This is a genomic window from Micromonospora fiedleri (assembly GCF_016774385.1).
Classification (GTDB): Bacteria; Actinomycetota; Actinomycetes; order Mycobacteriales; family Micromonosporaceae; genus Micromonospora; species Micromonospora gifhornensis.
In genome coordinates this window covers 397,651-512,993 of the sequence record NZ_JAETXL010000004.1, presented here as the reverse complement: position 1 = coordinate 512,993, position 115,343 = coordinate 397,651, and the positions used below count along the sequence as shown (strand labels likewise).

The window sequence follows — 115,343 nt, the reverse complement described above, 5'->3', positions numbered from 1 at the left end:
CCCCGAGGGGTGGGGCCCGGTATCTGGGGATCTCCGGGCCCCACCTCTTGACCCCGACGGCGACCTCAGAGGTACATGCCGGTGCGGTGCTCACCCCGCCCCGGCTTGTCCCCCTCGCCGAAGAAGCGCTTGCCGCCGAACTCACCGTGCAGCCGGTCGTCCAACTCGTCGGCCAGGCCGGTCATCACCTGTACGGCGAGCATCAGGTGGGTGGGCTGGAAGTTGCGGCCGAAGACCGGGATCGACGCCCAGACGGTGTCGTCGGCACAGTAGAGCCGGCCGATCGGCATCCGGTTGGTCAACTCGGAGAGCTTGACGTAGAGCCGCTCGGTGGGCTCGACCTCGGTGAGCACCGGGGAGAAGACGTCGACAAGCGGCGGGTTGTCGCGTACCCGGACGAAGACCATCGCCGACCCGGCACGGATGTTGATGTCGCCGTCGGAATCGACCTGGACCCGGTCGGAGTCGGACTTCAGCATGGTCGACACCACCGTCCGGACCCGCTCGGCCAACTCCAGCACCTCGGTGTCCGCGCCGGAGTCAGCGGTGTCCGCCAACGCCTGCGCCAGATCGGTCTCGATCTCCCGACCGGTGCCGAACTCGCTGCGTGCGGTGCCCAGTGGCGCACCGGCGAGCGGCTCACCCTCCGCGTCGACGATCAGGTAGACGAGGAACGCCGGGTGCGGCGCGCCGTAGATGTCGCGCAGCGTCCGCGAGATGAGGGCGGCCAGTCGGCTGCTCTCGGTCACCGCGCAGTGCAGGCCGAACTGGTCACCGGAGCCCTCCAGCACCCCCGGCGGAGACCAGCCCAGCGCGACCATGTCGGCCACCGCCGACCGGTCCAGCCGGTAGCCCTGCGGCAGGGTCGCGTTGCCCACCGCCCGCGCCGTCAACCCACTGTCCTCGGTGACGTCGACGCTGACGGAGTAGACGGCGTCGTCGATACCGGAGGCCGTCGGGTCGAGGGTCAACTCCACGTGGGCACCCGGTGGCAGGGCCGCCAGCCGGTCGGCAAGTGCCCGGGCGAACTCCCGCCACGCATGGGTCACCTTCGCCCGTAGGTCGGCCGTGCTCGGCTCATCGAGCAGAATCGACTCGTGGTGTGCCGGCGTGCCGGGCGGTGCCGAGGGGTGGTCTGCCGTCATGATCGCCTCCGTCCGTTCCGGCCACCCTACCGAGCCCGCCGTCGAGGGGGATCAGCCCGGACCGTGATCGGACACCGCTCGCGCGGTCAGCGGTCGCCGCCCAACTCGACCGGCCAGGTGCCGGCCAACTCGGTCAGCCGGGCGGCTGCCACGGCGGGATCCGCACCCCGGCCGACCGCCAGACCGAGCAGGTACGCGGTGACCGGGGCACCCGGCCGGAGCACCTGATGAGCCACGTCGCGGGCCAGGTCGAGCACGGGTTGTACCGGCACGTCGGCCGGGTCGACACCCAACTCGGCGCAGGCCGCCGTGAGCCAGTCGTCCATCACCGTCATCGTGACCACTCCTCCGCCTGCCGCAGGTCCCGCTCAGTGTCGCAGTCGAACCAGGGCGCAGGGCCGTCACCGGGCCAGGTCAGCTCGCGTACGGCGAGGTCGGCGAGCAACTCCCGCAGCGCTGCTCCGGCCAACTCGCCACGTCGAACGGTCAACCGGTCCAGGGCCGCGCGCAGCGCCGCGGGCCGCCACACCCCGCAAAGCGACTGCCGCCGCCCGTCGTCGTCCACGAAACAGACCCCGTCGACGGGTGGCTCGCTGCTCGGCGCGGCGGGTGGGGCGCTGCTCGGCTCGACGGGTGGCTCGCTGGTCGGTGCGGCGGGTGGGGTGTCGAGGTGACGCAGCAGTTCACCGACGGCGGACCGGGTCAGCAGCGGCAGGTCGGCCGCGAGCAGGGCGACGGCCGGCACGTCGGCGTCCAGCAGGGCCAGCCCGGCTGCCGTGGCGGCCACCGGCCCACCGCCCGGTGGCGACTCGCGGGTCAGTCGTACGCCCGGCGGGGCCGGTCCGGGCCCGACCAGGATCCGAGGCGACGCGTCGGCGACCGCCGCGAGCACCCGCTCCCGCATCGGCACACCGCCGACCGGCAGCGCCGGCTTGTCCCGTCCGCCCAGCCGGCGGGCCGCGCCGCCGGCGAGCACCACCGCCGCGTACGCGCTCACCGGGCCACCGTAACGCCACACACTGTCCGGGGCTGGTCGGGCCGGGGTGGGGCGGTCGGGGCAGGATGGTGGGGTGGGACGTGCTGCTGACCGCCGCGTTGTGCTCCGCGTGGACCTCGACGCCACCGCCGACGGGCGCACGCTGACCCGTCGGCCGGACACCCTCGCCGCCGAGGAGCCGCTGGAGATCCGGGTCGGTGCGGCCGGACCGGGTCGCCGCCGCCCGCTGTCGGTCACCATGCGTACCCCCGGCGCGGATCTGGACCTGGCGCTCGGTTTCCTGTTCGCCGAAGGGCTGATCCGGTCGGCGGACGACGTGTCGACCGCGCAGCTGTGCGCCGGCGCGGAGACCCCGAACACCTACAACGTGGTCGACGTGGCGCTCGCGCCCGGCGTAGCGGAGCCGGCTGCCGAGGCGAGTCGCCAGTTCACCACCACCAGCGCCTGCGGGGTCTGCGGCAAGGAGAGCATCGAGGCGGTGCGGACCCGGTCGATGTTCGACGTGGCCGGCGACCCGCTGACCGTGCCGGCGGAGTTGCTGGCCGAGTTGCCGCAGCGGCTGCGCGCCGGGCAGCGGGGCTTCGACCGTACCGGCGGGCTGCACGCCGCGGGTCTGTTCACCGCCGACGGTGACCTGGTGGTGCTGCGCGAGGACGTGGGCCGGCACAACGCGGTGGACAAGGTCATCGGCTGGGCGGTACGCGAACGGCGACTGCCGCTGGCCGGGCACGTCCTGCTCGTCTCCGGACGGGCCAGCTTCGAGCTGACCCAGAAGGCGTGGATGTCCGGTCTGCCGCTGCTCGCGGCGGTCTCGGCACCGAGCACACTCGCGGTCGACCTCGCTGCCGAGGCCGGGATGACCCTTGTCGGTTTCCTGCGCGGCCGGACCATGAACGTCTACACCGGCCCACACCGGGTGAGCGCCTGACGCGACCGCTCAGCCGTTCGCGAACAGTCAGCGGTTCGCGAGCAGTCAGCGGTTCGCGAGCATCTCGAACAGCCCCAGGCGGACGGCGGCGTCCCGGGCGATCAGGAAGCCGGCGATGCCCAGGACCCAGCCGAGCATGCTCCCGGACGACCTGACGATCCACGCGTTGAGCCGGACGAGCACCGGCTCGACAAGCCTCGGCCAGGCCAGTCGCGCACCCAGCAGCACCACCGCCGGCAGCACCATGACCAGGCAGTATCCACCGAGCAGGGCGACCACCGCCGGCACGTCCAGGCCCGAGGTGCTCAACAGACCGAGTGCGCCGAGGTACGGCAGCATGGTCGCCACCTCGGCCAACGCGGCGAACAACGCCAGCCCGACCAGCCAGCGCCCGGACGAGTCACCGGCGGTGACCCGATCCCGCCAGCGCAACACCCGACCGGTCCCGGCGCCGCGCTTGCCGTCGTACCGGAAGCTCACCAGCAGCAGGCCGACCCCGAACACCAGCTGCGCCCAGATGACCGGCCGGTTGTCCAGCGCCCCGCCCAGCACGTCGGCCAGGCCGCTGCCGCCGAAGTAGAGCGCCAACCCCACCAGGAAGTAGAACCCGGCGATGGTGCCCAGGTAGGTCAGGATCCGCCGGCCACTGACCGGGCCGGGTGCCAGCAGCAGCCACACCGGGATGAACAACGTGCCGATGCTGGTGCTGTCGATCAGGGCGAGCCCGGCGAGTGAGAGCAGCAGTGCAACGCTCATGCGCCCCCCGACGCCGCCCGGAACATCCGCCGATTATCCAGCGTCGCGGTCCATCCCGCTGCCCCGGTCGGGTGTGTCATCGCCGCCGGGGGCGCGACTTGCGCCGCTCTCGACGGGGTGTCACCACCGGCCCGTCGGCCGGCCATCCGTCGAGCCGCGACGGCGGCACTCCGCGACGCAGCAGGTCGTCGATCAGCAGGGCGAGTGAGTATTCCGGATGCTCGGTCAGCACCCGTTCCAACGCCACCGCCGCCAGGGCGCCCTGTCCGGCCCGCCAGGCGGCGAACGCCAGCAGCGCCCCCGGGGCGGCGATCAGATCCGGTTCGACGCGGCGCAGCAGCTCCGTCCAGAACGCCACGTCCTCGTCCCGGCCGTCGGTGCGCTCCCAGGCGTGGTCGCGTACCGGAAGGTGGGTCAGCAGCAGGCACAGCCAGGCGACCTCGTCGTCGGTGAGCTGCGCACCACGGTCGTGCCGACGCCGGGCGGCACGGTACGCCGTCACCCCCGCCGCCCGCAGTGCCCGCGCGCCGAGCAGATCCGCCGGGGGTGCCGTCGCCAGCAGCTCGGTCAGCCGCTGCTCGGCCCGCTTCGCGGCGTGTCGGGCGGCTGCCCCGCCGATCGGGGCGAGCTGAGCGGCGAGCGCCGCCCGGTCGGGCAGGGCGACCTGGCCGGCGAAGACGGCCGCCGCCGGCACCGCGCTGCCCTGCGGGTCGTACGCGGTGCCCTCCGGCGGGCAGCACTCCGGTTCGGTGCAGAGGTACGACCACCACCGCCCGTCGGTGACCCGCAGCGCATCGAGCACGGCCAGCCCGGCCTCGGTCAACGCCGCTCGGACCGCGTCGAGTGCCGGGGTCACCCGGGCTGCCGGGCCGTACCCGATCACGGTTGCCGAGTCGGCGCTCTGCTGGGCGGTGACCGCGGCGATGTGCCCGGCCGCCTCGTCGTGCTCGGTCTCGCCGGGCAGATCACCACGGGCGACGAAGACCACCCGGGAGGCCGACAACGCCACCACCACGACGCTGTCGGTCGGATGGAAGCCGAGCAGGTACGGCACCGCGGCGATGAGGTCGGCGGGCGAGCGGACGGTCAGCCGGGGAATCTCCGTCGAGTTCATGGGGCCAGCCTGCGAGCCGAGCGGTACGCGCCGCCGCCCCTGTGGACGACACGCCGGTTATCCACAGCTACTCAGCGTATTTTCCCTGGTCGGCGCAGTTTTCCATCCGCCCGCCACCCTCTGCACCACGCGCGGGTCCACGGTGCAGGCGTTAATAAGGGGCCCTTCCTCTACCGGAGGCGTTAATAAGGTGCCCTTCCTTCCCGCCGGAGGCGATACGTTGCGGGGCATGGATCTGGCGTATCTGCGGGCGCATCCGGAGCAGCTGCCGACCTTCCTGACCCACCAGCGGATCCGGGAGACGCCGGTCGGCGGCGGCGACATCTGCGCCGCGTCCCGACTGACGCTCGACGACGGCCACTCGGTCTTCGCGAAGACCTGGCCGGAACGGGCGCAGCGGCCGGTCCCGGAGGGGTTCTTCGCCACCGAGGCGGCCGGGCTGCGCTGGCTGCGGGAGGCCGGCACGGTCGCGGTTCCGGAGGTGCTGGTGGCGCTGCCCGACCTGCTCGCCCTGGAGTGGATCGAGCCGGGTGAGCCGAGCGTCGACGCCGCCGAACGCTTCGGCCGGGAGCTGGCCGGCCTGCACCGGGCCGGGGCGTCCGCCTTCGGCGCGTCCTGGCCCGGGTTCATCGGGGCCCTGCCGGCGGACAACACCCCGCACGACGGCCCCTGGGCGGACTGGTTCGCCCGGACCAGGCTGCTGCCCTACCTGCGCCACTCGGTCGACAACCAGGCCCTGGATGCCCGCGCCGCCGGGCTCGTCGAAGAGGTCGTCGCCCGGATCGGCGAGTTCGGCGGGGAGGAGCCGCCGGCCCGCATCCACGGCGACCTGTGGCCTGGCAACCTGATCTGGGGGGCCGACGACCGGGTGTGGTTGGTCGACCCGGCCGCGCACGGTGGGCACCGCGAGACCGACCTCGCGCAACTCGCGCTCTTCGGTGGCCCGCCGCACGGTGCCCGGATCATGGCCGCGTACGACGAGTCCTGGCCGCTTGCCGACGGTTGGCGGCAGCGGGTGCCCCTGCACCAGTTGCACCTGATGCTGGTGCACACCGCCTTGTTCGGAGCCGCGTACCGGGATTCGGTCGTCGGGCTCGCCCGCGCCACCCTGAGCGGGGCCGGGCGCGCTACCGTCGACGGATGAGCGTCGCGCCGCCCGGGGGCCTCCTCGTCGACCGGTACGGCCGGACAGCTCGGGACCTGAGGGTCTCCCTGACCGACAAGTGCAACCTGCGCTGCACGTACTGCATGCCCGCCGAAGGGCTGCCCTGGTTGGCCGGGCCGCAACTGCTCACCGACGACGAGGTGATCCGGCTGGTCCGGCTCGCGGTGCACCGGTTCGGCGTCGACGAGGTCCGGTTCACCGGCGGTGAGCCACTGATCCGTCCGGGTCTGACCGCCATCGTGGCGGCCGTGGCCGCCCTCGACCCGCGTCCGCGCATCTCGTTGACCACCAACGGCATCGGGTTGGCCCGGTTGGCACCGGCGCTGCACGCCGCCGGGTTGGACCGGGTGAACGTCTCGCTGGACACCCTGGATCGTGATCGCTTCCTCCGGTTGACCCGGCGGGACCGCCTCGACGACGTGCTGGCGGGCCTGGCCGGGGCTGCCGCCGCCGGGCTCACCCCGGTCAAGGTGAACAGCGTGCTGATGCGCGGCGTCAACGACGACGAGGCGCCGGCGTTGCTCCGCTTCGCCCTCGACCACGGCTACGAGTTGCGCTTCATCGAACAGATGCCGCTGGACGCTCAGCACGGCTGGGACCGGTCGAGCATGGTCACCGCCGAGGAGATCCTGGCCACGCTGGGTGCGGCGTACGAGTTGAGCCCGGATCCGGCCGGACGCGGCGCGGCCCCGGCGGAGACCTGGCTGGTCGACGGCGGTCCGGCCCGGGTCGGGGTGATCGGCACGGTGACCCGTCCGTTCTGCGGCGACTGTGACCGGACCCGGATCACCGCTGACGGTCAGGTCCGCAACTGCCTGTTCGCCACCGAGGAGACGGATCTGCGCGGGGCGCTGCGCGCCGGTGCCGACGACGACGAGCTGGCGCGGCGGTGGTCGGCCGCGACCTGGCGCAAACGGGCCGGTCACGGCATCGACGACCCGAGCTTCCTGCAACCCGCCAGGCCGATGTCGGCCATCGGAGGATGACCATGGCGACCGTCACCGTCCGCTACTTCGCCGGGGCGCGAGCTGCGGCCGGGCTCAGCGAGGAGACCGTTCCGGCGGGCCGTACGCTCGACGGATTGTTGACGGAACTGGCTGAGCGGCACGGTCGGCTGGTCCCTGTGCTTGCCGTGGCAAACTTCTTGGTCGATGGCGTGACCTGTCATGATCGGGACAAGCCGCTGCCGGCCGGAGTGACAATCGACGTCCTGCCTCCCTTCGCCGGCGGCTGAGGGGGACTTCACTCGTGCTCGCGGTACTCGGTTTCGTGGCCACTCTTGCCCTGATCACCGGGCTGATCCACCTTTACCTCTGGAAGCGGCTGGTCAAGGACACCACCAGGCCCGGCCGCTGGCGGCGGATCGGCACGGTCACCGCGGTGGTGCTGGCGCTGCTCGTACCGGCGACGATGATGGGCACCCGCGCCGGCATGTACTGGCTGGCCTGGCCGGGCTACGTCTGGCTCGCGCTGATGTTCTACCTGCTGGTGCTCCTCGTGGTGCTGGAAGTTCCGATGCTGGTGACCCGCCTGGTGCTGCGCCGCCGCACGGCCGTGGCCGCGCCGGAACCGGTGCTGGTCGGTCCCGCCAGCACGCCAGGCACGGCGACCACGACCGGCACGACCACCATGACCACCACGGCGGCTGACGGGCCGGCGACGCCCGGCACCCCGCCGACCGCCGACGAGGCGAGCGAGCCGCCGGCCGCCGGGGCGATCGGGCCGGACCACGATCCGGGCCGCCGGCTGCTGCTGGCCCGAGGTGCCGCGATCTTCGCCGGGCTCACCGCCGCCGGTCTGGTCGGCAGCGGCGTCCGCACCGCGATGGGTCCGCCGCGACTGGACCGGGTGCAGATTCCGCTGGCCAAGCTGCCGCGCAGCATGGACGGCCTGCGGATCGCCACCGTCTCCGACATCCACATCGGGCCGCTGCGCGGCCGGCTGCACACCGAGCGGATCGTCGCCGCGATCAACCGCCTGGACGCCGACCTCGTCGCCGTCGTCGGCGACCTGGTCGACGGTACGGTGGCCGAACTGGGCGAGGCCGCAGCGCCCCTGCGTGATCTGCGGGCCCGGCACGGCAGCTACTTCGTCACCGGCAACCACGAGTACTACTCAGGTGTCGAGGAGTGGGTGGCCGAGGTCGACCGGCTCGGGCTGCGGGTGCTCCAGAACGAGCGGCTGGAGATCGCCACCCGCAACGGCGTACTGGACCTGGCCGGGGTCAACGACGTCAGCGCGGCGGGTACCGGAGTGGCCGCCCCGGCCGACTACGCCGCCGCGCTGGCCGACCGCGACCCGTCCCGCCCGGTGGTGCTGCTGGCACACCAGCCGGTGGCCGCGTTCGAGGCGGCGAAGTACGACGTCGACCTGCAACTGTCCGGCCACACCCACGGCGGCCAGATTGTCCCGTTCAACCTGCTGGTACGGCTAGAACAGCCGGTGGTGTCCGGCCTCGGTGAGGTGGACGGCACGAAGGTGTATGTCACGAACGGCGCCGGATTCTGGGGCCCGCCGGTCCGGGTCGGGGCGGAGCCGCAGATCACTCTCGTGGAGTTGCGCTCGGCATAGCGCACCTCACCTTCGTGCGTGGCGACGCGCGGGAGCGTCACCGGTCGTGGCAGGATGCGGCGTGCCCCCGTTCAGCGCCGTACCCCCCGGTGGCCTCCCGCCCTTCGTCGCGGACCTGCACATCCACTCGAAGTACTCGCGAGCGTGCAGCCGTGATCTGACCCTGCCGAATCTCGGCTGGTGGGCGCGACGCAAGGGCATCTCGGTGCTCGGCACCGGCGATTTCACCCACCCCGCCTGGTACGACCATCTGCGCGAGACGCTGCATCCGGCCGAGCCCGGCCTGTACCGGCTGTCGGCGGAGATGGAGCGGGACATCGCCCGCCGCCTGCCGCCGAGGCTGGCCAGCGAGGCGGACACCGACCCGGTCCGGTTCATGCTCAGCGTGGAGATCTCGACGATCTACAAGCGGGACGACCGGACCCGCAAGGTGCACCACCTGATCTATCTGCCGGATCTGGACGCGGTGGGCCGGTTCAACGCCGCCCTGGGCCGCATCGGCAACCTCGGCTCGGACGGCCGGCCGATCCTCGGCTTGGACTCCCGGGACCTGCTGGAGATCACCCTGGAGGCCAGCCCGGACGGCTACCTGGTCCCGGCGCACATCTGGACCCCGTGGTTCTCCGCGTTGGGCTCGAAGTCCGGCTTCGACGCGATCGCCGACTGCTACGCCGACCTGGCCGAGCACATCTTCGCCGTGGAGACCGGGCTCTCCAGCGACCCGGAGATGAACTGGCGGGTCGGCAGTCTGGACCGCTACCGCCTGGTCTCCAACTCCGACGCGCACTCCCCGCCCGCGCTGGCCCGGGAGGCCACCGTCTTCGCCGCGCCTCGGGACTACTTCGGCATCCGGGACGCGCTGCGCACCGGCGACGGGTTGGCCGGCACCATCGAGTTCTTCCCCGAGGAGGGGAAGTACCACGCCGACGGCCACCGGCTGTGCGGGGTGAACTGGGCGCCCGAACGCACCCGGCAGGCCGGCGGCCGGTGCCCGGAGTGCGGCAAGCCGCTCACGGTGGGCGTACTCAGTCGGGTCGAGGAACTGGCCGACCGCCCGCAGGGGTACCGGCCGGAGCACGCCCGTGAGGTGACCCATCTGATCCAGCTCGCCGAGATCCTCGGTGAGATCAACAGGGTCGGGCCGCGATCGAAGAAGGTCGAGGGGAAGCTCACCGACCTGGTCGCCGCGCTCGGGCCCGAGTTGGAGATCCTGACCCGTACCCCGCTGGACGAGATCGGCCGGGTCGGCGGGGAGTTGCTCGCCGAGGGCATCGGCCGGCTGCGCCGGGGCGAGGTGCGCCGGGTGCCCGGCTACGACGGCGAGTACGGCGTGATCACGCTGTTCGATCCGGCCGAGTTGAGCAACTCCGGTGCCTCGGGCGGCCAGGAGACGCTGTTCGACGTGCCGGTCCCGGCGCAGCGGCGGCCCGCCGACTCGGACCGGCCGGTCGCCAGGGTCAAGCGGCCGGCGACCAAGGCCGAGCCGAAGCGTCAACCGGCCCCACCACCGCCGCCGATCGCCCCGCAGCCCTCTCCGCACGAGCCGTTCGAGCCGATGCTCGCCGGCATGGAGGAGGTCGGCACCGGCCTGCTCGACCGGCTCGACGCGATGCAACGGGTCGCGGCCTCGGCTCCCGGTGGTCCGCTGCTGATCGTCGCCGGACCGGGTACCGGCAAGACCCGTACGCTCACCCACCGGATCGCGTACCTCTGTGCCGAGCTGAACGTCTTCCCCGAGCAGTGCCTGGCGATCACCTTCACCCGACGGGCGGCCGAGGAGCTTCGGCACCGCCTCGACGGCCTGCTCGGGCCGGTCGCCGAGGACGTCACGGTGGGCACCTTCCACTCGCTCGGGTTGACCATCCTGCGGGAGAACGCCGATGCGGCGGGCCTGCCGGACGACTTCCGGATCGCCGACGACGCCGAGCGGGCGGCGGCCCGCGCGGAGGCCGGCGACGATCTGGCCCGGTACACCGGGCTGCTGCGCAAGCAGGGCATGGTCGACCTGGACGAGCTGCTCACCCTGCCGGTCGCGCTGCTGCGCGAGAACCGCAAGCTGGTCGAGCGGTACCGGGACCGCTGGCAATGGATCTTCGTCGACGAGTACCAGGACGTCGACGCGGTGCAGTACGAGCTGTTGCGGCTGCTCAGCCCCGCCGACGGCAACCTCTGCGCGATCGGCGACCCGGACCAGGCCATCTACTCGTTCCGGGGTGCCGACGTCGGGTACTTCCTGCGCTTCTCGCAGGACTTCACCGACGCCCGGCTGGTCCGGCTGAACCGCAACTACCGGTCCTCCGCGCCGATCCTGGCCGCCGCGGTGCAGGCCATCGCGCCGTCGTCGCTGGTCCGGGGCCGCCGGCTGGATCCGGCCCGGCTCGACCCCGAGGCCCCGCTGGTGGGTCGGTACGCCGCGGCCTCCGTCGCCGACGAGGCCGATTTCGTGGTACGCACCGTCGACGAACTGGTCGGCGGCCTCTCGCACCGGTCGCTGGACTCCGGTCGGATCGACGGTCGGTCGACCACGCTGTCCTTCTCCGACATCGCCGTGCTCTACCGGACCGATTCGCAGGCGGCCCCGATCGTGGATGCCCTGTCCCGGGCGAACATCCCGGTGCAGAAGCGCTCGCACGACCGGCTGCGGGACCGACCCGGGGTGCTGGCCATCGCCCGCGAACTGCGGCACGCCTCGGGCGTGGACGGCGCGCTGCCCGCCCGGGTACGCCTCGCCGGGCAGGTCCTCGCCGAACGCTTCGCCATCCCCACCCTGGACGGTTCCGGCGGGGTACGCCCCGAGGACGTACGGACCGCGGTCGACCTGCTCACACCGCTGGCCCGCCGGTGCGGCGACGACCTGGAGACGTTCCTGTCCCAGCTCGCCACCGGCGCGGAGGTGGACGCCCTCGATCCACGCGCCGAGGCGGTCACCCTGCTGACCCTGCACGCCGCGAAGGGCCTGGAGTTCCCGGTGGTCTTCCTGGTCGGCGCCGAGGACGGGCTGCTGCCGCTGCGCTGGCCGGGCTCGACGCCCGACGACGACGCGGTCGCCGAGGAACGCCGGTTGTTCTTCGTCGGCCTGACCCGGGCACAGGATCGGCTCTACGTCAGCCACGCGGCCCGTCGGGCCCGGCACGGCTCGGAGCACGACTGCCGACCGTCGCCGTTCCTGGATGTGATCGACCCGGGTCTGTTCGAGCGGCTCGGTGACAGTGACGCACCTCGCCGTCCGAAGGACCGCCAGCTACGGCTCATCTGACCCACCTGCGAAGAGTTGACCGGCTGCCTTCCGGGCCGAGCCGAAGCGGCGTACGCGCTACCGTGACGTGGGTGACGGAGGAGGGCGTGCATGGCGAACTACGGACCACCGGGCGGCGGCCCGCAACCGTGGCACGAGCCGCGACCCGGCGAGGTGCAGGGCCAGGTGTACGACTCCGGCCAGACCTACGAACCCGGCCAGGCGTACGACTCCGGCCACGTCTACGGCTCCGGCCACGTCTACGGCTCCGGCCAGGGCGGCTACGAGGCCGGGCAGAGTTACGGCGCTACGCAGGGCTACGACGCTGCGCAGGGTCACGACCCTGGGCAGGGCTATGGCGCTGGGCAGAGCTACCGCGCTGCGCAGGGCTACGACGCTGCGCAGGGTTACGGCGCTGGGCAGGGCTACGAGGCCGGGCAGGGTTACGGCGCTGGGCGGGGCTATGAGGCTGGGCAGGGCTACGGCGGGTATCCGCAGGGTGGGCAGGCCTTCCAGGATGACGCGGGGGTGGCCGCGTACGCCGGTCAACCCACGCCACCGCCGGAGCGTCGGCGCGGTCGTACGCCGATGATCGCCGCGCTGGTGGCGGTGTTGGTGCTGGCCGTCGGCGGGATGGCGTTCTACCTGCTCGGGCAGGACGAGTCGACTCCCACTGCGGTGGCCGCGCCGACCCAGGATCCGGTGCCGACCGCCAATCCGACCGACGACGAGGACGACCCCGGGGCAGGCGTCCCGGCCGCCAACTCGTCCACCGATCCCCGGTTCGTCGAGCAGGGACAGTGCGTGCGCAACGACGCGCCGAGCGGCGGCAAGCCCAAGCTGCTGATCACCGACTGCGGGCCCTCGGCGTACGAGGTGTTGCAGCGCTTCGACGGCAAGACCAGCGGGGAGAAGGACGCCGAGGCGAAGTGCGCCAAGGTCGACGGCTACACGAACTGGTACTTCTACGACAGCGAGTTGGACTCGCTCGACTTCGTCCTCTGCCTGAAGCAGCGCGGCTGAGTTGACGATCGGCAAAACTAGTGCTGTCTAGCGTGGATGCTAGACAGCACTAGTTTTATGTCGACGGTCGACACGCCGTAGCCTGCTCTACCGATGTCTAGCTCCCCGGCTAGACGGCCCGATACTCTGCGATTCGTGGATCCGGTCCGCAACCCGTACGCTCCGGGCGCCGGTCAGCGCCCGCCCGAACTCGCCGGCCGGGGGCGGGAACTGGACGTCTTCGACATCGTCCTGGAACGGATCGCGCGCGGCCGACCGGAACGCAGCCTGATGCTCACCGGCCTGCGGGGCGTCGGCAAGACCGTACTGCTCAACACGCTTCGATCGCAGGCCATCAACCGGCTCTGGGGCAGCGGCAAGATCGAGGCGCGGCCGGATCAGTCGCTGCGCCGACCGATCGCCGCCGCCCTGCACATGGCCGTCCGGGAACTCGCCCCACGGCACCGGGCACCGGACCGCATCGACGCCTTCCTCGGGGTGCTCAAAGCCTTCGCCCAACGGGGTGCCCCGACCGGCCGTGGCGGTGCCACCCCCAAGCTGCGGGACCGCTGGCAGCCCGGCATCGACGTACCGGCGGCCAGCGGGCGCGCCGACTCCGGCGACATCGAGATCGACCTGGTGGAGCTGCTCACCGACGCCGCCTCGGTCGCCAGCGACGTCGGCACCGGCGTGGCCATCTTCATCGACGAGATGCAGGATCTCGGGCCGGAGGAGGTCTCCGCGCTCTGCGCCGCCTGCCACGAGCTGTCCCAACTCGGCGCGCCGCTGATCGTGGTCGGCGCGGGCCTGCCGCACCTGCCGGCGGTGCTGAGCGCGGCCAAGTCGTACTCCGAGCGGCTGTTCCGCTACCAACGCATCGACCGGCTCGACCGGATCGCCGCCGACCAGGCACTCTGCGCCCCGGCCGAGCGCGAGGACGTGGAGTACGAGGCGAAGGCGCTCGACCTGCTCTACGAGAAATCCGGCGGCTACCCGTACTTCGTCCAGGCGTACGGCAAGGCGACCTGGGATCACGCGCCCCGCTCACCGATCACCGCCGCCGACGTACGGGTGGCCGCCCCGGAGGCCGAGGCGGAGTTGGCGGTGGGCTTCTTCGGCTCCCGCTTCGAGCGGGCCACCCCGGCGGAACGGGAGTACATGCGGGCGATGGCCGCCCTCTCCCTGGTCGAGGGGGCAACGGACGGCGGCGGACGGGACGACATGGACGCGGCGGTGCCGACCGCCGAGATCGCCCGTGCCCTCGGTCGCAAGCCCGCCAGCCTCTCCCCGGCCCGCGACGCCCTGATCAAGAAGGGCCTGATCTACTCCGGAGAACGCGGCACTGTCGCCTTCACCGTCCCCCACTTCGGCCGCTACCTGCGCACCCAACCCGCCTGACTGTCGGCCCGGCCCGCTGCCACCACCCGAGCTGTGGCAGTCCAGCAGGTCATCACCCGGCGTGTCGCACAGCTCTACTGCCACAGCCCTCGATGCCACCAGCTGAGCGGGGCGGCAGGCACAGCGAAGCCCTCGACCATCCGGGGCGAGGCTTCGGTTGAGGGCTTCGGTTGAGGGGTGTCAGGCGGTCGGGCTGCTGGCCTTGGCCAGCGCTACGAAGGAGTGCCAGGCCGCTGGCTCGAAGGCGAGCGTCCCGCCGTCGCGGTCCTTGGTGTCCCGGACGAGGACGACGCCGGGGAGGTTGTCGGCCACCTCGACGCAGGCACCGCCGTTGTTGCCGCTCTTGCTGCTCTTACGCCACTGGGCGCCGGTCATGTCCATGATGCTGCCGCTTCCCCGATCAGCTCCAGGGACTGCGTCCGCGACAGGGCCTCGCCACGGATGCGTTCCCACCTGCGGCCCAGGGTAGCAACATCCGCAGGGTTATCGATGATCTTCGCCTCGGTCTGACTGTCGGCATGGCCGAGCACGCTGCCGTCGTCCAGTTCGGCGAGGATGAAGGGGCCGCCCAGACCGGGGTACATGCCGACCGACGCGGGCACGACGTGGATCGTCGTGGTGGGGTGGGTGCCGCACGCCACCAGGTGCTCACACTGTTCACGCATCAGGGCCCGGTCGCCGTAGGCGGACCGGCGCAGCACCAACTCGTCGAGCACCACGACCAGCATCGGTGGGTTGTCCCGCCGCAGGATGGCCTGCCGCTGAAGGCGGGCCTCCACTAATCGTCCGACATCGTCGGTGGTCAGCTTCTCCCCGGCCAGCGTCGCCCGCGCGTACGCCTCGGTCTGGAGCAGACCCGGCACCCAGGTCAGCTCGAACCAGCGCAGCGCCACCGCCTCGCGCTCGATGTCCACCCACCGCCGGAACCACGCCGGTTCCCGCCGCTTGAGAACGTCTGGCCACAGCTCGGTCACCTCGCGACCGAGGACGGCAGCGACCCTCCTGCGTGTCTGCGGACGCGGGATGCGTCCATGGCTTGCCCACCGCGCGGCGGTCTTCGGGTCGACACCGACCTGCGCCGCGAGGGTGTCGGCGGTCTCGCCCGCCTCGGTCATGGCTGTTACAACGGCACGGTTCACTCTGCGGTCCCTCCTGGACGTCCCGGGACACTCAGTCTCCACTCCGATACGGGGTGTATGGGGGAGGCAATCGCCGGAAAGGTGGAAATCAGGACGGCGCTGCCAGTGGAGGACCCGAACCCGCTGGTCGCGCTGTCGGGGCCGCCCCGACCAGGCGAGCACCTCCGGGGCGGCCCCTTCCATCTCTCCCGGCAGCCGAGGAGGCACCCGTGCCCGCACCGCAGTCCGACCGCGATGCCCGGTGACCGGCCGCCGGGACGACGGGACTCCTCGGGTGAGCCCCGGCGTCTACCTGTTGAACAGGGACGCGTCTCCGCAGTTCCACGTGCCGATCGTGGTCCGCGTGATCCGCGAACTGACCGACCGCCACCCGCCGTACGGCTGGACCTGGATCGACTGCTACCAGCTCGACCGGCACGGAGACGCGACCGAGAAGCGCCAGTTGTTCGTGATGCCGGAGGGGATCCGCCCGGTGCGCGTCGCACCGGTCCCGTACCCCGCTCGACGCGCTCCGGCCCGGACCAGCCGGTAAGGGGAACGGTCAGACCTTGGACCAGGGTGGCGGGAAGACGACTTCGCCCTGCGGCGGGGCGGGCTCGCCACTTGTCGACGGCGGCAGCACCAGGGCCTGCCACGGCTCACCCAGCCCCGACCAGGGGCTCGTCAGACCCATCCGGTCGGCCCGGCTGAACCCGAAACGCCGGTAGTACGCCGGGTCACCGAGCACCACGACCAGTCGCTCACCGAGTTCCGTGGCCGCCTCCAGGCCGGCCTGCACCACGGAGGTGCCGAGCCCGATCCGCTGACGGTGGGGTGCCACCGCCACCGGGCCGAGGGCCAGTGCCGGGGCGGTGTGCTCGTCCGCGCACACGACCACCCGGGTGAACAAGGCGTAGCCGACGATCTCACCGCCGTACTCGGCGACCATCGCCAACTCCGGCAGCCAGGCGCCGCCGTCGCGCAACTCCTCGACGAGGCGTACCTCTGGCGGGGTTGCCACGTCCGGCCGGGCGAAGGCCGCAGCCAGCACCCGACGGACCGCGCCGGTGTCCGCCGGCTCCTCGGGTCGTAGCCGCAGCGTCGTCACGCCGCGAGGTTACCGCCTGCGGCCCGTCCATCCGAGATGGTCGTTGGAATCGGCGCGCCGTCCGACATCACCCGGTCGATCGAGATCGGCCGTTGTGGCGAGTGACCGCGGCCCGGACGGGGTATGACTGACCCATGACGCCCGTACGGTTCCTCGCCCGCGCCATGCTCAGCAGCATCTTCGTAGCCAGCGGCGCTCGCAATTTCACCCACCCGGAGCGCCTGGTACCCGCAGCCAAGCCCATCACCGATCGAATGACACCCCTGCTGCAACGGGCTCATCCTCGCATCCCCACCGACACCGCGACGCTGATCCGCGCCAACGCCGCCGTCCAGGTCGGTGCCGGCTTGATGCTCGCCACCGGGCGGTTCACCCGGCCGGCGGCGCTGGTCCTGGCGGGCACCCTGGTTCCGGTGACCCTGGCCGGGCATCCCTTCTGGCGTCAGGAGGACCCGGCACAGCGCCACAACCACCAGACCCACTTCCTGAAGAACGTCGGTCTCTTCGGTGGGCTGCTGCTCGCCGCCGCCGACACCCAGGGAAAGCCAGGGCTGCGCTGGCGAGCCGGGCACCGGATCGACCACTCTCGACGGTCGGTGAGTCGCGCCGTGCGTACCGCCCGCCGCGAGGCCCGCATCGCCGCCCTCTCCGCAGCCACCGCCCGTCGGCTTCCCGGCTGACCTGCGATTACCGGCCCCCACCCCCCGCTAAGGCCGCGAATCACCTGAACCGCCCGCGAGGCGTTAACGCGGTGGAAATGTCAAAAGAATGTGTGGGATCGGACACGGTCGCATAACGCGGGAGGCACTGACGTGAGGCGCCGTTCTAGGCTCCCTACCGGACCTGGACGGGTAGGACGACCTTGGTACGGGGGTGGCCACGCCATGCCGACGAATGTCGGTAGAAGGCTGGACCGCCTCGCCGCAGTCCGTCGCGTAACGCGTGGGATCGATCGAAGAACAGTCGTACGGACCGGCATCGTGGCCGCCGTCGCCTATGCCGCCTGGCTTGCCATCGGCGCATTCGGGCGGCCGTACAACTTCTTCGACATGAAGATCTACCACGGTGCGGTGGTCTGGTGGGCGAGCGGTCATGAGCTGTACGAGTTTGTCGCACCCGACACCACATTGGGCTTCACCTATCCACCGTTCGCGGGCCTGGCCATGCTGCCCATGGCGCACCTGCCGGTGACCATGGCCGGTCTGGTGAACGCGCTGATGAGCATCGCCGCCCTGGCCGTGGTGCTGGCCGCGCTGCTGCGCCCGATCGTCGACCGGATGGGCTGGCCACTGTGGTACACGGTGGCCATCGCCACGCCGCTGGCCACCGCCATCGAGCCGGTCCGGGAGACCCTCGGCTACGGGCAGGTCAACCTGCTGCTGTTCGCCCTGATCATGGCGGACATGGTGGCCCTGCGCTGGCGGTCCCGTCGCGGTACGCACCAGGCCGACACCGACGGCCCACTGCTGCGGTTCATCTACAGCGGCGCCTGGGCCGGCGTGGGCATCGGCCTGGCCACGGCGGTCAAGCTGACCCCGGCGCTGTTCATCTTCTATCTGATCATCACTCGACAGTGGCGGGTGGCCTGGACGGCCATCGGCACCACGGTCGGCGTCACCATCGGCAGCTTCGGCATCGTCGGGGCCGAGTCCCGGGCCTACTTCGGCAGCGTGCTGTGGCAGACCGAGCGGGTGGGTGCGGCCGACATGACGCCCAACCAGTCGCTGGCCGGGCTCCTGGCCCGACTCTACGACTCGATCGAGACCCCCGGCCTGCTCTGGCTCGCGTTCGCCGTACTGGTGCTCACCCTCGGTCTGTCCCGGGCCGCCAACGCGCACTCCGACGGCGACGAACTGACCGCCTTCACCCTGGTCGGGCTGACCGCCAACGTGATCAGCCCGATCTCCTGGACGCACCATCTCGTCTGGGTGATTCCGGCGATCATCGTGCTGGCCGACGCGGCGATCCGCCGCCGCGACGCGAGTCGGGGACTGGTCGCCCGAGCCACGGCAGGGCCGTACGGCGGCCCTCCGGGAGTGGCCGCGCTACGCCCGCCGATCTGGTACCCGACGTTGACCGGGATCCGGCACGGCATCGCCGCCGTCGGGCTCTACCTGCTCTTCCTGATCTCGCCGATCTGGCCATACGAGCACCAACTGCCGGAGGTCTCGCACTACGCCGACGGCCTGTTCGGTGCCGTGATGGAGAACTCCCTGATCCTGGCCCTGATCGTGCTGGTCGCCGCGCTGCCGTGGCGGCCGGGTGCCGAGCCGGCCTTCCTCACCGACCGGATGGCCCGCAACGCCATCCTGTACGGCCGGCGGTAGGGCGTCAGGGGCAGTTCACCCACTCCTCGGTGCCGTCGGTGAAGACCTGCCGCTTCCAGATCGGCAGGCGGGCCTTCACCTCGTCCACCAGGCGAGCGCAGGCGGCGAACGCAGCAGCCCGGTGCGCGGTGCTGACCGCCGCCACCAGGGCCGCGTCGCCGATGGCCAGCGGGCCGATCCGGTGCGACACGGCCACCGCGTACACGTCGGGGTCCGCGGCGATCTCGGCGGCCACCTCCCGCAGCACCCGCTCGGCGCTCGGATGGCCCTCGTACTCCAGGCTGGCCACCGCCCGCCCGTGGTCGTGGTCGCGGACCACCCCGGCGAACGAGACCACCGCGCCGGCCCGGTGGTCGGCCACCGCGGCCTCGTGCGCGGCAAGATCCAAGGGTTGTTCGGTGACGGCTCCGATCAGGATCACCATGTCCGCTCCCCGGGCAGCAACGGCAACGGTACGACCGGCACCTGATCCCCGGCCGCGCCGGAACTGCCGGGCGCGATCACCGCGAACCCGTCGGCCCCGGACAGCCCCCGCAACATCGCCGAACCGACGTGCCGCACCGAATGCGCGGTCCCGGCCGCCCGGTCGAGCCGGACCAGGGCCAGGTGGGTGTGGTTGCCCCGCCCCGGAATCGGCTCGGCGAGCGCGGCGTGCGGAAGTACCGGCATCCGCCGGCCGGCGAGACCCGCCAGCAACGGCGCGACGAGCGAGACCAGGGCGATGACGGCGGACTGCGGATTGCCCGGCAGGCCGGCCACGAATCGGGTCCGGCCGTCGGGGCCGGTCACCTGGGCCAGCAGCATCGGAAAGCCGGGCCGCACCGCGACGGTGTTGACCACGTAGTCCGCGCCCAGTGCCGCCAGCGCGGGATGCAGGTGGTCGACCGGGCCGTGCATGGTGCCGCCGGTGGTGCAGACGAGGTCGACCTCGGCCAACGCGCTGCGCAGCGCCGCCTCGTGGGCGGGCAGCGTGTCGGCGACCGGCCCGACCACATCGTTCGTACGCACCTGGCAGCCGTACCGCCGCAGCCAGCCCGGCACGGCCGGGCCGAGCGCGTCGCGGATCCGGCCGGCGGCGGGCGGACCGGCGGTCAGCAGCTCGTCGCCGAAGACCAGCAGCGCGGCCCGAGGCTGCGCACGTACCCGCAGGGTGTCGTGTCCGCAGGAGGCGGCGAGACCGATCACCGACGGATCGACCGAAGTCCCGGCCGGCAGCAGTTCCTCGCCGGCGGCAGCCTCCTCGCCGGGCAGCCGCCACTCCGGCGCCGGTCGCGGCACACCGTCGACAAACCCCTCAGGCGTACGCGTCGACTCCTCCACCCGCAGCACCGCCGACGCCCCCGAGGGCACCATCGCCCCCGTCGCGATCTCGACGGTCGTCCCGTCCTCGGTCAACGGCGCCGGCGTCGTGCCGGCCAGCACCCGCCCGACGATCCGCCACGGGCCGGGACCGCGTACCGCCCAGCCGTCCACGCTGGACGTGGTGAACGCCGGCAGATCGGTCCGGGGCGCCAGCGGCTCGGCGAGGGTGTGCCCGTCGGCGTCGGCGAGCGGCACGTCGACGGTGGGAAGCGCGGCAGCCAGGCCGACCGCGTACGCCCGCGACCGCGCCTGTTCCCAGCCCATCGGCCCGGACCCGGCGGCGTCTGCGGTTCTCGTGCTCACCGCGAGAGCCTATCGGTTCGGTCAGTGGTCGCCACCGCGCAACTGTTCGACCGCGTGCGTGAGGATCGGCCCCAGCACGGCGAGGCCGTCCCGTGCTCCGCCGGTCGAGCCGGGCAGGTTCACCACGAGCGTTCGACCCGCCACCCCGGCCACCGCCCGGGACAGCGCCGCCGTGGGCACCTTGTCGCGGCTGTGGGCGCGGATCGCCTCGGCGATGCCGGGGATCTCGTAGTCGAGCAGCGCCCGGGTCACGTCCGGGGTCCGGTCGGTCGGAGTGATCCCCGTCCCGCCGCTGGTCAACACCACGTCGACGGCGTCCGCCACGGCCTGTCGGATCGCCAGACCGACCGGCTCGCCGTCGGGCACCACCACCGGTTCGTCCACCGCGCAGCCCCACTCGCGCAGTCCCGCGACGAGCAGCGGACCACTCGTGTCGGCGTAGACACCGGCGGCAGCCCGGTTGGACGCCACCACCACCCGGGCCCGGATCACGGCCGGTCCTGCGGACGCTGCCACAGGCCGGTCTTGCCGCCTTCCTTGCGCAGCACCCGTACCGCCTCGACACTTGCCGCCGGATCCACCGCCTTGACCATGTCGACCAGGGCCAACCCGGCGACGGCGACCGCAGTCAACGCCTCCATCTCGACGCCGGTACGGTCGGCGGTGCGAGCGGTCGCGGTGATCTCCACCGTGTCCGTGGTCAGGGACAGGTCGACGGTGACGCCGTGCAGCGCGATCGGATGGCACAGCGGAATCAGGTCCGGCGTACGTTTCGCGCCCATGATCCCGGCCAGCCGCCCGACCGCCAGCGCATCTCCCTTGGGCAGCCCGTCGCGGCGCAGCAACTCGATCACCTCAGCGGTGGTACGCAACCGACCGGCGGCAACCGCCAGGCGGCCGGTGACCTCCTTGGCGGAGACATCGACCATGCGGGCCGCGCCGGTCTCGTCGACATGGCTGAATTCGGCGGGTTGGGTCACGCCGGCGAGCCTATCTGTGCGCGTCGTCCCTGCGCTGAGGGAAGGGGCGGCACCCACAGAGCCGCCCCTTCCTCACCGGCCCGCCGTCAGGTAGCTGGGGTCACCCGACGGCGGTGGTCGCGACAAGATCCTGCGTCAGCGGAATCTCCCCCGTCGCCGAACAGTCGGACGTTATCGGACCAGGCGATAAAAATTCGATAAGAACCTTTCCCGGGGGATCGCGGGCCGGGACGCCGCTCGCATCGGCGCACCCAGACGGTTCAGCTCCCCTGATCGGTCTGGGCCAGCCGGCGTTCCACCTCCGCCTGCTCCGGCACCCCCATCCGCCGGAAGATCGCCAGTGCCCGCTCCCAGTGCCGGCGCGCCTCCGCCGGATCGGTGGCGAGCAGATGCTCCGCCAACCCAGCCAACGCCCGCCCCTGCTCGTACCGGTGGGCTATCCGGGTCGCCAACCGCAATGCCTCGTGGTGCAGGTCGGACGCACGGCTGCCGTCGCCGAGGATCGCCATGGTCAGCGCCAGGTCGTTGAGCGCCGCCGCCTGCACATGCGGCTCACCGGCCTCGACTGCCAACTGTCGGGCGGCCTCGTGTTGCACTGCCGCTTCGGCAACCCGCCCCAAACCTCGTAACGCGATACCGAGGTCGTTGCGTACCTCTGCCTCCGCAAAGCGGTCGCCGGTACGCTCCCGCAGCGCCAGCGCGGCTCGCAACGCGCGTATCGCGGCCTTGTGCTGCCCGACCCGGCACTTCACCGCGCCGATGTGACTCAGCGCGTTGAGCAGGTGGAACTGGTTACCGTACTGGCGGGCCAGGTAAAGATGCAGGCGGTGCAGACGCAGCGCCTCGTCGTATCGGCCGAGCATGGCCAGAGCGAGCCCGACGTTCGGCAGAGCGGTAGGCAGTTCGTCGAGATCGAAGCCTTTACGCCACCGCAGTCCCTCGAGCCCTACCCGCACCGCCTCGTCGAGCTCGCCCCGAATCCAGTGAACAGCGACCAGATTTGCCCGATAGCGATCACCCTTGACGAAGTCACCGCTCCGCTCGGCGGACATCACTGCAGCACGGACGTGATTCAACGCCTCGGCGTAGTTGCCTTTGCGCAGATAGGCGGAGGCGGCGTAGTTGTGCATGATGGCGGCGGCGGGCTCGTTCTTGGCTTCCCGCGCCGCCTCCAGCCCGGCAAGGTGCGTACGAATGATGTCGTCGTAATAGCCGCGAACATAGAGGAATCGCCAGAGCGCGCGGGCCAGGCGCCAGGAATGGTCATGGTGCCCCCATTCGCCAGCCCGCACGACGAGCGCCACCAGAGTCGGGCGCTCATCCTCCATCCATTCTTTCGTGCGCGATGCCGTGACGGCCAAGAGATCCGGCAGGCGCGGCGGATCGAGTGACACATACTTTCGCACACCCCGAGACTCAAGTTCTTCTGCGATGGGGAACGACAGATGCAGCATGATGTCGACCAGATCCACCAACGCCCGGTCACGGGTCAGCCCGCGGTCCTGGGTGATGGACAGTTCGTGAGCGTACTGTCGAATCAGATCATGCATCCGGTAACGCCCAGCCTTCACCTCGTCGACCAGGTGGCAGTCGAGAAGCTCGTTCAGGGCGGCGGTGGTGTCGTCCATCGAAAAGCCAGTGACCGCAGCACAGATCAACACGTCGAAATAGTCGCCCGGATGCACGCTCAGCAACCGGAACAACCGCCGCGCCGGCTCGCCGAGCGACTCGTACGATGCCGCAAATGCTTTCGCCACACTCCGGTCGCCCGAGGCGAGATGAACCAGTCGGTGTGCATTGCCTACCAGCAGAGCCGCGAGATCGGCCACCCGCCAGGTGGGCCGATGCGCGAGCCGGGAGCCGGCCAGCCGGATCGCCAACGGCAGGTGGCCACATTGCTTGACCACCGTCGCTGCCGCATCAGGCTCTGCCGCCACCCGTTGTGCGCCCGCGGCAGATGCCAGTAGGGCCACGCCTTCGTCCAGTGTCATTACAGAAAGGGAGACGGGTGGCCCTCCATCCAGTCCGGTGATCCTGCGTCGGGATGTCACGATCACCACGTTGCCCGGCCCACTGGGAAGCAGCGGAAGAACCTGCTCGGTACCAGCCGCGTTGTCGAGCACGACGATTCCTCGTCGACTCGCGAGTTCGTGACGCCAGAGCGAGACCCGCTCGTCGAAGTCGCCCGGTATCCGGTTACCCGGCACACCGAGTTGCCTCAGCAGCACGGCCAGAGCGGTAGTCGGTGCCACCGACTCAGCCTGGTTGTGCCCCTTCAAGTCGATGAACAACTGCGCGTCCGGGAAGCGGTCCGTGAGCTGGGCGGCGACATGCATGGCCAGTGAGGTCTTGCCGCTACCCGCCATGCCGTCGATGAAGTGCACGGCCGAAGCGACGCCCGCTGCTCGCCGAGTCTCGGCCAGCAGACGCTCGACCGCATCGGCTCGGCCGATGAAGTCAGGTAACACCCTGGGCAGAGGCGGGAAGGATCGGATCACCTGGCCGTTACCCCCGGGGGCGACCGTCGCAGACCGGCCAGCCTCCTGCTCGCGGTGCGTGACGCGCCGTTCGTGTGCCGCTATCCGCTGGTAGAACTGCTGCAGCTCACCACCGGGCTCGATGTTGAGCTGCTCACGCAGGGCTCGTCGGGCCGTGGCATACGCCGCGACCGCCCCGGCATGGTCACCGCGCAGATGAAGCGCCTGCATGAGAAGCAGGTGAGCCGGCTCGCGGAGCGGCTGCGTGATCAACAAATTACGCAGTACCGGTAGGGCCTCGTCGTAGTTGCCGAGCCGGATCTGCAGTCTGGCGTACAACTCGGCCGCGAGCATTCGATCCTCGGCCGCCGCGACCACTTGAGCGGAGAGTGACGGGCCGAGCGCAATTCCCGTGAGCGCCGGCCCTTGCCATCGCGCCAACGCACCGGACAACAGCTCCACCGCCGCCACCTCGTCCGATGGCACCAGCCGACGCGCCTCGGCAACCTCTGCCTGGAAGGCGAACAGGTCCACGTCCGACCGCTCGACGTCGAGACGGTAGCCGTCCTGGACACGGGTCAGCAGTTCACGCTCCGGGACCAGCTTCGCGAGACTCCTGCGCAGGTTGGCGGCATAAGTACGGACATTGGGTATGGCTGACTGCGGCGGCTCTTCCGACCACAGCTCGTCGACGAGCTGTGCGACCGACACCAGCCGGCCAGGATTACACGCGAGCATCGCCAGAACTGTCCGCTGTTTTGGAGTCCCGAGGGGCAGCACCGCTGACCCGTGACGCACCGCAAGCCCGCCGAGGACTTGAATCTGCACCGGCTCCTCAGCTGCACTCATAGGATCACCGTGTGCAGCTTAGCCAGCTCAGAGCCGACGAGCTGACCCCCACATCCCGGCACTCCCGACCCAAGCGATGATGAAACAAACAAACTCTCTGGAGACACTTGTTCGGCTAGAAATCCTCCGCCGACCAAGAGAGCCGGAGACAAAAACCGGCCCCAATGACGGAACCGAACCCTCTGTCAGCAAAGCGGGGACAGAACGTGACAGAAAAGCGCCGTATTGGCCCAATATGCGCAATACGACATTTAATGGTACCAACCGGCCACAAGTCCCCCTAGATTCGGCAGCAACAAGCCGGACTCAGCTGGGGGTTGAGAATGAACTCGCACGAATGGGGATGATCCCAGCTTCTCGATGAGGAGCAGCCAAAGTACGCTTGCGGAGCGCAGCCCCTCGGTGACGAATGGGGATGACGGTTGACTTCGCAGGATCGACAGACCGGGACCGATCGGCGGCTACGGCCGCTAGTCGGTCTCGTCGTCGTTCTGGCCGGTATCGCCGGTGCCGTCTCCGTCGCGCACCTGCCGAACTACGGTGTCCTCACCGCCACGTTCCTCTGGCCCGCACTGATCTCTCTGGTGACGCTCGGCTTCATCGTCAAGGTCCAGGTACGGATCCGTTCCACCAACCACCGCATCGCCTGGACCGAAACCGCGATCGTAGTCGGACTAGCCGTCGCACCCTCACCCGTGGTCATCCTCGCCACCGGCTTCGGCGTGGCCATCGCCAGCACCCTGATCCGGTTGCCGCCGATCAAACGGTGGTTCGGCATCGGCAAGAACATGCTGGTCGCCACCGCCGCCGGCCTGGTCCTGCAGCTGTTCCAGTGGCCCCCGACGAACTCGGACATCGCCAGCACGATCATCCCGCTGACGGCCGCCTACCTGGCCGCCGTGTTACTCGACGAACTCGTCACGTTGCCGGTCATCGCCATGGCCACCGGCACCTCGTTGGGAAAGCTGTTCCGCGAGGACTGGGATCTGCGACTGACCGCGACCGTCACCCGTCTCATCGTCATCATCGGCACGGTCCTGACGATCAGGACCGACATCCGCATGCTTCTCGCCGTACCACCCCTGGTGCTCAGCCTTCACCTGTTCTACCTGACCCGGGTACGCAGCCGCACCGAGCAGCAGGCGTGGCAGCGGCTCGCCCAGACCACCGACGCGCTCAACGTCGTCGAGTTGGACGAGGTCCTCACCACCGCCGTCACCCGGGCCGCCGAACTCTTCTCCGCCGACGAGGTGGAGGTGGAACTGCGCGACGCCGCCCGGCTCGTCCGCGGCAACTCCGACGGCATCAGCTACGACGGCCCCACCGCTGAGGCCCCCGACGCGACGGGCGCGGTCGTGCCTGCGCCCCTGGAGGGGCACGACCGGTCCATCGACGTGGGCGTACTGCGGCTGCGCTTCCGAGGGTCGGTCCAGCTCAACGAACGGGAGCGGTACACCCTGCGTACCTTTGCCTCGGCGCTGTGCACGGCGGTGCGCAACGCCCAGGCGTACGCCGAACTCGCCCGGGTGGCGCAGGCCCACGCCCACGCCGCCGCCCACGACGCGCTCACCGGGCTGGCCAACCGGCGGCACCTGCTCGACGAAGGCAACGAGCAACTGCACAAACGACACGCCGACGGGGTCACCGCGCTGGTGCTGATCGACCTCAACCATTTCAAGGAAGTCAACGACACCCTCGGGCACGCCGCCGGCGACCAGATGCTGGTCCGGGTGGCCGAGCGGCTCCGCGCCGCGGCCCGCACCGACGACCTGGTTGCCCGGCTCGGTGGTGACGAGTTCGCCGTACTGTTGCGCGCCCTGCCTGCCCCCGCGGTGGCCGCGCACCGGGCCGAGACGCTGCTGGCGGCGCTGCACGAGCCGTTCGACATCGAAGGCATGCAGATCAGCGTCGAGGCCAGCGGAGGTATCGCCATCGCGCCGGCCGCCGGCGGGATGGTCGAGCTGCTGCGCCGCGCCGACGTGGCGATGTACCAGGCCAAACGGGCCGGGCAACGGGTCGCCACGTACGCACCCGCCCGGGACACCGCCGACCTCGGCCGACTCGCCCTCGGAGGTGAACTGCCCCGCGCCGTTGCCGACCAGGAATTCGTCGTCAACTTCCAGCCCATCGTCGACCTCGGCACCGGCGAGGTGATCGCCGCCGAGGCGTTGGCCCGCTGGCGGCACCCCACCCACGGCATGATCGACCCACTCCGGTTCCTGGAGACCGTCGAACGGTCCGGCCTGCTCCCCGCATTCGCCGAGGCGATCCTCGACCAGGCACTGATCGCCGCCGGCACCTGGCGCGACGCCGGATTCGACGTACCGGTGGCGGTGAACGTCTCCCCCCGCAGCCTGCTCGACGCCCGCTTCCCCGGCGCCGTCCTGGCCCGGCTGCGCGCCCACGACCTACCGCCCGACCGGCTGATGCTGGAACTCACCGAGACCCTCACCCTCAGCCAACTCGACGTGGTCGACCAGGTACTCACCCGACTCCGCGACTCCGGCGTCCGGCTCGCGCTGGACGACTTCGGCACCGGCTACTCCTCGCTCTCGCTGCTCTCCCGAATCCCGGTGCACGAACTGAAGATCGACCGCAGCTTCGTCACCGCCATGGAGTCCTCCGCCGAAGCCGCCGCCATCGTCCGATCCACTCTCGACCTCGGCCGAAGTCTCAACCTCGCCGTGGTGGCCGAAGGGGTGGAACGGGACCCGCAGCGTCTCGCCCTCTGGGAACTCGGCTGCGTCGCAGGTCAGGGCCACCTCTTCGCCCGCCCACTGGCCGCCGGCGCCCTGCTCGCGGCGCTGCAACGCGGCACCGCCGGTCGCCCCGGCCACCTCGCGACCGCACTGCACGACGCCGGCGCGGTGGTCCGACTACCACCCGGACGCCGTCAGGGGGGCCGAGGCCGACACCAACCGGCCTGACACACTGACCCGGATGAGCAACGCCGATGCGACCGCCCCCCGCCCCGCATGGTGGCACCGGCTCGACGCCACCGGCGGCGGACTCGGCCTCGACCTCGGCATCTACGCCGGCGCAGCCGCATTCGCGGCGCTCACCGCCGCAACCTCCACCCTGGTCACGCACCGCCACTGGGGCAGCCTCGCCACCGTCGGCTACCTCGCCGCCGCGCTGCTGGTCACCGGTCAACTGCTCATCCGTCGCCGACGTCCCCACTCCACCCTGACCGGCGTACCGGCACGCTGGCTGGTCGCCAGCCTCACCTGGTCCACAGTCGCCCTGCTGCCGCTGACCTGGCAGAGCATCCAGCGGGCAGCCGGGCGAACCGACCGGGCACAGGAAGAGGTGCTGGTCGTCGAGGACTCCGGTCGTCGCCTGCTGGAGACCGGCACCCCGTACCTCGGCCCCGACGCGATCGCCGCCCTGCCAGCGGGCGAACAGTTGCTCGGCTACACCCCGTACCAACCGGGGATGGCCCTGTTCGGGCTGCCCCGCGCCCTGCACGACACCTGGTGGACCGACGCCCGGGTCTGGTTCGCCATCGGCACCGCCCTGGCCCTCGTCCTGGCCGCGCGCCTCCTGCGCCCGACCCCCGGACCACCGGCCCGGAACCCGGCCACCCTGCTCCGCGGCATGCAGGCCGCCACCGTACTCCCGATCTGTGCACTGACCCTCGCCACCGGCGGGGACGACCTGCCCGTACTCGCGCTCTGCCTGCTGGCGCTCGCCTGCGCCGGCACCGCACGACCCGGCTGGGCCGGCATCGCCGTCGGCGTGGCCGGCGCACTCAAGCTGTTCGCCTGGCCGGTCGCGATAGTGCTGGTCATCTGGGGCCTCACCCGACGCGCCGGCCTGCGGGTCGCCGCCGGAGCGTTCGGAATCCCCGCCCTCGCTCTGCTGCCCGTCCTGCTGGTCGACCACGAAGCCCTCGTCGAGAACGTGCTGCGGTTCCCGCTCGGACACGGCCTGGTCGCCAGCCCCGCACAGTCGCCGTTCCCCGGCTACCTGATCGCGGCCAACCTACCGGCCGGCCGCGCCGTCGCCGCCGCGCTGCTCGTCGCGGCCGGGCTGGCCATCGCCGTCCGACTCGCCCGCCGACCGCCCCGCACCGCCCCGACCATCAGCCTGATCTGCGCGTACGGGCTACTCGCGGCCATCCTGCTGATGCCCACCACCCGCTTCGGTTACCTGCTGTACCCGATCGCGTTTCTCGTCTGGGCCCCCGCGCTCGACCTTCCCCGGATCGGGCAACCGGCGGGCGAAGAGGCCCGGCAAGGCGTACACCTGAGGGCATGACCACCTACCGCGACCGCAGCGAGGCTGGCCGGGCACTCGCCGACCGGCTCACTGCGCTGACCGGCCAACCCGACGTCACCGTGCTCGGCCTGGTGCGCGGCGGAGTGCCCGTCGCCCAGGTCGTCGCCGAACGGCTCGGCGCGCCGCTGGACGTGCTCGTGGTCCGGAAACTCGGCATGCCCTGGGCACCCGAAGTGGCCTTCGGCGCCCTCGGCCCCGGCGGCGTACGCGTACTCAACGACCTGGTCGCCGGCCAACTCGATGCCGACGACATCGCCGAGGTCCAGCGCCGGGAGCAGGCAGAACTCGACCGACGAGAACAGCTCTACCGGGCCGGCCGCCCACCGCTGGACCTGACCGGTCGTACCGCCCTGATCGTCGACGACGGCCTGGCCACCGGCGCGACCGCCCGAGCCGCCGTCCAGGTCGCCCGGCACCTCGGCGCCCACCGCGTCGTGCTCGCCGTGCCGGTCGGCGCGCAGGAGGCCTGCGACATGCTGGCCGCCGAGGCCGACGAGGCGATCTGCGCCCAACGACCGGCCAACTTCGGCGCGGTGGGGGCCTACTACGACGACTTCCACGAGGTCTCCGACGACGAGGTCACCGAGGCGCTGACCGCCACCGCATGAACCGACCAGGTACCTTCGGATGATGAGCCTGACCTGTCCCAAGTGTCACGGAGAGATGCGCCAGTACGAGCGCAGTGGCGTCGTCATCGACCAGTGCGGAGAATGCCGGGGCATCTTCCTCGACCGCGGTGAGCTGGAGAAGCTGTTCGAGGCGGAAGCCAACTGGAACGCCAAGCAGACCCCGCCGGCCCCGCAGCCGCCCCAGCACGTCGCCCAGCCGGGCGGCTACCCGCCGCCCGCGCCCGCCCCGCACCAGCCGGGCTACGGCGCGGTGCCGCCACCCCCGCCGCCCGGTTACCCCGCGCCGGCACCGGCGTACGGCCACGGGCAGCAGCACTACGGCTACCACGGGCACTACCGGCGCAAGAAGCGCAAGAGCTTCCTCGACGACATGTTCGGCTGAGCCTGCACGTCCTCCGCTCCGGCACCGGAGCGGAGGACGCCGTCGGCAGGAAGTGCTGCCACAGTCGACGGCCCTCGGCTCAGACGATGGCCATGTCCACGAAGCGCGACAGGTGCAACTGGGCCGCCACGGTCACCGTGTCGGTCGGCCCATTTCTGTGCTTGGCGACGATGAAATCCGCCTCTCCCGCCCGTGGCGACTCCTTGTCGTAGTAGTCGTCACGATGCAACAGGATGACAACGTCGGCGTCCTGCTCGATCGAATTGTGAGCGGCGATTCCGTTGGCGACGAAATTGTGCGTACCCAGCACGGTCGCGTCAAAGACGTCCTGCTCACCGATCGGTTCGATGGATACGATCTCGTCCCAGAAGATGTCGTTGGTGGCGTGCAGGTCGAGATCGACCGCGTCGAGCACCTGGGCGATGCCCGCCAGCCGTGAGCGGCTCGGTGACCTCTTCCACATCGCACTACCGCAAAACTGTGTACCGACCGCCTGGGCAAACTCGCGATGGGTCATGCCCCGGTCAACGAGGATCTCGCGGACCCGATCCCAGACCTCACGGGGCACGGTGTCGACGTTCGTGTTGCTGTTCGTCAACTCCAAGGCAGCGAGCAGGCGCGCACAGTTGATCGACCTGTTTCCGTGCACACCAATCTCACGCAAGAACCGCAGTTGGTCGTCCCGCCCGGAGATGTCGAGCGTGTACTGCGTGCGGTAACGTGCCATCGGCACGGTCTTCAAACGCGCGGTGATGCCAAACCGAAGCAACAGTCGAGAGACGTCCTCAAGCATTCGTCGACTCGTTGACGAATAGTAGATCCGGCCACCTCGCCCGGACTTGTTGACGTGAACGCACCCATCGGTGGCCCACAAATGCCGGACGAACAGCGTCACCTGTTCCTTGGGCAGGCCGAATACCTGCTGCGGCACGAACTTCTCGTGCGACCTGAGCCCGAAGAGACCGAAACCGTCAAGCCATTCAGCGATCGGATTGCGTCGGCCCCGGGCTAGCCGATAGGGCGCAGGTAGCCGCAGGGTGGTGACCCGAGCCGCCGGATAGTCATCCCGCACAGCCGTGACGCCGAAGTGCTTGGCTGCCTCGGCGACCGCCTGCAAGTTGGCTTCGTCGACGCTGGCATATCGCACCGGCTGACGCCGGACGAACGACCCGTCTCCGAGCAGGTGAGCAAGCAGGATCACCTCCGGCTCAGCCATAGGTCGGACGCTCAACGGTGGCGGTAGGTGCCGAGGCGTGGCGAGGCGCGTACCCGCACTCAACTCAGCGAGCGGCATCCAGCCGGCGAAGGTGAGGAACGGGTGGTTGGCTGTCGCGTCGATCTGTTTGCCCGACGCCAGGGTCATCCGGAACACCGGTCGGCGTCCACTCGGGAAAGCGTGGGTCAACGTGCGTGGGGTGTATCGCAGGCTTTCGTCCAGAGCCCAGACGGGCACATCTCTGGCCCCCTGCGTGAGAAGCTGACCGAGAGTGACCTCGGAGTTGTCGTCGGCGCGGATGAGTCGGGTGTCGGCCGTCAGGCAGCCCGATTCGCGCAGGTCGGACAACTGCGGCCGCTTGTCGGTGCGTTGCTCCGGGCCACGGTTCAGCTGACTGACCGCGATGACCGGGCACTCGACCTCCTTGGCCAGCAGCTTGAGCCCTCGGGAGAGGTCGGCGACCTCCTGCTGCCGGCTCTCGGTGCGCTTCGGTGAGGTCATCAGCTGGAGGTAGTCGACCACGATCAGCTTGAGGTCGTGTCGTTGCTTGAGGCGACGAGCCTTGGCCCGGATCTCCATCAGGTTCATGCTCGGGGTGTCGTCCACGAACAGCGGCGCCTCGCTGATCTCGCCCATGCAGCGGGCCAGCTTGGTCCAGTCGTCGTCGGAGAGCTGCCCGCTGCGCAGCACATGCAGGGGTACGCGCGCCTCGGCCGAGAGCAGTCGCATGACGATCTCGACCTTGCTCATTTCCAGCGAGAAGATCGCGGACGCCTGATTGGCCCTGATAGCCGCATTCCGGGCAAAGTCCATGCTCGCGGTGCTGTTGTGCGTGGGAATCATCGACCGACCGGCCAGGTACAGGTGGTCGTCGTTGTCGACAGTCACGCACCGCACGGGGACGCTCGGCACCGGTCGCACGTCCACGATGTAGCGGGATCGGGTGCCCGCGCGGCCGACCGCGGTTCGGCGCGTCGCGTGCGACTCCCGCTTCCGGGTCAACCGGAACACCTCGTCCGAGGTCGAGAAGTTCAGCGTGAAAGCCGTCGAGCTCTCGGGAGCGCGACCGTTGACCCGCCTACGGTTGATCGAGCATCGGTAGCCCAGGCTGACGACGAGCTCGTACACGTCCTCGGCCAACCGCTGAGAGGTGGTGGTGTATTGGACGTGTCCGGCCGGCGCGACGGTGCCGTCGGTGTCGAGCAGTCCGGCCAGCAACTCCCGTCGCTGCGTCTCCGATGCGCGCAGGTAGGGCTGCGGGATGTGCTTGTCGGTCAAAACACCGGCGGCTCGGAGCAATCCGGTGAAGCTGACGACGCAGCGCCGTTCGTCGAGTGGTGCCGGCGGCGGCAGCTTGAGGTTGTAGGAGTAGGTCCCGCTTCCCGGGGTGACCAGGAACCCGTCGGCTTCGACGTACCGTGCGACCTCCGGGTCGGCCGACGTGAATCGGGCACCTGCGGAGTGCCCGTCGCCCAGCCAAACCCCAAGGGTGTACGGGGGGATCGGCAGGTCGTCGCGGGCCGGCAGGGACAGCGGCTGAGCATTGTCCACCGCGTGGTTCGCGCGCCCGTCAGTCGGATGGCGCAGTGTCGCGGCGATGTGCTCGGTGGTGACGGCCCGTGGGTGCACCACGGTCGTCTCACTGTTCATCACCCGGTTCACCCGGCTCAGGTGCGCGTCGAACAACGCGTGGGCGCTGTAGGCGTCGACCGTCCGCCGCCAGGGCCTGCCGTTGCGGGAGTACTGGCGTTCGACCGTGCCGGCGACGCCGACCTTGGCCGCCACGACGTGCAGGACGTTCCGGAACTCGGTGCCGGCGATCTCCACGGCTTCCCGGTACGTGACGAGCCGGTCGGGGGCGGCGGTGACGGCTCGGTGTACGGCTGCCGCCTTGGCGCGTACCGGAGCGTCCCACTGGTGCCGCGGGCGCAGCTCGTTCTGTTGGCGACGTGAGGCTCTGGTGGTCGTCGTCCAGAGGTGCTCGGCATCGGCCACGATGACCGAACCGTCGGAGAACTCGACCTCATAGCAGGGGCGATCGTGGCGGACCTCGAAGGCGTGCGTGACAGTGGTGGGTCGGCCGTCCGCACCGATCAGCTGGTCGCCGACCTTCACCTCGCCCATGGTCGTCCAGCCGGTCGGCGTCGGCAGGGGTGTGTCGAGCGCGAGCGCCTTACCGAGACCAGGTCGACCCGCCACGATGATCAATTGGCCGGCGTGCAGGCCGTTGAGCAGCCGGTCCAGGTCGGTGAAGCCGGTGGGCACGCCGGTCATCACCCCGCCCTGGGCGCCGACCGCCTCGATTTCGTCGAGGGTCGGTTGGAGCATGTCGGCGAGGATGGCGAAGTCTTCGCTGACCCGACGCTCGGTGACGTCGTAGACGGCCTGCTGCGCCAGGTCGACGATGTCGTCGACGTCGCGGCTGCCGCCGCTCGCGGTGCCGTAGCCGAGCTGGACGATCCTGGTGCCGGCCTCGACCAGTCGCCGCAGCACGGCACGCTCGCTGACGATTCGCGCGTAGTAGGCGGCGTTCGCAGCCGTGGGCACGCTCGCGATCAGCGTGTGCAGGTACGGGGCACCACCGACGCGGGCCAGGTCACCGGAGTCCGCCAGGGCCGCCGCCACGGTGATCGCGTCGGCCGGCTCGCCTCGGCCGTAGATCTCCAGGATGGTGTCGAAGATGGTGGCGTGCATCGGCCGGTAGAAGTCGTTGGTCTTGAGGATCTCGACCACGTCGGCGATGGCGTCCTTGGACAGCAACATGCCGCCCAGGACGCACTGCTCGGCGGCGATGTCCTGCGGCGGGGTCTTGTCGAACTGGCCGTCCCGGGGCGGCGGGCCGGAGGACGGCCCACTCGGATACGGCTCTGTCCGCATGTCGTCGGTGACCGACACGGGTCCCCCTCCACTGCGTCGGCGCGGCTCCGGGCACGGATCCGCCCGGTTACCACCAGGTTGACCGTCCACGCGATCGGGGGCCATCGGGCGGGCGGCTGGGGCAACCATACGGAACACGAGCTCAGGCCCTCAACCACAGCGGTGGACGAGCCTCGGGACAACCTGTGGACACCGGTGGGCAGAGGTGTGCGCAGTGTGTGCACATGGTGTGGATAACTCTTGGGGATCTCCCGGCATTACCGCTCCGACCTGCGGAAACATCATCCACAGCCTGTGGGTGAGAATTTCCGGGTAGGGCTTTGTCCCGATACTCCCGTAGGATCGGTGGCCTACGGCTACACCTGGACAGCGGATTGCACTTTCGGTTGAGAAGGGTCACGCTCCGGCCGTGAGTTACCGGGACTGGGCACGCGGGGAGGATGGCCCGCGTGAGCGACGGCCGGCCGCTTCGTGGGCCGATCCCGTCGAGGGCGATCCGGGCGACCGTTACGACTCCGCCGTTGAGCGTTACCGCACCCCGAGCCGTCGCCGCGCGATAGAACGTGGGCAGGACGAGCCGGCTGAGCCGTACCTGCCGCGGTGGGCCTTGGAGTCGGGCGTACGCAGTGTCGACGGCGGCGGCCGGCATGCCGCCCCGGACGACGATGACGATGACGACCGGACGCGTTATGCGGGGAGTCGTCGTGCGCCGGAGGTCAGCCGGGGTCGGCGGGCCGCCGCTTCGACGGAGCGGGACTCTTCGTTCTCTGCCGCCGATTCCTCGTCCGATCACATTCGGGAATGGAGGTTCGAGCGTCCTCAGGACGGCGGTTATGTCGGCAGTCGGCGGGCTGCTGACGACGACCCGGTCTCGGGTGTGACGCCGCAGAGCCGACCGCGGCGTGCGCAGTCTCGTCACCGTCAGGTGACCTGGTCGGGCCTGGCCGAGGAGGGCGAGCAGTCGGCCGCTTCGGAGCCGGCTGCGGAGCCCGCGACGCGGCGGCGGCGCGGGGTCGAGTCCGCTGCCGATTCGGCGGTGGAGCCGTGGGAGCGGGCTGCGGAGCCGTGGGAACGCAGGGCGGCGCCGGAGTCCATTCGTCCCGCGGTGGATCCGTGGGACGCTTCGGGGCTGCACGCCTGGCAGGAGCCGGCTGAGATCCGCGACCGGGGTGCGGCGGGTCCCGCCGACCCTTGGGATGCCGACAGCACCAGTCAGTGGCTCCGGACGTCCGCTTCGGATCAGTGGCTTGAGCCGGATCAGACTGGTCAGTGGCTTCAGCCTGACACCACGGGTCAGTGGGAGCGTCCTGCGGAGGTCGATCGATGGGATCGGCGGCGTGGCGAGGGCCGGTGGGACGGCTATTCCGGACCTGACCGGTGGGACCGTACGCAGCCGCCCGGTTCGGGTGCCACGTCGGGTGCCGGCCAGTGGGCCTGGGCTGAGCCGGCCGCAACGGAGCCGGCACCGGAGCGTTTCTGGCCGGGGACCCGGTTGGCCGGGGACGATCCACGATGGGTGGAGGCGAGCGCGTCGGCGCCGAGATCGCCGGTGGTCGGGTACACCGCGCCCCGTCCGCGTTCGGCGACCCGGCGGCGGCCCGCGGCGGTGCCTGCGCCGCGGCAGACCGGCATGGAGTCGGTACGACGACGCATCGAGGCGGTCGGCACCGGCGGGTGGAGTCGGCGGCTGGAAGACGACCTGCTGGATCCGGATCCGGGGGCGCCCTGGCTGCCGCTGCTCTACACGGCGGCCTGCTATCTGCTGCCCGCGGTGGTGATCTTCTTCTGGCTTCTCACCTTGGACGGTGCGCCACCGACGGGCTGTGTGACCGACATCAGCGGCGGTGGTTGCGAGTCGCCGCGGGCCCGCGCCTTCGGGGCCACGGTGGGGGGTATACCGCGTTTCGGGTTGGCGTTGGTGAGCAGTCTGGTGGTCGCCACGCTGTTGCGGCGGGTTGGCACCTCCTGGAAACCGACCACGGTGGCGCTCGCGGCGGCGGTGGTCGGTGGCGGTCTGTCGACTGTCATGATCAGCGCCGTGACCGGTGAGCCCATCGGCTGAGCGCCGGTGCCGCAGCGTCTCCGGCTTCCGCTTTGCGGCTCTGCGGCAAGGTGTCGGCGGCGGCGAGCAGCAGCCCATGACGGCGGTTGCCACCTGGCGCGGGGCGGCGGTGGCGTTCTGCCGGCGAACTGGCGGGGAGGAACGTGACAGGGCCTGCACCATCTGGTGATGGTGCAGGCCCTGTCAGTTGCCGTCTTGCGGGGTCAGCCCTGCACGACATTGAGGTTGAACGTGGCGGTCACCTCGGGGTGCAGCTTGATCCGCACCGGGTGCGATCCGATCGACTTGATGTGACCGGACACCTCCAGCCGACGTCGGTCGAGCGACGGGCCGCCGGCCGCCTTGACGGCGTCGACGATCTCGGCCGGGGTGACCGAGCCGAAGAGTCGGCCGCCCTCGCCGGCGCGGGCCTTGAGGTTGACCTTGAGGGCCTCGAGCTGGCCCTTGACCTCGTTGGCGTGGCCGAGGTCGCGGATCTCCCGGGCCGAGCGGGCCCGCTTGATCAGGGTGACCTGCTTCTCCGCGCCCTTGGTCCAGGCGATCGCGAAGCCCTGCGGGAGGAGGTAGTTACGGCCGTAGCCGTTCTTGACCTCCACGATGTCGCCCGGGGCGCCGAGCCCGGACACTTCCTGAGTCAGGATGATCTTCATATCGGCACCTCCTCTCAGCGGGCCGTCGCCGTGTACGGCAGCAACGCCATCTCACGGGCGTTCTTGACCGCGCGGGCGATCTGCCGCTGCTGCTGCGAGGTGACGCCGGTCACCCGCCGAGCGCGGATCTTGCCGCGGTCGGAGATGAACTTGCGCAGCAGCGCGGTGTCCTTGTAATCGATGTAGGTGATCCCGTCCTTGTCGAGCGGGTTCACCTTCTTCTTCGGCTTGCGCAGTGCCGCAGCCTTCGCCATTGCTCTTGCTCCTGGTTTACGATCACGGGCGCTCGGGGCCATTAGAACGGTGGCTCCTCATCGAAGTTGCCGCCACCCGAACGGGAGGGTGCCGGTGCGGCTGAAGCCCAGGGGTCGTCGAAGTTGCCTCCGCCGCCGCCCTGGCCACCACCACCACCGCCGCCGCCGAAGCCGCCGCCACTGCCGCCCGAGCGGGACATCTTCTGCACCTTCGCCGTGGCGTAGCGCAGCGACGGGCCGATCTCGTCGACCTCCAGCTCGATGACAGTGCGCTTCTCGCCCTCGCGGGTCTCGTAGGACCGCTGACGCAGCCGGCCCGACACGATCACGCGAGCGCCGCGCTGAAGCGACTCCGCCACGTGCTCCGCGGCCTGTCGCCAGACGGTGCACGCGAGGAACAGCGGCTCGCCGTCCTTCCACTCGCCGGATGCCTTGTCCATGAACCGGGGCGTCGAAGCGACCCGGAACTTGGCGACCGCGGCCCCGGAGGGGGTGAACCGCAACTCGGGATCATCGGTCAGGTTGCCGATGACCGTGATGGTGGTGTCTCCTGCCATGACCATCTCCTCGCGCACTCATGCGTGTGCCGTACAGGTTCTCAGAACCCTCCGACAGCACGAATGAGGCTGTCCGGGTGGGGGGCTGGGTGGATTGCTTAGCGCATCTCCGGCCGGATGACCTTGGTGCGCAGCACGGACTCGTTGAGCCGCAGCTGGCGGTCCAGCTCGGCCACGGCCTCCGGCGTTGCCTGGAGGTCGACGACGGCGTAGATACCCTCGGCCTTTTTGTTGATCTCGTACGCGAGGCGCCTGCGGCCCCACACGTCGGTCTTCTCCACCGAGCCACCCGCGGTCCTGATCACGTTCAGGTACGTGTCGAGCGACGGGGCGACGGTGCGCTCCTCGAGGCTGGGGTCGAGGATCACCATGATTTCGTAATGACGCAAGACTTACTCACCTCCTGTGGGCTAAGCGGCCACGGTCCTTCCGTGGCAGGAGGTCTGCGTCGTGGCCCGCCCTGATCCGGGGGAACCCGGCCGGAGCGGACAACCTGACCAGGATACCCGGCCATGACGATCACCAGCATCGAGGTGACCGACACAGCGAACCGGGGGTCCGCGTCGACGTCGCTGTCGGCTCGGACCCCCGGTCACGTGACCGCAGGGCGTCTCGTCCGCATTCCTTGGGTGGGACCTGGGGAGGAACGACCACACCGATGAGGTTGGACCGGAGACGCCCTGCGGAGCTTTATCATGTTGTTACCTGACGTTATCGCTGAAGTCGGCGCTTCGCGGGGCAAATCCTAAAATTACCGACAATTTTTTAGGGCCATCGTCAGGGTCAGCTGTCGCATCCACCGGTATCAACGACTCCGGCCAGCTGCGGTGACGCGACTCGGTGGTGGGTCACCACCACTGTCGGGCACGCGACGTAGGCTCGCCTGCATGCGTATCGGAGCCCACGTCGATCCGACCGACCCGTTGGCGGAGGCGGCTGCTCGTGAAGCCGACGCCGTGCAGTTCTTCCTCGCCGATCCCCAGGGTTGGAAGGCGCCACAGCCCCGCGCGGACGCGGAACAGCTACGCACCGCAGAAGTCGACATCTACGTGCACGCGCCGTACGTCGTCAACGTCGCCACCGGCAACAACCGCATCCGGATTCCCAGCCGCAAGCTGCTGCTCGCCCACGCGAAGGCCGCGGCGGCCATCGGCGCGAAGGGCCTGATCGTCCATGGTGGGCACGTCAACGCCGGCGACGATCCGCAGACCGGCTTCGACAACTGGCGTAAGGCCCTGACCTACGCGCAGGAGGCGGGCGGCTTCGGTCTGCCGGTGCTGATCGAGAACACCGCCGGCGGCGAGAACGCCTGCGCTCGCCGCCTCGACGCGCTCGCCCGCCTGTGGGACGCCGTCGGCGAGTACGAGGTCGGCTTCTGCCTCGACACCTGCCACGCACATGCCGGCGGTGAGGAACTGCTCGGCCTGGTCGACCGGGTGAAGGCCATCACCGGGCGGATCGACCTGGTGCACGCGAACAACTCCAAGGACGCGTTCGGGTCCGGTCGCGACCGCCACGACAACCTGCGCGGCGGGACCATCGACCCCGAACTCCTGGTGACGGTGATCAGAGCAGCCGGGGCTCCGGCCATCGTCGAGACCCCGGGCGGCACCACCGGGCAGGGTGACGACATCGCCTTCCTGCGCGCGCAACTCGAGGCGGAGACGGCGGTGCGATGACGACCGATCAGTCTCCCTCGGGCGGCCCGCGACCGACCACACGCGACCGCCGGGGCACCCGGATCCAGGCTGCCGCCGGCAGTCCGGCCGACGCCGAGCCGGAGGATGGCACGTCGGCCCCGTCCGGCAAAGGTCCGGCCGAGGCCAGCAAGGGTCCAGCCGAGGTCGGCAAGGCCGAGAAGATCGAGCCGGGTGGCGGCCAGGCGGCATCCGGCAGCAAGGCGCAGCCGCCCGCCGACCGCAACGGCCGACCCGACACCGACGGCACCGACAACCAGGCCACGGAGTCGGCGAGCAAGGACAGCAAGGACGTGGACCCGACGGGCGGCACGGACCCGACGGGCGGCAAGGCCGAGGCCCAAGCCGACGCTGCCGGCAAGACCAAGGCTCTGGGGAACGAGACCAAAACCCCGACAGACGAGGCCAGAACCAAAACTCCGGGGGACGAGGCCAAGACCAAAGCGTTGGGGGACGAGGCCAAACCCAAGACCCCAGGGGACGAGGCCGAGGCCCCGGCGTCCGGTAAGGACAAAAAGTCCGCAACCGGCGACGGTAAGGACGGGGACGGTAAGGACAAGGGCGACGTCGAGAAGAAGGATCCGTGGGCGGCGTTCGGGCCCGCACCCGAGCCGGTGCCGCGATGGTACGGCCGACTCGCCCGCAGAACCGGCCGCCTGCTGATCCACGAGTGGACCCTGGCCGCTCTCGGGTCCCTGGTGCTGGCCGTGCTGATGACCTGGCCGACGCTGCGCTACCCCCGGCACACGTTGCCCCACGACTACTGGGATCCGAGCCTGCAAGCCTGGCAGATGGCCTGGTCCGGGCACGCCCTGCGGACCGACCCGGCCCAGCTGTGGCACTCCAACGCCTTCTTCCCGGAGCGGTGGAGCTTCGCCTTCTCCGACACGCTGCTGGGCTACGCGCCGGCCGGCCTGATCGGTAGCGGCCCGCAGGACGCCCTCCTCCGCTACAACATCATGTTCGTGCTGGCCCACGCGCTGGCCACCTTCGGGGCGTACGTGCTGGCGCGTCAGCTCGGTGCGAGCCGGATCGGCTCCGCGGTGGCGGGAGTCAGCTACGCCTACGCACCCTGGCTGTTGTCCCAGGCGGGGCACCTGCACGTGATCTCCAACGGGGGCATTCCGCTGGCCCTGGCCATGCTCGCCCGGGGGCACGGTTGGTCGCTACGGCACGGCTATCGACCCGAACGCCGACACGAAGGCTGGGTCTACACCGGCTGGTTGGTCGCCGCCTGGCAGCTGAGCCTGGGCTTCGGCATCGGCCTGCCGTTCGCGTACGTCCTGGCCGGCACGGTCGTCGTGGCCATGCTGATCTGGTTCGCGAAGCGGATCTTCTGGCGGGTGAAGCGGCCCTTCGGTCAGCGGCTGTTCGTCGCCGACCTGATCGGCGGGCTGATCTTCGCCGGGGTGGGTGTGCTGATGGCCATCCCCTACTTCACCGTGGCGCAGCTGCACCCGCAGGCGGAGCGGAGCATCAGGGACATCGCCGCCTTCTCGCCGCCCGCCAACAGCTTCGTCACCGCTCCGGCGGAGTCCCGGATCTGGGGCGGGCTGCACGAAGGTGCCCGTTCCGTACTGCCGTGGCATCCGGAGATGACGCTGCTGCCCGGCTTCGCGCTCTACGCGCTGGCTCTCGGCGGCCTGTTCTTCTCGATCTGGACCATCCGTCAACGGCTGTTCCTGCTCGCCGGGGTGCTGGTCGCGATGACGCTGTCGATGGGCACCAGGTTCTTCGGCGGCGACCTCACCTACGTGCCGCTGTTCGAGTACCTGCCCGGTTGGAACGGCATCCGTACGCCCGGGCGGCTCATGATCTGGGCCACCCTGCTGCTCGGGCTGCTCGCGGCGGGCGCGGTCAGTGCGTTCTCCGAGCGGGTACGGGAGGTTTCCGCCCAGCGGATCCCGTCCTGGCCCAGCCCGTGGCTGCGGCTGGCCACCCTGCTGCCGCTGCTGCTGGTCATCGTCGAGGGCACGAACACCACACCGCATCCGGTGGTGCCACCACAGCCGGCCGCCATGCGGACGGTCGGTGGTCCGCTGCTGGTGCTGCCCAGCGGTCACAACCACGACCAGCCGGTGATGCTCTGGTCCACCACCCGGTTCCAGGACATCGTCAACGGTGGCAGCGGGTTCACCCCTCGCCAACTCGCCGACGTACGTCAGGTGACCATGACGTTCCCCGACCAGACAAGCGTCGACTACCTGCGTACCCTCGGCGTGCGCAACGTGCTGGTGCTGCGCGACGAGATCGCCGGCACCCCGTGGGAGGTCAGCGTCGACGCACCGCTGGACGGCCTGGACATCACCCGCGAGGAGATGGGCTCGGTCTTCCTCTTCCGCCTCTGAGAGAGCCCGGGGCACCTCCGCGGAGGTGCCCCGGCAATCAGGCGGTCGGAACGGGAGTGGGTGTCGGGGCGGGTCGGCGGCTGCGGAAGCGGTCGAGCCAGGGCGCGTCCGGGGTGCCGTCGAGTAGACCGCCGTCGGGGTCGTCGGCGTAGTTGCGGCGTACCGCATCCTGCTCGGGATGCAGGATCTCCCGGACGACCAGCACGCAGAGCGTCACCACAGTGGCCAGGCGCAGGCTCGCGGCCAGCACGAACACGCCCTCCGGGATGACCGAGGTGCTGGTCGCGGCGCCGAGCAGCTCGGCGTAGAAGGCGACGAAGTAGCCCACCTCGGCGATCTGCCAGGCCAGGAACGCTCCCCACTTGGGTCGGGCGAGCACCACCAGCGGCAGCATCCAGAGCACGAACTGCTGGGACCAGACCTTGCTGAAGATGAGGAACGCCGCGACCACGAGGAACGCGAGTTGCGCGAGGCGCGGACGGCGCGGTGCGAGCAACGCGAGCGCGCCGATGGCGAGGCAGGCCAGCCCGAACAGGGCGTACGACAGGTAGTTCAGGGTGGGGATGTTCGCGTCGAGCCACTGGAACGGGCCGATGGAGGCCGGGTCGCCGAACTTGCCGTCCAGGTAGCGACCGATGTACCAGAGGGTTCCCCAGTCGATCGGGCGCTCGGTGTTGAGTTCGAAGAACCGGTTCCAGTTCTCCCGGTACGGGATCGCCACCGGAAGGTTGACCAGCACCACCGTCACTGCGGCGGCGATGATGGACAGCACGGCGGCGCGCACCCGGTTGGCGCGGATCGCGAGCACCAGGATCGGCCCGAGGAGGAACAGCGGCCACATCTTGGCCGCGCCGCCGAGCCCGAGCAGCACTCCGGACAGGATCGCGAGTGTCAGTCCTGTCCGGTCGTCCCGGGTACGCGCCCAGACCAGCAGGCCGAGGGCGGCCAGGCCGATGGCGAGGAAGTCCCAGTTGACGGTGGCGGTGAGCAGCAACGCGGGGGAGAGCGCGAACATCGCCGCGTCCCAGGGTCGTCGACGGCGCAGCGACAGCAGCACCATCACCGTGGCCAACGCCAACGCACCGAGCACGAGCGCGTTGAGGTTGTAGAACCACTGCCCCTGGTTGATGTCCGGGTTGCCCTCACCGGCGGAGTGCACCGGCAGCCCGAGGGCACCCATGAAGTACCCGGTCAGTACCGGGTACTCCACCGGATGGTCCCGGTACGGCACGGCACCCTCGTTGAGCCGCTCGGCGTAGTAGAGCGCCAGCACGTCGGTGTAGCAGAACCGGGTGTACTGCTGGTTGTTGACCCAGGCGCCGTCCTGGCAGGGCGACTTCTGCACCCAGTGCAGGGTGAGGGTGAGGCAGGTCAACGCCAGGACGATCCGCACGGCCGTCCAGAACCGTCCTCGCCCGCCGCTCGGGCGATCGCGAATGACGGCGTGGTCGCCGAGAGGGCCACCGATCAGCCCGGACAGCCCACGGACGAAGCCGTCGGAGCGGGACGGGTGGTCGATGGCACCAGATTCATCGATGCCCGGCGTCGACTTCGTGCTCATGACCGTGCATCCTGCCGTATCAGTTGCCCGGGTAGAAGTCGAAACCGCGACGACACCGCGGATCCCTCACGGACGGTTGGCGCAGCGTCGTCCGGCAGACACGCCGCGGGCGGCCGGACCTGGTGTCCGGCCGCCCGCAGGTCGACGCGTCTATTCCTGATCTGTTGATCGTGGTGGCAGCAGTCCGCCACCGCCACCGCCGCCCGGCGGTGAGTCCCGACCGGGGGGAAGCGGGTTGGTCGGGATGGTGCCGCCGCCGTTGTTGTCCCGGCCACCGCCCCGGTTGTCGCCGCCGTCGTTGCGACCGCCGCCCAGCCGGCAGAGGAAGTCCGTCGGCTCGCACTCGGGCTGCTCCGGCGGCGGCGGAGCCGGCGGTACGCCGTTGCCGGCCTCCGCGTCCCCGATCCCGGCGACGTTGGGCAGGTCGGAGGGGTCGTAACCCTTGAGCGCCTGCTCCATGTACCGCTTCCACAGCTGACCTGGCAGGCCGCCACCGCCGATGTTGCTGCCGCCCCGGTCGACGATGGCCCGCTTCTTGACGTCGCGGCTACCGATCCACACCGCCGTGGCGATGTTCTTGTCGTAGCCGACCATCCAGGCGTCCTGGTTCTTGCCGGTGTCGCCGAGCTGCCAGGTACCGGTCTTGGCGGCCACCTGACGGTTCGGCACGCTTGCGTTGTTCTTGCCCGGGATCTCCTTGAGCACGGCCGTCACCTCGTCGGCGACCTCCGGACGGATCACCTGCTGCGGCTTCAGCTTCTCGCCGGTGCCCGGAACCTTGTCCCACTTACCGGTCGCCTTGTTCAGCTTCTCCACCGTCCGCACGAAGTGCGCCTTGTTGTACTTGCCGCCGTTGGCGAACGTGGCCATGCCGTTGGCGTGGTCGAGCACGGTGATCGGGTACTGCCCGTAGGCGGCCACCCGGTCGAAGTGCTTCGGCGCGAGGTCCTCCGGCTTGTTCTTCATCAGGTCGAACGGCTTCGAGTTGTCGTCCCACATGGTGCGGACGCCGGCCCGGCGGGCCATATCGATCACCTTGTCCGTGCCGATCTGCTCCGCGATGTGGAAGAACGGCACGTTGTACGACAGCACGGTCGACTCCTGCAGGGTGCAGGACTTGTTGCAACTCTGCCGTACGTCCCGGCCGGCGTTCACGATCTGGTCCTTGAAGCCCTCGGGCTTGAACGGCGTGGCGTCCCAGTACGACTTGACCGAGATGCCGGTGTCGATGGCCGCGGCCAGGGTGTAGACCTTGAACGTCGAGCCCGGCGGGTGGCCGCCGACGAGGTTGCCGTTCTGGTCGGTGTTCAGGCCCGCGTAGTCGTAGTCCGCGCCACTGTTGCCGCCGTAGTAGGCCAGCACACGACCCGTCTTCGCCTCGACGGACACCACGGCCGGCATCAGGTTGTTCGGCTGGTCCGCCAGGAACGCTCCCTTGCGGCCCACCTGGGCGATCTCCTCCAGCGCCTTCTGCATCTTCGGGTCGAGGGTGGTGGTGATCCGGTAGCCACCCTCCCGCAGTTCGTCACGGCAGCTGGGTTTGCCGGCAGCGCCGGAGTTGGAGCACAGCCCCCACTCCTCCATCTCCTTGCGGACGTAGTTGATCACGTTGCCGCGCGGGGAGGCCACGCCGAAGCCGTTGTCCTTCTTGATCTTCTGGATCTTCGGGTACTCGGTCGGGCGCTCGGGCTTACCGGGCACACCCAGCCAGCCCTCCTCGACCATGCCGTTGATCACGTACTCCCAACGGATCTTGGCGTCGGTCGGGTTGGTCTCCGGGTCGAAGCCCTTGTGGGACGCGCTGGCGTCCGGCTGCTTGATCATCGCGGCGAGCACCGCGCCCTGCGCCACGTTCAGCTTCTTGGCACTCACGCCGAAGAACGTCTGCGCCGCCGCCTCGATCCCGTACGCCCCGCGACCGAAGTAGATCACGTTGAGGTAGTTCTCCATGATCTCGTCTTTGGTGAACTGGTCGTTCAGCTTGGAGGCGAGGATCGCCTCCTTCACCTTCCGGGAGTAGCTGACGTCCTGGAGGTTCTCGTAGGCGTTGCGGGCGTACTGCTGGGTGATGGTCGAGGCACCCTGCTTGTCGCCACCGGAGAGGTTGTTCCAGGCGGCGCGGGCGATGCCCTTGTAGTCCACACCCGAGTGCCGGTAGAAGTTGCGGTCCTCGGCGGCGGCGACGGCGTCGCGCACGTGCTGGGGGATGTTCTCGATGGTGACGAAGGTGCGGTTCTCGTTGCCGAGCTTGGCCACCAGCGTCTTGCCGTCCTTGGCGTAGACGGTGGTGGACAGCGGCAGCGGGATCTCCTTGGGCAGCACCACGTTCGTCGAGTAGTAGGTGAACCCGACGACGCCGATGCCGGCAAGCATGATGAAGACGGCGAAGCTGGCGATCAGCAGGTTCATCCGCTTGCGCCTACGGGCCCGGGCCACCGCTTTCGGGTCACGCCCGCCTCGCCCGGGACCAGCTGGTCCGCCCGGGCCACCCGGGCCACCGGGACCACCCGGTCCACCTGGCCCCCCGGGACCGCCGACGCTGGCCCGCGCCACGGCGGCTCGACCGCCGGCACCACCCACCGAAGCCGAGCCGACACTCGCCCGGCCGGCCGAGGCCGCCCCGACGGCAGCCGCACCGACCGTGGCCCGACCCGCCGGCCCGCCGGGAGCCGGGGACACCGGCACCGACGCACGACCGGCACGGCCGGGTGCGGGCGACACCGGCACCGAGGCACGACCGCCGGAGGCAGGTGAGACCGGTACCGACGCACGACCACCGGGTGCCGGGGAGACCGGTACCGACGCACGACCCGGACCGGCGCGACCGACCGAGGCCGAGCCGGCGGATCGACCCAGCGTCGGCACACTCGCCGAACCACCGACCGAGGCCCGCCCACCGACCGAGGCACGAGCCGACGAGCCGGCGCCCTCAGGTCCGGTCGTCCAGTTGACTCCGCGCGGGTCACCACTCGGGCCGCGGTACGCGTCGTCCGCCTGCCCCGGGTCGTCCTGGCCCGGTATCCGGGCCCGGCCGCGCAAGGAGCTGGGATCACCGTACGAGTTCATTCCTCACACCCTGCCGTCGCGGTGGGGCGCTGCCGCGCCGCCACCGGTTTGCCGTGAGATGCGACACCCGCGCGCACGGCACGGGGGTGCCGTGGTGCCGGCATCAGATACGAATCTTTCGGACTATTCGCACTTACGAGCCGTCGGTCGCCCCGGCCAGGTACGTCACGGCCAGGGCTGGCCGATCGCGCTCGAATCACCGTTGGGCCTCTCGCCTTCGCTGAGCGTTGGCTCCCGCAGCAGCGGCGGCAACCCCGCCGGCCGCTTCATGCTCCGCCTCGCTCTCGGTCAGTCCGTCCCGCCCGAGCAGGTACTGCTCCACCAGATGGTTCCAGTCACAGCCGAGGCACACCTCCACCACGAACACCTGGAACTCACGCAGCGTCATCGCCAGCATCGACAACTCGGCCACCGTACGGGCCTGGCCGGCGGACTGCTTGAGTTCGTCGCCGTAAATGTAGTGGACGTGGGTGAGGTTTTCGCTCCGGCAGATCGGACACCGCTGGTCGGTGGGCTCGCCGTGGAACCGAGCCGCGTTCTTCAGGTACGGAGACGCGTCACACAGGTCATAGGTGCCGACCCGACCGGCGACGAGTTCACGCAGCAGCGCTCGCCTCCGAAGCGAGTAGTCGACGACCTGGCGCTGCGTACGCATGCGGCAAAGGGTACGCGGTCTCGCCAGACGAGGCGACCACCGTCACGATCTGTAACGAGCAGACCTCGGACCGAGGGTTTAACAGGAGGGGGTTTGCCCCGATCGGGGCGAGCCGCTACGGTGCGATGTATCGGTCCGATACATCGTGGTGGTTAGCGATCCGCGCACAGGGTAATGGGGAGGTTGGCCGATGCTAGAGCTGGCCATCCTCGGCCTGCTGCAGGAGGCTCCGATGCACGGCTACGAGCTGCGCAAGGAGCTCACCGCCAAGCTCGGAGCGATCCGGGCAGCGATCAGCTACGGCTCTCTCTACCCGACCCTGCGCCGCCTCCAGGCGGCGGGTTGGATCACCGAGGCCGCCGACACACCCGCCACCGCCGAGGAGGTTCCCGCGCTGACCAGCCGACGAGGTCGGGTGGTCTACACCATCACCGCGGAGGGCAAGGAACGCTTCGCCCAGCTCATCGCGCAGACCGGGCCGGAGACGTACGGCGACACCGGTTTCGGCGTGCACTTCGCGTTCTTTTCCCGAACCGACCAGGCAACCCGACTGCGCATCCTGGAAGGTCGCCGTCGCACGATCGAGGAACGTCGTGAAGGACTTCGCGACATGCTGGGCCGAGCGGCCGAGCGCCTCGACGCGTACACGCTGGAGCTGCAACGCCACGGCCTGGAGGCCTGTGAGCGTGAGGTCCGCTGGCTGGAGGAGCTCATCGCCAACGAGCGCTCCGGCCGTGCCCCGACGGTCCCGAACGACGGGACGGCCGGCGGCCGACGAGAAGACAACAGCCCGCCTCCGCCTGGAGAGTCCAGGAAAGAGCGGCCGTGACAGAAAAGAAGGAGGCACACGCGATGGGCTCCGTCCGCGTCGCCATCGTCGGTGTGGGTAACTGCGCCTCGTCCCTCGTGCAGGGCGTCGAGTACTACCGGAACGCCGACCCGAACGACCGCGTCCCGGGTCTCATGCACGTCACCTTCGGCGACTACCACGTCTCGGACGTGCAGTTCGTCGCGGCGTTCGATGTCGACGCCAAGAAGGTGGGCATGGACCTCGCAGAGGCGATCGTCGCCAGCGAGAACAACACCATCAAGCTCTGTGACGTACCGCCGACCGGCGTGACCGTCCAGCGCGGCCCGACCTTCGACGGCCTCGGCCAGTACTACCGCGAGATCGTCGAGGAGTCGGACGCCGCACCGGTCGACGTGGTCAAGGCGCTGCGTGACGCCCAGGTCGACGTGGTCGTCTCGTACCTGCCGGTGGGCTCGGAGCAGGCCGACAAGTTCTACGCCCAGGCCGCCATCGACGCCGGCTGCGCGTTCGTCAACGCCCTGCCGGTCTTCATCGCCTCCGACCCGGAGTGGGCGCAGAAGTTCACCGACGCCGGTCTGCCGATCGTCGGTGACGACATCAAGAGCCAGGTCGGCGCGACCATCGTGCACCGGGCCCTGGCGAAGCTCTTCGAGGACCGCGGTGTCGAGCTGCTGCGCACGTACCAGCTCAACTTCGGCGGCAACATGGACTTCATGAACATGCTGGAGCGCAACCGCCTGGTCTCGAAGAAGATCTCGAAGACCCAGTCGGTGACCTCCCAGGTGCCGCACGAGATGGCCAAGAGCGACGTGCACATCGGCCCGTCCGACCACGTGCCGTGGCTGGACGACCGCAAGTGGGCCTACATCCGCCTGGAGGGCCGCTCGTTCGGCGACACCCCGCTCAACGCCGAGCTCAAGCTCGAGGTGTGGGACTCCCCGAACTCGGCCGGCGTCATCATCGACGCGGTCCGCGCCGCCAAGATCGCCCTGGACCGGAAGATCGGCGGCCCGATCCTGTCGGCCTCGTCGTACTTCATGAAGTCCCCGCCCGTGCAGTACGCCGACCACGACGCGCACGCCGCCGTCGAGGCGTTCATCGCCGGCGAGATCGAGCGCTGACGCAGCCACACCGCTGAGGGCCGGGTCCGCACGAACCCGGCCCTCACCGCTACCCACCCCCACCGCAAGGCGGCGGTACGAAGTACGTTTTCGTACCGCGAGCGCGGGTTAGGCTGACCGGCGTGCTGTCCATTGACGAGTGTCGGTCGTTCTGGCGGGGACTGCGGCGTGGCGGCGGGCCACGGCCGATGCGGAGGCGATCGTTTCGTTTCTCCCGCCCTGGCAACGGCACGGCGGCTGGTTCCTGCCCAAAGGGCATCTGGAGTTCCTCGCCCGGCATCGTCGGGTCGCGATACCGGGTGGCCAGCGCAGTCGCGGGCGTCCTGCTCGTGTCCGCCCTGACCGCCTGCGCACCGCCCGACAGCGCCCCGTCGACCGGGCCGGCACGACCGACCGTCCCGGCATCACCCGCCGCCTCGGCGACACCGATCGTCGAGGCCCGCTGTGCGGCTGCGGCCGGTACGCCGCCAGAGGTGGTGGCGAAGCCCACCGGGACGGTCACCTCCCCGGGCGCCCCGGAGGCGGTCGGCAGCGGACATCCGATGACCGACGAGCAGCTGCGCCAGGAGGAATTCCTGCGCCAGCAGGCGGCCAACAAGGCCTTCCGGCAGCGCGGCACCCTCGACCCGGCGGCAGCCGGTGGCGCCCACGCCTGTGCGGCGGAGGTGCAGCGCGTCCTCAACCTACTGACCGTCGGCGGTCAAGACGCGCCCGAGGAGGAAGCCGTACGGCAGGCGGTGGCCGGCACCGGGCTGCTGGACGTGGTCGTCCGACCGCCGGGTCGACTCGACCTTGGCCCCGGCGACGGGCTGATCTTCTCCGGCTGGACCGGCCGGGCTATGCGTCTTCGGCAGCGTCCGTCAGGACGACATCACCGTGGAATTCGGCACCCGCATCGCCGACGGCGGCTGCCTCCCCGCCCCAGACTGACCGGACCCCGATCCGAGTCGGGTGCGGGTTGGCGCCGCCGTTTCGCCGAAACGGCGGGGTTTGGGGCGGTCGGATACCACTGTTTCGGCGTAACGGAGTCGATCACAGCGCTGGCCACGGCGGTCGGCAGGCTGGCCGCCGTGGTTAGCAGGCTGGTCGGTAAGCGGTGGTGGTCTGCGGGGTGGCGGTCAGGACCAGGCTTGTTGTAGGGCGACCCGGGCTTCCAACTCCAGCAGCTTGACCTTGCGGTCCAGGCCGCCGCCGAAGCCGACGAGCTTGCCGCCGGCACCGATGATGCGGTGGCAGGGCACGATGACCGGGATCGGATTGCGGTTGCAGGCCACCCCGACCGCCCGCGCCGCGCCGGCGTCACCCACCAGCCGAGCCACCTGCCCGTAGGTCAGCGTCTCTCCGTACGGGATGCGGGTCATCTCCCGCCACACCGCCCGCTCGAAGTCGGAGCCGCGCGGCACCGTCACCGGGATGTCGAACTCGGTCAGCTCCCCGGCGAAGTAGGCCCGCAACTCCGCCACCGCCCGGCGGGACGTCTCGTCGGCCGGTACCTCGGTCGCGGTCTCGACCGGGCCGAAACGAGTCCCGCACACGCTGCCATTCTCCGTGGCCACGGAGAAGATCCCGATCGGCGAGTCGAGCAGCGTCCAACGCATCTCCCCATTGTCCCCCGGCCACCGACATCGAACACGCGCCGGGCCGTCGCCGCCCCCGCGCCCACGATTCGCACTCGAACGCGCAGACCGCAAGACCGCACCCACGATGCGCACCCGACCGCGAACGCAACGCACAGACCGCACCGACGGGGCACCCGATGCCCCCAACGGGTGACGCCCGTCGGAGCGGCCCGGGTGTCCGGGTGCTCCGACGGGCGTCGGATGGTGCGTGGGGTGTTACGCGGCCGAGACGGTGAACTTCTCGCCCTTGCCGAGCCCCAACTCGAACTCGAACCACTTGATGTTCTTGTTCGAGATCAGCTGCTTGGTGCCGGCCGATCCGGCGGAGACCGCCTGGTTGTCGCTGGCCCGGAAGAAGACCGTGCCGTCGCCGTTGTAGTCGAGGAAGTCGAAACTCTCCCACACGCCGCGCGACTTGGCGCTGGCGATCAGCGGCTTGGTGCCCTTGCTCGCGGCGGTCACGTACTTGCCGTTGGCCAGGGCCTTGAGGCCGAAGAAGCCGTCACCGATGTTGACGATCTGGAACTTCGCCGACTTGGTGACCTTGCTGCTGCTGGCGATCAGCGGCTTGCTGCCGGCCACGACGTACTTGCCGTTGGCCTTCGACTTGATGCTGATCACCGGAGCCGGCGCTTCGATGTTGAACTTCTCCGACGAGCCGATGCTGGTCTTGCTCGCCTTCAACGACGAGGTGCCGGACTTCGGCGCCGTGACGTACTTGCCGTTGATCTTGGCCTTGAGGCTGACCGTACCGTCGGTGTGGTTGATGATCTGGAACTTCGCCGACGTGACGATCGTCTTGTGGCTGGCGATCAGCGGCTTGGTGCCCTTGCTCGGCGCCACCACGTACCGGCCGGTGTTCTTGGACCGCAGCGCGATCAGGCCGCTACCGGCGTTGACGAAGTCGTAGCGCTGCGCGGTGCCCAGGCTCTTGCCGTTGTTGACCAGCGCCTTCTTGGTGCTGGCGGCGGTGACGAACTTCCCGTTGGACTTGGCCTTGAAGGCGAAGCCGCTGCGGGACGAGGTGACCGAACCGACCGTCAACATCCGGTCGATCGAGCCCTTCGTGTCGTAGACCGCGCCCGCGATGCCGGTGGTGACGATGCGGTCACGGACCTGCTTCGGCGTCCAGCTCGGGTTGGAGTGCAGCAGCAGCGCAGCCGCACCCGCCACGTGCGGAGCGGCCATCGACGTGCCGCTGTAGCCCACGCTGCCGGTGTTGCTGTCGTGCCGCGCCGAGACGATGCTGACGCCCGGTGCGAACACGTCGAGGCACTTGCCGTAGTTCGAGAACCAGGCACGCATGTCGACCCGGTCCGTCGCCCCGACGGTGATCGCGTCCGGCACCCGGGCCGGGGACGTCTTGCAGGCGTCCATCATCGAGTTGCCTGCGGCGAGCGAGTAGGTGATGCCCGAGGCGATCGAGCGCTTCACCGCCTCGTCGAGCGATGGGATGGCGACGACGTCGCCGAGGCTCATGTTGGCCACGGCCGGCTTCTGCGCGTTCGCGGTCACCCAGTCGACACCGGCGATGACCTGCTCGGTCGTGCCGTAGCCCTCACAGTCGAGCACCCGTACGCCGACCAGCTTGACGCCCTTGGCGACACCGTACTTCGTGCCGCCGACGGTGCCCGCCACGTGCGTGCCGTGGCCGTTGCAGTCACCGTTCGCGTTGGCCTGGACGCCGTCCACCGGCGGATCGGTGGGCTCGGGGTCCGGCGTGGGCGGCGGCGGGTCGATGGCGTCGTACCCCATGGTGGCCCGGCCGCCGAAGTCCTGGTGCTTGACATTGATGCCGGTGTCCAGGATGTACGCGGTGACCTTGCTGCCGGTGTTCGGGTACTTGTAGGTCTTGTTCAGCTTCGCCGTGTACTGGTCGAGCCGGTCCAGACCCCACGGCGGGCTGCTCTGCGTGCCGTTGGCCGACAGTCGGCGCACCGGCTCGACGTAGTCGACGGCGGGATGCGCGGCGAGCCTGTCGGCCTGCCGCTGGTCCATCGCGGCCGAGTAGCCGACGAGAGCAGAGTCGAACACCTGACGGACGCTGCCGCCATGCTGCTTGACGAAGGTCGAGGCGAGCGCCCGGACGCTGCTGTAGGTGGCCTGCTTGTCCTTGAGGACGACGATGTAACGGCCCGGCACGACGCCGGTGCCCTCGCTGCCGCGGACCTCGGCGCGGGCCGAGTCGGCGGGAGCAGCCATCCCGACGCCGCCGGTGGCGACGGTGAGGATGGACGAGGCGGTGGCGAGGGCGAGCCCCGCTACCGCCGTGCGGCGCAGTACGCCACGTCGTTTCACTAGGCGATCTCCCCGTTTGTCGTCGGCAGCCGGCGGCGGCCGAACGGGCAATGGAATGTCCTACTGCGGCAGATGACACGAGCAGGACGCCTCAACATCATGAATGAACTGCGCAAGGCAGGGCTCAGCCGTTTGGTCGGAACGTCGGCGTTTCGTCGTAGCGACCGTCGAGGAAGGACGTTCCGGGGTACGTGAAGACGGGGCTGTTGCCGGCCGCTGCTCAGCTACCGATGCCCTGTTCGCGGGCCCAGCGCAGCAGTTCGGCCTCGGCCGTGTCGCGGTCCAGCGGCCCACGCTCCAGGCGTAGGTCCTTCAGGTACTTCCAGGCCTGCCCGACGATGGGCCCCGGCGGTACGCCGAGCAACTCCATGATCGCGTTACCGTCCAGATCGGGACGGACCCGGGCCAGGTCCTCCTCGGCGGCGATCCGAGCGATCCGCTCCTCCAGGGCGTCGTAGTCCGCCGCCAGTTGAGCCGCCTTGCGCCGGTTGCGGGTGGTGCAGTCCGACCGGGTCAGCTTGTGCAGCCGGGACAGCAGGTCACCGGCGTCGGTGACGTACCGGCGGACCGCCGAGTCGGTCCACTCGCCCCGGCCGTACCCGTAGAAGCGCAGGTGCAGCGCGACCAGGGCGGTGACCTTGGCGGTGATGTCCTTCGGGTAGCGCAGCGCCTTCATCCGCGCCTTGGTCAACCGGGCCCCGACCACCTCGTGGTGGTGGAAGCTGACCCGCCCGTCGGAGCCGACCGCCTTGGTCGCCGGCTTGCCGACGTCGTGCATCAGGGCCGCCATCCGCAGAATGAAATCCGGCCCGTCCTGCTCGTACGAGATCGCGTTGCGCACCACGGTGAGGGTGTGCTCGTAGACGTCCTTGTGCTGGGCGTGCTCGTCGATCTCCAGCTTCAGGCCGGTCAACTCCGGCAGGAAGCGCTCGGCCAGCCCGGTGTCGACCAGCAGGCGCAGCCCGGTGATCGGGTCGGCGGCACAGAGCAGCTTGGTGAACTCGTCCCGGATCCGCTCGGCGGTGATCCGGTCCAGGTCGGCCGCCATCCGGGTCATCGCCGCATACACGTCCGGGTGAACCGCGAAGCGCAGTTGCGCGGCGAAGCGGGCGGCCCGCAGCATCCGCAGCGGGTCGTCGCCGAAGGACTCGGCCGGGGTGCCCGGGGTACGCACCACCTTCGCGGCCAGGTCCGCCAGGCCGCCGTACGGGTCGGTGAAGCGGTGATCCGGCAGGCTCACCGCCATCGCGTTGATGGTGAAGTCCCGCCGCCGCAGGTCCTCGGTCAGGTTGGTGCCGTACTCGACCACCGGGTTCCGACTCACCTGGTCGTACGACTCGGCGCGGAAGGTGGTGATCTCCAGCCGCAGACCGTCGCGCTGGCAGCCGATGGTGCCGAACTCGCGTCCGGTTTCCCAGATCGCCTCGGCCCAGCCCCGCACGATGCCGAGCGTCTGATCCGGGTGCGCGTCGGTGCAGAAGTCGAGATCCTCGCCGAGCCGGCCGAGCAGCGCGTCGCGTACCGAACCGCCCACGAGATGCAGTTCGTGACCGGCGACGGCGAATCGGCGGCCCAACTCGTCGGCGACCGGGGAGACCCGGAGCAGTTCTGCGACGGCGTTGCGCTGCGCGGCGCTCAGTTCGCGGCGGTCGGTGGCGTGGGATGCGGCGGCGTCGGACATCGGATCAGCAGCCTATCGGTCCTGACTGGCATCTCCTCCGCCGGGCGCGGGTAACGGGCCGGGGTTGACTAAGGTCTGTGGCGTGCGGGCCGATGCCGGTTCCGGCCTATCCCCTTGGAGGCGCAGATGAGCGGCGGGCTCTACCGCAGCGCGAACGCCCAGCAGGGCGGCGCGCCCGGCGGCCGGCCCGGTGACGGTGCCACGTTCATCTCCGCCGACCCGCTCAACCAGCCCGCCGCCGAGTCGGTCGCCCCACCGCAGGAGCAGGTCGCGGAGAGCAGCGCCGCGACCAACAGCGCGGTGATGGCCATCGGCAGCCTGGTCAGCCGGGGTACGGGTTTCCTGCGTACCTTGGCGATCACCGCCGCGCTCGGCTCAGCCATCGGTGACGCGTACACCACCGCCCAGATCCTGCCCGGAATGGTGTACGAGTTCCTGCTCGGCGGCATCCTCACCAGCGTGCTGATCCCGGTGCTGGTACGGCGGCGCAAGTTCGACCAGGACGGCGGTCAGGCGTACACCCAGCGGTTGCTCACCCTGGCGGTGGTCGCGCTCGGCGCGGCGGCGTTGCTCGCGGTCGCCATGGCCCCGGTGCTCACCTGGTTGTACGCCAGCGACGAGGCACCTGCCGACTACCGGTCCCTGGTCACCTCGCTGGCCCGGCTGATGCTGCCGATGATCTTCTTCACCGGTCTGAGCGCGCTGATCAGCGCGGTACTCAATACCCGGGGGCACTTCGCCGCCCCGATGTGGGCGCCGATCCTGAACAACATCGTGGTGATCGCCACCGCCGGTCTCTACATCGCGATCTTCAGCACCGACATCCTCGCCCCGGACGAGATGACCACCGGCCGGATCCTGCTGATCGGCGGCGGCACCCTGCTCGGTGTGGCCATCCAGGCCGCCGGGCTGCTGCCCGCGCTGCGCAAGGTCGGCTTCCGGTGGCGGTTCCGGTTCGACTTCCGCGCGCTCGGCCTGGGTGAGCTGGGTCGGCTGGGCGCCTGGATGTTCTGTTACGTGGCGGTCAGCCAGGTCGGCCTGATCGTGGTCTTCAACCTGCTCAGCCGCACCAGCGGGCAGGCCGCCGGCGCCTTGATCTACAACAACGTGTTCCTGCTGCTGATGATGGCGCACGGCATCATCGCCGTCTCGATCATCACCGCGCTGATGCCCCGGATGAGCGCCGCCGCCGCCGACGGCCGGTACGCCGATCTGGCGGCCGACCTGTCCCGCGGCACCCGCACCGTCTCGGCCGTGCTCGCGCCGATCGCCGTCTGCTACGCCGTGCTGGCCACCCCGATCGCCTTCACGCTGTTCCGCTGGGGGGCGTTCACCGACGAAGGCGCGAAGGCGACCGCCCCGGTGCTGTTGTTCGCGGCGGTGGCGTTGGTGCCGTTCGCGGTGAGCCAACTGTTCACCTTCGCCTTCTACGCGCTGCCGGACACCCGCACCCCGGCCCTGATCAACATCCCGGTGGTGGCGCTGCGGGCGCTGGTGCAGATCGGGCTGTTCGCGGCCTTCTCGGCGAGCTTCGCGGCGTCCGGAATGATGATCGGCAACACGATCTCGTACCTCGCCGCCGCCATCGCCTCCGCCTGGCTGCTGCGTCCGAGGGTGGGCCGGATCGGGCTGGGCACCATCCTGCGCACCCTGGGCCGGGTGGCGGTGGCCGCGCTCGGCGCCGCACTCGTCGGTCTGCTGGTGGTGGCCCTGCTGCCCGGCGACGACACGCCCACCCGACTGCAGGCCCTCGTGCAGCTGGTGGTCGGCGGTGCGGTGATCGGCGGTACGTACCTCGGTCTGGCGATGCTGCTCCGGATCTCCGAGATCACCGAGGTGGTCGGCATGGTCCGTCGCCGACTCGGCCGTTGATCTCCACGAATTCACCGAGTGTGATCGAGGATCACCAGGCTGGGGATGTGCCTGTGGATAACTCAGCGCGTCGCCGCTCACCTGCCGGATCGGCCTGTGGATAACCAACCGGAAGGCCGAGTGTGGTCGGCCGATCGACGGGAACCCGGCTGGCACCTGATCCACCGCGTACAGCCAGCACCGCCCCGGCGACAGCTCGTTGTAGGCGGCCTCTAGATTGGCTGGTACATGTACCAGCAACGTGGCTGACATCGGTCGTAACCGGACGAGTGCGCCCGAGTGCGAACACCCCTGTTGGTCACGGCGGGAAGATGACATGTCGGGGAGACGGCCATCCCAGGTAAGGTCGCTCTCGACGGGTACGGCAGGCACCGGCTCGCGTCGGAACCGGTCGCCCCGTGCCAGACGAATGCGGAGCGGGAAGTCACATGCCCAGCAGCGCGGGTCCATCGATCGACAAGATCACCGAGGGAGGACGGGTGACCCAGGTCGGCGAGGGTCAGGACGCGGACGAGACCACTCCGCCGGTCATGACCTTCGGTGCTCCGACGGCCGGTGAGGTCCTCGCCGAGCGTTACGAACTGGTCGAGCACATCAACAACGACAGCGCCGGCCGGTTGGTCTGGCGTGGGGTCGATGTCGTGCTGCGTCGGCCGGTAGCGGTCGTGATGCGCTACCCCGGTGGCGACTCCGCCACCGAGATGCTCCAGGCCGCGGTCGCGGCCAGCCGGGTCATCCACCCCAACCTGGTGGGCGTCTACGACGCCATCGACGAGGCCGAGCGGGCCTACGTGGTACGCGAGTGGGTCGACGGACATTCGCTGCGGGAACTGGTTTCCGAGGGGCCCCTGGACGCCGCCCGGGCCACCGCCGTCGGCAACGCGGTCGCCAGCGCCCTGGCGGCCGTACACGCCACCGGCATGGTGCACGGCAACGTGCACCCGGGCACGGTGATGATCAGCGACGACGGTCGGGTGGTGCTGGCTGATGCCCGTACCGACGGTGCCGACAGCCAGGAGAACGACGTCCGAGCCGTCGGCGGCCTCCTCTACTTCGCGCTGACCGGCTACTGGCCGCACGCCGAGGCCCCACTGCACGGCGCCACCGCAGGGCACGGCCGGGCGGCCATCCCTGACGCCGTACGCGACGCCAACGGTGCGGCGGCGGCACCCCGTCAGGTCCGGGCCGGTGTGCCGGCGTACCTGGACGACCTCACGATGGACCTGCTCGACGCCGACATCGCGCCGCCCTCCTCGGACGTCCTGGCGGCCGAACTGGCCCGACTCGACGTTCCCGAGGACGACTACCTCGACACGAACGGTCCGTTGCGCTTCGCCGCCGAGACCGGCGAGGAGCCCTCGCCGCTGGCCGCCGCCGGTGGCCGCAAGGTCGCCCTGGGCATCGCCGGCCTGCTCGCGCTCGCCCTGGTCGGCCTGCTGATCGGCATCAGCACCCTCGGCGGCGGCGAGGACGAGCCGCAGAAGAATCCGGTCGCCGCGCCCACCTCTAGCGCGCCGGTGAGCGAGGAGCCGGCGGCACCGGCGGTCCGGAACCTGAAGATCAGCGCCGCCCGGATCATCGACCCGGACAGCCGGGACCGGGCCGAGGTCCGTGACGCCGAGAAGGTGTTCGACGGCGACAAGGACGACGGCTGGTCCACGCAGACCTACCGGGGGGCCAGCAACTTCGGCAACTACAAGCGGGGCATGGGCGTCTGGATCGACCTGGGCGGCGAGCACACCATCAAGTCGGTGCAGGTGAACCTCTCCGACACGGGTGCCTCCGCCGAGCTGCTCACCGGCACCATCGACCAGCCCTCGACCAACAAGGGCGACGACGAGATTCTCAAGGCGTACAAGAAGAACCCGATCGGTCAGCCGTTCGAGGCGCACGACGGCACGACGATGACCTTCAACGGCTTCGACGCCGACCAGAAGTACCGCTACCTGCTGTTCTGGATCACCGACCTGCCGCCGAACGGCAGTGGTTACAAGGTCGGGGTCAACGAGATCACGGTCCAGGGGTCATGAGCCGAGCCCGGCCGAACTGGTGCCCCGACCGAGCCTGACAATGGAGGCAGCGACGGGTGACGCCGGTTCCGGCCGGACGGGTGGAGCAGCGGTGAGCGAGACGGGCAGTGACCTCGACCTGCTGCACGCCCACGTGGCCGGTGACCGGCATGCCTTCGGTGAGCTGTTCCAGCGGCACCGGGACCGGCTCTGGGCGGTTGCTTTGCGTACGCTCGGCGACCGCGAGGAGGCCGCCGACGCCCTCCAGGACGCCATGTTGTCGGCGCACCGCGCTGCCGCCCGGTTCCGTGGCGACGCGGCCGTCACCACCTGGCTGCACCGGATCGTGGTGAACGCCTGCCTCGACCGGATCCGCCGACGCCAGGCCCATCCCACCGTGCCACTGCCCGACGGGGTTCGGGAGCCGAGCGACGGTCACGGCACCGGCGGGGTCGAGCCCGCCGCACCGGTACGCGACCACGACACCGCGCTCGTCATCCGGCAGGCCCTGGCCACTCTGCCGATCGAGCAGCGGGCCGCGCTGGTGCTGGTGGACGTGCAGGGCTACCCGGTCGCCGAGGTAGCCCGGATCCTCGGCGTGGCCGAAGGGACGGTCAAGAGCCGGTGTGCCCGGGGTCGAGCCCGGCTAGCCGTGCTGCTCGGTCACTTGCGGACCGGGAGTGACGAGGCGCCTTCGGAAGTGCCGGCGGTCACCCCAGGGAACCCGGGCGCCCGGCGGGACGTCCGATCGGGGTCGGGACGGTCCTGGAGGCCGGACGTCAACCAGGAGGAAACGTGACAGCCGGGGAGTTCAGCGAGGTCGACCACGACCTGCTCGCCGACTACCTCGGCGGTGCCCTGGAGGGCACCCCGGAGCAGGCCGAGGTCGCCCGGTTGATCGCCCAGGATCCGTCCTGGGCGCAGGCGCACGCGCTGCTCGCCCCGGCCGTCGCCGAGGTGCGTACCGATCTGCTCGGCTGGGGCGGCTCCGCGGTGGAGATGCCGCCCGAGGTCGCCGACCGGATCCGCGCCGCACTCGACACCGCTGACCTTTCCGACGTCCTGCCCGACAGCGACGACACCGATCTGGATTCGGACATCCCGGCGACGGCTTCGGACCACAGCGACGATCGGGCTTCCACCGGGCGACCGTCCCGGGTTCCGGCGCAGCCGCTCGGTGGCCGCCGTCCGCATGCCGCACCGCCGTCCGGTCCCGACCGGAACGCCACTCGGCCTGGTCGGCGGAGTCGTCGTTGGGCCCGCGTCGCGGGGCCGGTCGCCCTCGCCGCCGCGCTGGTCGTCGGGTTGGGGACCCTGCAACTGGTCCGGCCGAATCAGGGCGGCGACACGACAGCGGGCACCGCGCTGAGCGATCCGATGACCAGCCGGCAGGTGCAGGAAGGCCAGGACGGTCCCGAGCAGGCCGCGGCCGGCGCCTCGCCCCAGCGGCTCCCGGTCACACAAGGCACCCCGCAGCGGCACACCGGGCGGGACTACACCCCGCAGGAACTGGCGACGGAGCCGGAAGCCAAGATCAGCGCCTACTCCAGCACCGAGACACCTGATGCCGGTGTCGACGTCGAGCGGATGGCCGGCCCCGCGGACCTGGCCCGGCTCGACGACCAGGTGGCGCTGACCGCCTGCCTCGCGGACATCGGCACCGAACACGGCGCGCAGCCACTGGTCTTCGAGGACATCGAGTACGCCCGTTTCCAGGGACACCCGGCGCTGGTGGTGCGCTTCACCGACGCCGCCGGCACCCGCTGGGCATGGGTCAGCGGCCCTGAATGTGGTATCCCCGGATCCGGCTCGGACAGCCGCTACCGTACGCGGGTAGGGTGAGTCGTCAGGCGCTGGACGTTTGGCCGTCCACGTGACCTGACCCACCGGATGACCGGCTCGGGAATCCCCGGTTCCTACGATGATGTTCTGGAAGTCAGTTGCCGCCGCGTCGGCACTCGGTTCGGCATCGGCGTTTCACCGATGTCGACAAGTCAACACGATTGGGAGACGGCAGTGGACGAGGTCCGCAACCTGATCATCATCGGCTCCGGGCCGGCCGGTTACACCGCGGCGGTCTACGCGGCCCGCGCCAACCTCAAGCCCCTGATCATCGAAGGCGTACAGTCCGGCGGCGCGCTGATGACCACCACCGAGGTGGAGAACTTCCCCGGCTTCGCCGACGGCATCCTCGGCCCCGAGCTGATGGACAACATGCGCAAGCAGGCCGAGCGGTTCGGCGCGGAGTTCCTGACCGATGACGTCACCCGGGTCGAGCTGACCGATACCGCCCGCCCCGACGCGTACAGCACCGTCTGGGTCGGCGAGACCGCCTACCGGGCCAGGGCCGTCATCCTCGCCACCGGCTCCGCGTGGCGTCCGCTGGGCGTACCGGGTGAGCAGGAGTACCTGGGCCACGGCGTCTCCTCCTGCGCCACCTGCGACGGCTTCTTCTTCCGCAACCACCACATCGTGGTCGTCGGTGGCGGTGACTCGGCGATGGAGGAGGCCAGCTTCCTGACCCGCTTCGCCGAGTCGGTGACCATCATCCATCGTCGGGACTCGTTCCGGGCGAGCAAGATCATGGCCGAGCGGGCGCTGGGCAACGACAAGATCAAGGTCGAGTGGAACTCCGTGGTGGAGGAGATCCTCGGCGCGGACGGCAAGGTCTCCGGGGCGCGGATCCGCAACGTGCACACCGGCGAGACCAAGGTGCTCGACGTCACCGGCGTCTTCGTGGCGATCGGCCACGACCCGCGCAGCGAGCTGTTCCGCGGGCAGGTGGAGCTCGACGACGAGGGGTACGTGAAGGTCGAGGCCCCCAGCACCCGGACCAGCATCCCCGGTGTGTTCGCCGCCGGTGACCTGGTCGACCACACCTACCGGCAGGCCATCACCGCCGCCGGCACCGGCTGTGCCGCCGCACTCGACGCGGAACGCTTCATCGCCACGCTGGCAACGGACTGAACGAGACACACCGATGCAGGAGGGACCAAACAGTGGGAGCAACCAAGTCGGTCACCGACGCTAGTTTCGCCGTCGACGTACTCAAGTCCGACAAGCCGGTTCTGGTGGATTTCTGGGCTGAATGGTGCGGACCGTGCCGCAAGGTGTCACCGCTGCTGGAGGAGATCGCCGGCGAGATGGGTGACCAGGTGAGCATCGTCAAGCTCAACATCGACGAGAACCCGGAGACGGCCCGCGCCTACCGGGTGATGTCGGTACCGACCCTCACCGTGTTCGTCAACGGCGAGCCGGTGCAGTCGATCGCGGGCGCCAAGCCCAAGGGTGAGTTGGTCAAGCTGATCCAGTCGGCTCTCTGAGCCTCGCAGCACCGCCATTTCGACCCCGTGTCCGGCTTGCTGGCACGGGGTCGAGGCGTTTTCCAACCCTGCGGATCGCCAGCGCATAACCTCGAACCGGGGGCCGCCGGACGCCGGTGACCACCTGGTCCTCGTCCGCGGTGCACGTGCCGCCGACGGGCCTGGTCAGCCACCGACCGTACAGAGGGGGCGTGCGTGCGTCCGATCCGTTCCGGTGACCGCGGACCTGCGGTAGCCGAGATCCGTGCGGTACTGACCAGCCTGGACCTCCTCTCGAAGGCCACCGGCCCGTACGACGACGAGTTCGACACCGCCACCGAGCGGGCGGTACGGGCCTTCCAGCAGTCCCGCGGCCTCAGCGTCGACGGCCGCGTCGGCGCCGAGACGTGGCGGGCGCTCGACGCCGCCCGTTGGCGACTCGGTGCCCGCACCCTCTACCACGCGGTGCCGGTGCCGCTCACCGGCGAAGACGTCCGGTCGTTGCAGGAACGGCTCCTGGAGATGGGGTACGACACCGGTCGAGCCGACGCGATCTACGGCATTCGAACGTCTCGGGCAGTGGCCCAGTTCCAGCGTGAGGTGGGGCTGACCCCCGACGGCACCTGTGGACCGCACACCATGGGGGCGCTGCGCCGGCTCGGCCGCAAGGTGGTCGGCGGTCGACCGCAGTGGCTGCGCGAGTCCGACGCCATCCGGCAGTCCGGTCCCACCCTGGTCGGCCGGACGGTGGTCATCGACCCGGGCCACGGTGGCACCGAGCCCGGTGTGGTCGTACCCGACGGGCCGCTGCGGTGGACCGAGGCGGATCTGATGCACGACCTGGCCAGCCGGCTGGAGGGTCGGCTCGCCGCATCAGGCGTACGGGTGCAACTCACCCGGGGACCGGCGCCGGAGACGTGTCTGCCCGACATCGACCGGGCGCACCTGGCGAACTCGCTCGGCGCGGACGTGTTCATCTCCCTGCACACCGACGGGCACGCCAATCCGGCTGCCGAAGGGGTCGCGACGTACCACTACGGCACCGACAACGGTGTCACCTCGGCAACCGGGGAACGACTGGCCGGGCTGGTCCAGCGGGAGATCGTGGCGCGCACCGGGCTCCGCGACTGTCGTACCCATGCCAAGGCGTGGGACCTGCTCAGGCTCACCCGCATGCCGGCGGTACGCATCGAGGTCGGCTACCTCACCTCACCGACGGACCGCGGCAGACTCATCGAGCCCCGGTTCCGGGACAAACTCGTCGAGGCCATCGTGGCGGCGGTGCAACGGATGTACCTGCCGGACGAACGCGACGTGCCGACCGGTTCGCTTGACGTCAGCGAGTTGCGGGCCGCCGTCGCCGCCGGGAACGTGGTCGACTGAGCGACCGCTCGTACGCCGTACCGCGCTGCGCGCTCAGCCGGTGGTGGACCGGGTGGCCGGGGTGGGACGCACCGGACGCAGCAGCGACTCCGGGCTCATCGAGCCGAGCAGCTTCTCCAACGCGTACTCGACGTCCGATTTCCAGCTCAACGCCGTCCGGAGTTCCAGGCGCAGCCGGGGGTAGCGGGGGTGCGGCCGGACGGTCTTGAAGCCGACCGAGAGGAAGAAGTCGGCGGGTGCGACACAGGCGCCCGCCGGGTCGGCCGCGTCACCGAACTTCGCGTCGCCGAACGCCTCGATCGCCTTGATCCCCCGCTTGGTGAGGTCACGGGCGACCCCCTGCACCAGCATCCGGCCCAGCCCACCGCCGGCGAAGGCCGGCACCACGTTCGCCGTCATCAGCAGCGCCGCGTCCGCGGAGACCGGGGAGGTGGGGAACGCCATCGAGCGGGGCACGTACGCCGGTGGGGCGTACATGACGAACCCGGCCGGCATGCCGTCGACGTAGATCAGCTTGCCGCAGGAACCCCACTCCAGCAGGGTCTGCGAGACCCACGCCTCCTTCTCGAGACCGGGGTCACCGGCCGCGCAGGCGCGGTCGGCGGAAACCGGATCAAGCTCCCAGTAGACGCATTGCCGGCACGGACGGGGCAGGTCCTCCAGGGTGTCCAGGGTCAGACTGACCAGTCGTCGCGACATCGCGTGCTTCCCCACACTAGGCTCGGCAGTGGGACCGGCTCGGACGCCACCCGCCGCATTCCTGCCCCGACGAGCGATCGTACGCCGCCGATCGGCGGCGCGGGAGAGGACGCGCAAACGCCCACCTCAGGACGGTCAGCGACCGGTCCGGTATGTGGACGGGCGCGGAATCACACACGCCGTCGGCGTCGTTCGGCGGCTAGGATCGGCACTCGGCGTGCCGTGCCGCCATGGTCGCCGGTGTCCCGGGTAATCCGGGACGGGAGCCGTCCGCGCAGCATCGAGGTGATGTCATGACCGGCACAACGCTCGACGACTACACCGATCGGTACGCCCGCCGGGTGCGGGGGATGACCGCCTCGGAGATCCGGGCCTTGTTCGCGGTCGCCAGCCGACCGGAGGTCGTCTCTCTGGCCGGTGGCGCACCGTACATCGCCGCGCTGCCGCTGGACGCGGTGGGCGAGATGCTGGGTCGGCTCAGCAGCGAGCACGGGACCACCACCCTTCAGTACGGCATCGGCCAGGGCACCCTGGAGCTGCGCGAGCGGATCTGCGAGGTGATGGCCCTCTCCGGCATCGACGCCTCCTGCGGCGCGTCACCGGACGACGTGGTGGTGACCGTCGGCGGGCAGCAGGCCCTCGACCTGGTGGCGCGACTCTTCCTCGATCCGGGTGACGTGGTACTCGCCGAGGGCCCGACCTACGTCGGTGCTCTCGGGGTCTTCCAGGCCGCCCAGGCGCAGGTCGTGCACGTGCCGATGGACGAGGACGGCCTGATCCCGGAGGCGCTGGAGACGGCCATCGCGGAGCAGTCCCGGGCCGGTCGGCGGGTGAAGTTCCTCTACACCATCCCGACGTACCAGAATCCGGCCGGTGTGACGCTGACCGAGGAGCGCCGGGAACGGGTGCTGGACATCTGCGAACGCGCCGGTCTGCTGGTGGTCGAGGACGACCCGTACGGCCAGTTGGGTTTCGAGAAGGAGGCACCCGCTCCGCTGCGGGCCCGACGCCGACACGGGGTCTTCTACCTCAGCACCTTCTCCAAGACGTTCGCCCCCGGCCTGCGCGTCGGCTGGATCCTCGCCCCGCACGCCGTACGCGACAAGTTGGTCATCGCCAGCGAGGCGCAGATCCTCTGCCCCAGCGCGTACGCGCAGTCGGCCGTCAGCACGTACCTGACCACCATGCCCTGGCGTGAGCAGCTGAAGGTCTACCGGGAGGTCTACCGGGAGCGGCGGGACGCGATGCTCACCGCGCTGGCGGATCTGATGCCGGCGGGGACCAGGTGGACCAACCCGGGTGGCGGTCTCTTCGTCTGGGCGACCCTGCCCGAAGGGCTCGACTCGAAGGCGATGATGCCTCGGGCCATCGCCGCCCGGGTCGCCTACGTGCCGGGCACCGGCTTCTACGCCGACGGCAGCGGGGCCGGCAACATCCGGCTCAACTTCTCCTTCCCCCCGCCGGAGCGGATCCGGGAAGGGGTGCGTCGGCTGGCCGGCGTGATGGAGCAGGACATCGCCATGCGGCGGGTGTTCGGTGCGGTCGGCGGGCCGGGCACCCGGCGCGGCCAGGCCGGCTCCGACACCCCCGGTCCTGACTTGGCATGATGCCCGGCATGGGTTCTGCCGCTGCCGAAGAAACGCCTGTCTCCGGTCCCACCGCCGATGACCTGCACGTGGTCGTGCTCGCCGGTGGCCTGTCGTACGAACGGGACGTGTCGCTGCGCTCGGGCCGCCGGGTGCTCGACGCGCTGCGGTCGGTCGGGGTGGAGGCGGAGCTCCGCGACGCCGACGTGGCTCTGCTGCCGGCGCTGGCCGCCGACCCGCCGGACGCCGTGGTGATCGCGCTGCACGGCGCCACCGGCGAGGACGGCTCGCTGCGTGGCGTACTCGACCTCTGCGGCGTACCGTACGTCGGCTGTGACGCGCGGGCCTCCCGGCTGGCCTGGGACAAGCCGTCGGCGAAGGCGGTGCTTCGGGAAGCGGGCATCGCCACTCCCGACTGGGTCGCGCTGCCGCACGACCGGTTCAGCGAACTGGGCGCGGTGGCGGTACTGGATCGCATCGTGGACCGGCTGGGACTGCCGCTGATGGTGAAGCCTGCCCAGGGCGGTTCGGGCCTCGGCGCCGCCGTGGTCCGGGACGCGGCGGCACTGCCGGCCGCCATGGTCGGTTGTTTCGCGTACGACCCGACGGCGCTGGTGGAACGGTACGTCTCCGGCATGGACGTCGCGGTCTCCGTCATCGACCTAGGCGACGGCCCCCAGGCGCTGCCGCCGGTCGAGATCGTGCCCCGCAACGGCGTCTACGACTACGCGGCGCGCTACACCGCAGGCCGGACCACCTGGCACACCCCGGCACGCCTCGAACCGGCGGTCGCCGAGAAGGTGGGCGAGGTCGCGCTCGCCGCCCACACGGCGCTCGGCCTACGCGACCTCAGCCGAGTGGACCTCATCGTCGACTCGGCCGGGCTGCCGCATGTCCTGGAGGTCAACGTCTCCCCGGGCATGACCGAGACCTCGCTGCTGCCGCTGGCGGTGCAGGCCGCCGGACTGGACTTCGGACGGGTGATCGGCTCCCTGGTCGCCCGCGCAGTCAGCCGCCGGTGACCGCCTGAGGCGGTACCCCTCCCGGCTTCTCAGCTACCTCGCTCGCCTGCGAAGGCGCCGCAGCGGCCTCGCCGCTCGACCCCTCGATGCCCGACGCTTGGACGCCCGACGCTTCGCCGCTCGGCTCTTCCTGCTGTGCCGGGGGGTCGTCGGCGTGGTCGCCCTCCTGCTCGTCAATGCTGCGTCCCTGCGGTGTCGACGGCTCGGCCGGGTCCGGGGCGGTCTGCGCCGTGGATGGCGCCTCCTCGTCGGCGGGGGCCGCAGGAACGCCGCCCGGCGCATCCGGTGGGTCGGCCGTCTCTCCGATCGCGTCCAGCAGCGAGCCGCCCTCGGTCGGTTCGCTCTCGGCCGGCGCTGATTGCGCGGCGATGCTGGACGGGGCCTGCCACTGGATACGGGGCGGCTCGGCGAGCGGACGTCCGCCGAACTCGGCCAGCCAGGCGGCCACCAGGGCCAGGTTCTCCCGCCACTTCTCCTCCGAGATCGGCGGCAGGATCGAATCCCACAGGGAGAGGAAGGTGCCCCGCAACTGCAGCCGCCCGTACGGGCGGGCGAGGAACCACATGTGCAGGTGAGCCGACCCGTCACCCCAGCGGTTGACGTGGACCCGGGCCACCCCGTCCAACGACCGGATGGCGCGTTCCAGTCGTACGGTCATCACGCCCAGCTCGGCGGCGAGCAGGTTGGGTAGGTCGCCGAGATCCAGGTGCGACCGGGATTCCAGGATGAGAACCATCGGCAGGCCGGTGGGACGATCCATCGCGCGTACGCGCCATCGCTCACCAACCCAGATGTAGGCGTCATCCGGCGCCTGACAGGCGGTGCATTCGCGGTGCGCTTCGCCCTTGCGGGGCGGCTCGACCGGGACCGGGTCGTCGAGGTGTTTGACCCGCAGGTCACCCTCGAAGGGAAAGGACGGCCACTGGGTGAAGTCCGGGACTGAGGGAGGGGTGTCGGGCACGAGGCTGACCCTAACCGAGTCCGGCACCGCTGTCCCTACCCGAATCGAGTTCGCCTCAGCAGGCGAAGATCAGGCCGAAGCAGAGGTTGTCCCCAGGGATATCCACAGGCTCCCCGATACTCCGGCCACACCTGCGAGCCCTGCTTCGACAAGGGATTTCAGTCCGTGTTCCACGTGAAACAACGACGGCCTGTGGATAACTGGTGTGGATAACATTTGGACCTTCGATGGGCTGTGGACATCGGGCCTGTGCGGCCGGGCGAGGCGGCTACGTTTCACGTGAAACCGTGCCTCCTTTGAACCACGCTCAGCGCGGCTCGGTGACGCGTAAAACGCGGGCGTCGCTGTGCCAGCGATCTCGGAACCGCTCTGCGGCTCGAAGACTTCGACCACCGGTGAACGCTGATCCGAGTGCCTGGGTCGGACAAGCGTCAACACGAGGACGAGCACCGCCCAGGGGTGAGGTCGGCAGATTGACCTTCCCCTCTGCCACACAACACGTCGCTGTCATCGAGGCCTGGCCAACGACTCGGCAGTTGCGGACTCTGGGCGTCTCCGTGTCCCAGCCAAGGCGGGACCCTCCTCACCGCCGCCCGCCCAGCCCGCCCCTCAGGATCGTCATCGGTCGGATCTTGGGCGACGACGATAGCCGGACGAGCGACTGCTTGAGCATCCACTCGGACAGCCCTGGAAGCCGCGCCAAAGCCGGGGCTGGTGCCCGGTCGTTCAGGCGGCAGTTGCCTCCTAGACGCTGAACGCCGGCCGGCCACGACGCCTGGGCCCTGCGGCGCCCGTCGTCATAGGCCTTCACGACCTCTGTAGGCGACGCGGCGGCGTCAGGATCATCCGCCCCAACTCGGGTCGTCCTCGGGCCTCTCCACGGCACAGCGGCGTTCAGAGGGCGCAGACCCGTCCGGTGGGCGGAGCCTCAGACAGAGAGGGCCGGGCTTGCAGGGCAACGAGAAGGCATCCGACTGCCACACCAGGACCGCCGCTGCTTCCCCTGGTATTCCCGCCATGGTTCGGAGGGCGGTGCGGGGGCGGTGCTGAGCGCAGCGAGAAACGGATACGGGTGCGACACCGGGGTCCAGTCGTTGCGGATGCGGGGCGCGGATTTGAGACCGAGGCCCAGGAGGATCGGATGCGGGGCGCGGAACGAGCCCGGAACCCGGGTCGGGAGCGCGCGGCGACGGGGGCACGCCACGACGGGGGCACGCCGTGACGCGGGTGCCATGCTGGGAGGCGGGAAGTGTTGGTGCGGTGGCCGGGTTGCGTAGCCGTCATCAGAAAGCATCCGATGGTGATCTGGGTGCCCGGTGCCACCTGCTCGTCCTCGTTCGGGTTCTGAAACCGGGCCACGGCCCCCGGGTGAAACTGCACCGCCACCAGAAAGCCCTGACTCTCTAGCACCTGCTTGCCCTGGGGCGTCGGGCTGGAACACGATGCGCGAGGGCTTGACCCGCGCCGTGCCCTCCGGCGCGCCCGTACCCCCGGCAGGCATCCGCGTTCCGCACCGACCGCCATCCCACTCGCCCTCCGCGCGCCCGCCCCCGCCGCGTTGATCAAGAGGTTTGCGTCTGAATCCGGCCACGTCTAGACGCAAACTTCTTGATCAACGCGCTTCGGTGGTGGGACCGCGCGCCTCTGCCTTACCGGATCGGCGGCAGCCCTGTTTCACGTGAAACGCAGGCACCCAATGCAAACGGCCGCACCTTCCGAAGAAGCGTGCGGCCGCTGCAAATGGAAGCTGAAGTTGGGTGGTCAGCCCTCCGCCTGCTCCCGGTTGACTCCGATGAGGTCGACGATCCGCTCCAAGTCGTCCACCGTGGCGAACTCGATCGTGATCTTGCCCTTGCTCCGCCCGATGTCAACCTTGACGCGGGTGTCGAAGCGGTCGGAGAGCCGATCGGCGAGGTCGTTGAGGCCAGGTGCGTGCGGCTTGGCCCGGCGCTTCGCCGTCTCCTTCTTGCCCGTCCCTTCGCTCAGCGAGAGCGCGACGATTTCTTCTGTCGCTCGTACCGACAGACCTTCGGCCACGATCCGCAGCGCAAGCTGCTCCTGGGCCTGCGGGTCTTCCAGACTCAAGAGCGCCCGCGCGTGTCCCGCCGAGAGCACCCCGGCGGCGACCCGCCGCTGCACCTGAGCCGGCAGGTTCAGCAGTCTGATGGTGTTGGAGATCTGCGGCCGGCTGCGACCGATCCGGCGGGCCAGCTCCTCGTGGGTCGCCCCGAACTCCTCCAGCAGCTGCTGGTAGGCCGCAGCCTCCTCCAGCGGGTTCAGGTTGGCCCGGTGGATGTTCTCCAGCAGCGCGTCGCGGAGCATCGCGTCGTCACGGGTGTCCCGGACGATCGCCGGGATGGTCTCCCGTTCGACCGCCTGGGCGGCTCGCCAGCGTCGCTCGCCCATGACGAGTTCGAACTTCTCGTCGTCGAGTTGGCGTACCACGATCGGTTGGAGGAATCCGACCTCTCGGATCGAGGTCTTGAGTTCCTCCAGCGCCTCCTCGTCGAAGACCTGCCGAGGCTGCTTCGGGTTGGGCACGATCGAGTCGACCGGAATCTCGGCGAAGCGTGCGCCGGGCACCGGGCTCAGGATCGGATCAGGCGTGATCGCCGGCGCCGACACCGACACCGTGGGTGGCGCGTCGACGGCCGGTGCCGCGCTCGGCGCGGTCGGGATCGCGGCGGAGCCGGCACCAGCATCCGGTGCCGGTCCGGTCGGGATCAACGCGCCCAGGCCCCGTCCCAGACCGCCCCTAGGACGGTTCTTCATGCCACCCCTCCCAGTGCCTCATCCGCACTACGCATTCCGGCTCACCGGCTCCTTGACGCCCCGCTCGGCGATCTCCTGGGCGGCTTCGAAGTAGCTCGTCGCCCCCCGCGATCCGGGATCGTAGGTCATCACCGACTGACCGTAGCTGGGTGCCTCGGAGACCCGGACGTTACGCGGAATCACCGCCTGGAGCACCTTGTCGCCGAAGTGGTTCCGCACGTCCTGCTCGACCGCGTCGGCGAGCCGGGTACGCCGGTCGTACATGGTGAGCAGGATCGTGGAGACCTCAAGCCGCGGGTTGAGGTGCTGGCGGACCAGGTTGATGTTGTTGATCAGCTGGTTCAGCCCTTCCAGCGCGTAGTACTCGCACTGGATGGGGATGAGGACCTCCTGGGCAGCCACCAACGCGTTCACCGTCAGCAGGCCCAGCGACGGCGGGCAGTCGATGAAGACGTAGTCGAAGTGCCCGGGATAGGCCGCGATGGCGCGGGCCAGTCGCGACTCACGGGCCACCACGGAGACCAACTCGATCTCGGCGCCGGCCAGGTCGATCGTGGCCGGTACGCACCAGAGGTTCGGGATGCCCTCGACCGCCTGGGCCACCTCTTCCAGCGGCACGCTGTTGATGAGGCAGTCGTACACATCCGGGACGCCGGTGTGGTGCGGCACGTTGAGCCCGGTGGAGGCGTTGCCCTGCGGGTCGAGGTCCACCACCAGCACCCGGTTGCCGTGCAGGGCGAGCGCCACTGCAAGGTTCACCGTGGTTGTGGTCTTACCCACGCCACCCTTCTGGTTGGCGACACACATGACCCGGGTCCGCTCCGGCCGAGGCATGGTCACCTCGCCACTGGGATTCAGGATCTGCACGGCGCGCATCGCCTCCATAGCCAACGGTGGGTCATCCTCTTCGCGCGTCGGGGTTTCACGTGAAACGTACGCGGCCTCGGGGGTTGCCGGCTCGTAGGGCCCGGCGGGCGTGTCGGACGCAGGCCGCGGATCCGGCACCGGCTGGTACGGCGGTGCCGGCTCGAAGCGTGCCGACGCCGAGCTGTTTCGACGGATCGGAATCACGCGTGCCTCGGGACTGGCATTGCCCGGCCGAGCCCCCGAATCCGAGCCACCCGGGTCCACCTCACCGCTGCGAGGCCACGGGGCGTCCGGTACGGAGGCCTCTCCGCGAGCGGCCGGCGGGTTCTGAGCGCCCTCGGAAGGTCGCCAGCCCGGGTATTCGGTTTCACGTGAAACAGGGTCGCCCGCCGACCCGGTCACGCGTGGATCGTCATACCTACCGTCGTCATGCACCTGTCATCCCTGCCCGCTTCGGATGGTCGGTCCGCACCCGCCAACCGGGCCGCTCGCGCTGTCCCGCAGAGGTCTCGCCCGGCAGGAGCGGCAGGCCCGGAGGAGATCCATCGCCGCCCGCTCCACACTATCGACGCGCGGCCAGCCTACGGCCCATGGGCGTGGCCGGTCCATGTTGGGTTCGTAACCCGCCGGTGCAACACCCACATCCGTGACTGTTTGGACAGAGACGTGAGGCGCACCCTCACCGGCGGCGGGACTTGCCCCCTCGGGACTTCTTGGCCGATCCCCGAGGGGTCGGGCCCACCAGACGTTCCCGCACGATCTCCACCACGACGGTGGGCGGTTCGACGATGCGCTCACCGCAGCGGTGCAGCACCGGTTCCGCACCGCCGAGGCGATGCACCGCAGGCGCATGCTCGACGATCTCGTCGGCCGCCGAGGCGCCCTTGAGAGCCAGCAGCCGACCGCCGGGCGCCGCCAGCGGCAGGCACCAGGCGGCGAGCCGGTCCAGCGGTGCCACCGCGCGGGCGGTCACCACGTCACCCCGTACCGGATCGGGTCCCGCCGCGACCTCCTCGGCCCGCCCGCGCAGCACCTGGACCGAGTCCTCCAGACCCAGTGCGTCCACCGCCTCGGTCAGGAAGGCGGTCCGGCGTGCCAACGGTTCGAGCAGCGTCACCTGCAGGTCGGGGCGGGCGATGGCGAGCACCAGGCCGGGCAGTCCGGCACCGGATCCCACGTCGATCACGGTGGCGTCGGTCGGGATCAACTCACCCACCACCGCGCAGTTCAGCAGGTGCCGGTCCCAGATCCGAGGTGCCTCGCGCGGCCCGATCAGGCCGCGCACCACGCCGTCGGTGGCCAGCAGTTCGGCGTACGCGGCAGCCAGGTCGAGGCGGGCGCCGAAGAGTCGCCCCGCCGCCTCGGCCAGCTCCGGCGGCAACAGTGCCACGGCCGGATCGGGGCTGTCGGGGTGGACAGCCGGCGGCCCGGGCGGCGTACCACCCGGGCCGGTCGGGATACCACCCCTGAAGTCGTCTCCGTACACCCGCTCAGTCCGCGGGGCGGACGACGATCCGCCGGTTGGGCTCGACACCTTCGGACTCGCTCTCCACGCCGTCGATCGCGTTGACCACGTCGTGCACGCACTTGCGCTCGAACGCGGACATCGGCTCCAGCCGCACCGCTTCGCCGTGCTCCTTGACCTTCTCGACGGCGTTACGCGCCACCGCCGCGAGTTCCTTGCGCCGGCTGGCCCGGTAGCCGCCCACGTCGAGCAGCAGCCGGCTCGGCGAGCCGGTCTGCCGGAACACGGCGAGCCGGGCCAGTTCCTGAAGGGCTTCGAGGGTGGCACCCCGCTGGCCGACGAGGTTCTGCAGGCGGCCACCGACCACCTCGACCACAGGGCGACCGCCCGACACCAACTCGTCGATGTCGCCGTCGTAGTCGAGGATGTCGAGGAGCCCCTCGATGTAGTCGGCTGCGATCTCACTCTGCCAGAACAGGTCGCCGTCGCCCTTGGCCGGCGCAGTCTCGGTCTCCTCGGGCTCGCCGTCGACCGGAGCCGCCGCAGTCGGCTCGTCGTCCAAGGACTGGTCGGCGCGGGGGATGCTGGTGTCGGTCACGGTGTCATCTCCGTACTCGCTCGGCCGGACCTGCGGTCCGCTGGTTCCCCGGGGCCGGCGGGACGTCACCGGTGCCCACGGGCACGTCTGTAGGGCAGTTTCGCCCGTTCACCGCGACCTGCGCGGCGCTTCGCGCTTGCGGCGCCGACCTTCCGGCGGCTGCACGCCAAGGCGAGGGGCCGTCGCCGGCTTCCCGGCGACGGCCCGGACGGTTCAGCCCTGCCGCTTGGCGGGGCGGCCCTTCTTCGGGTTGGCCGGCTTGGCACCCGGCTTCGGGCCGGCGACCTTCGGCGTGGCCGGCTTGGTCGGTGCCGGCGCGGGCTTGCTACGGCCGAACAGGCCGCTGGTCTTCGCCGGCTGAGCGCCGGTGCCCGGCTTGCTGGTGGCGGTCACCGGCGGGGGGAACTTGCGCAGCACCCACTGCTGCTGGCCGAGAGTGAAGAGGTTGTTGGTGACCCAGTAGATGATCACACCGATCGGGAAGATCGCGCCGGAGATCAGCAGCGACAGCGGGATGCCGTAGAGCATCAGGCGCTGGATCATCCGCTGCTGCGGGTCCTCCGCCCAGCCCGTCTTGAGGATCATCTGGCGACTGGTGAGGTAGGTGGTGCCCATCATCACCAGCACCAGGATGCCGGCCATGATCTTGACGGTGGTGCCGTTCGCACCCAGCTGGGCCAGCTCCGCCGCGGTCGAACCGAACTTGCTGGCGATCGGGGCGGTGAACAGCGTCGCGTCCGAGGCGCTGTTGAACTGCTCGACCGACCAGCCGTAGATGTCCTTGTTGCTCTTCGCCGGGTCCGGGTTGAGGCGGCGCAGCACGTGGAACAGGCCGAGGAACACCGGGATCTGGAGGAACATCGGAAGGCAGCCCATCAACGGGTTGGCCTTTTCCTTCCGATAGAGCTCCATCATTTCTTTCTGGAGCGTCTCCCGGTCGCCCTTGTGCTTCTCCTGCAGGGCCTTGACCTGCGGCTGAAGCGCCTGCATCGCCCGCTGCGACTTGATCTGCTTGACGAAGATCGGGAAGAGGATCACCCGGACGGTGACCACCAGGAAGATGATGGCGAGGATCCACGACCAGTTGGTACCGAGGACCGCGGTCTCCGGGACCCCGATGGCGTCCCAGGCCGAATGCCAGGCCAGCAGGATCCACGAGATCGCGTAGTAGATCCAGTCGAGACTAAACACTCAGGCTCCAGTCACGTCGGCAGCTCGGCGGTCGCCCGGCACCGGCACCGGGTCGTATCCACCAGGATTGAATGGATGGCAGCGCGACAGCCGCCGGACCGTCAGACCGGCTCCCCGAAGCGCGCCATGTCGGGTTACCGCCTCCAAGGCGTACGCACTGCACGACGGGTAGAACCGACAGCGGGCCGGCAGCGCCGGACTTATCCACCGACGGTACGCGATAATAGGAAGGGCCAGCATCCGGGCACCGAGGGTAGCCGGACGACCCACTTTCGGTTCGGTGTTCACCGTCGCCGTCCCCGGCTGGTCCGAGCGGCCCGCAGCGCGTCGCTCAGGTCAGCACCGAGCCGCTGGTACGTGGCCTCGGCGGCAGCCGGCAGGGCCCGTACGACGAGGGTGCTTCCGGCCGGCAGCTCCGACAGCCGCTCCCGGACCAGATGCCGCAACCGACGGCGGACCTTGTTCCGGACCACTGCCGGCCCGACGGCCTTGGAAACCACGAAACCGGCACGGGACGTCGGCGCGGAGTTCTCCTCCGTGCCGCCCCGCACCGGTTCCGGCGCTACGTCTGGGGTGCCTCCGGTTGTGTCCGGCACTGTCAGGTGCACGACCACCGTGCCCCGACCAGCCCGACGGCCACTGCGGACCGCTGCGGCGAAGTCGTTGCTGCGCCGCAGTCGCTGCGCGGCTGTCAGCACGACTGCCAGTCCCCGGGAGCGGGCCCGGTCGGCCTCAGGCCGACAGGCGGGCGCGACCCTTGGCGCGACGGGTCGAAAGGATGGCGCGGCCGGCCCGGGTGCGCATACGCAGCCGGAAGCCGTGGGTCTTCGCGCGCCGGCGGTTGTTCGGCTGGTAGGTGCGCTTGCTCACGTCAGGCTCTCCGTTGTCGGACGGCCACGGCATCAAACGCCGAGGTCGTGGTGGTCCAGGCCGCCGCGCTGGCGGCCTCGATCGGTGCTGCCCGGACGGTGCGACGAGCGCACACTCCGCGGCATCTCAAGAACACCGGGAGCCCCCACAGGCAGCGAGCACCCATCACCCTAGCAGAGGGCGTGAGAGCAGCCCCTCCAGCGTAGGTCGGGGTGCAATCACCGTCAAACCGACCGACCCGTACGGTTTACCTGCGGTGAAGTACGACCGAAGCGGTGGATTTCACTGATGCCGACAAGGCACCAGGCGCGTCGACGGTTGATGATGCGGCGACAACGCTGTTACCGTGCCCGATTGCGGTCAGCGTCTCCAGGTCCGGATGTCGCCGGCAGGGCAAGACCGGACACGGTGGTGAATCGTTCGGCACGGTGAACCCCGCTTCAGCACCCGGCCATGGCAGGGGTAGGTCCGACCCATGCCCGGCAGGCGGCCACAATCGGTCGGCACACAGGCTGTGGATAACTTGTGGAGAACGACCGGGTGGGACGACGGGTGGGTTACCGGTCACACCTACCCGGCACTGGACCTCCGGATGGCCGGGGGGACGGCGGCATCCGGGAGCAGAGGCGAGGGGGTGGCACGACGGTGGCCGGTACGACCGACCTTGCCGCGGTGTGGACGGCGACCACGGATGAACTCGCCGACGAGATCATCTCTGCACAGCAGCGGGCGTACCTGCGGTTGACCCGGTTACGGGCCATCGTCGAGGACACCGTGCTGCTCTCCGTGCCCGACGCCTTCACCCGAGACGTGATCGAGTCGCGCCTGCGGCCGGCCATCACCGAGGCGCTCACCCGTCGGCTCGGCCGACCGATCCAGGTAGCGGTCACCGTTCGGCTACCCGAGGACGGCCGTACCGAGGGCACCGTCTACCACAGCGCCGCAGAATCCGGGCCGGCCGTACACGACGGCGGCCCGGTCGATTACGCAGGCCCGGCCGAGTCGGGGGCGACCACCGACGACCGCCAGCAGCTTCCGCTCATTCCCGAGCAGCACCACCCCCACCGGTTCGACCGACCCGTACCGGAGACTCCGCACGTCGCCGACGGCGGTCCGCGTACCGGCCCGCCCGTGGCCGACGGTCAGGAGACCCTCTTCGGCGCGGCGTTCGTCGAGCCCGGCCGTTCGGGTGGGGAAGCGCGGCGGCAACCCCAGCGACTCGGCTTCGCCGACCAAGCCGGCCAGCTGGATCCGCCGAACCCCGGCCCGCGCGGGTTCGCCGGCCGGTACGGCGACGACCCGGGAGTCTCCCCCCGCGACCAGCACGTGATCCGCTCGCTGCCCGGCGACGGTGGGGGCACCGACAGCGGTCCCGGTCGCAGCGGCGCGGACCATCGCAGCCGGGACGACCGGCGACTGCCCGCCGGCGCGGACAGCGGCGGCAACCGGCTCAACCCGAAGTACATGTTCGAGACGTTCGTCATCGGCTCGTCCAACCGGTTCGCCCATGCCGCCTCCGTCGCGGTGGCCGAGTCACCGGCGAAGGCGTACAACCCGCTGTTCATCTACGGCAGCTCCGGGCTGGGCAAGACCCACCTGCTGCACGCCATCGGGCATTACGCCACCACGCTGGGCAACGCCCGCTCGGTCCGGTACGTCTCGACCGAGGAGTTCACCAACGACTTCATCAACTCGCTGCGGGACGACAAGACGAGTGCGTTCCAGCGCCGCTACCGCGACGTCGACATCCTGCTGATCGACGACATCCAGTTCCTGGAGAACCGCGAGCGGACCCAGGAGGAGTTCTTCCACACCTTCAACACGCTGCACAACGCCAACAAGCAGATCGTGATCACCTCCGACCGCTCGCCGAAGCAGCTCGCCACGCTGGAGGACCGGCTGCGGACCCGCTTCGAGTGGGGCCTGCTGGCCGATATCCAGCCGCCCGACTTGGAGACCCGGATCGCGATCCTGCAGAAGAAGGCGGCGCAGGAGCGGCTGTACGCGCCACCGGACGTGCTGGAGTTCATCGCCTCCCGGGTGTCGAACTCGATCCGGGAGTTGGAGGGGGCCCTGATCAGGGTCACCGCCTTCGCCAGCCTGACCCGCTCCAGCGTCGAGCTGTCGCTGGCCGAGGAGGTGCTCCGGGACTTCATCCCGGACGGCACCGGCCCGGAGATCACCGCCGACCAGATCATGGTCTCCACCGCCGACTACTTCGGCGTCAGCCTGGAGGATCTGCGCGGCCACTCCCGCTCCCGGGTGCTCGTCAACGCCCGTCAGGTGGCCATGTACCTGTGTCGCGAGCTGACCGACCTGTCGCTGCCCCGCATCGGTCAGGCGTTCGGTGGCCGGGACCACACCACCGTCATGCACGCCGACCGGAAGATCCGGCAGCAGATGGCCGAGCGGCGCTCGCTCTACAACCAGATCGCCGAGCTGACCAACCGGATCAAGCAGAACACCTGAGGCGTACGCGCCCGTACGAGCCCGGCTGGGACCACCCGGCCGGGCTTTCTGGTGCCCGGCGGGTTGACTCTCGACGAGGTGTAGACCACAGCATCGAGGCCGTGACCACGCAGGTTCCCACTCGTTGTCCACAGCTCGTCACCCACAGGCTGTGGACAACCACGCACTGCATATGGCCAGTTACCCACAGGCTGTGGAGAAAAGCTGGGGACAACGTTGTGGACGCCTGTGGACGCCTGGGGACAGCCGTTCGCTCTGTCCACCGCGGACGACCCACCTGTGGGAAAGCTGTTGAAGGTTCTGGGGAAAACCGGCGACGCGACGGCCACCCCGATCCACAGGGCTGGGGAGAAAGTCGGTGGATAACCGGTGGATAACCAGTGGACAGCGGTGGACAACTGGGGACACCGAACCCGCCTGTGGACCGAGGGCCCAGTTGTACCCCGGGTTCTCCACAGCAAAACCACCGGTGGATAACGCGCTGACCTGGGCAGACGAGGGTTCTCCACAGTTTGCACAGGTGCGATGAAGACGATGAGTTATCTCTTCTGAAAGAACGAAAACCAATCATCACCGTTGGACTTCCTGTGGATCGTTCGATTGCTGCCGAACTCAGTCGTCAGCACCGACACGATCCACGGGGTCGGACGCACAGCCGATACCCACGCGCCCTAAGGTGCGAGGGGTACCGCACGCCAGGCGGGTCGGTGGGCAGCGGCCGGCATGAGAGAGTTGACGACGTCGACGTCGACGCGGAGGCATTGATGAAGTTCCGAGTGGAGCGCGACGCGCTCGCCGAGGCCGTGGCCTGGACCGCTAAGAGCCTGCCCAACCGGCCGTCCGTACCGGTGCTGGCCGGCGTGATGCTCCGTGTCACCGACGGCACCCTGCAGGTGTCCGGCTTCGACTACGAGGTTTCCAGCCAGGTGACGGTGGAGGTGCAGGGCGACGCCGACGGCGCCGCGCTGGTCTCCGGTCGCCTGCTGGCCGAGATCACCAAGGCACTGCCCGGCAAGCCGGTGGACATCGCCGCAGTCGGCGCGCACCTCGAACTGGTCTGCGGCAGCGCGCGGTTCACCCTGCCCACCATGCCGGTGGAGGACTACCCGACCCTGCCGGAGATGCCGGAGAGCGCCGGCACGATCGACGCCGCCGCCTTCGCCGCCGCCGTCGCCCAGGTCGCCGTCGCGGCCAGCCGCGATGAGACGCTGCCGATGATGACCGGCGTACGCGTCGAGCTGTCCGGTGGCACCCTGTCCATGCTCGCCACCGACCGCTACCGCCTCGCCCTGCGCGAGATGGAGTGGAACCCGGACGACCCGGAGATCAGCATCAACGCGCTGGTGCCGGCCCGCACCCTCAACGACACCGCCAAGGCACTCGGCCCGGTCGGCGGCCAGGTCACCATGGCCCTGTCCCAGGGCGCAGCCGGTGAGGGCATGATCGGATTCTCCGGCGGCACCCGACGCACCACCAGCCGCCTGCTCGACGGCGCCAACTACCCGCCGGTGCGCTCGCTCTTCCCCGCCAGCCACAACGCCGAGGCCCGGGTGCCGGTCAGCACCCTCATCGAGGTCGTCAAGCGCGTCGCCCTGGTCGCCGAACGCACCACCCCCGTGCTGCTCAGCTTCAGCGCCGACGGGCTGGTCGTCGAGGCCGGCGGCACCGAGGAGGCACGGGCCAGCGAGGCGATGGAAGCCACCTTCACCGGCGAGCCACTCACCATCGGCTTCAACCCGCAATACCTCATCGACGGGCTGGCAAACCTCGGCGCGCAGTTCGCCGTGCTCCAGTTCGTCGACGCCTTCAAGCCTGCGGTCATTTCCCCAGCTGGCGAGGATGGCGAGCTCATCGGTGGGTACCGGTACCTCATCATGCCGATCCGCGTATCCCGCTGATCGCAGAGAACCAGCACCCCACGAAAGGTAACGACGAGATGCAGCTCGGCCTGGTAGGCCTCGGTCGGATGGGCGGCAACATGCGCGAGCGACTGCGCGCCGCCGGACACGAGGTGGTCGGTCTTGACCACAACGCGGAGCTGAGTGACGTCGCGAACGCGTCGGAACTGGCCGAGAAGTTGGCGGCCCCCCGCGCGGTCTGGGTGATGGTGCCCGCCGCCGTCACCGACGCCACCATCGACGAACTGGCCGAGGTACTCGGCGAAGGCGACATCATCATCGACGGCGGCAACTCGCGCTTCAGCGACGACGCCCCGCGAGCCGAACGGCTCAACGAGCGCGGCATCGGCTACGTCGACGTGGGTGTCTCCGGGGGCGTCTGGGGCCGGCAGAACGGCTACGGCCTGATGGTCGGCGGCTCCCAGGAACACGTCGACCGGCTCATGCCGATCTTCGAGGCGCTCAAGCCCGAGGGCGACTTCGGATTCGTGCACGCCGGCCCGGTCGGCGCCGGCCACTACGCCAAGATGGTGCACAACGGCATCGAGTACGGCCTGATGCACGCCTACGCCGAGGGCTACGAGCTGATGACCGCCTCCGAGCTGGTCACCAACGTGCCCGGCGTGATCAAGTCCTGGCGGGAAGGCACCGTCGTACGGTCCTGGCTGCTGGACCTGCTCGACCGTGCGCTCGACGAGGACCCGGAACTGGCCCAGCTGACCGACTACACCGAGGACACCGGCGAAGGCCGCTGGACGGTCGACGAGGCGGTCCGCCTCGCCGTACCGCTGCACGTCATCACCGCCTCGCTGTACGCCCGGTTCGCCTCCCGCCAGGACGAGTCGCCGGCCCTGAAGGCCGTCTCCGCGCTGCGCCAGCAGTTCGGCGGCCACGCCGTCCGCAAGCGCTGACCGGCACCCGGCCCCCGTGTACGTCCGCCGGCTCGAACTGGTCGACTTCCGCTCGTACGAGCGGGTCGGTGTCGACCTCGAACCGGGGCCGAACATCCTCATCGGCGCCAACGGCGTCGGCAAGACCAACCTGGTCGAGGCGCTCGGCTACGTGGCGACCCTGGACTCGCACCGGGTCGCCACCGACGCCCCGCTGGTGCGGATGGGTGCCACCGCAGCGGTGATCCGCTGCGCGGTCGTACACGAGGGCCGGGAACTGCTCGTCGAGCTGGAGATCGTGCCCGGCAAGGCCAACCGGGCCCGACTCGGCCGATCCCCGGCCCGCCGCGCCCGCGACGTGCTCGGCGCGCTACGGCTGGTGCTCTTCGCCCCGGAAGACCTCGAACTCGTCCGAGGCGACCCCGCCGAACGCCGCCGCTACCTCGACGACCTGCTGGTGCTGCGCCAACCCCGCTACGCGGGCGTACGCGCCGACTACGACCGGGTGGTCAAACAACGCAACGCGCTGCTGCGTACCGCGTACCTGGCCCGCAAGACCGGCGGCACCCGCGGCGGTGACCTGTCGACGCTCGCCGTCTGGGACACCCACCTCGCCCGGCACGGCGCCGAACTGCTCGCCGGCCGGCTGGAACTGGTCGCCGCACTCACCCCACACGTGGCCAAGGCGTACGACGCGGTGGCCGCCGGGCGCGGCGCGGCCGCAATCGCCTACCGGCCGTCGGTCGAACTGATCGAGCCGACCACCGACCGGGAAACCCTCGCCAAGGTGCTCGCCACCGCCCTGGAGGAGCAGCGCTCCGCCGAGATCGAACGCGGCACCACGCTGGTCGGCCCACACCGCGACGATCTCACCCTCAACCTCGGCCCACTACCCGCCAAGGGGTACGCCAGCCACGGCGAATCCTGGTCGTACGCGCTCGCGCTCCGGCTCGCCGGCTACGACCTGCTCCGCTGCGACGGCATCGAACCCGTCCTCGTCCTCGACGACGTCTTCGCCGAGTTGGACGCCGGCCGCCGCGACCGACTCGCCGAACTGGTCGGCGGGGCGAGCCAACTCCTGGTGACCTGCGCGGTCGCCGACGATGTACCCGACGCCCTCCGCGGTGCCCGGTACGAGGTGTCGGAGGGAACGGTGCGACGTGCCGGATGAGTCGACGAACCCCCGCAACGGCGGCGACCGGGCCGCAGCCCGACGTCCGGCGTCCGGCAACCCGGCCGACGCGAAGACCCCCGACGTACCGGACGGGGTCACCGGACCGGAACTGGCGCGCGCGGTGCTCGACGCGGCGAAGGCCAGACGGGCCGCGACCGCACGACCCCGCCGCCCGACCGACGGCACCGGCGGTGAACGGCGACTGCGCGGCTACTCCGGCCCCGGACCCGACCCCCGCGACCCGCAACCCCTCGGCGCGGTGCTCAACCGGCTGGTCAAGGCGCGTGGCTGGCAACAACCCGCCGCCGAGGCGACCGTCTTCGGTGCCTGGGAGAAGGTCGTCGGGCCGGAGGTGGCCCAGCACAGCCGCCCGGTCAAGTTGGAAAACGGCGAACTGACCGTGGAAGCCCGCTCCACCGCCTGGGCGACCCAACTGCGGCTGCTCGCCGGCTCACTGCTGCAACAGATCGGCCGTGAGATCGGCCACAACGTCGTCCGCAGACTGCACATCCACGGCCCGGCCGCGCCGTCCTGGTCCCGAGGGCCCCGCCGCGTACGCGGTCGAGGCCCCCGAGACACCTACGGCTGACCCGGACCGCCGAACTACGACTGGGCGGCCCGCCGCGGCGCCGCCGACTCGGCGTACACGGCGAAGCCCCGGTCGGCACAGCGCCGGTAGAAGGCCGCCACCACACTCAGCTCCGCACAGGTGAAGGTCCACTGCGGCGCGGCTCCGCTGTCGTCGCGCAACGCCTCCAGCCGGCTGTCCAGCCAGCGCAGCTGCTGCTCGGCCAGGCGGCCGTCGGACAACAGCGAACGAAGCACCACACCGACCGACTCGAAACTGACCGCCTCACCGTGCGGCCGGTGCGCGGCCACGAACCGCTCGATGCCGCTGGCGATCCAGGCGCACCCGTCCGGGTCGATGACCGGGTCCTCGTCCTCCGCCGCCGCCTCGGTGGCGTAGAGCACCCCGTCCAGACCGAGGATCAGATCCACCACCTCGGTGTACGCGGTGGCCCGCACGGTGCCGGTCTTCGCGATCAGCTCCGCGAGCGCAGCGGTCGGGGCCGAGATCCCCGGCACATCGACGATTTCGCCGAAGTCGACGAACTCGGCCGGTGCGACCGGGTCGTAGAAGCGGCCGGTCCGCGGCCACTGGACCGCGACGTTGTCCAGCCCCATCTGCTGTCCACCTCTCCACAAGCACAGGTCGAGTCGATCGGGTCGATCGTCCGGTTCCGACCGGAAAAGATCAAGGCCGACCGTTGACCCGTGTGCCGGAAAACGCCCGCCGTGGACGGTACCGGCTCACTCTCGGCGACCGTCGGACCCCCGGCCTGGATCGCCGTCACGCGGCAGATCGGCTGATCATGCCTTGGCGTGTAGGGGGAGTCGCAGACGGCGCGGTTCGGCCCGCTACGTGAATCTGAGCCGCCGCGAAGGGGTGCCGAGTGGTGGTTCTATCGCCCGCGCACAGTAAGATTGGTGTGAGACGAAGACCCGGTGCGGAGCGACGCTTCGTGGGCCCGGTGCGGGCCCCCGAACATTGTCCGACTCGGGTCGAGCCGATCGCGATCCGCGGGCAACCGCGGCGACCGGCGCGTTCGACCCGTACTCGGAAATTGTCCCAGGTACCGGTCCGCGTGCCGACGTCGCGCCCTGTCCGCCGAACCCGCGCTCGACGTGCCTGACGGCACGCTCGGGTGCGAGAAAGTGGCCGAGGGTGGCAGCGCAGGAAAATCAGCAGTACGGGGCCGAGTCGATCACCGTCCTCGAAGGGCTGGAGGCGGTCCGCAAGCGGCCCGGTATGTACATCGGCTCCACCGGCGAACGCGGTCTGCACCACCTGGTGTGGGAGGTCGTCGACAACGCGGTGGACGAGGCCCTGGCCGGACACTGCGACACCATCGACGTGGTGCTGCTCGCCGACGGCGGCGTCCGGGTCACCGACAACGGCCGTGGTTTCCCCGTCGACCTGCACCCCAAGCTCAAGAAGCCGGGTGTCGAGGTCGCGTTGACCGTGCTGCACGCGGGCGGCAAGTTCGACGGCAAGGCGTACGCCGTCTCCGGCGGCCTGCACGGCGTCGGCGTCTCCGTGGTGAACGCGCTCTCCACCAGGATGGCCGTCGAGATCCACAAGGACGGCTTCGTCTGGCGGCAGCAGTACGACCACTCCAAGCCGAGCGCGCTGGACAAGGGCGAGCCGACCGACCGCACCGGCTCGGCGGTCTCCTTCTGGCCCGACCCGGACGTCTTCGAGACCACCGACTTCGACTTCCAGACCATCTACCGGCGCCTCCAGGAGATGGCCTTCCTCACCCGCGGCCTCACCATCCACCTGCTCGACGAGCGGGTCGCCGAGGGCGAGGACGGCAAGGTTCGTGAGGTCACCTTCAAGTACGACGGCGGCATCGCCGACTTCGTCCGGCACCTCAACGCCTCGAAGAGCCCGATGCACAAGACCGTGATCGAGTTCGGTGCCGAGGAAGAGGGCATGTCGCTCGAGATCGCCATGCAGTGGAACGAGTCGTACGGCGAATCGGTCTACACCTTCGCCAACAACATCAACACCCACGAGGGCGGCACCCACGAGGAGGGCTTCCGCGCCGCGCTGACCAGCGTCGTCAACCGGTACGGCGCCGACAAGAAGCTGCTCAAGGGCGACGAGAAGCTCTCCGGCGAGGACATCCGCGAGGGCCTCGCCGCGATCATCTCGGTCAAGCTGACCAACCCCCAGTTCGAGGGTCAGACCAAGACCAAGCTCGGCAACACCCCGGTCAAGAGCTTCGTCCAGCGGGTCTGCAACGACCGGCTGGTCGACTGGCTGGACCGCAACCCCGCCGAGGCGAAGATCATCATCACCAAGGCGTCCCAGGCCGCCCGCGCCCGCATCGCCGCCCAGCAGGCCCGCAAGCTGGCCCGCCGCAAGTCGCTGCTGGAATCCGGCTCGATGCCCGGCAAGCTGGCCGACTGCCAGTCCACCGACCCGCGCGAATCCGAGGTCTTCATCGTCGAGGGCGACTCGGCCGGCGGCTCGGCCAAGCAGGGGCGTGACCCGCGTACCCAGGCGATCCTGCCGATCCGCGGCAAGATCCTCAACGTGGAGAAGGCCCGCATCGACCGGGTGCTGAAGAACAACGAGGTCCAGGCGCTGATCACCGCGCTGGGCACCGGCATCCACGACGACTTCGACATGGAGAAGCTGCGCTACCACAAGGTGGTGCTGATGGCCGACGCCGACGTCGACGGTCAGCACATCCAGACGCTGCTGCTCACCCTGCTGTTCCGGTTCATGCGCCCGCTCGTCGAACTGGGCCACGTCTACCTCGCCGCCCCGCCGCTCTACAAGATCAAGTGGAACAAGAAGGGCGACGACGCCCAGTACGCGTACTCCGACCGGGAACGCGACGGGCTGATCGCGCTGCGCCAGCAGAAGAAGCCGAACGCCAAGCCGGACGACATCCAGCGGTTCAAGGGCCTCGGCGAGATGAACTACCCGGAGCTGTGGGAGACCACGATGAACCCGGCCACCCGTACCCTGCGCCAGGTCACTCTGGACGACGCCGCCACCGCCGACGAGTTGTTCAGCGTGCTGATGGGTGAGGATGTCGAGGCTCGCCGCTCGTTCATCCAGCGCAACGCCAAGGACGTCCGCTTCCTGGACATCTGACGGGCCCGGCGGCCGACCGGAGCTGATCCGAGCCGGCCGCCGGTCCACAGAGTTATCCACAGGTTGACCGCTATCCACAGCTGTTATCCACAGCACAAAAACGACTCTGAGTCTGATAAGGGTAAACAGTGACCGATTCCCCCGAGTCCACACCCAACGAGCCCGAGGTCCCCGAGGCGCTGGCCGCCGTCGTCTCGCACGACCGCATCGAGCCGGTCGGGCTCGAGGTGGAGATGCAGCGCTCCTACCTCGACTACGCGATGAGCGTGATCGTCGGGCGGGCACTGCCGGACGTCCGGGACGGGCTCAAGCCGGTCCACCGCAAGATCCTCTACGCCATGTTCGACTCGGGCTACCGGCCCGACCGCGGCTACGTGAAGTGCTCCCGGGTCGTCGGCGACGTGATGGGCCAGTTCCACCCGCACGGCGACTCGGCCATCTACGACGCCCTGGTCCGGATGGCCCAGCCCTGGTCACTGCGCTACCCACTGGTCGACGGCAACGGCAACTTCGGTTCGCCCGGAAACGATCCGGCTGCCGCCATGCGTTACTGTCTGACCGCAGATGTCCGTATTCGTACCGCTGGTGGCAGCGTGCGGATCGGGGACGTGGTGCCGGGCGCGGCGTCGAGCAGCGAGACCGACATCGACCTCAAGGTCCGCGACCGCAACGGCGACCTGGTCCGGGCGTCGAAGTTCTTCCACTCCGGCGAGCACCCGACGCTTCGGCTGCGCACCCGCGAGGGGTACGAGCTGACCGGCACCCACAACCACCCGGTGCTCTGCCTGGTGGACGTGGCCGGCGTGCCGACCCTGCTCTGGAAGCTGCTCGCCGAGATCTCCCCGGGCGACCGGGTGGTTCTGCAGCGCAGCGTGCCCGACGAGATCGGCTACCCGATGCTGGAGCACGTCGAGGCGGCCGTCCTCGCGGGCGCCTTCGTCAGCGAGGGTTGGGTCTCCGAGAACCGAGCCGGCTTCAACAACGTCGACCGCGAGTTCTTCATCCGCGTCCTGGCGGCCTACGACCTCGCCGTCGGCGGTCCTCGGTACGTCGCCGAGCGGGTCATCGCCTCCGGGAGCGTCCTGCACGAGCTCGACATCCAGGATCTGTCCGCGCTGCGGGTCAGCATCCTCGGTGAGATGGTCGGTGCGCGCAGCGCGGACAAGTTCGTGCCGGAGTTCGTCTGGCAGGGACCGGCCGCGGTCAAGCGGGCCTTCCTCCAGGCCCTCTTCGAGGGGGACGGCTCCTCCTCGCTGCTGCCCCGCAACACCATGCAGATCTCGTACTCCACCCGCAGCGAGCGGCTCGCCCGCGAGGTGCAGCAGCTGCTGCTGGAGTTCGGCGTCGTCAGCCGGCAGTGCCGGTACGACAACGGTGAGATCAAGGTCGTGGTGACCAACCGCCGCGACGCCCGGATCTTCGCCGCCCACGTCGGCTTCCTCGGTCGCAAGCAGGCCAAGCTGGAGCCGGAGCTGGCCTCGGTGCCGGCCAGCAGCACGGCGCTCTCCAGCGACCACGTGCCGCTGGTCGGTGACTTCATCCGCGAGCACGGCGCCAGCCGCTGGACCGAGCGGGACTGGCTGCGCCGGCACAACGTGGACCGGATCGAGCGCTGGGAGCGGGACCGCGACGAGATCGCCGCCCGGATTACCAACACCGAGGTGCTCGACGTGGTCGAGCCGTTGGTCGACGGGCGCTTCTACTACGCCGAGGTGGCCGAGGTCGCCGACGCGGGCGTGCAGGCGGTCTACAGCATCCGGGTGGACACCGACGACCACTCGTTCGTCTCCGACGGGTTCGTCAGCCACAACACCGAATGCAAGCTCGACCCGCTGGCGATGGAGATGCTGCGGGACATCGACGAGGACACCGTCGACCTGCAGGACAACTACGACGGCCGGGCCAAGGAGCCCACCATCCTGCCGTCGCGGATTCCGAACCTGCTGATCAACGGTTCCGAGGGCATCGCGGTCGGCATGGCCACCAAGATCCCGCCGCACAACCTGCGGGAGATCGGCGCGGCGGTGCAGTGGTGCCTGGAGCACCCGGAGGCGGACGAGGCCACCACGCTCGAAGCGCTGCTGGAGATCGTCAAGGGCCCGGACTTCCCCACCCACGGTCTGATCGTCGGCCAGTCGGGCATCCAGGACGCGTACCGGACCGGTCGTGGTTCGATCCGGATGCGCGCGGTGGTCGAGGTCGAGGAGGACAAGCGCGGGCGCCCGGCGCTGGTGGTCAGCGAGCTGCCGTACCAGGTGAACCCGGACAACCTGGCCGAGCGGATCGCCGAGCTGATCAAGGAGGGCAAGCTCGCCGGCATCGCCGACATCCGGGACGAGTCCTCCGGGCGTACGGGTATGCGGATCGTGCTCGTGCTCAAGCGCGACGCGGTCGCGAAGGTGGTGCTGAACAACCTCTACAAGCACACCCAGCTCCAGGAGACCTTCGGCGCGAACATGCTGGCGCTTGTCGACGGGGTGCCGCGCACGTTGAACCTGGCGCAGTTCATCCGCTACTACGTCGAGCACCAGATCGAGGTGATCCGGCGGCGGACGGCGTTCCGGCTGCGTAAGGCGGAGGAGCGGGCGCACATCCTGCGCGGTCTGTCCAAGGCGCTGGACGCCCTGGACGAGGTGATCGCGTTGATCCGGCGTTCGCCGACGGTGGAGGACGCGCGGCAGGGTCTGATCCGGCTGCTGGAGATCGACGAGATCCAGGCGACCGCGATCCTGGACATGCAGCTGCGCCGGCTGGCGGCGTTGGAGCGGCAGCGGATTCTCGACGATCTGGCCAAGCTGGAGCTGGAGATCGCCGACCTGAAGGACATCCTGGCCAAGCCGGAGCGGCAGCGGCGGATCGTCTCGGAGGAGTTGGGCGAGATCGTCGCGAAGTGGGGCGACGACCGGCGTACGAAGATCATTCCGTTCGACGGCGAGGTCTCGATGGAGGACCTCATCGCCCGCGAGGACGTGGTCGTCACGATCACCCGGACCGGGTACGCCAAGCGGACGAAGGTCGACCTGTACCGCTCGCAGCGGCGTGGCGGCAAGGGTGTGAGCGGTGCGACGCTGCGGCAGGACGACATCGTCAGCCACTTCTTCGTCTGCTCGACGCACGACTGGATCCTGTTCTTCACCAACAAGGGGCGCGTCTACCGGGCCAAGGCGTACGAGCTTCCTGAGGCCAGTAGGGTGGCGAAGGGTCAGCACGTGGCGAACCTGCTCGCCTTCCAACCGGACGAGCAGATCGCGCAGATCATCGAGATTCCGAACTACCAGGTGGCTCCCTATCTGGTCCTGGCGACGAAGAACGGCCTGGTGAAGAAGACGCGGCTTGAGGAGTTCGACTCCAACCGGTCCGGCGGCATCATCGCGATCAACCTGCGCGATGAGGACGAGCTGGTCGGTGCTGCGCTTGTCGGTCCCACCGATGATCTGCTGTTGGTGTCGAAGAACGCTCAGGCGATCCGGTTCAACGCGACCGATGAGGCGTTGCGGCCGATGGGTCGGGCCACCTCGGGTGTGATCGGCATGCGGTTCAGCGATGATGATGAGTTGTTGGCCATGGAGGTCGTCCGGGAGGGCCTGGACGTTCTGGTGGCCACGAACGGTGGATACGCGAAACGTACCCCGATCGAGGAATACCCGGTGCAGGGCCGGGGAGGTAAGGGTGTGCTGACTGCGAAGATCACCGAGCGGCGCGGTGGTCTGGTCGGTGCTGTGGTGATCGACCCGGACGACGAGCTGTTCGCCATCACCAGCAACGGTGGCGTCATCCGGACTCCGGTGAAGCCTGTACGCCGTACGCGTGACCGGAACACAATGGGGGTCAAGCTGATGGACCTTCCGGATGGCGTGACTATCGTGGCGATTGCTCGCAATGCCGACGAGCCTGACGAACAGGACTAGTTGAATGACGGAGACACAGGCGAAGTCGGGGAACACGGGACCCTCGGCCAAACCGGTCGACGAGGAAGCCGCGCAGAACGGCACGCCAACGACCGGCCGCGCGGCCGTAGGCCGGGCCACGGTCCCCGCCGACGCGCCTGCCCCGAAGTTCACCCGGGCTCCCGGTATGGCCCCGCCGCCTGAGAAGCCCGGCGAAGACCAGGCCGGGGAGGCCGCGGAGGAGAAGGCCGGCGGTGAGGCCGCCGGTGCGGCCGCCGCTGCCGGCAAGCCGTCGGTCACCCAGCCGATCGCCACCCGGGCGGGCCAGTCCACGTCGGGCACCACAGGTGTGCTGCCGACAGCCGGTACGGGCACGACCGGTACCCAACCGCGGGTGACCGGGTTGGCGCCGAAGCCGGATGGGGCCCGGCCGCTGAACACCGGTCGTCCGGCGAACGGTGGCGGGCTTCCCCCGGGGGTCGGCACGGCCGCCGTGGGCGCGGCGCGCGTGGGTGAGGCGGTACGCGCTGCGCGTACCTCGGTGAGCTCGGCCGCCTCGCGCGGACCGCGCCGGGCCCGGCTGAACCTCAAGCGGATCGACCCGTGGTCCGTGATGAAGTTCGCGTTCGCCGTGTCCGTGGTGCTGTTCATCGTGATCGTGGTCGCGACGTCGGTGCTGTATCTGGCGTTGGACGCGATGGGCGTCTTCACCAGCGTCAACGACAGCCTGAGTGACCTGGTCAACGCCGGTGGCGGTCAGGGCACCAGCGGCTTCCAGATCACCGCGACGGGCGTGATCTTCACCTCGATGCTGATCGGTGCGGTGAACGTCGTGCTGTTCACCGCCCTCGCCACCCTCGGTGCGTTCGTCTACAACGTCTGCGCCGACCTGGTGGGTGGCATCGAGCTGACTCTCGCCGAGCGCGACTGACAGCCCCTTTGAACGTCTCAGCCGGGTCGACCCTTGGGTCGGCCCGGCTGGCTCGTCTTCAGCCGCGCCAGGCGCCGATGTGGGGCCGCCGGCCACCGTTTCGGCGAAACAGCGGGGTACGCAGTGCTGGGAAGCCACCGTTTCGGCGTAACGGAGTCGATCACCCCGTTGACGCCGGACCCGGACCCGTCGGCACGGGTATCTCGGTGGGCTGGTCGCCTGCTCTCGGGTAGGTTCAGGGGCGACGGCGTTGAGCAGGGTCCAGGCCGACCCCCGATTTGGGGCGGCGTGGGCGGATGGGTTAATGTTGCTCGTCGCTACGCGGGGCTATAGCTCAGTCGGTTAGAGCGCAGAGCTGATAACTCTGAGGTCGCTGGTTCGATTCCAGCTAGCCCCACCGCACATGGTCCGACGGCCACGTCGAGCGTGAGGGGTAGCCCCGATGTTCAAGAAGCTGCTGATCCTGGTCGGTGTCGTCGGTGTGGCCGCGGTGGTGGCCAAGAAGATGAAGGAAGCCAACGACGAGCGCGCGCTCTGGCACGAGGCGACCACCTCGCCGGATCTGCGCTGATCGCGTAGCTCCGACCACCCGGCGGCACGGTCCGCCACGGGGCCCTAGCTCAACTGGCAGAGCACTGCCTTTGCAAGGCAGGGGTTAGGGGTTCGAGTCCCCTGGGCTCCACTCGAAACGGATACCCAAACGGAGGGGTGCAAGGCCGCAAAACGCAGGCCACGGCCGTCGTCGTGGCCGGGCGTCAAGCGGCGGCCGGACTTCGTACAGGGTGGTGGATTCGCGGGTCAGTTCTGGCCGGGGCTCGCTACGGGTAGTCCTGCTTCCTTGGCGCAATCGAGCAGCCGCCGGTCGTAGGTGACGAAGGCGGTGAGTGCCGTGCCGGACTCGTTGGTCAGTACCTGGGCGGTGGCCAGGTGGATGGCGTCGAGGCTGCGGAGCGTCGGCTCGGCGAACGCGGCTGCGGTTGCACGGATCGTGCTGTCGATCTCCAGTCGGAACAGCCGTCCGACGGCAGCCGGCACTCCGATCAACGCCTGCGGAGCTGATCGGCGCAGCGCTCTGGGCACTTCCACCTCGACGAGCGCGGAGGAGACCAGCGGCACGTCGTCGTGCTTGTTGAGCCAGGAGACAAGGTCGGCGCTGCATGCTTCCTGCCGCACCAGCTTGACGACGGCGGCGGAATCGAGATAGATCACCAGCGCTCCTCGTCACGCATCGCAGCGAGCGAGGCGGCCACGTCCACACTCTCGTCACCGAGCTTCGGTGGAAGTGGAACAGAGCCCCCGCCGGTGGGGGCGACGGCCCGCCCTGTCGCTACCAGCTTGGCCAGAATCGACCTGTCGTCGCCCACCGGAACAAGTCGGGCGATCGGGTGTCCACGATCGGTGATCTCGACGGTCTCCCCGCCACTCACCCGAGCCAACACCTGGCTCGTGTTCTGGTTTAACTCCCGGACACCGATGCGTTCCATGGACACGAGTGTAGAACTAAATGTTCTACGGCTCTAGCTCCTGGCGTAATCCGGGCTGTCTGTTCGCTGACCAGGGAGATCAACGAGGTCTAGGCCATGGCGGCTGGCCGGCGGTTCGGTGGGTGATGTCGGAATCATTGCGCACGGCCCGAGGTCCGTGAGGTGGGCAGGTTCAGGGTCAGCGGATCGCCTGCGATCGTGACGGTGTGGTTCGCATGGTGGTACCTCCGCTCTACCAGCACTTCCACCGGTTGATCTCAGTCCTGAGTACAGCCATTCGTACAGCCAAGCGGTCACGCCGTCCCCCTCACCAAGGACCGGTCGATGGCTGAGGCAGCCTGACGAGCCCGCACTGGCAGGACGTGGCCGTAGGTGTGCGGAGTTGCCCGACGAGGAGATCCGCGAACACCTTCGGGCGACGGTAGGCGGCAGGACAGGGCATGATGCTCGGATGACATTGGCCGAGATCTGGCCCGTGCGCCGTATGCGGGTGACGACGTCGGTGCTTGAGTTGGCTGTACCGGGTGAGGACGAGCTTGCCGAACTGGCGATCCTTGCGGCGGCGGGTGTCTACGATCCGCAGAACCGCTTTCTGGCGCGTTCGCCCGTAGCGGGATGGGAGTCGGGACCCGTCTCCCCAGGCCGAGTGGTCGTTCCTGCGGTACTACTGGGCGTCCCTGGCGGACTGGCGGCCGAGCAGATGGAACCTGGTGATGGCTGTGAAGGTCGATGGCGTGTGCGTCGGGGTGCAGGAGATCGGCGCGCAGGATTTCGGGATCACCAAGACCGTCTCGACGGGGTCATGGATCGCGCGGCGGTTCCAGCGGCGTGGTTACGGCAAGGAGATGCGGGGCGCCATCCTGCACCTTGCGTTCGCCGGGCTGGGAGCGGATCGCGCCGAGTCCGCCGCCTGGTCCACCAACGCGCCGTCGCTGGGAGTCTCGTGGTCGCTTGGCTATGAGTCCAACGGCACCACAATCCGGGCTTTCGATGGTGCCCGCCAGGAGCAGATCAACCTGGTGCTCGACCGCGAACGGTGGGAGAGTCACCGTGACGACATCGCGATCCACGGACTCAGCGACGAGGTGCTTGAGCTGATGACCGTTAAGCGGGCCGCATCCCGGTAACGGCCGCTTCTTCCGCCGTCGGCTTCCGTCAGGCCGGTTCGGGTCCGCTCTGAGGTCGGCGCGGCGGCTTGCTCGCAGGCTCCTCCGGTTCGCCGCGGTAGCGCGGGTTGCGCTTGACGATCAGGGGCGCGACCAGCGCGGCCAGCGCCCCACCGAGCAGCGGGAAGACGATGAACAGCCAGAGTTGCCGCAGCGCTGTGCCGCCCTCGAACAGGGCCGGGCCGAACGACCGGGCCGGGTTCACCGAGGTGCCGGTCAGCGTCACGGCCACCAGGTGTGCCGCGGCGAGCGTCAGGCCGATCGCCAGCCCGGCGAACGCTGCGTGCTCCGCTCGACTCGTCACCACAAGCACCACCAGGACGAACAGGAACGTCAGGATAGTCTCCAGCACCGCCGCGCCGACTCCGTTGATGTGCTTGCCGTACCCGTTGCTTCCCAGCACGCCGGTCTGGTCCGCCACGTCTCCCCAACGCACCAGGCCCCAGATCACGGCGCTGGCGACAGTGGCACCGGCGAACTGGGCGATCCAGTACGCGACCGCACCGCCGGGCGAGATCTTGCCGGATAGGAGTACGCCCAGCGTGACCGCCGGATTGACGTGACTGCCGGAGAGCGGGCCGATCGTGTAGACCAGCGCCAGCATCACGAAGCCGAAGGCGAGGGCCACGACGACGACCCCACCGTCGACGCGGGCGGCGACCGCACTGCCCACCCCGACGAAGACCAGCAGTAGCGTGCCGAGAAACTCGGCGGCGTACCGTCGCACGTCCTCCATGGGGTCAGACTAGGGCGACCAGCGGCCTGAGAAGCGCGAAAGCGGTAGCCGCAGCCCGGCTCAATCCGCCTGAACCCGCGTTTGAACCCTGCGACGCCGCGTAGTTTTGTTCACGAACGATGCCTTGGGTCCGGTAGGCGCTTCTTGGTGAGCCAGCGCATGACGTCCAGGGTGTGTGACGCCGGGTAGTGGATCGGGTGGAAGACGTGCTCGATCACGTCGTCGGCGATGACCAGGGTGAGTCGTTCGTACAGTGTCATGTCACCGGCGGTGAAGGTGGGTAGGCCGAGGGCGGCGGCCAGGGTGCGGCGCGGGTCCGGGATCAGTGGGTACGGCAGTCTCAGCCGGTGTACGAGTTCGCGCTGGTAGCCGGTGGATTGTGCGGACAGGCCGTAGACGCGGTCGGCGCCGGCGGTGCGCAGTTCGGCGTGGTGGTCGCGGAACCAGGTTGGTTGCTCGGTGTCGCGCAGTGCGCCGGCCACCTCCAGGAGGCTGTTCGGCAGGTCGACGCCGGGGCGGCCGGTGAGCGGGTAGACGAAGATGATGGTGCGTCCGGGGCCGAGTGCGGCGAGGTCGACCGGTCGGCCGTCGGTGGCGTAGATGGCCAGTGCGGGTAGGGGTTTGCCGATCAGGTCGGATGGGCTGGTGCTGGCGGGTGCCTGGCCGGGTGCGACGCGGGTGGCTGCGGCGTCGAGGCGGGCGTTGAGGGCGTCGCGTTGCGCGGTCAGTTTGCCGATGCGTTGCTGCAGGGCGGTGACGGTGCCGCGATAGGTGGCCAGCGCGGCGGCGCAGACGTCGGTGTCGTCGGCGCCGGCGGCGATGGATTCGACGAAGGGGCGGGTCTCCTCGACGCTGAGGCCGAGCGCCATCAGTTCCCGGATCTGGGCGACCAGGCGGACCGCGATGGGGTCGTACTCGCGGTAGCCGTTGCCGAGGCGGCGGGGTACGACCAGCCCGACTGACTCGTAGTACCGCAGGGCTCGAATGGTCGTTCCGGTCCGACGTGCCAGCTCACCCACCCGCACGTCCCCGATGCTAAACCCGAACCCTGGGGTACGGGTCAAGGCCGCAGCGTCGACTTGACCCGTACCCCGAGGTGCGGGTTTAGCGTGCCCGCATGATTGGCACACCGGTCGGTGACTTCGACTACGAGACAAAAGGCAAGGGGTACGCCTCGCAGCGGCGCCCGGATCCGCGGATCGCGGCGCTGATCCACACGGCGTTGGGCGACGCTCGGACCGTTCTCAATGTGGGTGCGGGGGCGGGTTCCTACGAGCCCACCGACAGATACGTGGTGGCGCTCGAACCGTCGGCGCGGATGCGTGGCCAGCGGCCGGCGACGGCGGTACCGGCGTTGGACGCGGCTGCCGAGTCCATTCCGTTCGACGACGACGCGTTCGACGCGGTGATGGCGACCGTGACTGTGCACCAGTGGGCGGACACCGCCCGAGGGCTGGCGGAGCTGCGTCGGGTCGCGCGGGGACCGGTGGTGGTGCTCACCTTCGACGGTGCCGCACTCGATCGCTTCTGGCTGGCCGAGTACGCCCCGGAGTTGATCGCCGTGGAGTGCCGCCGCTATCCGGCGATCAGCACCATCGCGGAGGTCATCGGCACCGAGGTGAGTGTCATCGAGGTGCCGATTCCGGTCGACTGTGTGGACGGTTTCACCGAGGCCTACTACGCCCGCCCGGAACGGCTGCTCGATCCGGCGGTCCGGGCCGCTCAGTCGGCGTGGGGTTTCGTCGACGAGGCGGCGATCGCCCGGGCCGTCGAGCGGCTCCGGGACGACCTCGACTCGGGTGCCTGGGACGCGCGGCACGGGCACCTGCGCGCCCAGCCGACCTTCAACGGGTCGCTGCGTCTGATCGTCGGCTGGCCGTGACATCACCGCCTGAACCAGGGCCGGTGCTGTCACGGCCTGAACCAGGGCCGGTGCTGTCACGGCCTGAACCGACCTCAGGACGGCGATTCCGGCGACTGGTGGTCACCGTGGTCAGTGTGGTCGGCGTTCGGGCGGTCGAGTGGGGGTAGCCGGGCCACCAGTCTGGTCATGGCGCCGTTGGCGAGGGTGGCACCGAGGGCGGAGCCGGTGGCGATGGTCCAGCCGACCGGGCCGAGCGGGGTGCACCCGAAGAACTGGCTCACCCCGGGCGTCTGCACCACCGCGGCCAGTACGCCGAACGACACGGCGGTGGAGGCGAGCACGGTCGGGCTGGTGCCGCCGGCCAGTACGGTCTGCCCGAGCTGCGTACCGACCAGGGAGACCAGGGCGACGGTGCCGGCGCGTCGGCGGCGGCCGGTGTAGCGGGCCAACGTCCAACCGGCGGTCGCGCCCAGCGTGGTGGCGGCCGCGCGGAGGCCGATCTCCTTGGTCATGGTCTGGCCGAGCGAGCGGTCCGGCCCTTCGCGCAGCATGCCGTCGGCGTGGTCGGCGGCGGGTGGGCGGACGGCGATGGCCATCGCGGGGGCCATGTCGGTGAGCAGGTTGACCAGGAGCAGTTGGCGGCCGTTGAGGGCGGCCTGGCCGGTGGCGGCGGCGGTCAGCACGCTGAAGGCGATCTCGCCGAGGTTGCCGCCGACCAGGATGCTCAGCGCGTGGCGTACCGAGGACCACATCGCGCGGCCTTCGACCAGGGTGGCGATGATCGTTTCCAGGCGGTCGTCGGTGACGACCAGGTCGGCGGCGGCCCGGGCGGCGGGGGTGCCGCGTTGGCCGAGGGCGATGCCCACGTCGGCGAGGCGGATGGCGGGTGCGTCGTTGGCGCCGTCGCCGGTCATCGCCACGGTCCGCCCGCGTTTCTGCAGGGCCTGGATGATCCGGACCTTGTGGGTCGGGGTGCAGCGGGCCACCACGTCGGTCGCGGCGAGCCGGTCGGCGAGGGCGTCGTCGTCGAGTTCGTCGAGTTCGGTGGCGGTGACGACGCGCTGGGCTTCGCCGTGGCTGATGGTGGCGGCGATCGCCTCGGCGGTCGCCGGATGGTCACCGGTGATCATGATGGTGTGGACGCCGGCCTGCCGGATCCGGTGGACGGCCGGTGCGGCGCTGTCCCGTACTCCGTCGGCGATGGTGAGGAAGCCGGTGAAGGTCAGGTCGGCCACGTCGTCGTCGGTGATGTCGGGGTCGTCGACGAAGCGTTCGGCGATGGCGAGGACGCGGTGTCCCGCGCCGGCGCGTTCGCCGAGCTGCCGGTGCAGGTCGGCGCGGCCGGCGTCGTCGAGCGGCTGGTCGTGGCCGCCGGTGCGGCGGGCGGCGCATCGGGGCAGCACCTTCTCGGGTGCGCCCTTGACGCTCAGCAGCATCCGGCCCTGGGTTTCGCCGACGCTGGCGTGGTAGCCGCGGGAGGGTTCGAAGGGCAGGCCGCCCGCTGCCCGCCAGCCCGGAGCCGCGTCCTGCTCGTGCACCCCGGCGGCGCGTGCGCCGCGCAGCACCGCACGGTCGGTCTGCATGGACAACTCTTCCGGGTCGTCAGCGGTGGGGGTGGCGCGTAGCGCCGCCGCGAGGGCCTGTCGCAGCCGGTCGTCGAGTTGTTCCGTCGAGGCGTACCCGTCCGCGTCGCCGACACCGGCGAGCAGCAGATGTCCCTCGGTCAGGGTGCCGGTCTTGTCGAAGCAGAGCACGTCGACCCGACCCAGCGCCTCGATGGTGCGCGGGTTGCGGACCAGCGCGCCGTGCCCGGCGAGGCGTCGTGCGGCGGCCAGCTGGGCCGCGCTGACCAGGAACGGAAGTCCTTCGGGCACCGAGGCCACGGCCAGGTTCGCGGCGGTCGCGGCGGTCTGACCCAGGGGTACGCCGCGCAGCAGCCCGGCACCGACCACCGCCACCGCCGAACCGGCGGCCAGGGGGATCGCGGCACGGGTCAGGTTGCCCAGCCGGGCTTCGACCCCGCTGGCCGGTGGTGCCTGGCGGGCCAGGGCGAGGCTGCGGCCGGCTTCGGTGTCGGCGCCGGTGGCCACCACCACGGCGGTGCCCTGTCCGGCGGCGATCGTGGTGCCCTCGTAGAGCATCGATCGCCGTTCGGCGACGGCTGCGGCGACCACCGGCTGGTCGTTCTTGCTGACCGGTAGCGACTCGCCGGTCAGGGACGATTCGTCGGCTTCCAGGCCGACGGAGTCCAGCACCCGGCAGTCGGCCGGCACGGCGTCGCCGGATTCGAGCACGATCACGTCACCGGGTACGAGGTCGTCGGCGGGCACCATCCGTTCGGTGCCGGATCGGCGGACCCGGGCGGTCACCGCTGAGCGGGACAGCAGTTGGGACAGGGCCTTCTCGGTGTTGCGCTGGTGTACGGCACCGACCAGCGCGGAGCCGCCGACGACTCCACCGACCAGGGCCGCGTCGACCAGGGAACCGAAGCTGGCGGAGAGCGCCGCCCCGGTGACCAGGATCGGGGTGAGCGGGTTGACCAGTTCGTCGGCGAAGGCGCGGAGCAGCCCGCCGCGGCCGCCCGCCTCGCCGGGGCCGCTGGCCTGGCGGCGTTCGGCCTCGGTGTCGGTCAGCCCGTCGGGGCTGCTGCCGAGTTGTTGCAGGACGGTCGGCACCGGCATCAGGTGCCAGGCGGTGATGGCCGGGGCGGGCGTTTCGGCGTGTTCGGACAGCCGGGTGGCCCGCCACACGCCGTGACCGAAGGCCAGCGCCGCCGCGCCGTTGACCGCGGCGAGGGTACGGACGGGCAGCACGGCACGGTCGGCGGTGAGTGCGCTCAGTGCGCCGAGACCGGTACCGGCCAGCCCGACGCGCATGTTCTGCACGGTCATCCGGCGAGCCACCCCGGCCGCCTCGATGATCAGTGCGGCGATCCGCAGGTCGGTGCCGATGAGCAGGTGGGCACCCCACGGTGGCAGCGCCTCCGGGTCGGCGACGCCCAGGCCGCAGTCCGCGGCGGCGAGTGCGGCCCGGTCGCCGGAGACGAGCATCACCATGGCGCCTTCGCGTTGCAGTACGCGGATCGAGGTGGCCAGTTGGTCGTCGCCGGGCAGCAGGGCGTCGGCGAAGGTGTGTCGTTGGGCGTCGCCGCCGGCCACGATGATCCGCAGGCCGGCCTGCCGGGCGACGGCCGGCAGGCTGTCGACGCCCGGTGCGGGTTCCGGATCGACCCGGAGCACGGCGGCCAGGGTGTCGCCCTGGGCGAGGCCGAGCAGGTTTCCGCCACGTTCGCGCAGCCGGCGGCTGTCGTCGGTGTCGCCGGGGTCGCGTACGTCGAGTTGGTCGAGGGGGCCGAGTTGCCAGCCGTCGAGTCGGCGTAGCTCGCCCGGCGCGTCCGGATCGAAGAGGGCGAAGGCCCGCGCGGCCACCTGGGAGGTGTCGGCGCCGGGCAGCGGGGCCAGGTCGGCCAGTACGCCCCGGTCGGTGCCGAGCACCCGGGTGTCCAGCACGAGGGTGTCGATCCGGTCGAGTTCGCGGAGCACGCTGCGGTCCATGGCGATGACGCCGCGCTTGGCGAGGATCCAGCCGAGCTGGGCGCCGTACCCTTCCCGGCCGCTGCCGGGAGCCTTCGGCAGCGCGGACAGGCCCAGCGCGGCGGCGCGTTTCGGGCCGATCACCGGTGCTGCCGCGGCGAAGGCCGCCACCCCGCCGCCGAGCATCCGGTTCTTGTACCGGTCGACGGTGCTGTCCGGCTTCGGGCAGGGCCGCTCACCGTCGGGCGTACGGGCGACGGCGCGTTCTGGTTCCCCGGTGAGTCGAGGTTCCGCCTTCTCCCAGGCGCGCAGCTGGGCCAGCCCTTCGCCCCACTGCACGATCCGCTGCGCCCCGTCGAGGACGATGCCCGTCCAGCCACCGGCGAGGCCCTGCACGACCGCCTCGGCGAGCGGGAACAGCAGGTCGGCGCGGGGGTCGCTGCGGATGCCGAGCCCGGCGAGGGCGTGCAGCCTGGGGTGCAGGTCGACGGCGCCGAGCAGGCCGGCGACCTCGGCGGGGATCGGCGTGATGGGCAGGATGCGGGTGGCCGCGGAGATGGTCAGGCCGAGGGCGTCGGAGGCGAGCGCGCCGAGCGTACGGGCGGTTCGTGGCCCTTCCTCGGGTGGTTGCGGCGGGGGAATGTCCGGGTCGGGTTCGTGCGGGCAGGTTCGTTCGGTGCGGGCGATGGTGGCGATGAGTTCGCGGACCTTCGGCCCGGGTGTGTCGACGGCGACGATGACCCGGCCGGAGGGGGCGTTGACGCGGGCCCATTGCACGCCGGGCATCCGTTGCAGCGCCGTCTCGACCTGGCGGGCGAGGACGTCACCGCCGTCCTGGCAGACGCCGTGCACCTCGATGTGGTGGCGTCCCGGCCGGGACCAGACCCGGCGGCTGCTGAGCCCGATCGTGCGGGCCAGCCGGGTGACGGCTGCGCCGGCGTCGCGGGCGACATCGTTCACCAGCGGCACGTCGACCGGTGGTCGGAGGCGGCGGACGAGACCGCCGAGGGACGTCATCGACGGGTAGCACGGATCGGGTGCCTGGTCAGCTTTCCGCTGCTTATGCCGTACCGCATCTCGCCTCCTACCGGTCGTGCCCGGCGGCCTGGCTTCCCGCCGGGGCGTCCGTTATGCCCGTCCGGGTGGGGGAAGTTTTCCCGTTCGGGTGGGCATGAGCCGGTTCGGTGGGTGGAATGCCGGATGACGGCGGGGCGTGGGGAGGGTCGGGATGAGTGCGGGCCGGTCGTGTCCGGCGGTGATCGGCTGCCGATGGCTTTCCTGACGCTGCTGCCGCTGGCGGTGGTCATGGTCGCCGGCACCCAGTTGGTGGCGGCGGTCTTCTTCGCCTCCTCCGATCGGCCGCGGGCCGCGTCGCTGGGCTACCTGGCGGGTGCGGCGATCGTGGTGGGTGGCGGTACGACCCTGGCCTGGTCGGCGCTGCGGCTGTTCCGGATCCGGTTCGCGACCGGCAGTGAACGTGGCGCTGTGGAGCGGAACATCGACTGGCTCGTCCTCGGGCTGCTGGTGGTGCTGGCGATCGTGGTCTACCTGCTTCGCCACCATGGACCGCCCAGTTGGATGGGTCGGCTCCAACACGCCAGCCCTGGGTACGCGTTCCGGGTCGGCCTGCTGCTCTTCCTGGCGAATCCGACCGACGGTCTGACGATGATCGCGGTCGGGGCGGCTGCGGCGCGACGTGACGAGGCGTGGTGGCATCTGCTGCCGTTCGTGCTGCTCACCCTGACCCTGCTGGCCCTGCCGTTGCTGGCTCTGCTGCTGCTCGGGCGCCGGGCCGAGGTGGTGCTGCCCAGGATCAGGAGGTGGGCGGACACCCACTCGTGGATCGTCAGCGAGGCGGTGATCGCGATCTTCTTCGCGATCATCGTTGTCGACCTGGTGCGATGAGTCGGACGTTCACCCGAATGAGGGACGGTGCCGGAGACGACACGTGTCGCCGTACGCCCGCCCTAGGGTCGAATCATGCTCACGTTCGTCGCCACCAGCATTCTGTACGTCTGCGGGTTCATCTTCCTGTACGGGGTGATCCGGCTCGCCGTCCGGCATGCCCTTGAGGACGTCGAGATGCGGCGCGTGCAGGCCCAGCGGGCCGAGGAGATGGCCGCCGCCCGGGATCGCGCGCTGCTGGAGAAGCACGGCTTCCTCAACAACAACGGCTGACGGTCCACCCGGGTGATTCGGTCGGCTGCCTGCGGTGTGACCTGCGGCGGATGCGACGATCTCAGCTGTGATGGGAACGTTGAAGACCGAGCCTGCCCGTACCCGCCCCGACCTGCTGGCCGCGCCGGTGGCCGCCGCGCTGGCCGCCTGGCCGACCGACGCCTCGGTGGAGGTCGACTCGGTGCTCGTCGCACCGATCGACGCCGACCTCGCCGACACCGCCGAGTTCTGTGCCGCGTACGAGGTGGGGCTGGACGAGTCGGCGAACTGCGTGGTGGTCGCCGGCAAGCGTGAGGGCGTGATCCGTTACGCGGCCTGCCTGGTGCTCGCCACCACCCGGGCCGACGTCAACGGGGTGGCCCGGCGCGCCCTGGACGTCCGCAAGGCCAGCTTCGCGCCGATGACCGACGCGGTCGAGTTGACCGGCATGGAGTACGGCGGGATCACCCCGATCGGGCTGCCGGCGCAGTGGCCGATCCTGATCGACGCGCGCGTGGTCGCCACCCCGTACGTCATCGTCGGGTCGGGCGTACGGCACAGCAAGATCGCGCTGCCCGGGGCGGCGTTGGCCGCCCTGCCGAACGCGCGGGTGGTGGAGGACCTGGCCAAGCCGGCCTAGCGGCTGATCACCGTCGATGTTGTTGCACGTGAAACATCGCCGACGACTCAGCCATCGGCGGCCTCGCGTCGCTCGACCTCGGCCAGGGCCGCCAGTAGCGTGGCCGGCTCCTGGGCGCCGGAGACCACGTACTTCCCGGCGAACACGAAGGTGGGCACGCTTGTCACCCCGATCTGGTGGGCGGCGGCCAGTTCGTCGGTGAGTTCGGCGACTCCCGCCTCGGAGTCGAGGAACCGGCGGGCCTCGGCGCCGTCCAGGCCGACCTCGGCGGCGACGGCGGCGAGCACCTCCGCGGAACCGATGTCGACCCCGTCGGTGAAGTGGGCGCGGTGCAGCGCCTCGACCATCTCAGCGCCGCGTCCCCGCTCGTCGGCCCAGCCGATCAGCCGGTGCGCGTCGAAGGTGTTGGCCGCGATGGCCCGCTCGAAGTGGAAATCCAGCCCGATGGTCGCACCGATCTCGGTGACCTGGGAGACCATCGGACCGACGCGACCCGGCCCGCCGAACTTCTCGCCCAGCGCCGTCAACAGCGGCCGGGGCTCGGTCACCGGCGTCGGGTCGAGTTGGAAGGGGCGCTGCCGGACGGTGACCTTGCCCTCGTACGAGGCGAGGGCCAGGTCGAGCCGCCGCCGGCCGATCCAGCACCAGGGGCAGACCACGTCGGCGTAGATGTCGATCTCCATAACCGGCGTCAACTCGCCGACCCGGCGATCTGTTCCCGTACCTGCCGCTTGAGTCGGCCCAGGATGGCGGTGCCGCCGCGCACCCGCAGCGGACTGATCGCCTGCGCCAGGCCCATCCGCTGATACAGGTCGTCCGGCACGGCGAGCACCTGCTCGGGGCTGGCCCCGGCCAGCCCTTCGGCGAGGATGCCGGCGAACGCCCGAGTGGTCGGCGCCTCCGGCGGGCAGTCGAACAGGGTGCGTACGGTGCCCTCGGGCGTCACCTCGGCGCGCAGGAAGAACGGCGTCTGGCACTCCGGCACCTGCTCCATGCCCTCGTGGCCCTCCTGACCGGCGGGCAGCGGCGGCACCGCGTCGGAATACTCCAGCAGCATCTCCAGCACCACGTCCCGGGGGGCGGCGGCGAACTCGTCCACGATCTCGGCCAGCTTGCTCGGCATCTCGGGCATCCCGCCAGGCTACCGGCGTGCCGTCCTCACAGCGTGGGGGCTTGCTCGCTGATCTGCCCGAGGGCGGACTGCGGGTCGAACTGCACGGCCAGGTCGCCGAGGGAGACGATGCCGACCAGCTTGCGTTCGGCGTCGCAGACCAGCACCCGGCGTACGCCCCGTTCCCGCATCAGCGCCGCCGCGTCACCGGCCGAGCAGTTCTGCTCGATCATCACCACCTCGCGGGTGGTGATCGAGCCGATCGTCGTATTGGTGGGGTCGCTGTTGGCGGCGACCGCCCGGACCACGATGTCGCGGTCGGTGAGCAGACCGGCGAGGGTGGCGCCTTCGGTGACGACGACGTCACCGATGTCGGCCTCCTTCATCACCCGGGCGGCCTCGTCGAGGGTGGTTTCCGCCGGCAGGTAGATGACCTGTCGGGTCATCACGTCGGCGACGCGGTAGTCGGACATGAGAGCCTCCATGCAACGTTTCGGCCGATCGGAATGCGGTACCCCGTTCTCCGGCGACTACACCCCATTCGGCGCGAGGCTCACCGTTGCGTCGGCGTCAGCTGGGCGAGCAGGTCGGGCAGCGTCAGCTCGACGCGCTCGCCGGTGGCCCGATCACGCAGTTCGACGTACCCGTCGGCGAGGCGGCGGCCGACCACGACGGTGCGCGGGATGCCGATCAGCTCGGCGTCGGTGAACTTCACCCCGGCCGAGACGCCGACCCGGTCGTCCACGAGCACCCGCAGGCCGGCCGCGGCCAGTTGCGCGCCGAGGTCCACGGCCGCGTCGAGCTGCGGGCCCTTGCCCGCGGCCACCAGGTGTACGTCGCACGGCGCGACCGACGACGGCCAGACCAGTCCCCGCTCGTCGTGGTGTTGTTCGGCGATGGCCGCCACCGCCCGGGACACCCCGATGCCGTAGCAGCCCATGGTGAGTCGTACCGGCTTGCCCTGCGGGCCGAGCACGTCGACGGCGAAGGCGTCCGTGTAGCGGCGGCCGAGTTGGAAGATGTGCCCGATCTCGATGCCCCGGCGCATCGTCAGCCGGCCCTGCGTACAGGCCGGGCAGGGGTCGCCGGGACGCACCTCGGCGGCCTCGACCGTGCCGTCGGGGGTGAAGTCCCGACCGCAGACCACGTTGGTGGCGTGCCGGCCCGGCTCGTTGGCGCCGGTCAGCCAGGCCGTCCCGGCCACGATCCGGGGGTCGACCAGGTAGCGGATGCCGAGCTTGTCGAGCACCTGCGGCCCGATGTAGCCACGGACCAGTTCCGGATGGGCGTCCCAGCCGTCGAAGATCTCCACGGTGGCCGGTGACAGTGCGGCGGCCAGCCGCTTCAGGTCCACCTCCCGGTCGCCGGGCACCCCGACGACCAGCAGTTCGGTCTCCTCCACGCCCGGGCGTCGTACGGTCAGCACCACGTTCTTCAGGGTGTCGGCGGCTGTCCAGTCGGTCCGACCGGCGAGCGCCCGCTCGTTGGCGAGAGCGACCAGACTGGCGATTGTCGGCGTCTCCGGGGTGTCGTGCACCTCGACGGCCGGTGGCCGTTGCGGATCGCCGGCCGGTGGCACGGGCGTGGTGACCGCCTCGGTGTTGGCCGCATGGTCACAGTCGGTGCAGCCGACGTAGGTGTCCTCCCCGACCGGTGCGGTGGCCAGGAACTCCTCCGACGCGGAACCGCCCATCGCCCCCGACACGGCGTGCACCACGGTGTAGTCCAGGCCGAGCCGGTCGAAGATCTTTTGGTACGCCGCGCGGTGCCGGCCGTACGCCGCGCGCAGACCCTCGTCGTCCAGGTCGAAGGAGTACGCGTCCTTCATCAGGAACTCGCGCCCACGCAGCAGACCGGCGCGGGGGCGGGCCTCGTCGCGGAACTTGGTCTGGATCTGGAACAGCGTCACCGGAAGATCCCGGTACGAGGTGAACAGCTCCTTCACCAGCAACGCGGCCATCTCCTCGTGGGTCGGCGCGAGCAGGTGCTCGGCACCACGCCGGTCGGCCAGGGTGAAGATGTCGTCGCCGTACTCCGTCCACCGCCCGCTGGTGCGGTACGGCTCGGCCGGCAGCAGCGCCGGGAAGTGCACCTCCTGGCCACCGATCGCGGCCATCTCGGCCCGCACGATCTCGCTGACCCGGTCCAGGACCAGCTTGCCCAGTGGCAGCCAGGTGTAGCCGCCCGGCGCGGCCCGCCGCAGGTAGCCGGCGCGCAGCAGCAGTCGATGACTCGGCACCTCCGCGTCGGCCGGGTCGTCGCGCAGGGTCCGGAGCAGCGTGGTGGACATCCGCAACAGCATTGCCGCAGGGTACGACCGCAGGGGCGATGTCGGCGAACGCATTGCGGCTCAGCTGTCGTCGGGTGGCTCGCTCAACCCGGCGCGGTGCGCGATCACCGCCAGCGCCGTACGGTCCCGGGCGTTCAGCTTGGCCAGCAGTCGACTCACATAGGTGCGCGCGGTCGCGGGGCTGATGAACAACGCCCGGCCGATCTCGTCGTTCGTCTCACCCAACCCGACCCGGGCCAGCACGGCCCGCTCCCGCTCGGTCAGGACGGCCAGCCGGGGATCGGGCCGGGCCGGGCGGGGCGCGGCGGCGAGCCGTTCCATCACCCGACGGGTGACCGTGGGTGACAACAGGTTCCCGCCCGCCGCAGTGGTCAGCACCGCCCGGCGCAGCTCGTCCGAGGGGGTGTCCTTCAGCAGGTAACCGGCGGCACCGAGGCTCACCGCCTCGATGATGTCCTCGTCGTCGTCGAACGTGGTGAGGATCAGCACCCGGGTCGCGGCCAGCCCGGCGTCGGCCCGGATCGCGGCGGTCGCGGCCAGGCCGTCCAGCACCGGCATCCGGATGTCCATGAGTACGACATCCGGCCGGTACTGCCGGGCCAGCCGGAGCCCGGACCGGCCGTCGGCGGCCTCCCCGACCACGTCGATCTGCGGATCGGCCGACAGCAGGGTACGGATGCCGGCCCGGACGAGATCCTGGTCGTCGACGATCAGCACGCTGGTCATGCCGACCCGACCAGCGGAAGTTCGGCGTGGACGGCGAAACCGCCCGGCACCGGGTCGGCGGTGAGTCGACCGCCCAGGCTCTCGGCCCGTTCCCGCATCCCGGCGATGCCGTGCCCGATACCCGGCCGTCCGGTGCCTGGCTGTCCGGTGCCTGCCTTCGGTGCTTCGAGTTCCGCGTCGGCGCCACTGTCGATGACCGACAGGGTCAGGCGGTGCTCGTCCTGGCGTACCCGGATGTCGACCCGGCTGCCGGCGGAGTGTCGTACGACGTTGGTGATCGCCTCCTGCACGATCCGGAACGCGGCGGCCTCGACCGGACCGGGCACGTCCGGGTCGAGGTCGACCCGGACGTCGACGTCGAAGCCGGCCGCGCCGGCCGCCTGGGTGACCGCGTCGAGGTTGGCCAGCGAGACGACCGTGCGGCGCTCGTCGTCGGGCGAGCGCAGCAGCGTCACCGTGCGCCGCAGGTCGACCATGCTGCGGCCGGCCGCCGACCGGATCAACTCCAGCGCCGAGCGAGCGGCATCCTCGTCGCGGCCCAACGCCTCTCGGGCGACGTCGGCGTGCAGGGCGATCACCGACACGGTGTGCCCGAGGGAGTCGTGCAGGTCCCGGGCGACGGCCATCCGTTCGTGCTGGATGCGGGTCTGCGCCTCCTGCTGGTAACGCGCAGCGGTCAGTTCGGCGATCCGCCGCGCGTCCGCCTGCGCCGCCCGACGGGACCGCACACTGTCGCCGAGAGCGATCGCCGCCCCCATCAACAGGACGTGCCCGGCCAACTCGTAGCCGACCACGAAGGCGAAATCCTGCCCCTCGGCGAGGCGGAAGACCACCGAAACCACGGTGACCACCACGGCGGCGCTGACGGCGGCGACCAGCCGCCCGTACTCGGCGGCGGAGAAGAGGGCGGCGGCGACCGGCACGGCCAACCCGATCGCCGGGTAGCCGACGGCGTAGTAGGCGAACAGGCCCAGCACCGTCACGGCGAGCACCAGCACCGGGTAGCGGCGACGGGCCAGCATCAGCGCCCCGAGACCGACGGCCCACAGGTACGCGACCCGCTCCGGCCCGTGCCGGCCACCCTCGTTGGCGCTGATCACGATCGAGACGATGACTGTGACACCCACCCCGAGCAGCACGTCGACGGCCCAGGGGCGGAACGCCTGCTCCCTCGTACGACCGGCCACGAACTCAGCGTACGGCGCTGGGCAGGCGCGTCGGGGTCGTCAGAAGGCGACCCGAACAGTCGCCCACCGACGTACCGGTCCTGCCCCCGACCCCGCAACTCTTGAAAGGAAGGGCACCTTGTTAACGCCTCGTGTAGAGGAAGGGCCCCCTATTAACAACGCGAGGGAGTTGCCGCCATGAGCACCGCACAGCCTGTTCCGCAGCGTCGGACGGCACTCGGACTTCCGTGGCCCGCCCTGCTCGGGCTCGCGCTGCTCGGGCTGCCTCGGGTGGTGTTGCACGATCTGGGGTTGGTGCACGAGGGCACCTTCGTCAACCTGCTGCTGGTGGTCGTACCGCCGATGGTCTGGATCGTGACCGCGGTGCTGCGGCGGGTGCCCAACCCCTTCCTCACCCTGCTCGTCCTCGGCCTGATCTACGGCGTGCTGCTGGCGCTGACCCACCAGGTGCTCTGGGACGTTGCGTTCGACGTGCCGCCGACTCTCGGTGGCAATCTCGGCGATCTCGCCCCCGGCGCCCAGGCAGTTGTCATCCGGGTTTTCGCCGCCATCAGCAGCGTCTTCACCGGTGTCCTGGTCGGCGCGGTGAGCGGTCTGATCGCCTGGCCCCTGGCCCGCCGTCGGCAGTAGGCCCTGAAGCGCTGTCACCCGGTGGTCCCTGTTCGGAGCCACCGGGTGACCGCATGGTGGTGCTGCTACGCGTGCGGCAGGCGGGCGCGGCGTCGGGCCAGGAACAGCAGGAGGCCGCCACCCGCCAGCATGGCGAGACCGGCGCTGGTGATCAGCCCGGCCGGTGGACCGGTGACCGGCAGACCACCCCCACCTCCGCCGTCGTCCTTGGGGAACGCGGCGACCACGACGGCGAAACCGTCCTGGTTGTCGCTGACATCCACGTCGGCTGCCGGTACGGCCTTCGCGTTCGCCGGCAGTCGGGTCCGCTTGGCGGCGGAGCGGGCTTCCGCCTGCTCGGTCAATCCCTCGACCTGGACCATGCCACCCTTCAACGTGACAGGTGCCTCGGTGTCGGCCGGCACATCTATCACCATGCCCAACTCGACAGCGGAGTAGAGATCCTCATTGTGGTTCTCCTCCTCCACCGGTACGAGCGCAAGGCTGTCGTAGGTGCAGACCGCCGTCCGTCCGTCACTGTCGATCACACATGCTTCCTCCGGCTGATTGAACGTCACGCCCTCGGGCAGGCGGATCGTGACCTTGAGCCCGCTGACCGCCTTTCGGCCGTGGTTGGCGACCAGGTATCCCAACCCGCCCGCCTCCCCGGGGTTCAACGGTCCATGAGGTTCGAGCGGGCCCGGGTCGACGGGCACCGACTGATCCACGTCCCACGCCTTCACCGACAGGTCGGCTTCGGAGTTGTCGACCACGTTGAGCGTGAACCGCTTACTGGTCAGGACGGGGCTGCGGTCATCCCAGGACATGCCGGCCGAGACACCGAACTCGCCTTCGAAAGGCTCCTTCGTATTCGTGCTGACGGTAATGAGGAGGGGAATATCGACGGTCCCGCCGGGGGCCGGAATGAGGTGAGGGTGTTCAACAGAATTGATGTCACATCCCCAGGCTCCCCAGTCGCCGTCGCACCCGCCGGCGCCGCCGCGCTCTGGCCACTCCACGGTGGCCCTGAACCCTCCCACCGGGAAGAACCACTCTGGTCCGAAGTTGCCGACGGAGAAGGAGATCGCCTCCGGGGCCTCGTCGGTCAGGTTGGTCAACCTCAGGTAGATCGGTTTTTTCAACGACCCCAGCGCAATCGTCGTGCTGGACAGTTCGAAGGCGAATTTCGCCTCCGGCTCGACCGCCGAGGCGGGAGCGGCGGGGACGGCCAGACCGGTGAGCAGGAGAAGCGTGGCGGCCGCTGTTCGCGACAGCCACCGACGATTACCTGAGGCCACAGCGGAATCCTTCGAATGAGCGGACAGTGTGGCTGGAGACACTATTCGTGCCCGGGTCGCAGTGCTATCCGTCGATCATGCAGAGCGCGCGACGCGAAAACCGACATCGTCGACGGTGAACGTCGGATGGCTGCGACGGCGTACCGAGGCGCGGCAACTCCACTGCTCGTCGAACCAGCCGCCGCCACGCAGCACCCGGTAGCTGCCGTAGACCTCGGCGTCGTAGACGTCCCAGCACCAGTTCCACACGTTGCCCAACTGTCGTACAGGCCCCAGGTGTTGGGCTGCTTGCCACCGACCTCGTGGATCCGGTCGGCGGAGTTGCCGCGATACCAGGCGATTTCGTCGAGCGGCCCGTATCGGGGGCCGGTCGTGCCGGCACGGCAGGCGTACTCCCACTCGGCCTCGGTCGGCAGCCGGTACCCGTCGGCGTCGACGTTCCAGTCGACCCGGTCGCCGTCGAGCCAGTACGCCGCTGTCAGGCCGTCCCGCTGGGACAGGGTGTTGCAGAAGCGGATCGCATCCCACCAGGAGACGCTCTCCACGGGAAGCCGATCGCCGGTCGCCGCGCTGGGGCGCTCGCCGGTGACCTGTGCGTACTGCTCCTGGGTGACCGGGACCGCGGCGATGTCGTACGGCTGGAGTGGCACCGACCAGCGCCGCTGGGTACGCCGGTCCGACAGCGTCACCTGCCCGGCCGAGATGGGGATCATGGCAAGTTCCGCCGTCACGAACAGCGAGAGTACTCGAATCGGTGGGTGATGACCTCTGCCACGATCCGCCCCGAGGGGCAGCCGGGGGTGCCGGTCGGGTGCCAGACTCTCCGACGTTAAGAAGGGGCCCCTCCGGTGTCCGGGGCCCTTCCTTACTCCTCTGGAGGAGCAGTGGTGCGCTGGCGTAGTTACGTCGCGGTCGGGGACAGCTTCACCGAAGGTCTGGACGATCCGTACCCGGACGGCAGCTTCCGGGGCTGGGCCGATCTGGTCGCCACCCGGCTCGCCGCCGAGGCCGGCCCCGATTTCCAGTACGCCAACCTCGCCATCCGGGGACGTACGTTTCCGAACGTGGTGGCCGAGCAGGTGCCCATGGCGTTGGCGATGAAGCCCGACCTGATCAGCTTCGCCGCCGGTGGCAACGACGTGCTGCGTCGTACCTTCGACCCGGATGCCCTGGCCGCGCGCTTCGACCAGGTGGTGGGCCGGCTGCGCGCGGACGGGGCCGACGTGGTGCTGTTCCGGTTCGCCGACGTGACGCCCCGGCTGCCCGGCCAGCGGCTCATCGGGCCCCGGCTCGCCGTGGTCAACCGTGCGGTCGGCGAGACCGCCGAGCGGCACGGCGCGATTCTGGTCGACCTGTACGCCGACGACACCTACCTGAACTCGACGCTGTGGAGCACCGACCGGTTGCACCTGTCTGCGGCCGGTCACCGCCGGGTCGCCGGCCAGGTGCTCGCCGCCCTCGGCGTCGGCTGCGACGAACAGTGGCTGCTCGTGCCGCCGCACCCCGAACCGACGCCCTGGTTGTCCGCCCGCGCGGCCGACCTGCGCTGGGCCGGACAGCACCTGGCCCCCTGGATCAAGCGCCGGATCACCGGCCGCTCGTCCGGCGACACCCTGACCGCCAAACGCCCCCTGCTCGGCCCACTCCCACCACAACCGCCTCGCTGACCAGGAAGCCGCCGGCACGACGACTTCCTGGCTCGACGACTTCCTGGTCAGGCGGGTGACGCCACGGCCGCTAGGCGTGCGGCAGGCGGTGCCGACGTCGGGCGAGCAGCAGCATCAGGCCGCCACCCGCGAGCAGGACGACACCGATTCCGGCGATCAGCGTGGTCGGCGACCCGGTGATCGGCAGCTCACCCCCGCCACCGTTGCCGCCGTCGTCGTCCCCGCCGCTGCGGGGTGCGGCGACCACGACGGAGAAGCCGTCCTGGTTGTCGCTGGCATCCACGTCCGCCGCCGGTACGGCGACGGCGTTCGCCGGCAGCTTGGTGCGCACCAGGTCGGACTTGGCAACGACCTCCTCAGTCAGGCCCTCGACCTGCACGGTCCCGCCCTGCAACGTCACGGGCGCCAAGGTGTCGGCCAGCACGGTCACCAGGTTGTGCACCTCGACGGCGGAGTGGACGTCGTCCCTGGGGTCGGTGTCCTCAGCGGCCGGTACGAGTGCGAGCGTGTCGTAGGTGCAGACCGCCGAGCGTCCGTCGGCGTCGATCGCGCACTCCTCGGGCGGCGCGGTGAAGGTGACGCCCTCGGGCAGGCCCACGGTGACCTTGACTCCGCTGACCGCCTTCCGACCCTGGTTGACGATCTGGTAGCGCACAGCGGCCGTCTCGCCCGGGTTCAGCGGCCCGGTCGCTTCGAGCTTGCCGTCCGCGTCCACCTGCACCGACTGCTTCACGTCCGGGGCGAGCACCGACAGATCAGCCTCGGCCTCGTCGACGATCGTCAGCGGGAAGGTCTTCTCGACCTCGGGTGACCGCCCGTCCGCCCAGTACGCGTGCACGGTGACCACGAAGCTGCCCTCGTACGGCTCGTCCTGCACGCGGACGCGGATGTCGAGCGGGATCTCCGTCGTCTCGCCGGGGCCCGGTATCAACTCCTGGTGCGCAGGGGCGGCGATGTGGCAGTAGAACTGTTCGGGCTCACCGTCGCACTCACCGGTGTCGACGCGCGGGTCGGGCCACTGGACGGCGGCCTTCTCCCAGGAGTCCGGATCGGTGGGGCGGACGCTGAACTGCCACGCGGTCGGGGTCTCGTCAGTCGTCAGGTTGGTGAATCTCAGATGGATTCTCTTCGTTTCGACTCCCAGCGGAGCCGTCGTGCTGGTCAGATCGAAGGCGAACTTCGGCTCCGGGTCGACCGCAGCGGCGGGACCAGCGGGGAGAGCCGTACCGGCAAGGACGAGCAACGTGGCGGCCACCGTACGTGACAGCCAGCGACGACCAACAGCCACAGCGAAACCTTCCGAGGGAACGGCCAGTGTTTGTTGTCGACGATATTCGTGGTGGCCTCGTCGCGCTGTCCCGTCAGCGGAGCGTGCCACCCGGCAGCCCGCGACTGGGTACCTTGGGGATCATGCCTGTGCCGAGTGATCCCGATCCCCGACTCCAGTCCTACGCCGACCCGCAGCGGCTGGTCACCACCGAGTGGCTGGCCGAGCACCTGCACGACGAGGGCCTGGTCGTCGTCGAATCCGACGAGGACGTGCTGCTCTACGACACCGGGCACATTCCCGGTGCGGTGAAGGTCGACTGGCACCTGGAGTTGAACGACCAGGTGACCCGCGACTATCTGGACGCCGAACGGTTCGCCGAACTCTGCGCCGCCAAGGGCATCGGCCGGGACGACACGGTCGTCTTCTACGGCGACAACTTCAACTGGTGGGCGGCGTACGCCCTCTGGGTCTTCACGCTTTTCGGTCACGCGGACGTGCGTCTGCTCGACGGCGGGCGGCAGAAGTGGATCGCCGAGGGCCGGGAGTTGACCCGCGACAGGCCCAACCGGCCGCGGGCGCAGTACCCGGTGCCGCAGCGCGACGACGCGCCGGTGCGGGCGTTCCGCGAGGAGGTGGCGGCGCACGTCGCGGCGGGCCGTCCGCTGGTCGACGTGCGTTCGCCGGGTGAGTACACCGGCGACATGCTGCACATGCCGGACTACCCGCAGGAGGGTGCGCTGCGCGGTGGGCACATCCCGGGTGCGGTGAGCAAGCCGTGGAAGTCCGCCGCCAACGACGACGGCACCTTCAAGTCGGCCGAGGAACTGCGCGCCATCTACGCCGACCAGCTCGGGCTGAGCCCCGACGACGACGTGATCGCGTACTGCCGGATCGGGGAGCGGTCCAGCCACACCTGGTTCGTGCTGCGCCACCTGCTCGGCTACCCGCAGGTCCGCAACTACGACGGCTCCTGGACCGAATGGGGCAACCTGGTCCGGGCTCCCGTCGTGAAGGGCCCGAACCCGACCTGATCCGTCGAGTCGATCATGGAGTTGCCGGACGCAGGCAACTCCATGATCGATCGGCCGGTCGGCTGTCCGGCAGCGCCAGCCCGTGGGTGGATTTGTCCTCTGGGCTGGTGCGGCGTGCCGCCCTGGGCGGGTTTTCGACAGCGCTGCCGGGTGGGCGTTCCCGGCAGGCGGACTGGCGGGTAACCGAGCGTGCCCCCCGTCATCGGCCTGGGTCTACGCTTGCCCGGTGACGGTGGAGCAGCGGGCCCGCGGCGCGAACAGCGGGGCCACGGGGACGGGGCGGCGCCGGTCCCGCAAGGACGAGATCCTGGAGATCGCGGTGGGGCTGTTCGCCTCGCGCGGCTACCACGGTGTGTCGATGGACGACATCGGCGCGGCGGCCGGGGTGACCGGCCCGGCGCTCTACCACCACTTCGCCGGCAAGGAAGCGATGCTTGTTGCCGCGCTGGTGCCGGTGAGCGAAGGGCTGCTCGACGGCGGTCGTCAGCGCGCCGCCGCCCACCCGGGCGATCCCCGCGCCGTGCTGGAGTCGTTGATCGATTTTCACGTCGACTTCGCACTGGCCAATCCCGCCGTCATCGCGTTGCACCTGCACGAGCTGGACCGGCTGCCCGAGGAGCCCCGACGGCGCATCCGGCGTCTTCAGCGGCTCTACGTGGAGGAGTGGGTCACCGTGCTGACCGCACTGCACGCCGGGCTGCCCGACGGCGAGGCGCGGGTGCTGGCCCACGCCGCGTTCGGCCTGATGAACTCCACCCCGTTCCTCGGTGGCGAGGTCGACCGCCGCCGCCGGGCCGAGTTGCTGCGCGCCGCCACCCTCGCCGCACTTCTCGCCCCCACCGACCCCGCCTGAGCCTCCCGCGCCCGACCGGCTTCACCTGAGCTCGACACGCTGGTCCACCTGCGCCGACGCGCCGCTTCGGCAGTGCTGTCGCGGGCGATGAGTGACGCGCTTCCTTGCTCCACGGCGGTACGCCTGCCTAGCATGCTGTCCCACCATCTGGACGCTCGGAGGACTCATGATCGAGTCGTTGCTGGTCGCCAACCGGGGCGAGATCGCCCGTCGGATCATCCGTACCGCGCGGCGGCTCGGCGTACGCGCGATCGCGGTGCACTCGGAGGCGGACGCCGACCTGCCGTTCGTGCACGAGGCCGACGAGGCGGTCTGCGTGGGTCCGGCCAACCCGGCACAGAGTTACCGCAACACCGAGGCGATCCTCGCCGCCGCCGCGTCGACCGGTGCACAGGCCATCCACCCCGGTTACGGCTTCCTGTCGGAGAACGCCGACTTCGCCCGTACCGTCGAGGCCAGCGGCCTGATCTGGGTCGGACCGGGCGCGGACGCGATCAGCGCGATGGGCGACAAGATCAATGCGCGGAACCTGATGGCCGCCGCCGGTGTCCCGGTGGCGCCCGGCACCACCGAGCCGGCTGCCGACCTGACGGCGGCGCTGGCTGCGGCGGGCGAGATCGGCTACCCGGTCATGGTGAAGGCCGCCGCCGGCGGTGGCGGCATGGGCATGGGCGTGGCCGCCGACGAGGACGCGCTGCGCACCGAGTACGACAAGGTGCGCGCGTTCGCCGAGCGGATGTTCGGCGACGGTTCGGTGTTGATCGAGCGCTACTTCCCCCGGGTACGGCACGTCGAGGTGCAGATCCTCGGCCTGGCCGACGGTCGGGTGGTCGCCCTCGGTGAGCGGGAGTGTTCGGTGCAGCGTCGCAACCAGAAGCTGGTCGAGGAGTCGCCCTCCCCGGCGGTCTCCCCGGAGCTGCGGGAACGCCTGCTCGCGGCGGCGGTACGGGCCGGCGAGGCGGTCGACTACCGCAACGCGGGCACGGTGGAATGCCTGCTGGTCCCGGGCACCGACGAGTTCTTCTTCCTGGAGATGAACACCCGCCTCCAGGTGGAGCACCCGGTCACCGAGCTGGTCTACGGCCTGGATCTGGTCGAGGAGCAACTGCGGGTGGCCGCGGGCCTGGCCCCCACCTTCGATCCGGACGCGCTCAGCCCGCGCGGCCACGCCATCGAGCTGCGGATCAACGCCGAGGACCCGAAGCGGTTCCTGCCCGGCCCCGGAGTGATCAAGACCTGGGTGGAGCCCACCGGCGAGGGCGTACGCGTCGACTCCGGCTACGTCGAAGGCAACACGGTCACCCCCTTCTACGACAGCCTGATGGCCAAACTCGTCGTCTACGCCGAGACCCGCCCCGAAGCGATCGCCCGCGCCCGCACCGCAGTAGCCGACTTCGCTCTAACCGGCCCCAAGAACAACCTCCCCTTCTTCACCGAACTCCTGAACAACCAGGAGTTCACCTCCGGCACCTACGACACCACCCTCATAACCCGCATGCGCTAACCCCGGCCCTGCCCCCGCCCTGCCTTCGTTGATCAAGAAGTTTGCGTCGGGGAGCGGCCCGGATCAGACGCAAACTTCTTGATCAACGGGGGGAAGGT

The 115,343-nt window shown here is 70.1% G+C and carries 95 protein-coding genes, 2 tRNA genes and 3 pseudogenes; 51 read left to right on the top strand and 49 right to left on the bottom strand.

Going from position 1 to position 115,343, the window contains the following annotated elements:
- Positions 1-65 precede the first annotated feature (65 nt).
- From JMF97_RS13315 to mobA, 3 genes are all read right to left on the bottom strand, one after another.
- Positions 66-1,145 carry a T3SS (YopN, CesT) and YbjN peptide-binding chaperone 1 gene (locus tag JMF97_RS13315; protein ID WP_203221840.1) on the bottom strand — a complete coding sequence of 360 codons (1,080 nt, stop codon included), beginning with the start codon at positions 1,143-1,145 and terminating at the stop codon, positions 66-68.
- An 86-nt stretch (positions 1,146-1,231) separates the two neighbouring features.
- A complete protein-coding gene (locus JMF97_RS13310; protein WP_013736545.1) occupies positions 1,232-1,480 on the bottom strand; it encodes a DUF6457 domain-containing protein in 249 nt (82 codons plus the stop codon).
- Complete coding sequence (mobA, locus tag JMF97_RS13305) at positions 1,477-2,142, bottom strand: molybdenum cofactor guanylyltransferase (protein ID WP_203221839.1); 666 nt, start codon at positions 2,140-2,142, stop codon at positions 1,477-1,479. The genes JMF97_RS13310 and mobA overlap by 4 nt, the downstream gene beginning before the upstream one ends.
- A 73-nt stretch (positions 2,143-2,215) precedes the next feature.
- On the opposite strand from mobA, the gene fdhD reads away from it, so the two are divergent.
- A complete protein-coding gene (fdhD, locus tag JMF97_RS13300) occupies positions 2,216-3,070 on the top strand; it encodes a formate dehydrogenase accessory sulfurtransferase FdhD (RefSeq protein ID WP_203221838.1) in 855 nt (284 codons plus the stop codon).
- Positions 3,071-3,115: 45 nt separating this feature from the next.
- Here the strand turns inward: fdhD and JMF97_RS13295 are convergent, their stop codons facing one another.
- Together JMF97_RS13295 and JMF97_RS13290 are read right to left on the bottom strand one after the other, a co-directional pair.
- On the bottom strand, positions 3,116-3,826 hold the full coding sequence (locus tag JMF97_RS13295) for a GAP family protein (protein WP_203221837.1): 711 nt from the start codon (positions 3,824-3,826) through the stop codon (positions 3,116-3,118).
- Between the two features lie 76 nt (positions 3,827-3,902).
- On the bottom strand, positions 3,903-4,940 hold the full coding sequence (locus JMF97_RS13290) for a DUF4192 domain-containing protein (protein ID WP_203221836.1): 1,038 nt from the start codon (positions 4,938-4,940) through the stop codon (positions 3,903-3,905).
- Positions 4,941-5,169: 229 nt separating this feature from the next.
- On the opposite strand from JMF97_RS13290, the gene JMF97_RS13285 reads away from it, so the two are divergent.
- The 7 genes from JMF97_RS13285 to JMF97_RS13255 all read left to right on the top strand — a co-directional run bounded on the left by JMF97_RS13285 (position 5,170) and on the right by JMF97_RS13255 (position 14,311).
- Positions 5,170-6,084, top strand: coding sequence for a fructosamine kinase family protein (locus JMF97_RS13285; RefSeq protein WP_203221835.1), 915 nt, complete (start codon positions 5,170-5,172; stop codon positions 6,082-6,084).
- Entirely contained in the window at positions 6,081-7,091 is a 1,011-nt protein-coding gene (gene moaA, locus JMF97_RS13280) for a GTP 3',8-cyclase MoaA (protein ID WP_013736551.1), read from the top strand. The genes JMF97_RS13285 and moaA overlap by 4 nt, the downstream gene beginning before the upstream one ends.
- Positions 7,092-7,093: 2 nt before the next feature.
- Entirely contained in the window at positions 7,094-7,339 is a 246-nt protein-coding gene (locus tag JMF97_RS13275) for a MoaD/ThiS family protein (protein ID WP_013736552.1), read from the top strand.
- Positions 7,340-7,353: 14 nt separating this feature from the next.
- Entirely contained in the window at positions 7,354-8,676 is a 1,323-nt protein-coding gene (locus tag JMF97_RS13270) for a metallophosphoesterase (RefSeq protein WP_203221834.1), read from the top strand.
- A 61-nt stretch (positions 8,677-8,737) separates the two neighbouring features.
- A complete protein-coding gene (locus tag JMF97_RS13265) occupies positions 8,738-11,932 on the top strand; it encodes a UvrD-helicase domain-containing protein (protein ID WP_203221833.1) in 3,195 nt (1,064 codons plus the stop codon).
- Positions 11,933-12,439: 507 nt separating this feature from the next.
- Positions 12,440-12,934, top strand: a complete 495-nt coding sequence (locus JMF97_RS32005; protein WP_203221988.1) for an LppU/SCO3897 family protein — start codon at positions 12,440-12,442, stop codon at positions 12,932-12,934.
- 135 nt (positions 12,935-13,069) lie between these two features.
- The gene (locus tag JMF97_RS13255; protein WP_203221832.1) at positions 13,070-14,311 is read left to right on the top strand and encodes an ATP-binding protein; all 1,242 of its coding nucleotides are present in this window, start codon (positions 13,070-13,072) and stop codon (positions 14,309-14,311) included.
- Positions 14,312-14,491: 180 nt separating this feature from the next.
- Here JMF97_RS13255 and JMF97_RS13250 read toward each other — a convergent pair whose 3' ends face one another.
- Both JMF97_RS13250 and JMF97_RS13245 read right to left on the bottom strand, forming a co-directional pair.
- Complete coding sequence (locus JMF97_RS13250) at positions 14,492-14,686, bottom strand: DUF397 domain-containing protein (protein WP_203221831.1); 195 nt, start codon at positions 14,684-14,686, stop codon at positions 14,492-14,494.
- A complete protein-coding gene (locus JMF97_RS13245) occupies positions 14,683-15,450 on the bottom strand; it encodes a DUF5753 domain-containing protein (RefSeq protein WP_203221830.1) in 768 nt (255 codons plus the stop codon). The genes JMF97_RS13250 and JMF97_RS13245 overlap by 4 nt, the downstream gene beginning before the upstream one ends.
- Before the next feature lie 241 nt (positions 15,451-15,691).
- Between JMF97_RS13245 and JMF97_RS13240 the strand changes: the two genes are divergently transcribed.
- Positions 15,692-15,982, top strand: coding sequence for a hypothetical protein (locus tag JMF97_RS13240; RefSeq protein WP_307816897.1), 291 nt, complete (start codon positions 15,692-15,694; stop codon positions 15,980-15,982).
- 9 nt (positions 15,983-15,991) lie between these two features.
- On the opposite strand, the gene JMF97_RS13235 is transcribed toward JMF97_RS13240, so the two are convergent.
- Positions 15,992-16,537, bottom strand: coding sequence for a GNAT family N-acetyltransferase (locus JMF97_RS13235; RefSeq protein ID WP_203221829.1), 546 nt, complete (start codon positions 16,535-16,537; stop codon positions 15,992-15,994).
- 134 nt (positions 16,538-16,671) lie between these two features.
- Between JMF97_RS13235 and JMF97_RS13230 the strand changes: the two genes are divergently transcribed.
- On the top strand, positions 16,672-17,217 hold the full coding sequence (locus JMF97_RS13230) for a DoxX family protein (RefSeq protein ID WP_203221828.1): 546 nt from the start codon (positions 16,672-16,674) through the stop codon (positions 17,215-17,217).
- Positions 17,218-17,421: 204 nt separating this feature from the next.
- Entirely contained in the window at positions 17,422-18,864 is a 1,443-nt protein-coding gene (locus JMF97_RS13225; RefSeq protein WP_203221827.1) for a glycosyltransferase 87 family protein, read from the top strand.
- Positions 18,865-18,868: 4 nt separating this feature from the next.
- On the opposite strand, the gene JMF97_RS13220 is transcribed toward JMF97_RS13225, so the two are convergent.
- From JMF97_RS13220 to JMF97_RS13200, 5 genes are all read right to left on the bottom strand, one after another.
- Positions 18,869-19,288 carry a molybdenum cofactor biosynthesis protein MoaE gene (locus JMF97_RS13220; RefSeq protein WP_203221826.1) on the bottom strand — a complete coding sequence of 140 codons (420 nt, stop codon included), beginning with the start codon at positions 19,286-19,288 and terminating at the stop codon, positions 18,869-18,871.
- Positions 19,282-20,490: a molybdopterin molybdotransferase MoeA gene (locus JMF97_RS13215; RefSeq protein WP_203221986.1), complete on the bottom strand. Its 1,209-nt coding sequence runs from the start codon at positions 20,488-20,490 to the stop codon at positions 19,282-19,284. Before JMF97_RS13215 ends, JMF97_RS13220 begins: the two co-directional genes overlap by 7 nt.
- 60 nt (positions 20,491-20,550) lie before the next feature.
- Positions 20,551-21,021, bottom strand: a complete 471-nt coding sequence (locus tag JMF97_RS13210) for a MogA/MoaB family molybdenum cofactor biosynthesis protein (RefSeq protein WP_203221825.1) — start codon at positions 21,019-21,021, stop codon at positions 20,551-20,553.
- Positions 21,018-21,509, bottom strand: a complete 492-nt coding sequence (moaC, locus tag JMF97_RS13205; protein WP_203221824.1) for a cyclic pyranopterin monophosphate synthase MoaC — start codon at positions 21,507-21,509, stop codon at positions 21,018-21,020. The genes JMF97_RS13210 and moaC overlap by 4 nt, the downstream gene beginning before the upstream one ends.
- Positions 21,510-21,769: 260 nt before the next feature.
- Positions 21,770-24,835 carry an AfsR/SARP family transcriptional regulator gene (locus JMF97_RS13200; protein ID WP_203221823.1) on the bottom strand — a complete coding sequence of 1,022 codons (3,066 nt, stop codon included), beginning with the start codon at positions 24,833-24,835 and terminating at the stop codon, positions 21,770-21,772.
- A gap of 422 nt (positions 24,836-25,257) precedes the next feature.
- Between JMF97_RS13200 and JMF97_RS13195 the strand changes: the two genes are divergently transcribed.
- From JMF97_RS13195 to JMF97_RS13180, 4 genes are read left to right on the top strand one after another with little or no spacing between them, the layout of a single operon-like run.
- Positions 25,258-27,762 (top strand): putative bifunctional diguanylate cyclase/phosphodiesterase, encoded by a 2,505-nt coding sequence (locus JMF97_RS13195; protein ID WP_203221822.1) that lies wholly within the window; start codon positions 25,258-25,260, stop codon positions 27,760-27,762.
- A 13-nt stretch (positions 27,763-27,775) separates the two neighbouring features.
- On the top strand, positions 27,776-29,095 hold the full coding sequence (locus tag JMF97_RS13190) for a glycosyltransferase 87 family protein (protein WP_203221821.1): 1,320 nt from the start codon (positions 27,776-27,778) through the stop codon (positions 29,093-29,095).
- Positions 29,092-29,724, top strand: a complete 633-nt coding sequence (locus JMF97_RS13185; RefSeq protein ID WP_203221820.1) for a phosphoribosyltransferase — start codon at positions 29,092-29,094, stop codon at positions 29,722-29,724. The genes JMF97_RS13190 and JMF97_RS13185 overlap by 4 nt, the downstream gene beginning before the upstream one ends.
- A 19-nt stretch (positions 29,725-29,743) precedes the next feature.
- Positions 29,744-30,127, top strand: a complete 384-nt coding sequence (locus tag JMF97_RS13180; protein ID WP_126712448.1) for a TFIIB-type zinc ribbon-containing protein — start codon at positions 29,744-29,746, stop codon at positions 30,125-30,127.
- A 79-nt stretch (positions 30,128-30,206) separates the two neighbouring features.
- Here JMF97_RS13180 and JMF97_RS13175 read toward each other — a convergent pair whose 3' ends face one another.
- The gene (locus tag JMF97_RS13175; RefSeq protein ID WP_438803754.1) at positions 30,207-34,106 is read right to left on the bottom strand and encodes a replicative DNA helicase; all 3,900 of its coding nucleotides are present in this window, start codon (positions 34,104-34,106) and stop codon (positions 30,207-30,209) included.
- A gap of 1,744 nt (positions 34,107-35,850) precedes the next feature.
- On the opposite strand from JMF97_RS13175, the gene JMF97_RS31305 reads away from it, so the two are divergent.
- On the top strand, positions 35,851-36,282 hold the full coding sequence (locus tag JMF97_RS31305) for a hypothetical protein (protein WP_232510872.1): 432 nt from the start codon (positions 35,851-35,853) through the stop codon (positions 36,280-36,282).
- A 203-nt stretch (positions 36,283-36,485) separates the two neighbouring features.
- Here the strand turns inward: JMF97_RS31305 and rplI are convergent, their stop codons facing one another.
- The 4 genes from rplI to rpsF all read right to left on the bottom strand — a co-directional run bounded on the left by rplI (position 36,486) and on the right by rpsF (position 38,132).
- The gene (rplI, locus tag JMF97_RS13165) at positions 36,486-36,932 is read right to left on the bottom strand and encodes a 50S ribosomal protein L9 (RefSeq protein ID WP_013736574.1); all 447 of its coding nucleotides are present in this window, start codon (positions 36,930-36,932) and stop codon (positions 36,486-36,488) included.
- A gap of 14 nt (positions 36,933-36,946) precedes the next feature.
- Complete coding sequence (rpsR, locus tag JMF97_RS13160; RefSeq protein ID WP_007073789.1) at positions 36,947-37,186, bottom strand: 30S ribosomal protein S18; 240 nt, start codon at positions 37,184-37,186, stop codon at positions 36,947-36,949.
- Between the two features lie 41 nt (positions 37,187-37,227).
- Positions 37,228-37,761 (bottom strand): single-stranded DNA-binding protein, encoded by a 534-nt coding sequence (locus tag JMF97_RS13155; RefSeq protein ID WP_203221818.1) that lies wholly within the window; start codon positions 37,759-37,761, stop codon positions 37,228-37,230.
- An 80-nt stretch (positions 37,762-37,841) separates the two neighbouring features.
- A complete protein-coding gene (gene rpsF / locus JMF97_RS13150; protein WP_013736576.1) occupies positions 37,842-38,132 on the bottom strand; it encodes a 30S ribosomal protein S6 in 291 nt (96 codons plus the stop codon).
- Positions 38,133-38,630: 498 nt separating this feature from the next.
- On the opposite strand from rpsF, the gene JMF97_RS13145 reads away from it, so the two are divergent.
- Together JMF97_RS13145 and JMF97_RS13140 are read left to right on the top strand one after the other, a co-directional pair.
- Positions 38,631-39,422, top strand: a complete 792-nt coding sequence (locus JMF97_RS13145; protein ID WP_203221817.1) for a deoxyribonuclease IV — start codon at positions 38,631-38,633, stop codon at positions 39,420-39,422.
- Entirely contained in the window at positions 39,419-41,788 is a 2,370-nt protein-coding gene (locus tag JMF97_RS13140) for a putative glycosyltransferase family protein (protein ID WP_238359252.1), read from the top strand. Before JMF97_RS13145 ends, JMF97_RS13140 begins: the two co-directional genes overlap by 4 nt.
- Positions 41,789-41,825: 37 nt before the next feature.
- Here JMF97_RS13140 and JMF97_RS13135 read toward each other — a convergent pair whose 3' ends face one another.
- The 3 genes from JMF97_RS13135 to JMF97_RS13125 form a co-directional block, all read right to left on the bottom strand.
- On the bottom strand, positions 41,826-43,349 hold the full coding sequence (locus JMF97_RS13135; RefSeq protein ID WP_203221816.1) for a glycosyltransferase family 87 protein: 1,524 nt from the start codon (positions 43,347-43,349) through the stop codon (positions 41,826-41,828).
- A gap of 150 nt (positions 43,350-43,499) precedes the next feature.
- Positions 43,500-46,415, bottom strand: coding sequence for a transglycosylase domain-containing protein (locus tag JMF97_RS13130; protein WP_412101271.1), 2,916 nt, complete (start codon positions 46,413-46,415; stop codon positions 43,500-43,502).
- A gap of 196 nt (positions 46,416-46,611) precedes the next feature.
- On the bottom strand, positions 46,612-47,070 hold the full coding sequence (locus JMF97_RS13125) for a DUF5318 family protein (protein WP_013736581.1): 459 nt from the start codon (positions 47,068-47,070) through the stop codon (positions 46,612-46,614).
- Positions 47,071-47,260: 190 nt separating this feature from the next.
- Between JMF97_RS13125 and JMF97_RS13120 the strand changes: the two genes are divergently transcribed.
- From JMF97_RS13120 to JMF97_RS13110, 3 genes are all read left to right on the top strand, one after another.
- Positions 47,261-47,899, top strand: coding sequence for a PadR family transcriptional regulator (locus tag JMF97_RS13120; protein WP_013736582.1), 639 nt, complete (start codon positions 47,261-47,263; stop codon positions 47,897-47,899).
- A 23-nt stretch (positions 47,900-47,922) separates the two neighbouring features.
- The gene (locus tag JMF97_RS13115; RefSeq protein WP_102658761.1) at positions 47,923-49,002 is read left to right on the top strand and encodes an inositol-3-phosphate synthase; all 1,080 of its coding nucleotides are present in this window, start codon (positions 47,923-47,925) and stop codon (positions 49,000-49,002) included.
- A 299-nt stretch (positions 49,003-49,301) separates the two neighbouring features.
- Positions 49,302-50,141 (top strand): hypothetical protein, encoded by an 840-nt coding sequence (locus JMF97_RS13110; RefSeq protein WP_203221814.1) that lies wholly within the window; start codon positions 49,302-49,304, stop codon positions 50,139-50,141.
- On the opposite strand, the gene JMF97_RS13105 is transcribed toward JMF97_RS13110, so the two are convergent.
- The 3 genes from JMF97_RS13105 to JMF97_RS13095 form a co-directional block, all read right to left on the bottom strand.
- On the bottom strand, positions 50,121-50,600 hold the full coding sequence (locus tag JMF97_RS13105; RefSeq protein ID WP_203221813.1) for a methylated-DNA--[protein]-cysteine S-methyltransferase: 480 nt from the start codon (positions 50,598-50,600) through the stop codon (positions 50,121-50,123). The two genes, JMF97_RS13110 and JMF97_RS13105, sit on opposite strands and share 21 nt — an antisense overlap.
- A 237-nt stretch (positions 50,601-50,837) precedes the next feature.
- Positions 50,838-52,919, bottom strand: coding sequence for a S8 family serine peptidase (locus tag JMF97_RS13100; protein ID WP_203221812.1), 2,082 nt, complete (start codon positions 52,917-52,919; stop codon positions 50,838-50,840).
- Between the two features lie 220 nt (positions 52,920-53,139).
- The gene (locus JMF97_RS13095) at positions 53,140-54,600 is read right to left on the bottom strand and encodes a CCA tRNA nucleotidyltransferase (protein WP_203221811.1); all 1,461 of its coding nucleotides are present in this window, start codon (positions 54,598-54,600) and stop codon (positions 53,140-53,142) included.
- A 126-nt stretch (positions 54,601-54,726) separates the two neighbouring features.
- Here JMF97_RS13095 and murJ point away from each other — a divergent pair, with 126 nt between their 5' ends.
- The 7 genes from murJ to JMF97_RS13060 all read left to right on the top strand — a co-directional run bounded on the left by murJ (position 54,727) and on the right by JMF97_RS13060 (position 63,166).
- The gene (murJ, locus tag JMF97_RS13090) at positions 54,727-56,472 is read left to right on the top strand and encodes a murein biosynthesis integral membrane protein MurJ (RefSeq protein WP_203221810.1); all 1,746 of its coding nucleotides are present in this window, start codon (positions 54,727-54,729) and stop codon (positions 56,470-56,472) included.
- Between the two features lie 428 nt (positions 56,473-56,900).
- Positions 56,901-58,502 (top strand): protein kinase family protein, encoded by a 1,602-nt coding sequence (locus JMF97_RS13085; RefSeq protein ID WP_203221809.1) that lies wholly within the window; start codon positions 56,901-56,903, stop codon positions 58,500-58,502.
- A gap of 40 nt (positions 58,503-58,542) precedes the next feature.
- Complete coding sequence (gene sigM, locus JMF97_RS13080) at positions 58,543-59,280, top strand: RNA polymerase sigma factor SigM (protein ID WP_412101272.1); 738 nt, start codon at positions 58,543-58,545, stop codon at positions 59,278-59,280.
- Entirely contained in the window at positions 59,277-60,323 is a 1,047-nt protein-coding gene (locus JMF97_RS13075) for an RsmA family anti-sigma factor (protein WP_203221807.1), read from the top strand. Before sigM ends, JMF97_RS13075 begins: the two co-directional genes overlap by 4 nt.
- 174 nt (positions 60,324-60,497) lie before the next feature.
- Positions 60,498-61,448: a thioredoxin-disulfide reductase gene (trxB, locus tag JMF97_RS13070; RefSeq protein WP_203221806.1), complete on the top strand. Its 951-nt coding sequence runs from the start codon at positions 60,498-60,500 to the stop codon at positions 61,446-61,448.
- 32 nt (positions 61,449-61,480) lie between these two features.
- Positions 61,481-61,804 (top strand): thioredoxin, encoded by a 324-nt coding sequence (gene trxA, locus JMF97_RS13065; RefSeq protein ID WP_203221805.1) that lies wholly within the window; start codon positions 61,481-61,483, stop codon positions 61,802-61,804.
- 195 nt (positions 61,805-61,999) lie between these two features.
- A complete protein-coding gene (locus tag JMF97_RS13060; protein ID WP_013736594.1) occupies positions 62,000-63,166 on the top strand; it encodes an N-acetylmuramoyl-L-alanine amidase in 1,167 nt (388 codons plus the stop codon).
- A gap of 33 nt (positions 63,167-63,199) precedes the next feature.
- On the opposite strand, the gene JMF97_RS13055 is transcribed toward JMF97_RS13060, so the two are convergent.
- Positions 63,200-63,865 carry a GNAT family N-acetyltransferase gene (locus JMF97_RS13055; protein WP_013736595.1) on the bottom strand — a complete coding sequence of 222 codons (666 nt, stop codon included), beginning with the start codon at positions 63,863-63,865 and terminating at the stop codon, positions 63,200-63,202.
- Between the two features lie 293 nt (positions 63,866-64,158).
- Between JMF97_RS13055 and JMF97_RS13050 the strand changes: the two genes are divergently transcribed.
- Positions 64,159-65,472 carry an aminotransferase-like domain-containing protein gene (locus JMF97_RS13050; protein ID WP_203221804.1) on the top strand — a complete coding sequence of 438 codons (1,314 nt, stop codon included), beginning with the start codon at positions 64,159-64,161 and terminating at the stop codon, positions 65,470-65,472.
- Positions 65,473-65,480: 8 nt separating this feature from the next.
- Positions 65,481-66,473: a D-alanine--D-alanine ligase family protein gene (locus JMF97_RS13045; RefSeq protein WP_203221803.1), complete on the top strand. Its 993-nt coding sequence runs from the start codon at positions 65,481-65,483 to the stop codon at positions 66,471-66,473.
- On the opposite strand, the gene JMF97_RS13040 is transcribed toward JMF97_RS13045, so the two are convergent.
- The 9 genes from JMF97_RS13040 to rpmH form a co-directional block, all read right to left on the bottom strand.
- A complete protein-coding gene (locus JMF97_RS13040) occupies positions 66,460-67,434 on the bottom strand; it encodes a hypothetical protein (RefSeq protein ID WP_203221802.1) in 975 nt (324 codons plus the stop codon). The genes JMF97_RS13045 and JMF97_RS13040 overlap by 14 nt on opposite strands.
- A 1,761-nt stretch (positions 67,435-69,195) precedes the next feature.
- Entirely contained in the window at positions 69,196-70,206 is a 1,011-nt protein-coding gene (locus JMF97_RS13035; RefSeq protein WP_203221801.1) for a ParB/RepB/Spo0J family partition protein, read from the bottom strand.
- Positions 70,207-70,233: 27 nt separating this feature from the next.
- Complete coding sequence (locus tag JMF97_RS31780; RefSeq protein WP_412101273.1) at positions 70,234-71,277, bottom strand: ParA family protein; 1,044 nt, start codon at positions 71,275-71,277, stop codon at positions 70,234-70,236.
- Between the two features lie 475 nt (positions 71,278-71,752).
- Positions 71,753-72,463: a 16S rRNA (guanine(527)-N(7))-methyltransferase RsmG gene (gene rsmG, locus JMF97_RS13025; RefSeq protein WP_203221800.1), complete on the bottom strand. Its 711-nt coding sequence runs from the start codon at positions 72,461-72,463 to the stop codon at positions 71,753-71,755.
- Between the two features lie 100 nt (positions 72,464-72,563).
- Complete coding sequence (locus JMF97_RS13020; protein WP_203221799.1) at positions 72,564-73,136, bottom strand: Jag family protein; 573 nt, start codon at positions 73,134-73,136, stop codon at positions 72,564-72,566.
- 213 nt (positions 73,137-73,349) lie between these two features.
- Positions 73,350-74,327 (bottom strand): membrane protein insertase YidC, encoded by a 978-nt coding sequence (gene yidC / locus JMF97_RS13015; RefSeq protein WP_203221798.1) that lies wholly within the window; start codon positions 74,325-74,327, stop codon positions 73,350-73,352.
- Positions 74,328-74,567 carry a membrane protein insertion efficiency factor YidD gene (yidD, locus tag JMF97_RS13010; RefSeq protein ID WP_204292969.1) on the bottom strand — a complete coding sequence of 80 codons (240 nt, stop codon included), beginning with the start codon at positions 74,565-74,567 and terminating at the stop codon, positions 74,328-74,330.
- 44 nt (positions 74,568-74,611) lie between these two features.
- Positions 74,612-75,025 (bottom strand): ribonuclease P protein component, encoded by a 414-nt coding sequence (rnpA, locus tag JMF97_RS13005; protein ID WP_203221796.1) that lies wholly within the window; start codon positions 75,023-75,025, stop codon positions 74,612-74,614.
- Between the two features lie 34 nt (positions 75,026-75,059).
- Entirely contained in the window at positions 75,060-75,197 is a 138-nt protein-coding gene (rpmH, locus tag JMF97_RS13000) for a 50S ribosomal protein L34 (protein WP_007073824.1), read from the bottom strand.
- 645 nt (positions 75,198-75,842) lie between these two features.
- Here rpmH and dnaA point away from each other — a divergent pair.
- From dnaA to JMF97_RS12975, 5 genes are all read left to right on the top strand, one after another.
- Positions 75,843-77,666: a chromosomal replication initiator protein DnaA gene (gene dnaA, locus JMF97_RS12995; protein ID WP_203221795.1), complete on the top strand. Its 1,824-nt coding sequence runs from the start codon at positions 75,843-75,845 to the stop codon at positions 77,664-77,666.
- Between the two features lie 764 nt (positions 77,667-78,430).
- Positions 78,431-79,564: a DNA polymerase III subunit beta gene (gene dnaN, locus JMF97_RS12990; protein WP_043722439.1), complete on the top strand. Its 1,134-nt coding sequence runs from the start codon at positions 78,431-78,433 to the stop codon at positions 79,562-79,564.
- 38 nt (positions 79,565-79,602) lie between these two features.
- Positions 79,603-80,475 carry a phosphogluconate dehydrogenase (NAD(+)-dependent, decarboxylating) gene (gene gnd / locus JMF97_RS12985; RefSeq protein ID WP_013736609.1) on the top strand — a complete coding sequence of 291 codons (873 nt, stop codon included), beginning with the start codon at positions 79,603-79,605 and terminating at the stop codon, positions 80,473-80,475.
- A 16-nt stretch (positions 80,476-80,491) separates the two neighbouring features.
- Positions 80,492-81,625 carry a DNA replication/repair protein RecF gene (gene recF, locus JMF97_RS12980; RefSeq protein WP_203221794.1) on the top strand — a complete coding sequence of 378 codons (1,134 nt, stop codon included), beginning with the start codon at positions 80,492-80,494 and terminating at the stop codon, positions 81,623-81,625.
- Positions 81,615-82,217: a DciA family protein gene (locus JMF97_RS12975; RefSeq protein ID WP_203221793.1), complete on the top strand. Its 603-nt coding sequence runs from the start codon at positions 81,615-81,617 to the stop codon at positions 82,215-82,217. Before recF ends, JMF97_RS12975 begins: the two co-directional genes overlap by 11 nt.
- A 14-nt stretch (positions 82,218-82,231) precedes the next feature.
- On the opposite strand, the gene JMF97_RS12970 is transcribed toward JMF97_RS12975, so the two are convergent.
- Positions 82,232-82,813 (bottom strand): hypothetical protein, encoded by a 582-nt coding sequence (locus tag JMF97_RS12970; RefSeq protein WP_013736612.1) that lies wholly within the window; start codon positions 82,811-82,813, stop codon positions 82,232-82,234.
- Between the two features lie 541 nt (positions 82,814-83,354).
- On the opposite strand from JMF97_RS12970, the gene gyrB reads away from it, so the two are divergent.
- The 6 genes from gyrB (at position 83,355) to JMF97_RS12945 (ending at position 90,801) form a co-directional block, all read left to right on the top strand.
- Entirely contained in the window at positions 83,355-85,301 is a 1,947-nt protein-coding gene (gene gyrB, locus JMF97_RS12965; protein WP_203221792.1) for a DNA topoisomerase (ATP-hydrolyzing) subunit B, read from the top strand.
- 128 nt (positions 85,302-85,429) lie between these two features.
- Positions 85,430-89,209 (top strand): intein-containing DNA gyrase subunit A, encoded by a 3,780-nt coding sequence (gene gyrA / locus JMF97_RS12960; protein ID WP_203221791.1) that lies wholly within the window; start codon positions 85,430-85,432, stop codon positions 89,207-89,209.
- Positions 89,210-89,213: 4 nt separating this feature from the next.
- Complete coding sequence (locus JMF97_RS12955; RefSeq protein ID WP_203221790.1) at positions 89,214-90,119, top strand: DUF3566 domain-containing protein; 906 nt, start codon at positions 89,214-89,216, stop codon at positions 90,117-90,119.
- A 323-nt stretch (positions 90,120-90,442) separates the two neighbouring features.
- Positions 90,443-90,516 (top strand) — tRNA-Ile (locus JMF97_RS12950).
- Positions 90,517-90,561: 45 nt separating this feature from the next.
- Positions 90,562-90,690, top strand: coding sequence for a DLW-39 family protein (locus JMF97_RS31300; protein WP_013730703.1), 129 nt, complete (start codon positions 90,562-90,564; stop codon positions 90,688-90,690).
- A 38-nt stretch (positions 90,691-90,728) separates the two neighbouring features.
- Positions 90,729-90,801: transfer RNA gene (locus JMF97_RS12945), tRNA-Ala, on the top strand.
- A gap of 116 nt (positions 90,802-90,917) precedes the next feature.
- On the opposite strand, the gene JMF97_RS12940 is transcribed toward JMF97_RS12945, so the two are convergent.
- Complete coding sequence (locus JMF97_RS12940; RefSeq protein ID WP_119578710.1) at positions 90,918-91,328, bottom strand: type II toxin-antitoxin system VapC family toxin; 411 nt, start codon at positions 91,326-91,328, stop codon at positions 90,918-90,920.
- Entirely contained in the window at positions 91,325-91,603 is a 279-nt protein-coding gene (locus JMF97_RS12935; RefSeq protein WP_203221789.1) for a type II toxin-antitoxin system Phd/YefM family antitoxin, read from the bottom strand. The genes JMF97_RS12940 and JMF97_RS12935 overlap by 4 nt, the downstream gene beginning before the upstream one ends.
- A gap of 638 nt (positions 91,604-92,241) precedes the next feature.
- On the opposite strand from JMF97_RS12935, the pseudogene JMF97_RS12930 reads away from it, so the two are divergent.
- Positions 92,242-92,730 (top strand): annotated as a pseudogene (locus JMF97_RS12930) (GNAT family N-acetyltransferase); the annotation flags it as partial.
- Between the two features lie 28 nt (positions 92,731-92,758).
- On the opposite strand, the gene JMF97_RS12925 reads toward JMF97_RS12930, so the two are convergent.
- A complete protein-coding gene (locus JMF97_RS12925) occupies positions 92,759-93,505 on the bottom strand; it encodes an MIP/aquaporin family protein (RefSeq protein WP_203221788.1) in 747 nt (248 codons plus the stop codon).
- Positions 93,506-93,615: 110 nt separating this feature from the next.
- Positions 93,616-94,530 carry a MerR family transcriptional regulator gene (locus JMF97_RS12920; RefSeq protein WP_307816890.1) on the bottom strand — a complete coding sequence of 305 codons (915 nt, stop codon included), beginning with the start codon at positions 94,528-94,530 and terminating at the stop codon, positions 93,616-93,618.
- 92 nt (positions 94,531-94,622) lie between these two features.
- Between JMF97_RS12920 and JMF97_RS12915 the strand changes: the two genes are divergently transcribed.
- Positions 94,623-95,387 (top strand): class I SAM-dependent methyltransferase, encoded by a 765-nt coding sequence (locus JMF97_RS12915; protein WP_203221787.1) that lies wholly within the window; start codon positions 94,623-94,625, stop codon positions 95,385-95,387.
- Here the strand turns inward: JMF97_RS12915 and JMF97_RS12910 are convergent.
- Positions 95,350-99,919 (bottom strand): annotated as a pseudogene (locus tag JMF97_RS12910) (HAD-IC family P-type ATPase). The gene JMF97_RS12915 and the pseudogene JMF97_RS12910 sit on opposite strands and share 38 nt — an antisense overlap.
- 252 nt (positions 99,920-100,171) lie before the next feature.
- On the opposite strand from JMF97_RS12910, the gene JMF97_RS12905 reads away from it, so the two are divergent.
- From JMF97_RS12905 to JMF97_RS12895, 3 genes are all read left to right on the top strand, one after another.
- Positions 100,172-100,807, top strand: a complete 636-nt coding sequence (locus JMF97_RS12905; RefSeq protein ID WP_238359249.1) for a GAP family protein — start codon at positions 100,172-100,174, stop codon at positions 100,805-100,807.
- Between the two features lie 75 nt (positions 100,808-100,882).
- Complete coding sequence (locus tag JMF97_RS12900; protein WP_203221785.1) at positions 100,883-101,080, top strand: hypothetical protein; 198 nt, start codon at positions 100,883-100,885, stop codon at positions 101,078-101,080.
- 70 nt (positions 101,081-101,150) lie between these two features.
- Complete coding sequence (locus tag JMF97_RS12895) at positions 101,151-101,699, top strand: YbaK/EbsC family protein (RefSeq protein ID WP_102660180.1); 549 nt, start codon at positions 101,151-101,153, stop codon at positions 101,697-101,699.
- Between the two features lie 47 nt (positions 101,700-101,746).
- On the opposite strand, the gene JMF97_RS12890 is transcribed toward JMF97_RS12895, so the two are convergent.
- From JMF97_RS12890 to JMF97_RS12865, 6 genes are all read right to left on the bottom strand, one after another.
- Positions 101,747-102,382 (bottom strand): DsbA family oxidoreductase, encoded by a 636-nt coding sequence (locus tag JMF97_RS12890; RefSeq protein ID WP_203221784.1) that lies wholly within the window; start codon positions 102,380-102,382, stop codon positions 101,747-101,749.
- 8 nt (positions 102,383-102,390) lie between these two features.
- Positions 102,391-102,831 carry a SufE family protein gene (locus JMF97_RS12885; protein ID WP_203221783.1) on the bottom strand — a complete coding sequence of 147 codons (441 nt, stop codon included), beginning with the start codon at positions 102,829-102,831 and terminating at the stop codon, positions 102,391-102,393.
- 26 nt (positions 102,832-102,857) lie between these two features.
- Positions 102,858-103,283, bottom strand: a complete 426-nt coding sequence (locus tag JMF97_RS12880; RefSeq protein WP_203221782.1) for a CBS domain-containing protein — start codon at positions 103,281-103,283, stop codon at positions 102,858-102,860.
- A gap of 80 nt (positions 103,284-103,363) precedes the next feature.
- Positions 103,364-105,112 (bottom strand): proline--tRNA ligase, encoded by a 1,749-nt coding sequence (locus JMF97_RS12875; RefSeq protein WP_203221781.1) that lies wholly within the window; start codon positions 105,110-105,112, stop codon positions 103,364-103,366.
- Between the two features lie 48 nt (positions 105,113-105,160).
- Positions 105,161-105,826, bottom strand: coding sequence for a response regulator (locus JMF97_RS12870; protein ID WP_203221780.1), 666 nt, complete (start codon positions 105,824-105,826; stop codon positions 105,161-105,163).
- The gene (locus JMF97_RS12865; RefSeq protein ID WP_203221779.1) at positions 105,823-107,013 is read right to left on the bottom strand and encodes a sensor histidine kinase; all 1,191 of its coding nucleotides are present in this window, start codon (positions 107,011-107,013) and stop codon (positions 105,823-105,825) included. Before JMF97_RS12865 ends, JMF97_RS12870 begins: the two co-directional genes overlap by 4 nt.
- A 177-nt stretch (positions 107,014-107,190) precedes the next feature.
- Here JMF97_RS12865 and JMF97_RS12860 point away from each other — a divergent pair, with 177 nt between their 5' ends.
- A complete protein-coding gene (locus JMF97_RS12860; protein WP_203221778.1) occupies positions 107,191-107,643 on the top strand; it encodes a hypothetical protein in 453 nt (150 codons plus the stop codon).
- Positions 107,644-107,708: 65 nt separating this feature from the next.
- Here the strand turns inward: JMF97_RS12860 and JMF97_RS12855 are convergent, their stop codons facing one another.
- Positions 107,709-108,962, bottom strand: a complete 1,254-nt coding sequence (locus JMF97_RS12855) for a hypothetical protein (RefSeq protein WP_203221777.1) — start codon at positions 108,960-108,962, stop codon at positions 107,709-107,711.
- A gap of 99 nt (positions 108,963-109,061) precedes the next feature.
- A pseudogene (locus JMF97_RS12850) lies at positions 109,062-109,633 on the bottom strand (formylglycine-generating enzyme family protein); the annotation flags it as partial.
- A 174-nt stretch (positions 109,634-109,807) separates the two neighbouring features.
- Between JMF97_RS12850 and JMF97_RS12845 the strand changes: the two are divergent.
- Positions 109,808-110,587 (top strand): SGNH/GDSL hydrolase family protein, encoded by a 780-nt coding sequence (locus tag JMF97_RS12845; protein ID WP_043722454.1) that lies wholly within the window; start codon positions 109,808-109,810, stop codon positions 110,585-110,587.
- A 70-nt stretch (positions 110,588-110,657) separates the two neighbouring features.
- Here the strand turns inward: JMF97_RS12845 and JMF97_RS32000 are convergent, their stop codons facing one another.
- Positions 110,658-111,875 carry an LPXTG cell wall anchor domain-containing protein gene (locus JMF97_RS32000; RefSeq protein WP_203221776.1) on the bottom strand — a complete coding sequence of 406 codons (1,218 nt, stop codon included), beginning with the start codon at positions 111,873-111,875 and terminating at the stop codon, positions 110,658-110,660.
- 122 nt (positions 111,876-111,997) lie between these two features.
- On the opposite strand from JMF97_RS32000, the gene JMF97_RS12835 reads away from it, so the two are divergent.
- The 3 genes from JMF97_RS12835 (at position 111,998) to JMF97_RS12825 (ending at position 115,245) form a co-directional block, all read left to right on the top strand.
- The gene (locus JMF97_RS12835) at positions 111,998-112,888 is read left to right on the top strand and encodes a sulfurtransferase (protein ID WP_203221775.1); all 891 of its coding nucleotides are present in this window, start codon (positions 111,998-112,000) and stop codon (positions 112,886-112,888) included.
- A 226-nt stretch (positions 112,889-113,114) separates the two neighbouring features.
- Entirely contained in the window at positions 113,115-113,741 is a 627-nt protein-coding gene (locus JMF97_RS12830; protein ID WP_013730740.1) for a TetR/AcrR family transcriptional regulator, read from the top strand.
- A gap of 166 nt (positions 113,742-113,907) precedes the next feature.
- Positions 113,908-115,245, top strand: a complete 1,338-nt coding sequence (locus JMF97_RS12825; protein WP_203221774.1) for an acetyl-CoA carboxylase biotin carboxylase subunit — start codon at positions 113,908-113,910, stop codon at positions 115,243-115,245.
- Positions 115,246-115,343: the final 98 nt, after the last annotated feature.

Excerpts from the sequence above, each read along its gene's own strand:
- JMF97_RS13250 (WP_203221831.1), bottom strand. The coding sequence starts at position 14,686 with ATGACCGGCGCCCAGTGGCGTAAGAGCAGCAAGAGCGGCAACAACGGC.
- rplI (WP_013736574.1), bottom strand. The coding sequence starts at position 36,932 with ATGAAGATCATCCTGACTCAGGAAGTGTCCGGGCTCGGCGCCCCGGGC.
- JMF97_RS13140 (WP_238359252.1), top strand. The coding sequence starts at position 39,419 with ATGACGACCGATCAGTCTCCCTCGGGCGGCCCGCGACCGACCACACGC.
- JMF97_RS12970 (WP_013736612.1), bottom strand. The coding sequence starts at position 82,813 with ATGGGGCTGGACAACGTCGCGGTCCAGTGGCCGCGGACCGGCCGCTTC.
- JMF97_RS13190 (WP_203221821.1), top strand. The coding sequence starts at position 27,776 with ATGAGCAACGCCGATGCGACCGCCCCCCGCCCCGCATGGTGGCACCGG.
- JMF97_RS13220 (WP_203221826.1), bottom strand. The coding sequence starts at position 19,288 with ATGGTGATCCTGATCGGAGCCGTCACCGAACAACCCTTGGATCTTGCC.
- JMF97_RS12825 (WP_203221774.1), top strand. The coding sequence starts at position 113,908 with ATGATCGAGTCGTTGCTGGTCGCCAACCGGGGCGAGATCGCCCGTCGG.
- JMF97_RS12880 (WP_203221782.1), bottom strand. The coding sequence starts at position 103,283 with ATGTCCGACTACCGCGTCGCCGACGTGATGACCCGACAGGTCATCTAC.
- JMF97_RS13130 (WP_412101271.1), bottom strand. The coding sequence starts at position 46,415 with ATGAACTCGTACGGTGATCCCAGCTCCTTGCGCGGCCGGGCCCGGATA.
- JMF97_RS13055 (WP_013736595.1), bottom strand. The coding sequence starts at position 63,865 with ATGTCGCGACGACTGGTCAGTCTGACCCTGGACACCCTGGAGGACCTG.
- murJ (WP_203221810.1), top strand. The coding sequence starts at position 54,727 with ATGAGCGGCGGGCTCTACCGCAGCGCGAACGCCCAGCAGGGCGGCGCG.
- JMF97_RS12905 (WP_238359249.1), top strand. The coding sequence starts at position 100,172 with ATGGCTTTCCTGACGCTGCTGCCGCTGGCGGTGGTCATGGTCGCCGGC.
- JMF97_RS13035 (WP_203221801.1), bottom strand. The coding sequence starts at position 70,206 with ATGAAGAACCGTCCTAGGGGCGGTCTGGGACGGGGCCTGGGCGCGTTG.
- JMF97_RS12835 (WP_203221775.1), top strand. The coding sequence starts at position 111,998 with ATGCCTGTGCCGAGTGATCCCGATCCCCGACTCCAGTCCTACGCCGAC.
- JMF97_RS13045 (WP_203221803.1), top strand. The coding sequence starts at position 65,481 with ATGGGTTCTGCCGCTGCCGAAGAAACGCCTGTCTCCGGTCCCACCGCC.
- JMF97_RS12860 (WP_203221778.1), top strand. The coding sequence starts at position 107,191 with ATGAGCACCGCACAGCCTGTTCCGCAGCGTCGGACGGCACTCGGACTT.
- JMF97_RS13275 (WP_013736552.1), top strand. The coding sequence starts at position 7,094 with ATGGCGACCGTCACCGTCCGCTACTTCGCCGGGGCGCGAGCTGCGGCC.
- JMF97_RS12915 (WP_203221787.1), top strand. The coding sequence starts at position 94,623 with ATGATTGGCACACCGGTCGGTGACTTCGACTACGAGACAAAAGGCAAG.
- JMF97_RS13175 (WP_438803754.1), bottom strand. The coding sequence starts at position 34,106 with ATGTTGCTGTCCAAGGACGCCATCGCCGACGTGGTCGAGATCCTCAAG.
- JMF97_RS12890 (WP_203221784.1), bottom strand. The coding sequence starts at position 102,382 with ATGGAGATCGACATCTACGCCGACGTGGTCTGCCCCTGGTGCTGGATC.
- JMF97_RS13315 (WP_203221840.1), bottom strand. The coding sequence starts at position 1,145 with ATGACGGCAGACCACCCCTCGGCACCGCCCGGCACGCCGGCACACCAC.
- JMF97_RS12885 (WP_203221783.1), bottom strand. The coding sequence starts at position 102,831 with ATGCCCGAGATGCCGAGCAAGCTGGCCGAGATCGTGGACGAGTTCGCC.
- JMF97_RS12900 (WP_203221785.1), top strand. The coding sequence starts at position 100,883 with ATGCTCACGTTCGTCGCCACCAGCATTCTGTACGTCTGCGGGTTCATC.
- JMF97_RS13185 (WP_203221820.1), top strand. The coding sequence starts at position 29,092 with ATGACCACCTACCGCGACCGCAGCGAGGCTGGCCGGGCACTCGCCGAC.
- JMF97_RS13230 (WP_203221828.1), top strand. The coding sequence starts at position 16,672 with ATGACGCCCGTACGGTTCCTCGCCCGCGCCATGCTCAGCAGCATCTTC.
- moaA (WP_013736551.1), top strand. The coding sequence starts at position 6,081 with ATGAGCGTCGCGCCGCCCGGGGGCCTCCTCGTCGACCGGTACGGCCGG.
- JMF97_RS13295 (WP_203221837.1), bottom strand. The coding sequence starts at position 3,826 with ATGAGCGTTGCACTGCTGCTCTCACTCGCCGGGCTCGCCCTGATCGAC.
- dnaN (WP_043722439.1), top strand. The coding sequence starts at position 78,431 with ATGAAGTTCCGAGTGGAGCGCGACGCGCTCGCCGAGGCCGTGGCCTGG.
- JMF97_RS13290 (WP_203221836.1), bottom strand. The coding sequence starts at position 4,940 with ATGAACTCGACGGAGATTCCCCGGCTGACCGTCCGCTCGCCCGCCGAC.
- sigM (WP_412101272.1), top strand. The coding sequence starts at position 58,543 with ATGGAGGCAGCGACGGGTGACGCCGGTTCCGGCCGGACGGGTGGAGCA.
- JMF97_RS13200 (WP_203221823.1), bottom strand. The coding sequence starts at position 24,835 with ATGAGTGCAGCTGAGGAGCCGGTGCAGATTCAAGTCCTCGGCGGGCTT.
- JMF97_RS13095 (WP_203221811.1), bottom strand. The coding sequence starts at position 54,600 with ATGTCCGACGCCGCCGCATCCCACGCCACCGACCGCCGCGAACTGAGC.
- JMF97_RS31305 (WP_232510872.1), top strand. The coding sequence starts at position 35,851 with ATGGAGTCGGTACGACGACGCATCGAGGCGGTCGGCACCGGCGGGTGG.
- JMF97_RS13215 (WP_203221986.1), bottom strand. The coding sequence starts at position 20,490 with ATGGGCTGGGAACAGGCGCGGTCGCGGGCGTACGCGGTCGGCCTGGCT.
- JMF97_RS12870 (WP_203221780.1), bottom strand. The coding sequence starts at position 105,826 with ATGACCAGCGTGCTGATCGTCGACGACCAGGATCTCGTCCGGGCCGGC.
- JMF97_RS12935 (WP_203221789.1), bottom strand. The coding sequence starts at position 91,603 with ATGGAACGCATCGGTGTCCGGGAGTTAAACCAGAACACGAGCCAGGTG.
- JMF97_RS13285 (WP_203221835.1), top strand. The coding sequence starts at position 5,170 with ATGGATCTGGCGTATCTGCGGGCGCATCCGGAGCAGCTGCCGACCTTC.
- JMF97_RS13145 (WP_203221817.1), top strand. The coding sequence starts at position 38,631 with ATGCGTATCGGAGCCCACGTCGATCCGACCGACCCGTTGGCGGAGGCG.
- JMF97_RS13050 (WP_203221804.1), top strand. The coding sequence starts at position 64,159 with ATGACCGGCACAACGCTCGACGACTACACCGATCGGTACGCCCGCCGG.
- JMF97_RS12875 (WP_203221781.1), bottom strand. The coding sequence starts at position 105,112 with ATGCTGTTGCGGATGTCCACCACGCTGCTCCGGACCCTGCGCGACGAC.
- JMF97_RS13115 (WP_102658761.1), top strand. The coding sequence starts at position 47,923 with ATGGGCTCCGTCCGCGTCGCCATCGTCGGTGTGGGTAACTGCGCCTCG.
- JMF97_RS13085 (WP_203221809.1), top strand. The coding sequence starts at position 56,901 with ATGCCCAGCAGCGCGGGTCCATCGATCGACAAGATCACCGAGGGAGGA.
- rpsR (WP_007073789.1), bottom strand. The coding sequence starts at position 37,186 with ATGGCGAAGGCTGCGGCACTGCGCAAGCCGAAGAAGAAGGTGAACCCG.
- JMF97_RS12925 (WP_203221788.1), bottom strand. The coding sequence starts at position 93,505 with ATGGAGGACGTGCGACGGTACGCCGCCGAGTTTCTCGGCACGCTACTG.
- JMF97_RS13310 (WP_013736545.1), bottom strand. The coding sequence starts at position 1,480 with ATGACGGTGATGGACGACTGGCTCACGGCGGCCTGCGCCGAGTTGGGT.
- JMF97_RS12955 (WP_203221790.1), top strand. The coding sequence starts at position 89,214 with ATGACGGAGACACAGGCGAAGTCGGGGAACACGGGACCCTCGGCCAAA.
- JMF97_RS13135 (WP_203221816.1), bottom strand. The coding sequence starts at position 43,349 with ATGAGCACGAAGTCGACGCCGGGCATCGATGAATCTGGTGCCATCGAC.
- JMF97_RS13125 (WP_013736581.1), bottom strand. The coding sequence starts at position 47,070 with ATGCGTACGCAGCGCCAGGTCGTCGACTACTCGCTTCGGAGGCGAGCG.
- yidD (WP_204292969.1), bottom strand. The coding sequence starts at position 74,567 with ATGCTGGCCCTTCCTATTATCGCGTACCGTCGGTGGATAAGTCCGGCG.
- JMF97_RS13225 (WP_203221827.1), top strand. The coding sequence starts at position 17,422 with ATGCCGACGAATGTCGGTAGAAGGCTGGACCGCCTCGCCGCAGTCCGT.
- JMF97_RS13120 (WP_013736582.1), top strand. The coding sequence starts at position 47,261 with ATGCTAGAGCTGGCCATCCTCGGCCTGCTGCAGGAGGCTCCGATGCAC.
- JMF97_RS31300 (WP_013730703.1), top strand. The coding sequence starts at position 90,562 with ATGTTCAAGAAGCTGCTGATCCTGGTCGGTGTCGTCGGTGTGGCCGCG.
- gnd (WP_013736609.1), top strand. The coding sequence starts at position 79,603 with ATGCAGCTCGGCCTGGTAGGCCTCGGTCGGATGGGCGGCAACATGCGC.
- JMF97_RS13105 (WP_203221813.1), bottom strand. The coding sequence starts at position 50,600 with ATGCGTTGGACGCTGCTCGACTCGCCGATCGGGATCTTCTCCGTGGCC.
- JMF97_RS12895 (WP_102660180.1), top strand. The coding sequence starts at position 101,151 with ATGGGAACGTTGAAGACCGAGCCTGCCCGTACCCGCCCCGACCTGCTG.
- JMF97_RS13180 (WP_126712448.1), top strand. The coding sequence starts at position 29,744 with ATGATGAGCCTGACCTGTCCCAAGTGTCACGGAGAGATGCGCCAGTAC.